Source organism: Turicibacter bilis, assembly GCF_024499055.1.
GTDB lineage: Bacteria > Bacillota_I > Bacilli_A > MOL361 > Turicibacteraceae > Turicibacter > Turicibacter bilis.
This window is the reverse complement of the sequence record NZ_CP071249.1, coordinates 749728-865070: the sequence shown is the minus strand read 5'-3', so window position 1 is coordinate 865070 and position 115343 is coordinate 749728. Positions and strand designations below refer to the sequence as shown.

The following is a 115343-nucleotide window of genomic DNA, read 5'->3' as shown; positions in this document are numbered from 1 at the left end:
AATTTAATTCTCTTCAACGTATACTATTAATAGGACGAAGGGAGAGATTGTAGAATGATTGATAAACAAGCGGGGAATTTAGAAATCGATGTGTTTTCAGGGGGGAAATACGCGGTCACTATGAACGGGAAATCAAGTGAACGAAAAAATCGACTTGAAGAGATGCCACACCCAGATTTTATAAGTTATTTAAAATCGACTTGTCGTCAACGAAATGATGCTTTATTTTACAAAAAAATGACGTATAAACCACTCACCCCATTCAATCATCAAATCCATCAACACCTTATTCTAACGATGCGTACACAATATGAAGCGCGACCAAATAGCTAACAAAAAAGGGGGACTGTCTCAAAATGAGAGAGTCCCCCTTTTTAATCAGGATTTACCAAAATGGGACCATAAAGATGGAGTGATTTAATAGTTTATTAAATTGTAAATACTGATGATTTTGAGAGAGCCTTTTTGATCTCAGTGCAAGGAAGTTTCAGTGAGTGGCGAGGATTAAGTGAATGTTGAGTAAACGGAAAGGAGGTTAAGATTAAGAGAGAGTCCTTCCGACTGAAAGCTATTCCTTTACGGATTAAAAAATAAATATTTGATTGGACAATAGAATATCATGAAACACATAAGGATGATCAGATAAATAAGGATTGGATTAGGGTGATAGGGGAGGACCATTGCAGCAATGGTTGAACAGATTCCAAGTGCGATCCGATAGCCACCTTCAAAGAGGCAAAGTTCATCTTCATCAATCGAATGCTCATATCGCTCGCTTAACTCTTTAAGTTGAGAGGATTTCTTCGGAACCCAATTTAATAAAATCATCCCTGTTCCAATGAGGATGAGAGAAATTCCGATGGTAAAGAAAAATAAATGAATCATCCATATCATTTTGATCGCCCCTTTATTATTCATGACCTACCTTGTTGAAGAAATTATAGAACATTAAAGGTGTGAGATTTGTAGAAAAAGAGAGTAAAAAACAAAGTTCTGACTTTTAGTGCCAAATGTTCTGTTGAGTTAACCAGAGATAATGTTAGTGGAGATTTTTTTAGTATCATTTTTTAAAAGGGGTCTTATCATAAGTCGTTTGAAGCGTCAAGTTCGTGTTTAATAAGAATCGTTCATCAAAGGCATCCACTTTCGTTACATGAAGATGAAGAAAACTGTCAATGGTAGTTTCAATCAATAAAAAAATCGGAGGCCGGTTGGCGCTCCGATTTTTTTATTCAGGGATGGTAAAGAATGAAGATAAGGTATATTCTTTTCCTTCAAGGATATCATATTGAATAAGTTCAAGTATTAATAAGAGTTGCTCTTGATGCTCTGTGAGTTCATCCACTTGGTTTTGATTAGCATCTAATTTGAAATTGTTATGTAAGACGCTAAATTCTTCATATAAATCTAACAAGAAGACATAGAACGGTGATAAGGGTAAGTTTAATTCACGTAAAATTAAGGGTGCAATAAAAATTGGACTGACATCATCGATATTTTCAATTTGAAAATCATCCATATTCGACATGATTAACAGTGGCGTTTCAAAGAACAGTTTGGCACGCAAAGCATCTGTATCTTTTTCAATGTAGCCATGTTGTTCATGAATGTCCGACTGGAAGTTAATCAGATGATCGCCAAAGAAGATGACTAAGGTTGGTTCATCGTAGTTTTCAATTTTAGTGATAAACTCTTTTAATGCAAGATCCGTTTGCTTTAGCCCTTCTGCGTAAGTTTCCATTTCAGTATTGTGTTCCCCATTAGCATCAAGGACTTCAATCGTATTTTCACCAAACTTTTTATCAAAAATGGCAATATGATTGGCCATGGTTAATCCGTAAGCAAAGATGGGGCGATCGGCTGCTTCTAACTCGGCATAAAGCTCATCAAAGACTGATTGATCTGAGACATACTTCTGACTATCGATGTAGTCGAGATGTTTCATTTTATCAATGGATAAGAATTCATCAAATCCTAAAGCTGGATAAACTTGACTGCGTTTATAGAAGGCTGCATTATTCGGATGAATGGCAACCGAGGTGTAGCCCAATTGATCCATAAATGAAATAAAGGATGGGATTTCAGGTTTTGAGCTGAGTGCTTGTTGGAATGGAATGGTTCCTTCAAGTAAGAGCGAATTGGTGAACCCAACTAAATATTCAAATTCAACATTTGCTGTTCGATTTCCTTTAAACGGTGATAAGAAATGACCAGACGAATAAGTCTCTAGATACTGACGAAGATTAGGAAGCGGGTCTTCACTAAATGTTAATTGGTTGAAGACGGTTGGATCACTTAACGATTCACTCACAATGGTAATGATGTTAGGTTGTTGACTTAAATCAGCTGATTCATTATAGTCTTCGGCTTTCTTCGTATAGTAATCCATGATCTCTTGTAGGTTTGCTTCAGTATAATGGTCATTTTTGATCATTAAATCGTTTTGAAGATTTGTAATAAATCCAAATAAGAATCCATTTTGTTGGTAATTATTTAGCTGATTCCACTTCGTAAAGTAAACGGTACTGTTAACTAAAGGCTTAAGTGGTGACTTTTCATAATAGAAAATTGAGGCTAAGTAGGCGATAAAAATCGCGAAGAAAATGACTCTTAGCTTCATCGTCAATTTAAAGCCTTTGCGACAAATGAAGGATAGGACGACAAGTAAAGCAATGACGACGATGAGTCCGATGATGAGTGTCGGTGATAAGAGGTTTTTTACGTAGCCAATAATCTCATCTATATTTGAAATCATCGATAGATCTGATGGATAAATCGGTTCCCCAACGACTAACATTTTATAATAGTTGGCGATAGCCACGATCAACATCACGAGAGAAGAGAGGCTAATCGCTAGAATTAAGTTGTTAAAGAAGCAGAAGAAAAGCACACTAACCCCTAAAATAATCGTTGAGGCTAAAAACATTAAATTCACGTGATGAGCGATCCAAGTCATCGTTACATCAAGGTTTGGGAAGAAATAGATCACTTGCATCATTATGAGCATAAGTATCGACCATAATAGAAGATAAAAGATGGTGCGACACCAGTTGCGGGCTTGTTGATGGTTATCTGTGTGACATTTTTTAAATAAATATATTTCACTAGTCGTGATCAACACAAAGAATCCAGCCAATAGCTGAGGTCGGATGCTGACATTGGCTAGCCCAATCCATTTAAATAAGGCAATGAATAAAGCTGGTAAACTAAAATAGAGAATGGTCATTGAGTTTAAAGTTGAACCTGGAAGTTTAACTTGTTTTTTACGAATGAGGCTATTGATTAATGTTAATAAAGAAAGATAAACACTTCCAATCATCCCGATATAGGCTGGAATTAATAGTAGAAGATGATCACGAGAAACTTTGATTTTAATTTCTTGCTCCGTTGTACTGAACAAATCAACAGTTTTAATAAGACGTTCATTTCGGTAAATTGAAACTTTTCCTGAAGTATTCGTTTTTAAAAAAGAGATACTTACCGATTCATTGGTTAGATTAGCTAACGTCAGCGGTGAGGTCGAGGTGGTTGATAGTGTTTCTTTATAAGACCAATCCGTTGAATCATTAAAAGTCTCTAATGCGATACTTTCATTATTGACACTAATCTGATTGATTTCGATTGAATTAGCTTCTTCATTTGGAACAAGATGAATTGAATAAGGTGACGTTAAAAAAGAAAGTGGTCGATCAATTGTCAGATTAGTCCAGCCTAAGACGACAACTGTAACTAAAAGGGTAATCAATTGAAGCGGCTGTTTAAAGTTAAACACCGTTTTAAACGTCTCCCTTTTAATCAGATAATAGTAAATAACAAGCCAACCAATCGAAGCGATGATGGCTATTAGTAAATACTCTGTTTGGCTATTGACCCAAGAGAGGATTCCATAGGTGGTCAGACAGCCGATTAGGATCCTTAGTAATGTATTATTTTTCATGATTATTATTCCCTCCCTTATGATAAAAAATAGAAGGACCGCAACAGATGTGCGAGTCCCATTTCGAACGTTTAACTTAATTGATACTTTCTTATTTTAAAGCAATTCGAGCAAAAAAGATAGAAAAAAGTCGAATTAGATAACGGGAATTATTGACAATCTGATATCCTAATTAGACATTCTCACATATCAGTCCCCTACTTTTAAATATCAAATAACTGTGTCCCTTTTGTCGAAAAAACTATGGATTTAGTGTGAAAAAAATCTAAAGAAGATGGAGTTTTTGTATAGATATGTGACGATGACTTGATAAAAAGAGTCGTATCTTTTTAAATATAGAAGAGAAGATTTAAGAATGAGGCCAATTAACGATGGTTAGTTAACCATGAAATGGCAAACCATAATGAGTGGTGGTTAAATTGACCAGAATAAAGAGAGCATTTTATCCGTGACAAGCATGTCATCAGGTTTAAAAAAAGTGTCAAATTCTAAAAATCCTGGTATAATGTTGTTTTGTTGAAATGAATTGAAAGACAAAAAGGTTGTCTTTAAGTCATAAGAAAGTGAATGAGTGAGTTCTAAAAAGTATTATAATGACTGCTAGGTCAATTAAGGAGAGTACTATGGAAAAGATTATTTTGATTAACTTAGTGATTGCCATTATTTTTTGTATCTGCTATAGTTATCAATTTTTGTATGTCATCGTGTCTTTGATGAAAAAAGATAAACCTCATCAAGAGACGAAAGCACATCGTTTTGCTGTGTTAATCGCAGCCCGTAATGAAGAGACAGTCATTAATCATTTAATAGATAGTATTAATACACAGACGTATGATCAAGGAGAGGTCACGGTTTTTGTTGTCGCCGATAATTGTACGGATCAAACGGCAGCATGTGCTCGAAAGATGGGGGCTATTGTCTATGAGCGATTTGATCAAACAAAAATTGGAAAAGGGCATGCCATGGAGTTCTTACTCAATCAAATGGAAAAAGATTATGCACCATTTGATGGTTATTTCGTGTTTGATGCCGATAATGTCTTAGATCAAAATTATATTTTAGAAATGAATAAGACATTTTCGGATGGTTATGACATCATCACCAGCTACCGAAATTCAAAGAACTATGGGGACAACTGGATTTCTTCCGGATATGCCATCTGGTTTTTATGGGAATCGGAGTTTTTAAATCGAGGTCGTATGTTACTAGGTACAAGTTGTGCGGTTTCGGGAACTGGTTTTTTCTTTAGTCGACGTATCATTGAGAAATACGGCGGTTGGAAATTCTTTTTATTAACAGAAGATATTCAATTTACAGTGGATAATGTCTTAAGTGGTGAAAAAATTGGTTATTGTCGCCAAGCTATGCTTTATGATGAGCAACCGGTAAAATTCCAACAATCGTTCAGACAACGTATGCGCTGGGCGAAAGGATTCTTTCAAGTTTTTCATCGTTATGGACTAGATTTATTTAAAGGTTCTTTGCAACGTAATACCTCTTGTTATGACATGTTAATGGTCATCATGCCGGCGATTATTTTAACGCTTTTTACGCTTATTTTTAATGGGAGTATGATTTTATTTGGAGATTATACGACTTATCAAGACGATTTAATTATGATGATGATGGGACGTATGATTTTAAATATGTATTTGATGTTAGTCTTTATCGCGACGGTAACGACAGCCACACAATGGAAAAATATTCATACCACAAGCTTTAAGAAATTAGCTTACATTTTCACGTTCCCATTCTTCATGTTTACGTATATTCCTATTACGATTGTAGCGTTCTTTAAAAAAGTGGAGTGGCAACCGATTGAACATAGCCGTGCGAAAACATTGGCTGAGATTAAAGAAGGGTAGGCGTAGATGATGATGAGTCAGTTGGGATCATTATTTTTTGCTCCGTTAGATGCTTATCCCGCAGCGGGGATGTTTACAACCCCACATTTAATTTCACTCGTTGTTTGTTTAATCATCGTATTAGTGGCTTTAAAAGCCTCGTTAAAGAAATCATGGGAGCAAGTGATGAAACTGACACGTGTGATAGCCATTGTTGTGACGATTTTAGAAGGGGTGAAAATCGCCTATAACTTCTACTATGGTTATACATGGTTAGATGCGTGGTTTCCATTATCATTTTGCTCGTTATTCATTTACGCCACATGGATGAGTGGCTTTGGAAAAGGATGGATTAAAAAAGTAGGGGATGCCTTTATTGTGATGGGCTGTTTACTCGGCGGAATTGGTTTCTTATTAGTACCAACCACCTCACTGATGCGATATCCAATCTGGCATTTCTTATGTTTATATAGTTTGCTTTTCCATATGTTGATGATTTATCTAAGTGTTTTATACCTTTGGCATCGTCGCGTGCCGATCAATCGTTACACGTATGTTTATTTTAGTGTGTATTTCTTAATTTCAGCTTTAATTTGTATTGGATTAAATACGATTTATGACTCTAATCTCATGATTCTTCGTGAACCTTATAACGTTCCATTTCAATTTATTCAGGAGATTAAAGCTCAAAGTCAAATGGCTTACACGTGTTTAGCCACGTTAGCTTATCTCATCGGACCAGGATTATTTGCGTTTGGAATAAGTGCTTGGTTGAAAGCAAAAAAAGTAAATAACCAAACAAGTGACTTTTCTTATTAAGGAAGTCACTTTTTAAATGGTTTGATTCTTCAGTAAAACTGAAGGGCAATACGTTAGAAGTAGAAGGCATGTCTAGGCTGATCTCATCTTAGTAGAAGCATCTCATGTGGGATATCGATTTGGACTTAGTTGGTGTGAAAATGAGGGGTGAGGATGATTCTTCCTAAATGATGATGAGAGGCTAAAAAGAGAATGAATGGATTGAAGTTCAGGGAACACCAAGAATTGTTCAAGGTAGTTGCGCTAAATGGTTATATTTAAAAATCATACGTTTAACGATGAACGAAGAACGCAGAGTAGAAACTGTGACTCGATACTTCATCTTTTAAAGTGGCTGTCTTTTGTGGACAGCCTTTTAGATAGGTGATAAAAAACAATTGATGCGGTTAAAAACAGTATTGTTTACCAAATTTATGCTATAATAAATGTATTAAAAAGAAAATAAAGGGGTAAAATGAATGAAAAAAACAACTACTATTTTAATTGGAGTTTTTGTGATTATTCTATTAATTGCAGGTTATTTTATTTCTAGTTATAACGGAATTGTTGCAGCTGAAGAGGACGTTGATGCTCAGTTTGCAAAAGTTGAGACACAATTACAACGCCGTTTTGATTTGATTCCTAACTTAGTCAGTGCGACACAAGGTTATATGCAACATGAAAAAGACGTATTCACAGCTATTGCTGATGCACGTTCAAAATTAGCGGGAGCGACAACTGTCAATGATAAAGTTGAAGCGTCTAATGAATTAGAAGGAGCGTTATCTCGTTTATTAATGGTAGTAGAAAATTATCCAGAATTAAAAGCTGACACGCAATTTACAGCCCTAATGGATGAACTAGCTGGAACTGAAAATCGTATTGCAACAGAGCGTAATCGATATAATGAATCTGTTCAAACGTTCAATGCAAAAATCCGTAAGTTCCCAACTAGCTTTATTGCAAGTATAATGGGTGTTGAAAAACGCGATTATTTTGAAGCTCAAGCAGGTGCAGATCAAGCACCAAGTGTTAATTTTTAAGAGATAAAGGAAAGGGTTGCGAGGTTTGCAGCCTTTTTCAATATTTAAAAGGGTGAAAAGTATGGAACAAGTCATAAAGAAGTGTAGAGGATATAAGAAAATAAAGTTTACGTTGTTACCGAAGTTATTTTTATTGATCGTAACATTGGTTAGTCTTTTTAATCTGAGTTCGTTAGACATACAAGCAGTTGTGAATCCAGATCAAAGTTTTTATGTCACCGATAAAAGTCACGTCTTAACTCATCAAACAAAAGAACATATTTTAGAGATTAACTATGTGTTTGAAAAAACAAAGGAACGGCCACAAATTGCAGTTGTCATCATTCCAACACTGGATGGCAGTGATATTGAAACCTATGCGGTTAAGCAGTTTGAGAAAATGAAAATAGGGAATGAAAAATATGACAATGGGGTTCTTATTTTACTAGCAACGGAAGATAGGGAAATCAGAGTCGAGGTTGGTTATGGACTTGAAGGGGCTTTACCTGATGGAAAAGTTGGCCGAATTCTCGATGCGTCTATGGAAAACTTAGCATCAGGTCATTACTCGCAGGCGATTGAAGATATCTTTAATCAAATTGTTTTAGTTATTCAAGATGAATATGGGTATGAAGATGTCTTTAACGGGACCGTTCCTAAAGTTGAATCCGAAGAAATGAATGAGTTACCTATTTTTGGGATGATTATTGGTGTCATTGTTGTTTATTTTATCGTCTGCCGAGTGATTGGGATTAACTCAGTTGATGCGCTAATCTTACTGATTAACCTTCTTTCACAAGGGTCAAATCATTCTTCATCATCACATCAATCAAAAGGTGGAGGCGGCCGATCTGGAGGTGGCGGTGCCTCACGAAACTTTTAAAAAATAAATTAAAATCAGTTTTTTACTTATGAAACGATTAAACAGAGTAAATGAAAGGAGCTATCTTTGGCGAAGATAGCTCCTGTTCTATATACAAACAGAAATGTTTTCTACATTTAATACAGCAACCGAAATATGAGATGGTTATGCCGTGCAAGGCAGACTATAGTCCAGCTAAAAGTTTTTACGATGTAAAAAACTTATCTGGACTTATATAGTGACTAAACTAACAAGAATAAATGGAGTGTATTAAAAGGTTGAAGCCTGTTAAAGTCAGCTTTCTTTGACTCCATTAAATGAAAATTATCACAACGTATTCATATCATGCTTCAATTCTGTGTTCTATTTTAATTGATTGATGAGATTGAAGTTCAAAATGGATAAAATTTAAACAAAAATAAGTAAAAAGTGACTTTTCCTATTAGGAAGGTCACTTTTTTGATGAATTAGTTTTCTAACGATGTTTTTAAGATAGATGGACTTTGAGACACGACACATGCTTCTTCACGTTGTTTCTTCAAGGTCCAGAAAAAGGTTAAGCTAAATGAAACCGTCATTGAAATAATAATACAGATGATCGCATTGATTAGGTTAGATAATCCATCCTCCCCAATGTAAACTGGTAATGATAAAATCCCAGAAGTTGCTGAAACATAAGTTCTGACATTGGTTAATCCAGCCCAAATTCCAGCACAACCTCCACCAATCATAGCCGCAACAAGCGGATATTTTAATCGTAATGTCACGCCATACATGGCAGGCTCTGTAATCCCCATAAAGGCGGTTAAGCTACTAGGTCCAGCAATCGCTTTTAATGAACGATCTTTTGTTTGACAATAAATCGCAAACGTTGCAGCAGCCTGCGCCATATTTGAAGCAAACATTGGTAATCCCATTAACGTTGCATAACCAAGTGTGGCATACTGAGCGAGTTGAATCGGTAGTAAACTGTAGTGCATCCCTGTCATGACAAGTAACGGACAAATCATGCCCATCATAATCGGTAAAATCCATCCAACTTTTTGGTCCAAGATCTTAAATAGACTGGCTAATAAATCACCCGCCATCGTTCCCAGTGGGCCAATGGCAAGTAAAGCAAGCGGCGCCATCACGAGAAGAACAACCATTGGAACGAAAAAGATTTCAATTGATTTTGGTGTGTAACGTTTGACGGTTTTCTCAACGAAAGACATGACCCATGTAATTAAAATCATCGGAACAACGGATGCCGAATAAGTAGCGAGAACCATTGGGATTCCTAAAAAGGTAACGGCCTCACCGGCTGATTTTAGTTCGATGAGGTGAGGATGAAGTAAGATACCTGCTAATACGACGGCTAGATAGGCATTACATTTAAATTGCTTAGCAGCCGACATCGCGAGTAAAATCGGCATAAAATAAAAGGCTGCATCTCCAATAAAGTTTAAAACATAGTAATTTTGTCCTGTTTTATCAATCAGATTGGCTGCTACTAATAACGCGAGTAACGCTTTAATCATCCCGGCACCAGCAATTGCACCAATCACAGGCGTAAAAATACGAGAAATCGTATCAAGTATTCGAGAAATCAATGATGTTTTACGTTGATGAGAGGAGATGACCATAGACGGAGTAGACTGATCCCGTAAGCGTTCTAATTGTTCATACACTTGTTGAACTTTTGGTCCAATGACAATTTGAATTTTCGTCTGTTGAAGCACTACATTAATCACGCCATCTAATGTTTTTAATTGATTAACCTTCACGACATCCAGATTTTTCACATCTAAACGTAAGCGCGTCATACAATGCGACAAACTGAAAATGTTGCTACTTCCCCCTAACGCCTCTAAAATCATAGAGGCTAAATCATTTGTTTGTATTCTTTTCATTCTATGCTCCCCTTTTAATCTAAATATTATTTTCCATTTTAACATAATAAGGTAAAAAATAGAATGTTATGGATAAAAGTGTAAAATAGCGATCATTGGACAATAGATTTAAAGAGGAGGAAAGAAGCTCAGAGCTAATTTCATTTTTATAAGTCATGATGAAACTTTTTATTGTGATTTATATATTTATGATTAATGAATGATTGGGAGAGAATAAAAAAATCAATGTAAGAAAGTTTGGAGAAGTTAAGAGAAGAAATAAAAGATTAAAGGGACTATCTCGTATCGAGGGAGTCCCTTTAACTATAGGTTAGCTTTAAATCAAATTAAAGGTATTTCATCAGACTTAACGTATTTAAGAATGGGGGAAAGTTAAGTTGAATGGTGGTGTATAACGGGATATAACGCTAATTCTTTTAGTTATCCAATATTTTAAAAATAAAGGAAATCGATTATAATATAAGCATATAAGCAGAATCGATTTCAGAAGGAGTATCCTATCGTGAAATCAGGTGTTAAATCAGTTAAAGAATTAAATTTAGAGGATGACTTTTTATTTGCAAAAGTCATGACCGATGAGTCTATTTGTAAAATAGTTTTAGAAAAAATATTGAACATTGAAATTAAAGAAGTAAAAATGCCAGAAGAACAAAAGGTTATTAATATTCTTGCTGAAAATAAGGGAGTTAGACTCGACATCTATGTAAATGATGATCAAAATACAGTGTACAATATCGAGATGCAAAAGGGAACAGATACCAATCTTCCTAAAAGAAGCCGCTATTATCAAGGGAATATTGATATTAATATGATAACGAAGGGGAAGAAATACAATGAGTTACGAAAATGTTTCATCATCTTTATTTGTACGACTTTTGATCCATTTAAACAAGGCAGACATTTATATACCTTTGAAAATCGATGTAATGAGGATCCGAGGTTAGTTCTAGGTGATGAAACGACTAAAGTATTTTTGACAACGTGTGGGATACTTGATGATGTTGATCAGGAAATGTTAGAATTTTTAGCTTATATTAAGAACTCAACTGACAAAGTAGCGTCTGAATCTAAAAGTCAATTGGTTCATAAAATTAATGAGAAAGTACAATCAATCAAAGAAGATAAACGAACGGAGGTAGAATATATGACATTACTTGAGCGTGATGAAAGAAATCGTGAAGAGGGTAGAAATGAGGAAAGGCGCTCTGTTGCTAAAAATTTACTTCAAAGAGGTTTGGACGATGAATTTGTTTTTGAAACAACTAACTTATCTCTGGATGAGATTAAGAAATTAAGACAGGAATTGGAGCTTAATTAATAGAAGAAATTTAAGTTCAGAAGGTAAACGAACGGAGGTAGAATATATGACTTTACTTGAGCGTGATGAAAAGAACCGTGAGGAGGCGAGAAATGAAGAGCGTATTCGCTTCGCTCAAAAGTTAATTAAACGTGGTTGTGATGATGATTTTATTTTAGAAACAACAGAGCTATCAGTAGAAGTAATTAAAACATTAAGAAGTGAATTAGGTATGTAATTAATAAAGATAAAAGTCTTCTTACAGCTTTGTTTACTAAGGAGATTTTTTTATGTGATAACATTTTGGGGTAATAAAAAGTATTTAAGCTATTTCAGAAGTACGTGTTGCATTTGTATGGGAAATTTGTTATACATAGTAAAAAATCAAAGCAGCCATTGTATGAGATGGCCTATGATGATATCAAAATATTATATCAAATAGAGTACTTACAACTAAGAGAGTTGAGCAACCACTTAATGAAGCATTTAAAGAAAGAGGAATTTTAGATGAGTATTGCCTTACAAATATTATTAAATGATGAAGAAATCGATGGAAAAAAGACTGCATCGGTAAAGTATTCGTTGTGAGTATGTTCCAAGACACAAAGTCTCAACGTTTAAATCTGATTATGTCGCTGTTTATTTATTAATAGGAAGTGATGAGGAACAAGGAGATCTCATTTATGTGGGAGAAACAGAAGAAGCAGCAATACGCTTACTGAATCATGATAAGAAAAAAGAGTTTTGGGATTATGCTTATTTCTTCTTTAGTAATACCCATAACCTGAATAAAGCGGATGTTAAGTTTTTAGAGTCTAAAATTTATCAAGCAATTAAAGAAGCGGGTCGTTATAAATTAGAAAATGCAAGTATTCCAAAAGAAAGTCATGTTCATGACATTCGTCAAAGTGAACTGATGGACATGTTTAAAACGATTGAATTTATTTTAGGGGGAGCGTTTAATCTCTTTCCATTCAAAAAAGTCGATCTTCAATTAGAAGTCAATGAAACAAAAGAGAAAATTAATCATCTACAGCAGCAACTTGATGAACTTGAAAAAGAAACATTTTATATGACCCAAAAAGGAGCAGACGCCAAAGGCTATCTGCTCGGAGAAGGAAAAAAGTTTGTTGTTTTAAAAGGTTCAAAAACAGCTTCTATTGAAAAAGCGGCAAATAGTTTTAAAGAGATAAGTGCAGCTACAAACTTAGAACGCTTAAAGAAACAAGGAGTGTTACAAGAAATTGATGGATACTATCAATTTAATCAAACTCACATCTTTAATAGCCCCTCAGGAGCATCCGATCTTATCTATTTAGGAGCTACAAATGGATGGAAAGAATGGAAAAATAAAGAGGGAAAAAGTCTAGAGAAATTAAGAGAATAAATTCAAAGGTGGTTCGGAAGAACCACCTTTTTATGCAGTGAATTAAATAGTTTTTATCAAATTTTGAATATTTTATTTGAATAGAAGAATTCCCGTTTAATTAATTCTTAAACTCTTATATTTCTGTATTTAAAGTAATGTTAAATTTACGCTGTGTTAGACAATTTTATTGATAAGTAAAAATGATTACTATCAATGATTTTTACTTATTATTTTTAAAGATTTTCTCTACCACGAGTAGAAAAATAACTAATAACAACAATTTCGTCTAACAAAGCCTTATTTTAATTACCAGTTTGTATAGCAATGTAATAAATTGAATTTTTTTGTTGAATGAATTAGAATGAATTTAGAAGTATGATTCTAGGGAGATGACATTCAATGAGTGATTGTATTAGAAAACCAAAATATTTATTAAATATTGAAGATAATGTTAGTGATTTATTAAGTACTGTTTTAATTAGAGATGATACTGATCCAACTTGTTTTAAGTTAGAAAAATTAAGAGAGTATTATGTCAGTGATAGAAAACTATTTATGAGATTAATAGATGAACTTGGATTAAGAGGATATCGTGTAGAAACTCAAAAAGCCACAAATTTATTTCATGAAGTTTTAGTTGAACCAACACAAGTAATTTTTTGTGAAAGTAATGAAATGAACTTTTTAAAGATTCCATTTGATCAATATGGTCTATCCCGTTTGAATGAAAGGTTCAATATAAAATCGGATAAATTTTTTAATTATATTGCAATTGAGCAATTTACTTGCTTAAATGCAAACCTTAATATTCTCGGTTTAAAAAACGAGTTTGAAAAGAACGGTTTTAAATTTATAAATACTGAACAAATAAAAGAGTTGGGTTTACCAGTAGTAAGAAGTAATTCGTGTTATAAAGAAGAAATTCAACGAAAAGCAAGTACCTCTCTTTGTGATGAAGAAATAATAGTTATTGAAGTCGAAGACATGCTTGGTATACGAACGAATTTACAACTTCCAATTTCTTTCGTATATCCTGATGAACTAAAGAATATAAGTGTTGATATATTGTTCAATGAAAATAAATTTAATGCAATTAAAAGGTATTGCAATACTAATCAAATTACTGTTTTATATCAATTAACTAAACAACATTTAGTGAATTTTCTAAAATCCCCTGGAGTGGGTATTGGAAAATTTGAGCAATTGATACAGTTCCTTATGGATCAATGTTTAGATGTTAATCCAGATTCAATTAATAAAATAACGAGCTGTGAAATTACTTATGTTGGAGATGTGTTGATTGAAGATATTTTCGCGGAAAGGACCTATCTTCATTTCAGAGAATTTTGTAAAGGCCATGGAAAAGAAATAATAAGTGACTTAGATTCAAAGTTTTTAAGTCAATACTCACAGCAAAAAGGTGTTGGAAAAGCCAAATTTCAAAAAATTATGATAGCCTTAAAGTCATATGCAATTGACGATATAAATAAATATTTAGACAAAGCGTTAGTTATTAAAGAAGAGGGTGAATTTTTATTAGATTTATCTGTCACTGAGATTTTTGATGTGTTTTCTTTAGGTGAAGTTGAAGAGAAATCTACCAAGCTTAAGGATATTAACGGGGAGAAACTACTTGATTTAAAAGCAAAATATGATCCGTTTAAACTTATTAAATTAATGGATAAAATAGATAGTATTCGATCGTTAAATTCAATTGTAAGTGGAATTCAAGGTATCTTAAAAGAACGTGAATATGAATTCTTATTGTTACGTTACAAAGAAGGTTTGACATTGCAAGAAGTTGGAGATCAAATGGATGTCTCACGTGAACGTATTCGACAAGTTTTAGTTAAAGTAGTCCAAAAAATTAGAGGATATCTAGTAAAAAATGATTTTCTTTTAGCTATTTTCATGGAGACTAAAGGAAAGAGGTATATTTCAAAGCTTGAATTACAGAATAGATTAACGAATGAAAATCAATATATTATTTCAGTATTAAAAGAAGGAAACGATATAATTCATTATTATGAACCATTAGATCTATTTTATTGTAATAAGAATCACTTAGATGCTTCATTTATTGATGAGTATTTTGAACAATTACCTGATAGTTTCCGTTATTATGAATATTTACCAGAGTTTGAAGATGTTTTTGAATTACTCGGGATTAAAGGACCATCTGAAGAATTAATTGAAAAGTTATTAACTTATTATAAAATAAGAAGATATGGAGAATTGTGTTCTCGATTCCGCCTATATCAGTTAACAGCATTAGAGTATTTATTTAAATACAAGATAAGTCAATCAATTCGTTGTGACGAACAAGGAATAAGCGAATTAAGAAGATTGTCGAAATTATATTTAAACTTTGATTTAGAAGGTGCTGATCGAAGTATAGAAGCACGTATTCGTGATAGTCGAAATATTATCTTAGTTGATTCATTAACATTTTCATGGTTCGATGGTAAGTTTGAAGATAGTTTGTTAAGAGAAATAAAAGTATTTATTGATCAAATACTTGAAGTACATGGTCATATTAATGCTGATCAAATATTTGATCAGTTTAGTGATCGTGTTGCACGCTACAGTATCCATAATAAATTACATCTATATTCAATTATTCGTTATTTCTTTGATTCTGAATATAAAATTGGATCTAGAAATTCATTAATGATTTTTAAAAATGAACAATCAAAGAATACTATTAATTCATTGCTAGTTAATTATGTAAAGCAAGCTGGAGGATGTATTGACAAAGAGTTTCTAATGAATGAATTAAAGTGGCCAGAATATCGAGTAGTTCAGCGTGTGGCAGATAGTCCGGAAATCCTTTTATGGAGCCGTGATAAAATCCGATTAATCACAGATTTAAAAATTACTGAGGAACAAAGTAGTTACATCAATGAACTTGTTTCAAATTGTATGAGTTTAGGATACACTTCCGCAAATATGATTATCGATGAAATGTCTTTTGATTCAAATATTGCTACGATTTTTACACAAGAGAAGGAGCTAAATGATCCAATTAATTTAGCAAACTATATTAAAGTCTTAAATCCAAAAATTAAAGGTCATGCCAACTTCCTATACAATGAAGAAAGTCCTTTTAAAAATATTGAAGAATATATCTGTCATACATTATCACAACCGACAACTCGAATACAGTTAAAAGAATTACTCAATCGATTCGGTTATTCAGAGCAACGATATGGGAGGATGATTAATAATCTTATTGAATCATATAAATTAGTTGAATTGAGTCGTGATGAATTGATTTCAAGTGATTATTATTCAATGTGTGTGGAAGATGAAAAGATTGTTGTAGACTACTTAAAAGAAGTAATGCACGATAGTACGTATATGAGTTTATCCAAACTGATAGGATATCGAAGAAGTCTTCCAATTATTGAATATCAATGGACACCTCATTTACTAAAAAGTATTGCGATTAAGTTTGGATTTAAAGCAATAAATAAAATATATTCAGATTGGAGATACGATCCTGTTATTATTGTGAAATCAAATTCTTTAATTGAAACATATGAAGATTTAATTATAGATGTTCTAAATAATGAGTATAAAGGAAATATGCATATGTATGATATTTGTGATTATCTTATTGCAAAAGGATTGTTACGCATAAAAGATGGAGGAGAAAAAGTCTTTCCATATGAAATAAAAATGAGTCAAAAAATAAAAATTGATGAACTAGGAAATGTTAAATTAACTTAAGATTATTATTGGTTAATAAAGAGAGGATGAGACGACGTGATTAATGAAGACTTACATCAAAAAATAAAGAAGTTACCTCAAGATTATGCATATTTAGCAAATTATTTGCTTGTACAGGTTTCAAAGGGAAATAAAACTCAAACTCAAATTATAGAGGATTTAAAACAAGAAATAAAACAGCTTATTTCAGAGGAGTTAGAATAGATGAAATTACAACAAATGAGAATAAAAAATTTCCGCCAATTTTATGGGGAACAGCAAATTATATTTGCGCAAGATAATGAAAATATAACAATTATTTTTGGAGAAAATGGAAAAGGGAAGACAGGGATTTTTAGAGCGTTGATGTATTGTTTATTTGGAAGCACACATCTCCAACAAGATGATCCTAAAGAAACTATACATTTGGTCAATCTGTTAAAACTCGAAGAACAATTAGGACTACCTGTGGAAGCCTTAGTTGAAGTTGAGTTCGAGCATAAGGGAAAACAATATACATTATCACGTAGTTTAAAAGGATTAAAAAGAGATTCGAAAATCCAAGAGAAAACTGGTTTGGTAAGTTTAACTATTGCTTATGATGGAAATGTGTTAAAAGTTACAAAAGATGAGTTAGAAGTTAGTCAGGAAATTAATAATATTATTGATGAAAAGATTAAAGATTTCTTCTTATTTGATGCAGAGAAGATTGATACTTTAACTAAGACAGATGCCTCTGTAAAAGAAGAAGTAAAGACAGGGATTGTCAAATTATTAGATATTGATAAATTAGAAATGGCCATCAATATTTTATCTAAAATGTATACAACAGAACGAAAGAGAATTTTATCATCTGCTCAAAATCTTGATCTAACAACAAAAGAAAATAAAATTGATCAAGCAAAAGAAAAGTTGAAACAATTAAAAATTGAGATTACTGAAACAGAGAAAAGTAAAAATCAGTGTAAGCAAGTTATTGAGAAACTAGAAGATTTTCTTAGTTTAAATAAAGATGTGAAGGATTTACAAGATAAATGTAAGACTGAGAAACTTAAACAGCAATTAACACAAAATACTCTTGAAGAAGTAAAGCAGATTCTTAGAAGAGAATTAGTGAATAGTAGCCATCAAGTCATGCTAAAAGATTATTTTATGTCTGCTAAGACTTATCTGGACCAACTTGTAATAAAGCAAGAAGATTTAATTTCAATTCAAATTATTGAAAAATCATTACAAGATAAACTATGTGCATGTTGTCAAACACCTCTTGAAATAGGATCGAAAGCTTTAGAAGTCATTGAAGAATTAAAGAGTAATTATAAACGTACAGAATTAACTCCAGTTATTTCTCAAATGACTTCTGTTATGCATGATTTTTCAATACAAGAACAAGAATCACTTCAAATTTTAGCAGAGAAGATAACTAAGTATAAACAGCTTAAAAGTGAACAGCAAGAGATTGAATATAAGATTGAAGTTTTAAATCAAGAGATAAGTGAAAAAGCACAAGGACAAGAAGATTTAAAGAAATGTGAACAAGATTTAAAACAAAAACAGCATGAGTTAAGTAAATTGGAACAGAATATCAATTTATTAAACTTACAAGTAGATCAAACACAAAAAGATATTCACGAATTAGAAAAAGAATTTAACAACTTATTACGTGAAAATGAGAGCTTAAAAGTAGAGTACAAAATGTTAGAGCATATTTCTAAATTGAAAGAAAAATTAGATCAAATTTTTAATGAGTATAGTGTGGATATGCGTTCTAAATTAACAGCTGAAACAACAAAAATTTTCAAAAAGTTAATTGATAAAAAGGATGTTGATTTAATAAATAAGATTGAGATTAATGAGAAATATGAAATTGAGTTAATGGGGTGGGATAATATTAATATTACCCAAGATATTTCTCAGGGGCAACGACAGGTTGTTGCTTTATCATTTATCACGGCTTTAGCTAAGGTAGCTGCTGGAGATGAAGTCACTATCGATTTCCCATTGTTTATGGATACCCCATTTGGACGTATTAGTGGAAATAACCGAGATCATCTAATTGAAAATATCCCTGGTTTAACATCACAATGGATTCTTCTTTTAACAGATACAGAATTATCGCGTGTAGAAGAAGAGAAATTTAAAGAAACTAAAAAATTAGGACGATGGTATAAACTAGAACAAATTTCAAAAGGTCATTCACAAATTGTTGAACTTAGTCTGAATGCCACGATGTCGACAAGGGGGTAAGAGTAAATGGATTTTTTACAAGAGCAAGCGTTACTATATTCTAGCCAAAGATATGAAAATATTTATTTCCACTTTAATGAAGCATATGGAATTAAATATCATGAATTTTTCTTATTATGTGCAACAATTGGATTTAAAAATAATCGTTTAGAAGCGTTCACTAAAAAAGGACGTGAGTTCCGTACGAACTACTTTAATACGAAGCAAAAAGTATCATTTTACACGATGGTGTTATGTGATAATGAACTTGGGCGAGACTTAGAAGCATTTAGTGATCCAGGGTTTATTTCAATGGCTCGTAAGAAAATTCAGTTTTATGCTGAAGGTGGAATGAGTATTTTGGTAGAGTCTGTGTTTAAATCCCGTTTTGATGGTCATTATTTAGATGAAACATATACCGATTATGATGTAGATGTTTTAATGTATATTAATGATCAAGCAACAACTGTTCCATTTTAATCAAAATAAAAAGATAGCAAATTATGCTATCTTTGTAAGCAGGTAATATAAACCTGTCTATTTTGACCTCCAACTTTGAGCTAAAATGAAGCTATCAAGGAAAAGGAGGTCAATTTTTTTATTTTTGTTCATCTATTAAGAATACAGTTAAATCATCTGTTGCACGGGTTAGAGCAGTATAGACCCGTGCTTTTTCGAACTGATCAAAATTATCTGTGTGGGGAAGTGGGATGATTGTACTAAAGAATTCAAGGCCTTTAACGTAATCAATTGAGGTTAGTGTTAGTTTTTGTGGTTTGATTGTTCTGTTTCCATCGAATATATCAATTAGTCCACGTTCAATTTGTGATTTTAATAGGATTTGAAGAAGTGTAAATTGAACTTTATTAAGGGCAATGATGGCACATGATTTGTTTGAAGGAAGGAATTTGACTTTTTCTTGAATCCAATTGTCATTGATTAGTGTTGTTAATTCTTTTAAAGAGGAAATCATTTGTTGCTTAATTGGATAGCCTGAAACAACGCCTAAATTTTTATAGTCGTAGTTAATGATATATTGTTGTGCTTCTTTGACAATTGGTTTTGTTGAACGCCAATTATATTGTAACTCATAGAATTTTGCTTTATATAACTGACAATGTTTTTCCCAACTTCTAAAATTGTTATAACCAAAGATATTTTGATTAACGTCCCCTACAAATAGGACACGTTGTGAATTAATAGCATGGAATAAGACGAATTCAAACGCAGGAATATCTTGTGCTTCATCAATAAAGAAATAAGTATCTTTATAAAATTCCGAGGTGTTTGGATAAAGTGTAAAGTAATAATGAATCCAAAGTAGGATGTTATCTGCTTCAGTGCTTATTAAATGATTGGGTGTGAGGTTATTTAATAGTTGTACAATAGTATTAATAGTAGTGTTGATTTGTTCAACTTTTTTATCATTAAAATTCACTTTATTTTGAAGTTGTTTAAATCGTTGCTGATCGTTTTGATAATTGAATTTAGTAGACGTTTGTGTTCTTACTAATTGTTTGATTTCTTTTGATAACTCAGATAAACGAGATTCGGATATTTCTAATTCGTCATGTAATGTAATGTATTTTTCCAATAGTTGATTGTATTTTTTTTCACCTTTATTGTAGTCATCACTTATATAATCAAGAAATGCTTGCGTTGTTTCTTTTAGTTTAAGAGAAAGGTTGACTTGATTTTGGTACTCATGATCACTATCAATCTGATTAAGGAGTTGTTCGTGAAATGTAACTGTTTCCTCAAGCTGCTGTTTATACGTTTCATAAGTTTGCTTGATTGGTAAGTGGTGCTCTTCTATTTCATTTACTTGTGTCAAAACAAGGTCGTGTTGAATTTGAAGGTCGTTAGTTAACAGTTTAAGGTTATAGATTTCATTTTGTTTTTTATTAATGATAATCGCTAATTCTTCTAAAAGATTTTCCTTTTCTTTAATACTGTCTTGAAGTTGTCTATATTCTATGCTTTCACTAAACTTTTCAAGTACCGATGTAAAAGAAGAAAGAAACGTTTCGAAATTGTTGAATTCATCTATAAGATTTAATTGAAAAAGGTTTTTTAATTTTTTTACTTCGCTTTTTAGTTGATTCCATGGAACAGAATTGATAATCGTCTGTGTCATTGATTTGACTGTACTTGAAACTGGAGATAATTTGTATTCGTCGGCTGTTAGATGATTGTTCAATTGTAATTGGTCTAGGTTTAATAAATCGAGTTGATCATTAATTCTAGTTGTAAGTGTGGTTACATATTGGTTAATTTGATCTAAATAATTGATATAGAAATTAAGGCGGGATAGTGTTTGTACTTTTTGGTGACTTTCAATCCCCATATTAGCTAAAGAATCTTCAATGTAGTGTGCAAAATGTTCATTTGGCCCTAAAGCAATTGCTTCATGAATCAATTTATTATATAGAAGATATGAGATACGATGAATCCCGACGGAAGTTTTTCCAGTTCCAGCTCCTCCTTGAATGAAGAGTGGAGTATTCACATCTTCTCGTACAATTTGATGTTGAGTTCCGGTCATGGTCCAGAAAATTTCTTGTAATTCTGAACTATTCGTTTTTAGTCGTGTTTGGTAAAGTTCATCTTCTGATAGGGAATCAATTAAATATTTGTCCATATTTTCAGTAGTCATTTGAGACATCTCTCTACTAAATTCTACTTCATTTAGATTAGTAATTTTCTTAGTACTGCTATTAAAATGAATATCTCGACGTTTTTGAATAAAGTATTTATCGTTTCCGATTAAGATTTGACTAGCAGCTAGACGATTCTGCATAAGTAGTTGACCATAAAGTGGTGAGTTAACAGAGTGTACTATTTGCTCTTCAGTAATATGAACATCGTAGGCTCCTAGCCGAACACTGTTGGGTTGCCCTTTTATCTCGTAGAAGAGATGATATTTAAATGGATCATTCATAATTTTTTCGTATAACTTACTTTTACGTTTAATACTTTCAGCAGATTCAAAAGCTTCAATTTGATATTTATTGTTTCGCTGAAAATAAATATTTTTTAACTCCTCAATCTCATAACCAAAATGTTCAATAATTTGATTCGCATAGTGTTGCTCTTCTTCCTCTGCCGATTTGAAATATAATTTAGTAGAAGATTGATTTAAATTTTCTGCTGGAAGGGGCGCCCCCTCATATAAAAAATAGCTTACGCCAAATTTATCCTTATGGACGCTAATGTCTGTCGCTTTATTAGGAAACTTTATAATATAATAGTTAGAATCAATGATAGAGGTGATGGTACCAACTTTTCGTTTCCCATTTTCCATCGTATAGACTGAATTACCGATTTGCATGTGATTTGCCCCCAATATTTTCTACTCTTTTCATTCAAGAAATGATTTGTTATGATAAAATTATACAATATTCTGTAAAAAACAACCAGAGGATAGAAAAGGGAGAGAGAAATGTGAATGGAAAGGTACTTTATGAGGAATGGTTTTTAGATATAAGTAGTATATTTACAATTTATTTGCCAACTATTCAATTTGATGAACAAGCAAAGTGTTTTACGGTGGATGATACTGTAGATGGATCTAGATATATGAAAGAAATTATTGGTGAGATTAAAGTCAATTATAAAACAAAAGAATTATTAGTTTATAAGATGTATGAGATCATTTTTGAACGAATGAAAAAACATTTTGAAGTATCCGGTAAATCTATTAGTAAAGACAGAGTTTTTGTCACTTGTATAGAAAGGCTTTTTGAACAGATGATTAGAAATTCTGCCTTACAAGAGACGTATTCAATCTTGTTAGGAAATGTTTTAACTCCGACCTTACGTGAACGTGAGAACATTATTAGGAATTTAGAAACGCTACGACTACTCAAGCAGTTGAGAACTTTACAAGACTATTGGGATCTACAGCCAGATAATGATGCTATTCAAAAAGACGTAAAACAAAATAATCTTGAGGAAGATGAGCAAGAATTATTGTCAACGAATTCTGTAGGTTCAATATCTACAGAAGAAATAGAGCAATTAGAAATTGCCATTGAATTAATTCAATTATTGGAGAAAAAAGAAAAATCAAATTTAGTAAGAAGAATTACTAGTCCAGCTAATCATCCATTTATACAGCTTTACCATACAGAATCAGGACACTATCAAATGGTACGATTAGCGAATGAGGATCAAGTTTCAATTGTTACCAATGAATTTCAACAATATAGTCGATATAATGAAAAGTTAGATTTATATATCGTCGAAAATTTAATGAGTAATCCTAAAATAATATATATAGAAAATTTAAATGAAAAAATTAATAATGGAGAAGTCATTTATAATCAAAAAAATAAAAAGTTAATATATAAAAAAATGAACCAATATAGAATATATTAGGTAGCGTACAAATGGAATATTATAAAATGGCCAATTTTACTCTTAAATACTTTGAGGGCTCAATTCGAGCCCTCTGTTTTTAAATCATCAATACCAAGGCGAAAAAATGCTTAACAAAAAAGTTGACCAAGGCGAAAGGATGCTGTATAATTGAAGCAAAGCGAGAGGATGCCTTGATAAATTCTCTTGTGATGAATGGAGGAATATTAAATGAAGTTATCAGATTTATGTAGAGTAAAAAGTGGTTTTCAAGGAAGATCTTCTGAAGGAAAGACTTATAAGCAGATTAAGTTAAAGGATGTAACTAAGGAAGGAATTATTTTATTTGATCAGTTAACCGAGTTTGAATCTCAAAATGTGAATGAGCGTTTCTTTCTAAAGAAGAATGATATTATTTTTAAAGCGAAATGTGCAGAGAATTCAGCAGCTCTTATTGAAGAGGACTTAGCTGATACGGTTGCAACTTCTCACTTCTTAGTGTTAACGGTGAATAATGTAAATCAAGTTGATCCAGCTTATTTAGCTATGTATTTGAATTCAGATTTTGCCCAATCATATTTTAAAATAAATGCTCAAGGGGTAACGGTGCCGATGATTCGGCTATCGACGTTAGAGGAATTAGATGTGAAACTCCCCACGATTGAAAAACAACGTGAAGTAGCAAAAGCTTATCAATTGCTGAAAGATGAAAGAGCAGTGATGGAACAGCTAATTCAAAATCGTGAAAAACAATTTAAGGCGTATTTACAAAATTTACTAGGATAGGGGATGGAAAAATGAAGAACATTCAAAATTATGCATACAAATTCAGTGATTTATTAAGAGGAAGTTTTGATTCAAGCTCTGCTGGTCAACTCATTCGAACATTTACTTTTCTTCATCAATTAGAAAGAGAATTATTGGAGGAAAATGAAGTATTCACATCACAACTACAAGGGTGTTTTGATTTGAAAGAAGCAACTTGTAAGGATGAGATGATTCAGTCCTTAAAGTCATTTATTGATCAAAATGCTGAACTGAATTGGTTACAAGATAGCTTCTCCGATATTGACCGTTTAGATAATGATAAACTTTTTAAACAAGTCATTGATTTTTTAAATTCGGTTTCGTTTGAACAATCTTCTATAGAAGTATTTCAAAAATGTTCATTTTATTTAAGTTTACAAGATCGTTTTAGTTTTGAAACGCCAGCATCGCTTGCTTTGTTATCAAAGGAGTTATTAACTAATACTTCATTTGAAACACTATATGATCCGGCAATTGGCTCAGGGAGTTTAGCTTATGAAGTGAGTCAAGGTCATCAAGATGTGCTCATTTATGGTCAAGAAATCAATCGTCAAGCCTTAAATCAATGCAGAATGTTACTGACTTTAACAGGACGTATTCACGAATTGGCTTATTTAAAAGAGGGACATACATTGATTGATCCTAAGCATGTAGAAGGAACAACGCTTCAAAAGTTTGATTGCATCGTTTGTCAGCCACCATTTGGATTAAAGGACTGGGGAATGGAGCAGGTGATGGATGATGCTCGTTTTCACCGTGGGGTTCCACCACGATCAAGTGCAGACTTTGCTTTCATAACACAAGTTGTTGAAAGCTTAAATGAGACGGGAAAAGCAGTGATGATTGTACCATCAGGTGTTTTATTCCGAGAATCACGTGAAGGAGACATTCGAAAACAATTAATCGAAGAAAATTTAGTTGAAACGGTTATTTCTTTGCCTGGGAATATGCTATATGGAACGGCGTTACCCGTTAATATTGTTATCTTTGATAAACAAAAGAAAACAAATGATATTTTCTTTATGAACGCAACGTCATTTGTTGAGAAAAATCGTACGTTAAATACATTGTTAGAGCAATCGATCAAGGAAATCGGACAACTATATCATACTCGTGAAGAACGACAAGAAGTATCTAAGTTAGTATCTTTAGAACAAGTTCAAGAAAACCGTTATAACTTAATGGTGGAACGCTATGTCACACCAAAAGTAAAACAAGAGAAGTTTGATGTAGAGGCTTTAAAAGCTGAACATGAAAAATTAAATAAACAGTTGATGATAATCCAGCATCAATTACAAGAAATATTAGGATAATACTGACTTTTTCAGCACTATTCAGTGATGGTTTCGTAGTTATTTCAATCAGGATTATGTTTATTTAGAAGATCATTTTAGAGAAATAATTTAGTGATGTACGGAATGGAGAAACATGAAGATAAATAGATTAAGAAATTTATAAATATTTAATGGAGAGTGAAAGATGAATGTAATAAAAATAGGTATTTTTACTTTTTTAATTTCAATAGTTATTTTTGTATATACAGTTGTTATAGATCAAGGTTTTTTCCCTTCCTTCTTCTACATTGATGGAACAAATAGAGATATAGAGAGTTTGGTTAATACAATTTGGGGGATACAAGTTACTATCTCACTAGTATCTATAACTCTTGTGTCAATTATTGTTGGAAAGATGGATAGGAAATTATACGGGTTAAAGATAAGTGATTTACTTGCTATTCATAAAAAAAGCTATTTTAAGCTTACTTATTTTGAATGTATTGGACTTGTAGTCATTTTAGCAGGGATAAATATTTTTTCGGTTATTCATGTCTCATTGCCAGCAACGATGTTATTTTTTATTATTAATCTTATTTTGTTAGGTTATATATTATTGAAGACGTATGATGTATTAACTAAGGAAGAACAATATATTCAAATGAGTGGGGAATACTTACAGTCTGAATTGATGCTAAAGGTAGAAAATAAACCTTCACGCTTTATAGAACTGCTTAAGAATTTGTTGGAAGAGACACAATTAGCTATTTATACGAATAATATATTAGTTATTCAAGAAAATTTGGAATGCTTATTCTTATTTTTAAAACGAATATCAAATATTGAAAATAATGAATCAGTACTCAAAGAAATTTTATCTGTTTATGAGGAATTAATGAAACAGTTACTTAAAAGTCGCTTTCAAGGACTATATATTCAAACACTTAAAAGCTTTTTGAGTTTAGAACGATGTACTCAAACATTAATAGCACATTTTATTGATATGCAAATTGATAACCTGAGTGAGTTTTGTCATGAATCTCTTAATGAGTCAGAATATAAAGAGATTATGAACTTTTTATTGATTGATTTGATAAAAGAAGATAGTGTATCTGAAATAATTCCTTCAAAAGAGATGTCGTATTACCTTGTTAGAGCCTATTACGGAAGATACCGAAATATCCTGCATAGTGCACAAGAGGATGAAGTTTTAAATGATTTTATCCGTCATATTATGATTCATGAGATAGATAGAAGAGATGATTATCTAACTGATGTTAGATACAGTACAGTATTAAGGCTATCTAAATTATTATTTGATTGTAATGATGTAGGAAGTTTTACTAAAGTATTACAAGAACTTTATAAATCTAATTCATTTAGCATTAGCCACGGGGAATTCGAAAATCTAAAAGTATATTTAATTTTGATGCAGTTAAATATTTATTGTTATTATGCTATAGCAAAAGAAGACTACTTTACAGATGCTACGAAAAATAAAATTGAACAATTCTTATTGGTGATGGATGATGATGGAACAAAAGAGGTATTTAGTTTAAGTGCCTTTATTCCTATAATAGACTATAAATGCTGGAGACAATATGAAATTTTAGAGAAAAGTCTCACTAGTTGGGAGTATATGCCCTATGGTAAGGCAAAGTGGATGTGCATGGAATCAGCTATTTCTGAGTTTTATTTCTTATATACGATTTGCTTTGTTCGAAGCTATGAGCTAGAAAAGATATATGATTTATTAAAGAATAAGAAGTTGCTACTAGATATGCTAGAATTTTATAATAAAGATGGAGAGTTAAAGCCATCAATGGAAAAGCAATTACAAACTTTTAAAAAGATATATTTAAAGGATAAAGCGAGAGGTAGAGATAATGCGAAAGATTTTTATCAATTTTTGAGTGATAAAAAAGTGTTACAAGAAATTCTACAAGAAAAATCTTATTCTGCTAATCCAAAAATGTGTATGTATCGTAATAAATTAATTAGTGCGTTTAATAAACTTTTAAGTGATAACTCAGCCATATATAAAATAAATGATGACATGGAATCATCGATTACATCATTTCAATCAGCATTTTTAATTTTAAATTCTGTTTTAACTGAGCAGATTCCTTTAACGGGAACAACATTTGAGCAATTGATGATAGATAAATTTAATAGGTCTATTATTAATCAATTGAAAGATAAATTAATTGACTATCAAATAAATTATTCTCAAATAGAAAAGGTTAAAAGTTTATTGGCTCTTTTTGATCAGCAGGGATTAAAACCTAGTTTACGATTAAATGCGTCTTTATTAGAAAATTGGTTCTTTAAATCAAATGAATCCGACGAAGCAATTAAGTTATTTGATGATTTTGAGGATTCACTAAGTAGCATTGATGACTATATCCATAATCAGTATACCTATTACCTAGATATGAATAATGAATATATTGGAATTAAGATTAAGAATGTTGGGATTCGATATTTAACAGATCATGAAATTCTAACTGAAGCTAAAAAGTATTTAGTAGACGATGTATATCGTGTCAATGTGGCGAATAATCTGTATCTGACATTTACTGAAAGTCAAATTAAAGAATATATTCAAAATAAATTTCAAGTATTTGAGGTCGAATTTGATGTCCATATCCCTGCGGGTATAAGAGGTATAGAAGTTAAAGTTGAATACGACAAATAGAATTAAATCATACAGATTTTTAAAAGTTATCGTTGTAATTTGTTCCTTATTGTAATCCAAATTCAATAAGTTTAAAATAATAGTTATACTAGGTATCGCATTAGGAGGAAAATAGAATGGCTACAATTGGTTTTGAAGAGAAGCTGTGGCAGGCAGCAGATAAATTACGTAATAATATGAATCCATCGGAGTATCAGCACGTGGTACTTGGGTTGATTTTCTTAAAATATGTGTCGGATACGTTTAATGAGCGTTATGTAGAGTTATTAGCAGATGATCCAGAGTTTGCTGAAGATCGTGACGAATATATTTCTGAAGGTGTGTTCTGGGTTCCAGAACATGCGCGTTGGAGTTATATTTCTGACCATTCTAAACAACCTGAAATCGGTCAGATAGTGGATCAGGCTCTTGATTCAATTGAAAAAGAGAATGACTCATTACGTGGGGTGCTTCCTAAAAATTATTCACGCCCAGAACTTGATAAACGTATTTTAGGTGAAATCATCGACTTATTTACCAATATTAATGTGGGTGGTGAAGACGCTCGTGATAAAGACGTCTTAGGTCGTGTTTATGAATATTTCTTAGGGAAATTCGGAGCGAATGAAGGTGGAGAATTCTATATATAATAAAAGTCAAGAGTGTTCATAATAATTTATTGAAAAATATTAAATTAGTGTACAAAGAGGATTAGTGTTATCTAATATTAGTGCAGATCAAGTGTTCTAAGAGTTGAACAGTAATTTATATTTTTAAGGATAGTAGGAGTTTAATTAATATTGTTTCTATCATTAAAAATGTAAATTATTAAATTTCATAAGAATAGTAGATTGAGATTTTTTAGGGATTTCTAATATTTAAGACTCTTTTGGTAAAAGTTGAATATATGATAAAATTAATAATAAATAGTAGTAAAAAAAGTAATTAATGGAGAAAACCAAAATAAAGATTAAGCATGAAAAGGGAGTGGGCATCATTACAAGAATCAATGTAATAGAAAGTCATTTAAGACAGGTATTTATGAGTGTGGTATGGACACATAAGATTCAAGCACAACAGGGAGATATCTATCTGTGGCGAAAGAATATGTGTGAACTTATTCAAATTATTGCATCAGTATTATCCACATCGGGGATTATAACAGCGGTTTTCTGGGATGAAACATGTGTGAAAATACTGAGTGCTTTAGCATCTGGAGTATCTTTATTTATAACTGCGTATTGTAAACAGTATGATTTAGGAACATTGCATAAAAAACACAAAGAAGTCGAATTAGAGTGGTTAGAACTTCGAGAAGATTTTGTTTCAATCTTATGTGATATTAGAATGGAACGTTATACATATGAAGAGTTATTAAGTAAACGTGACGAATTACTGAATAGAAAATTGGAATTGTCTAAGCGAACACCTGATGCCAGTAAAGAAGCAGTTGATCAGGCTTCACAATGTTTAAAGATGAGAAAAGATAATACTTTCTCTGATGAAGAAATTGATAGTTGTCTACCATCGGAAGCAAAAAAATTAAAGCAGGAGAATGTGAGATAATGGGGTTAACAGAAGATTTTAAAGTATTTATTGAGGCTTTAGAACCTGATAAATTGAGTGAAATGGAAACAACGGTTGGAGAAATAGCAAAAAAGTTAAATAATGAGTATTATGGATTAACGGGTGATGATGCTTCTCATATGTATATTGTTGGTTCAGTAGGCAGAGGAACGTGTATTAAAGGGATTAGTGATTTAGATATTTTATTTGATTTGCCAGATGAAGTATTTAAGCGTTTTGATTCATATAAAACATTAAAACAAACCTCACTTCTTCAAGAGATTAGACGAGTTTTGAAAGAGCGTTATCCTAAAACGGATATCTCGGGTGATGGCCAAGTGGTAGTAATTGAATTTGATAAATATACGGTTGAGTTAGTACCTGGATTCAAACAATCGGATAATCGCTTTAAATATCCTGATACAAATGATGGGGGGAGTTGGAAATATACTGATCCCTTACCTGAGATGGAAGAAAGCCATTCGATGATGACTAAAACAAATCAAAATTTTAAGCATATTGCTAATATGATGAGAGCGTGGAAAAATAAACAAGGATTTAAGTTTGGGGGATTATTAATTGATACTCTAACTTATAAATTTTTAAATGAACACACTCAATATTGGTATATTGGATTTGATCAGTATTTTGATATGACTTTAGAGCTTTTCAACTTTTTAAAAGATTTGAATCAAGAGCAGAGTTATTGGTTTGCTTTAGGAAGTAATCAAAAAGTTTATAATTGTGAAAATGGAAAATTCGTTACTAAAGCTCAAGAAGCTTATGACATTTTGAAGGAATTAACTGAAAGTTCCTCCTCTATCAACAATAAGTTAAGGAATGTATTTGGAAGTAAGTTCCCCAAAAAGTTAACAGAAGAAAATCGTAATTTTGGTTATTCTGATGTGAAACAGACAGAACAATTTATTGAGGACTTATACCCAATTGATATTAAATATAGTATTAGTATTGATTGTACAGTGATACAAAATGGTTTTCAAACGCGAAGATTAAAACAGATGCTACGAGAGAAATTACCACTATTACCTCAGAAAAAATTAGAATTTTATATTGATGAGATGGACAGTGAATTAAAAGAAAACCCTTCATCATTCGATATCTATTGGAAAGTTAAAAATGAAGGAGAAGTAGCTTATCAACGAAACTGTTTAAGGGGGCAAATAGAGAGGACTAATTCCTATAAACAAATCGAACACAGTACTTTTAAAGGAAAGCACTTTGTTGAGTGTTATATTATCCAAAATGGTGTGTGTGTTGCTCGATCTCGTATCATTGTTCCGATTTCTCAATCGATTTATTAATATACTATCTATTAAATTTAGTAGTAAGCAGTATAGCACTACGAATCTCAAATGTTCTTAGTTATTTCTATAGTTTAATAATGTAAAAATATTAGTTTTTTAGAAGTTAAACTATTATAAAAGTATAAGCTTACTATTTAAAATTATTTAGTTAAGGAGGAAGGGAAACATGAACAAAAAACAATTATCTGAACGTGATATTTGTACTAAGTTTATTACGCCTGCTATTCAAAATGCAGGTTGGGATATCAAGAATCAGATGCGTGAAGAGTACACGTTTACAGATGGGCGTGTGATAGTACGTGGTAATTTAACTACTCGTGGGAAGAGTAAACGAGCTGATTATTTATTATCTTATAAAGCAAATTTACCTATTGCCATTGTTGAAGCTAAGGATAATAAACATACAATTGGGGCAGGCTTGCAGCAAGCGATTAACTATGGAGATATCCTTCAAGTTCCCTTTGTTTATTCTTCAAATGGTGATGGATTTATAGAACATGATAGGTTAACAGGGGCAGAGCGAGAATTAGGATTGGATGAATTTCCAAGTCCAGAAGAGTTGTGGCAACGCTACAAAGGTGAAAATGATATCACAGACGAACAGGCACAGTTATTAACTGAGCCTTATCACTTTACAAGTGGGGCGAAAAGACCTCGCTATTATCAACTTAATGCGATTAATCGTACGATTGAGGCGATCGCCAAAGGGCAAAGACGTGTGTTATTAGTTATGGCTACTGGTACTGGTAAGACTTTTACAGCGTTTCAAATCATGTGGCGTTTGAAAAAGAGTGGGGTTGCTAAGAAGATTTTATTTTTAGCGGACCGAAACATTTTAGTCGACCAGACCATTGATAACGACTTTAAACCTTTCCAAAATGTCATAACTAAGGTTCAAAATCGAAAGCTTGATAGTTCTTATGAGGTTTACATGGCGCTTTATCAGCAGCTTACAAGTGGTAATTCAGAGGAGGATGTTTTCAAACAATTCAGTCCTGATTTCTTTGATTTAATTATCGTTGATGAGTGCCATCGAGGTTCTGCCAAAGAGGAATCTAACTGGCGACGAGTATTAAATTATTTTGATAGTGCGATTCAAATTGGGCTTACAGCTACCCCTAAGGAAACGAAAGACACTTCAAACATTGCTTACTTTGGAGATCCTGTTTATACTTACTCATTAAAACAAGGGATTGATGATGGTTTCTTAGCTCCATATAAGGTTATTCGTATCAGTATTGATCGCGACTTAGAAGGTTATCGTCCAACTAAAGGCGAATATGATAAATATGGCTATCTAATCGAAGATCGTGAGTATAATCTAACTGACTTTGATAAAACGCTTGTGCTGGAAAAACGTACAGAGTTAGTTGCTAAAAAAGTGACTGAATTTTTAAAGAAAACTGACAGATTCGCAAAAACGATTGTCTTTTGTACTGACATCGATCACGCAGAGCGAATGCGTCAAGCTTTAGTCAATGAAAATAAGGATTTGGTTGCACAGGATAGCCGCTATGTCATGCAAATTACAGGTGACAATAAAGAAGGAAAGGCTCAATTAGATAACTTTATCGATGTCGAAAGTCTATACCCAACGATTGTAACGACATCTAAATTATTAACAACAGGGGTTGACTGTAAAACGTGTAAACTCATTGTTTTAGATGCCAATATCGGTTCAATGACAGAATTTAAGCAGATTATCGGACGTGGAACACGTTTAAATCCTGACTATGGCAAAGAGTATTTTACAATTATGGATTTTAGGAACAATTCCCGTAAATTTGCTGACCCTGACTTTGATGGAGATCCAGTTCAAGTTTTAGAATCTAATGATGGCAATTTACCTAATTTTAATGAGATCAACACTGGCGACACAGATAGAGGTGCAGAGTCTAATGAAAATTCAGGGAACGGAGAAATTGATGAACAACCACGCAAATACTATGTCAAAAATGCAGATGTGTGTGTGTTAAATGAACGTGTACAGTATTACGATCAGGACGGTAAATTAATCACTGAAAGTTTAAAAGATTACTCGCGAAAAAATATTCTAAAGGAGTATGATAATTTAGATGCTTTCCTGATTAAATGGAACTCTGAGCTTAAAAAAGAAGCTATTATTAATGAATTAGTGGAGCATGGTGTGTTACTTGATGCTTTACGTGAAGAAGTTGGAGAAGCTGCTAAAGATTTAGATGACTTTGATTTGATTTGTCATATTGCCTATGATCAGAAGCCTTTAACACGTTCTGAACGTGCTAAAAAAGTGAAGCAAAGTCACTATTTTGAGCAATATTCTGATGTTGCAAAAAAAGTTATTGAGGCTTTAATTGATAAATATGCAAATGATGGAATTAAAGATTTTGATGATGTAAAAATTTTAAAGTTAGAACCGTTCACCGAATTTGGGAATCCAATGAAAATCGCAAAGGAATTCGGTGGGAAAGTTAAATATTTTGAAGCGATTAAAGAGTTAGAAAAACATTTGTATGCTTAATACTAAAAGACTACTATTATTGTTGCTATAATAGTAGTTTGTTTTTGTTGTATAATAGAGCTATAAAAAATGAAATGAGGTAGTGCTATGACAATTGAGAGTATGATTAAACGTATCCAAGACATTACACGTCAAGATGCAGGGATTAATGGCGATGCTCAACGTATCGAGCAATTAGTTTGGATGCTATTTTTAAAGATATATGATGCAAAAGAAGAATTTTGGGAGTTTGAAGAGGATGATTATGAATCAATCATTCCAGAAGAGTTTAAGTGGCGTAATTGGGCGGTTGATCACAAAGATGGTAAAGCACTAACGGGTGAAGAATTGCTTCATTTTATCAACAATAAGCTGTTTCCAACCTTAAAAAACTTAGAAGTAAATGAAAATACAGCTCGTCGTGCTGCTGTTGTTAAAGATATTTTCCAAGATGCGAACAACTTCATGAAAAATGGAGTGTTGTTACGTCAAATTATCAATATTTTAAATGAAGTAGACTTCACGGAGTATGATGATCGTCATAGCTTTAATGATGTTTATGAGTTGATTTTAAAAGACTTACAAAGCGCAGGAAATTCAGGGGAGTTCTACTCGCCACGTCCATGTACAGATTTTATTGTTGAGATGTTAGAACCTAAAATCGGTGAAAAAGTTGCTGACTTTGCATGTGGAACAGGTGGGTTCTTGATTTCGGCTATTAATCATATGAGAGAGCATGTTAAATCAACTGAAGATATGGATAAACTTCAAAATGGCTTATATGGAATTGAAAAAAAACCATTACCTTATCTTTTAGCAACGACAAATATGATTTTACATGATATCGATACGCCTCGTATTGATCATGATAACTCGTTAGGAAAATCAGTTCGTGATTATAAGGAATCTGATCGTTTTGATGTGATTATTATGAATCCGCCTTACGGTGGTGTTGAAGAGTCCTCAATTCAAAATAACTTCCCAGTTGAGCTTCGTACAAGTGAAACTGCTGATTTATTCATGGCTTTAATTATTTATCGTTTAAAACAAAATGGTCGCTGTGGGGTTATCTTACCTGATGGTTTCTTATTTGGAACAGATAACGCTAAAGTTGCGATTAAGAAAAAACTTTTAGAAGAATGTAATTTACATACGATTATTCGTTTACCTGGTGGGGTATTCGCTCCATATACGTCAATTTCAACAAACATTTTATTCTTCGATAAATCAGGTCCAACACAAGAAACTTGGTATTATGAGCATCAAGTGGGTTATGGAACAAAGACTTACTCAAAAACAAAGCCTATTCGCCACAATGATTTTAAAAATGAACGTGAGTGGTGGAATAATCGTGAAGAAAATGAAGTCGCTTGGAAAGTTTCAATGGATGAAATCATTGCCAATAACTTCAATTTAGACTTTAAAAATCCTTCTAAAGCACAAGAAGAAGCGTTATTAAGCTCAGAAGAGTATGTTGAACGCTTAAAAGAAGCTATTAAAGAATCTAATGATTTAGTTCAAAAATTAGAAGCAGCACTTAAAGCATAGGGGGGAAATAGCATGACAAACGAAGAATTATATTACCTTCCGGCAAGTGAACTTTTAAAACATATTCAAGCTGAAAAAGAACGTTTAATTAAAGAAAAAGCCATTAAGAAATCTAAGCCACTTCCACCTATTACAGAAGAAGAAAAACCTTATGACTTACCTGAGGGATGGGAGTGGGTAAGGTTAGGCGAATATATAAAAGATATCTCCGGCGGTTCTACTCCTTCCAAACAAAATGATTTATTTTGGAATGGTTCTATTCCATGGGCGAGTGTGAAGGATTTGAAGGACTACAAATACTTAGAAAATACAATTGATCGGATTACTGAACACGCTCTTGAAAATACAAACATTAAGCTAATTCCCGAGAATCAATTAATTGTTTGTACGCGTGTTGGTTTAGGAAAAGTGCTTATAAATAAAATTAAAACAACTATTAATCAAGATTTAAAAGCTATTTCCTTAATTAACAATTGTTCTATTGAATATTTATACTATGCAATAAAAACTTTATCAATAGAGGGAACAGGGACTACTGTTAAGGGAATTACACAAGAAGAATTATTAAACAAAATTATCCCTCTCCCACCACTTTACATTCAAGATCAAATCGTTCAAAAATTAGAACAATTGTCTGAAACAAAAGATTCGTTACTTTCTCATGCCGAATCTCAATTGAACTATACGAAAAAAATGCGTGAAGCTTTGTTACAAGAAGCGATCCGTGGAGAATTAGTCCCACAAGATGAAAATGATGAACCAGCTTCCATTTTATTAGAACAAATTAAGGCTGAAAAAGAGCGATTAATTAAGGAAAAAGTTATTAAAAAACAAAAGGAATTACCACCGATTACAGATGAAGAAAAACCTTATGAATTACCTGAGGGATGGGAGTGGGTAAGGTTAGGGAATGTTGCCCAATTTAATCCAAGAAATAAAGCTGATAATGATTCGTTAGTTGGATTTATTCCTATGACACTGATCAGCGATGGGTTCGCTAATAATCATACTTTTGAAACGCGAAAATGGGAGCAAGTAAAATCGGGCTATACTCATTTTGCTAATGATGATGTAATATTCGCTAAGATTACACCTTGTTTTGAAAATAGAAAATCTACAATTGTAAAAGATTTGCCAAATGGAATAGGTTCAGGCACAACTGAGGTTATTACATTAAGAAGTTATAATAATACTATACTTCCAGGATATTTACTCGCCCTTGTTAATTCTCCTGAATTTATAAATGGAGGAAAGTTAACATACTTAGGAACAGCAGGACAACAACGTGTTAATGCTGAATTCTTAAAAAACTATGTATTTGCACTCCCACCTTTAACTGAACAAGAACGTATTGTCGCTAAATTAGATGAATTAATGGCTAATTGTGATCAGTTAGAGGGAAAAGCAGAAGAAATGAAGACTTACACTACGCGCTTGTTTGAAGCAAGTTTAAAAGAGGCGTTCATGCCTGATATTGAAGAGTGTTAAGTAATAAAAATGAGTTAAGCAATTTAGCTTAACTCATTTTTTTATTTGCTTTTGATAGGAATAATTTGTCCATTATTATTTTTACCAGAAATATTAATTTGATGAAGTTGAACTGAAAGTTCATTTACACGGGCTTGTAATCGAGATATTTCTTTATTTTTTTCTTTAAGTAATTTGGTAAGTTCTGATTTTTCCTGTTTAAGAACCTCAATTGAGATGTCTCGATCAATCATAAGGTTGATTTGCTCTTGTAATCGGCTCTTAGAGGCGGATAAGACATCGTTTAGGGTAAATGGGTTATCTTGTTCGAAAACGTCCATAGAATGCTCTATATAGCGTTTTAGGAGCTGATTGTGATTGTATAGCGTCGTTCGTGAACAACCTAATTCTTTAGAGATTGAAGAAACAGAAAAAGAATTGCTTTTTAATGTGTTAATGGCGGCTTCTTTGGTTTGTGTTTTTTCTGCAATGATGGCTTCTATTTTTTGAAGATATTCCTGCATGAAAGGTTTGAGTGAATCATAATCTTCACCAATGGCCTCTATTTTTTCTTTGATGCAATCATGGATTTCCATGTAATGACCTCCTCATCTATTTGCTCTAAGTTTTCAATAATATCTTTTAAGTCGGGATACTCTTTTAGAATAGTTAAAGCACCTTTTTCGCTTATCACACTCTTTAACTCATCTAATTCAGGAAGTAACTTACTATGAAGAATAGTATTTAACATATTTAACTCTTTTTGAACCTGTTTTAAAAGACCTCGTTCTCGATTAATGGTGATTGTTTCAGCTAATTCTTTAGTTTGGCGATAGGAAACATCAGCCATATAATAGAAGTGAAAAATATTAGGGCAAACGCCGTATGCACAATAAAACTCATTCGTTTTAGCATCTTTCGAGCATTCCCTAAGCATAGAGGATTTAATGCAAACTCCACCTGTTTTCTGTCTAATCGGAATTTTTTGTGCTAATTCATTACAAATTTCCTTTAAATCGGTTTTAACATTGTACTTATTAGCCTCAATAAACTCTTGAATCTTCTCAGATAGACCGCTATCGCCACCAAGAGGTTTTATTTCTCCAGTTACAATTTTTTCAAGTGTAGTTAAGGAGAAATTCATATCCTCCTGAGGATCTTTTTTAGTTGGTCTCACATAATAACCTTCCATATCTGATGAGAGATGAGCCATAAACTTTTGAATATACTTAAGAGGAACACCTTTATTATAAAGTTCTGTACAGACGTGAACTCTAAATTGATGGTTAGAAGGATAAGTCAACGTTTTAGCATCTGGATGTGCAGCAATAATAGCTTTATTTTTATCAACTTTAGCGTATGTCAGTTCTGGATAAGTTGTTTTTGGAACATTAATGGTAGGAAAGTAGGAGTTTAAATACACATAAAATCTTTTTTGTAATTTCGAAAAAGCGTCAATCTCAACTGGAAATTGACTTGGTTTTTTCATTAATGGTCCCCCCATGTAAAGATAGGGTAACTTCAGTTCATTTCTTTTTGATTCGTGAAGTTTAAAAAGTGTGCTATATCCCTTTTTAGTTAATTCATTAACATAAATTTTGATTATTCTATAAGAATTATTACCATCTTCAGATTTCCAAGTTTTATATTTTAGATAATGTGCTTCTTCTCCGTTGAATATTTTGATTGAGTCTAATGCCTCTACTTCTAAGGAAAGGACTTCACTAATTCGTAGACCTGTTTGGCTTAAGATTAAATACAAACAGGCAGTTGCTCGAATACTTAAAGGAGCATTTTCATCATCAATAATCGATATTACAGCACTTAAAAAATTATCAAAATAATCTTTAGGGATATCAGGGGTCTTGCTTTGCTCCTTCAATGCTTTGTACGCTCGAAAATCTCCTAAACTTAATGTATCCATCAATTCTGTTGTTATTAAATCGTTAAAATTCGAAGAATAATAGTCATAAAAGCTTTTAAGAGTGCTTTTAGCGCGTCTAAGTGCATCAGGAGACTTTGCTGCTTCTCCTGATAAAAACTCTTTAATAACGTTTATTGAGATATCTTCTACATAATAAAATCCTTTAGCTTCTACAAATTTAAAAAAACGATTTAGTATCCCGAAAGAACGATGGATGCTTTGAACTTTTAAATCATTTTCAAGAATTTTTATTAAAACATAATTCTTCATATCATCTTTAAAAGTTTGACACACCTTATCAAAATTAAATTTCATTTTCCGTTTACTAACATTTAAAGAAGTATAGTCTGCAAAATTCCATACCTTATCAGAGTAGTAAAATGTGCCCTTGTTGAAAGGAAGTCGATTAATTTCTTTTAGTTGGTTGAGATAGGATTTTGTAGCATTTGTATTGATGGCATAATCAGCAGGTACCTCATATTCTAAATCTAATTCAGCAAGTGTAATTACGTTATTCATTATTAGTAATAGCCTCCTGTAGTTGTAATAATCTGCTCAGATAACTCACTAAGAGCCTTTTTACATTAATCAAATCTTCTTTATCGTGTTGAACATGTACAGTTTCGAGTTTTTTATCAATAATCTTTATTTGCTCTTGAAAATATGGGATTCGATCAAGTGTTGTAACAAAATCATTACATAGCAGACAATCTAAATAAGTTAGGTTATGACAACTTGAACTGTTACAATACCCACAGCCATTTGAGACTTTATTTTCATTAGTGGCAAGTTCAGAAGGTAAGTTTTTAATAATTTGTCCTTTAATATCAACATTTCCAATTATTACACCATGTACAGATTCTAATAAATCTCTTAAAGGCGTATCAATATAATGCTTAGAAGTAGTAATTGATGATTTATGTCCTGATAATATACTTTGCTCAACTTCAGACATTGAATTTCTAATTATGAATTCTTCAGCTTTTGTCATATGAGTATCTCTAAGGTTGCTGAGGGTATACTCTGGGATATTTAATTCCTTACAACATAGTTTGAGATATTTATTGAAACTATCTCTGTCTAAAATCTTATAAGTACCACTTTTAGATGCAGGAACCAAGAAGAGATAGTTTTTTAATTCAGTGATTGAACAGTCAGCTCGAAAGGTATTTGTTAGTTTTATAATCTCATCGATATGTTTCTTCACATATGTGGTAATCGGTTGTTCCATCATGCTTCCAGCACTAACTTTTGTTTTTGACATGATAACATATTGATTTTTTTTCGCAGTTTCTTGTACACAATCAATAGTTAAAGTTAAAATTTGAGAACTTCTAAATTCTGTTTCTAAAGCAATATAGAAAATAGAATAATAAACAGCATAAATTGGAGATTTCAGCGCATTTTCTTTCATTAAGTTAGAAAGTTTTTGTAGCTCTGAATCTGGAATAGCGAGTGCGTTATCATAGTTACTGCTTAACTTATAACTTAAATGATAGAAAATCGCACTTTCAAATGTCGCAAGATTATTATCGTTAACATGATTTAAAATAGAACGAGGGATATAAATGTAGGAATTTCTTGTTCTGTTATTCTCATGTATATTTAAGATGTGGTTTTTATAGGCGAAAATTTCATTTGCAGTAATATCTTCATTATCATTTTTTGAAGTATAGATGGATAATTCAAATCCTGACTTTAATGCCGTAATATAATTAAAGAAATACCTGATAGTAGAAAAACTTTTAAACTTATTATACAGGCTGGTATTATTTGTCCAAACATAATGTTTAAACCATTGACGATAAGTTTCAGATTTGATTGTTGAAAAATCAATAGTTTGAGAAGATGTTGTGATAATTGACGTGTTGGTATCTTCCATTCCTGTGTAAGATAATAGCCATTTATCTGCTTCAGGTACAGGTTCAATAGGATTGTATGAAATAATTTCATAACCTTCCAATAGTTCTTGGGAGATTCGTTGTCTTTGTAATAATTTTGTATCTATGCCTGAACTCTCAAAAAGCCGATTATTGTAATTCAGAGCAATGTGTAAATAAAAAGCTGTGATTGGGGCAATATAATTAACACAATTATACTTTTCAAAATATTTGAGTTGTGTCTGATAAGTTTCAAAAGATAAATCTGATAATGAATTTAGTTTAATCCCTTGCAGAGATGTATCAAACTCTCGGCATACTGTTAAAAAACCAACAGTTCTATATGTGCTTTTCTTTGCATAATCTAACCAAATATCGAACACTTCTTGACATTCAATATTAATAAACGCCAAATAATTGTATGTTTTATTCTTTTTGCAAACTGGCAGTAAAGTGTATTGATTTATTTTTGAGGAAGATAGCAACTCAAGGTAAGTTTCCTTTTTAACACCTACTAACAGGTAAGCTTTTAATTTTAAAAATGATGAGATATCTTCATTGAAAATTAATCCTTTTTCTTCTAAAAATAGCAGAAATCTTGACAGTTGTAGTGTTACACCATTATTCATACTTGACGAGATGGAGTTTAGTGAAGAGTACAATTTAGGAAGTGTCAGATGTTGAAGTGTTAGCTCATTTAAAATATTTTTGACGATAACAAAAAAATTAAAGCATTCATTTAATCTACTTCCTTGAGTAGAGCTGGAGTTGAATTTAATGTGCTCTATATATTCTTCAGAAAGTTCCTTCATAGTGGGATCAACAAAGGGTATATCAGGTAATGTACAGAAAAATAATTTATCGGCTTTTGGTTCGTGAAGTGGATTTTCACTTAGATATTGCTCAAATGGTCCGTAAGTTAAAATTCTGAGAACATCTTTTTCGTTAGCTTTTGTTGTAATGCGTTGTTTAAAGGTAATCAGTCGCTTAATTTTTTCATCATTCGTGTAATTATTCTCAACGAGATAAACCCAGAATCGATTTAAAAATAAGCATTCTCCAGTTTTAAAGCCTCCCTTGCTATAAAGATTAATGATAAATTCCGATGAGAGTGTATTTAGTTTTAATGAAGTAAGATAATTTAAAATAGCTTCTTTATTCCCTTGCCAACTTGCTAATTTAGATGCCTTAGATGAGTAGTATCCTGATGTATTGTATAGATAGTGACAGAATAACTGAACTACTTCATAGGTATTGTAATCTAAAAATACATCAGCGTTTAAATTTTCATACATGGTTGTCATTCAACTCACTCCTTTAGTTTTAATTCTGGGATGACTTCATACAAGCTATGGGCGAAATCAGTTTTAATTTGAATTTGATCAGAAAGAGTAGGGCGGAAATATCGACTTACAGATAAAAGATTGCTATGGCGCATTCTTTCCTTTAATTCTAATGCTTTACAATTGAGATATTGGACATTAAACATAGCGAATCCATGCCGAAATCTATGGTTTAGGTTATGCTCTTTAGTATCTTTATCCAATTCAATCCCGACAGTGGTACAAATTTTTCTCAGAGTATTGTTCCATAGAGTTTGCGAAAGGGGTCTTCCTTGAGAGTTGATAAAGACATAATAGTTCTCATCCTCATAATCATCAGATGAAGATACTCGATCTGCAATTGTGTTTTTGTAATAATTATCATATTTCAATTCTCTTGCCATTGAATGTGCTTCTTCAATGTATTCATTGATAAGATCATAAAGATCTTCAGGGATAATCACTTTTTGATAACCATACCCAGGTGACTTGTAATCTTTTAAATGATACTGTTTTTTATCAACAATCTTCATACATGTTTTCGCTAATTGAAATTTTTTATCTGAAAAACGATTGCGGATATAAAAAGTAGTAACATACTCATCTTTGATTTTTTCAACAACAAAGTCATCCCCAGTAGCGCCTAAAACTTCACCGATTCGACAACCACATTGATACATTAAACGGACAATAATTTCTTCTTTTTTTCCATAATTAGATCGTATTTCAGCGATGATTTTTTGAAACTCCTCGACCGAGATATATCTTGGAACTTCTACCATCTTTCTTGGAATTCTTTCATTGGACTGAAATTTATTGACAGAATAGTCGACTTCCCAATCAGGAAGAGAGACTAATGTTTTACGATTACTTTTTTGAAATAAAGCTTTATTTTCGAAATCAAGATACTCTAAAAACTGTCTATAAACAGATAAATATCCATTAACTGTTTCATTATTTCTTGAAGTAGTTAATTCAAATTTAATAAAACTACCTTTAGGAGAGAGGCCTTTCAAGAAGATTTTTAATCCGTTTATATCTGAGGTGTCAAAATCTTTCAATTCTTTCGAAATGATACTTTGATAACAGTATAGTAGTTTTAAGGCTTGTAACGACTTAATTCTTGAATTAATAGATTGATTGATTTTATTTGAATTTAAGAAACCAAATACTTCAGAAACAGGTTCCATCTGAGGTGTATAAAGAAGCAAATAGGTTATTTCATTTGTTTCTCGAATAACCGATTTATAATTAATGGAATTGGTGCAGATAAGATTATTGTCTTCATAGACTTCAGTCTCGAAATATATTTCATTACTGTATTTTCTTTCTTTTACTACAATCATAGAATCGCTCCACTTTGAAAATGTTGTACAATATAAAATTTTATCATATTAATATCATAACCAATTTTTTGTTAAAGATACGTTTGAGGTTGAACAAAAATGAAATTTATAATATTAATAATGAAAAAAATATTTTACTGATGAGTGTTCAACTTGGAATTTTTGAATTATCTTATTGTAAATCTAATAATATCAATGGTTTGCCTAATGTTGAACAAATCATATATTTATTATACTTCTATCGACCGCATTACGCCCCACTGCGTGGTGGGGCAATGCTCGGTGGAGACGCTGGGCAATATCTTCTTGCCGACTTCCAGACAGGCAAGCTGCAACTATGGCATCGGCGTGGACGGTCGTGTGGGAATGTATGTGGAGGAGAAAAACCGCTCCTGGTGTTCCTCCTCCAGCGCCAACGACCAGCGGGCGGTCACCATCGAGTGCGCGTCCGATACCACAGAGCCGTATGCCTTTAAGGATGTGGTCTACCAGACGCTCATTAAGCTCTGCGTGGATATCTGCAAGCGCAACGGCAAGAAAAAGCTCCTCTGGCTGGGTGATAAGGATAAGACACTCAGTTATGAGCCGAAGTCTGATGAGATGGTGCTGACTGTTCATCGCTGGTTTGCCAACAAGTCCTGTCCGGGCAGTTGGATGTATGCCCGGATGGGTGATCTTGCCGCAAAGGTCACAGCACAGCTTGGCGGCGGGGCATCCGAGGGCACCGAGACTGAGTATCCTGAAAAGCTGACAGAGGGCTATTACCGTGTCCGTAAGGCATGGTCTGACAGCAAATCGCAGAAAGGCGCATACAAAATCCTCTCTAATGCCAAGAAGTGCGCTGATGCCAATCCGGGATATAGCGTGTTCGATAATAACGGTGTAAACATCTACACACCGAACACATCAACGCAGACGGCACCGGATGTGCCGTTTACCGTCAAGGTCAGTATCTCCGATTTGAACATCCGCAAAGGGCCAGGGACGGACTATGCCAAGACCGGTAAGTTTACCGGCAAGGGCGTGTTTACCATTGTGGAGGTTCAGTCCGGCCAGGGGTCCTCTGCTGGCTGGGGACGGCTGAAGTCCGGCGCGGGATGGATTTCTCTGGACTATGCAGTGAAAACCGAATAAGGAAACAAAAAAACCCGTGTGCAATCGGCTCTCTATGGTCGGCTGCGCACGGGTCTTTTTTTATCCGCTGAAATTCCCGGTTTCTGTCCTTTCAGAAATAGAAGGTTACAGATTGGAGGGACAGCGGTGACGAACGAACAGAGAATGATCGTGTCCTCTCTCCGGGCGCAGGGCATGGGCTATGGAGCAATCGCCCGGAAAGTCGGGATCTCAGAAAATACAGTAAAATCCTTCTGCCGCAGGAACGCACAGAAAGAGGATAAGCCGGTCACTGGAGCGGACGAGCATCAGTGCCTTTGCTGCGGAACGCCTGTGGCGCAGAACGCCGGCCGGAAGGAAAAGAAGTTCTGCTCTGACAAGTGCAGGAACAAATGGTGGAACGCCCATCTGGATAAGGTTGACCGCAGGGTGATTCGGGAGGTCACCTGTGCCGGCTGCGGTAAGACTTTTTCTGTCTATGGACAGGCGGCGAGGAAGTACTGCAGCCATGCGTGCTACATCCGGCACCGGTTCGGAGGTGGCGCGGATGAGTAAGGAGCAGATGAGACAGGAAAAGCTCTACCAGGCGACCATGAGCATGGTCAGAAAGATGCTTGCGGAGGGGCTTATCACCGAGGAAGAGTACCGTCAGATTGATACAATGTTCCTGGCAAAATACCGCCCTCTTTTCGGCACATTATTCTCTGAAATCTGTTGACTTTACAGCCTTTTAGAGTGATGTATAGTAGCGGAAAGGAGCGTGATTTCATGCCGAATTTAAGAAAAATCGAAGCGGCTGTACCCGCCATCCGGGAAAAGAAGAAGGTAGCCGCTTACGCCAGAGTGTCCATGCAGTCGGAACGGATGCTCCACTCCCTTTCCGCACAGGTGAGCTACTACAGCGGGCTGATCCAGAAGAACCCAGACTGGGAGTATGCCGGGGTCTATGCAGATGATTTTATTTCCGGTACCAACACGGTAAAGCGCGATGAGTTCAAACGGATGCTTGCCGACTGCGAGGCAGGCAAGATAGACATCATCCTGACAAAGAGCATTTCACGGTTTGCCAGGAATACGGTGGATCTTCTGGAAACGGTGCGGCATTTGAAGGATTTAGGCGTTGAGGTGCAGTTCGAGAAAGAACGCATACGCTCGATGGATGGGGACGGCGAACTGATGCTGACCATCCTGGCGTCCTTTGCCCAGGAGGAGAGCCGCAGCATTTCCGACAATGTGAAATGGGGCATCCGAAAAAGGATGCAAAACGGCATCCCAAACGGCCACTTCCGCATCTACGGTTATCGATGGGAGGGCGATGAACTGGTCATCGTGCCAGAGGAAGCGGAGGTTGTAAAGAGAATCTTCCGGAACTTCCTGGACGGGAAATCCAGGCTGGAAACCGAGCGGGAGCTTGCTGCCGAGGGCATCACAACCAGGGACGGCTGCCGTTGGGTAGATTCCAACATCAAGGTGGTACTGACCAATGTGACCTACACGGGGAACCTGCTCCTGCAAAAGGAGTTTATCTCCGACCCAATCTCCAAGCAGCGGAAAAAGAACCGAGGGGAACTTCCGCAGTACTATGTGGAGGACACCCATCCTGCCATAATCGACAAGGCCACTTTTGACTTTGTGCAGGAGGAGATGGCAAGGCGCAGGGAACTTGGCGCACTGGCAAATAAGAGTCTGAACACATCCTGCTTTACAGGAAAAATCAAATGCCCATACTGCGGTCAGAGCTATATGCACAACAAGCGGACAGACCGTGGCGATATGGAGTTCTGGAACTGTGGCAGCAAGAAGAAAAAGAAGAAAGGAACCGGCTGTCCTGTGGGCGGCACCATCAACCACAAAAACATGGTTAAAGTCTGTACGGAAGTTCTGGGGCTTGATGAATTTGATGAAGCTATCTTTTTGGAAAAGGTGGACCATATCGATGTGCCAGAACGCTATACGCTGGAGTTTCACATGGCGGACGGCAATGTGGTAACAAAGGACTGCCTGAACACGGGGCATCGGGACTGCTGGACACCGGAGCGGCGTGCTGAAGTGTCCATGAAACGGCGCAAGAACGGCACGAATCCCATCGGTGCATCCTGCTTCACGGGGAAGATAAAGTGCGTATCCTGCGGCTGTAATTTCCGCAAGGCAACACGGAACTGCAAAGATGGCAGCAAGGTCAGCCACTGGCGGTGCGCAGAGCATAACGGTTGCGATTCCCCCAGCCTGCGGGAGGATTTGCTGGAACAGATGGCCGCAGAGGTACTTGGGCTGGATGCGTTTGACGCCGCCGCTTTTCGTGAGAAGATCGACCGAGTTGAGGTGCTTTCCTCTTCAGAACTCCGCTTCTGTTTTAAGGATGGCAGAACCGTAAGCCGCAACTGGCAGCCGCCGGAACGCGTGGGGCGGCCTTGGACTGAGGAGCAGAGGGCAAAATTTAAGGAATCCATTAAGGGCGCCTATACGCCAGAGCGGCGCCGGCAGATGAGCGAACACATGAAGCAATTACGGAAGGAGCGTGGAGACAAATGGCGCAGAGAAAAGTAACGGCGATTCCGGCGACCATCACCAAATATACTGCCGTTCCTATTGGCAGCAAGCGGAAACGCCGTGTCGCCGGTTATGCCCGCGTCTCCACCGACCACGAAGACCAGGTCACCAGCTACGAAGCGCAGGTGGACTATTACACGAATTACATCAAGGGGCGGGACGATTGGGAGTTTGTTGCTATCTACACGGACGAAGGGATTTCTGCGACCAATACCAAGCGGCGCGAGGGCTTCAAGGCGATGGTGGCGGATGCCCTTGCCGGGAAGATCGACCTCATAGTAACAAAAAGTGTCAGCCGATTTGCCAGAAATACAGTGGACAGCCTGACCACCGTGCGGACGCTGAAGGAAAAGGGTGTGGAAATCTACTTTGAGAAGGAAAACATCTGGACGCTGGATGCCAAGGGAGAACTGCTCATCACAATCATGTCCAGCCTTGCCCAGGAGGAGAGCCGGAGCATTTCGGAGAACACCACCTGGGGTCAGCGGAAGCGGTTCGCCGATGGCAAGGCAAGCGTGGCTTACAAGCGGTTCCTGGGGTACGACCGGGGTCCCAACGGCGGCTTTGTGGTCAATCAGGAACAGGCAAAGACCGTCAAGCTGATTTACAAGTTATTTCTGGATGGCCTGACCTGCCACGCCATCGCAAAGGAGCTGACGGAGCGGAAACTGCCGACTCCGGGCGGCAAGGCAGTCTGGAGCCAAAGCACCGTCCGCAGCATCCTTACTAATGAAAAGTACAAAGGCGATGCGCTCCTGCAGAAGGAGTTCACGGTGGACTTCCTCCAGAAGAAAACAAAAAAGAACGAGGGCGAGGTCCCGCAGTACTATGTGGAGGGCAACCACGAAGCCATCATCGATCCTGCCACCTTCGACTATGTCCAGGCGGAGATGGCGCGGCGGATGAAGGATAAGCACCGCTACAGCGGCGTGAGTATGTTTTCCTCCAAGATCAAATGCGGCGAATGCGGATGTTGGTACGGCTCGAAGGTATGGCACTCCACAGATAAATACCGCCGAGTTATCTATCAGTGCAACCATAAGTATAAGGGCGGCAAGACCTGCGGCACGCCCCACGTCACAGAGAAACAGGTCAAGGGTGCTTTTGTCCGGGCGACCAATATCCTGCTGTCAGAGAGAGATGAGCTGACCGCCAATACGCGGATGGTCATTGTCATGCTGTGCGACAGCACAGAACTGGAAAAGCGTCAGGCAGAACTGAAGGAAGAACTGGAGGTTGTGGTGGGGCTGGTGGAACGGTGCGTGGCAGAGAACGCCCGGACGGCTCTCGACCAGGATGAATATACCGAGCGATACAATGGGCTGGTCAGCCGTTATGAAACGGTCAAGACGCGGTTCGATGAAGTGACTCAGGCGATTGCCGACAAAGCCGACCGAAAGAAGCTGCTGGAGCAGTTTCTGCACACGGTGGAGACACAGGAGCCGGTTACACAGTTTGATGAGCGGCTGTGGTCAAGCCTGGTGGATTTCGTGACGGTTTACAGTGAGAAGGATATCCGAGTGACATTCAAGGATGGAACGGAGATACAGGTATAAAAGAATATGATATATAGAAGCGGCGACTTTGAGGTGTTCTGCAAAGCCGCCGCTTAACGATTTAAATTGCATATTTTGATTTTGCAGAATCTTATTGCACTTTTCATAAATTTTATATGTTGTAGCAGCACTCATTGCTGTCGTCCTTTGATCGCCTGCCATCAAAGGCGGGCGGGGCTGTCAACGGCGGGTGCATATGCGCCGTTCATCTTGACCGTTGACTGGCTCGGCTGGCTTTGCTAATATTTCGATTTTACAAATCAACTTTTTCAAAACGTTTTGCGGAAATTCGATACGCTAATGGAACAAATACGCCATAGCAGACAATCCCGACTATTAAAATCGGCAACTGTATCAGCAAATGCTCTGGCTGGTAGCTATCCATCCAAACAAGCGCGGGGATGTAGGAAGTGGCTTCTATCGCTACCATGAGAAAAACCATAGGAATTGCTGCAAGGATAAATGATTTTCCGACTTTGTAGCCGCTTTTATAAAATGCCGTGAGAAATACCAAGTCGAACACCGCATATAAGATAAATCCAAAACCATACCATGCAACGGTTGCGTCTAAACCTACGGGGTTATTTGCTATATTCATGGTATTTCGCAAAAGTGCAAACGGGATAGAGAAAAGCAGTTGAAATAGCTGAAAGAAAACGACAAGCAGGCATTTCCCCAGAACACTTTCCCGTTTTGTTACTGGTAAAACGGCTGTGTACCAGACATCATTTGTTTCTCGCGCATTCAAAAAAGTGATGTAAGGTGCTAAACAGCCAAACATAAAAATTACACTGTAAGGATAGGATGGCACCAGAACAAGACAGCCTAAAAAGGCAAAAACAATTGAGGTTGGATGGGCTACAAGCCTCATTTCCTTATACAGTAATGTCATCGTCCCATTCACTCCTTTCTGTACGCAGCATAATTTCTTCCAAAGTGAGCGGCCCCGAATCATCTGGGGTTTTCAAATGCTCAAAGGAACGCAAAAATGTATCTTTATCTGCGCTTTGCAATACCCGCCCATTCTGAATATAGGTAATATCATCTGTACATCTATCCAAATCAGAAGTAATATGTGTAGAAAACAGAATAGAACATTTTTCGTTTTTCACAATTTGCCGAAAAATATGAAGCAATTCCTCACGGGATACCGGGTCCAGACCAGAAGTCGGTTCATCCAAAATCAGTAACTCGGCATGATGGGACAATGCCAGTGCAAGCAGGTATTTTACTTTCATTCCGTTTGAAAGTTCTTTGAATTTTTTACTTTCATTCAAAGCAAAACGCTTGATATATTTTTGATACTGCTCCTCATCCCAGTCCGTGTAAAATTTTTGAGTAACAGCCGTAATAGTAGAGAGCTTCTTCAACGGATAAAAGTCAATCCCACCAAACACAACGCCTATGCGTTGCTTGCACTCTTTTTCATACTGATAGAAATTCTTTTGGAACATGGTGACATTCCCACTTTCTGGCGACACCATGTTGAGAATAGCCTTTAAGGTTGTACTTTTCCCCGCTCCGTTTTTACCAATCAGCCCCATAATACGGTTAGGCGCAAGAGAAAAGCTGACATTTTCCAGAGCAAATCCGGGGTAGTGCTTATTGATACTCTGGACGCTCAATACAGCTTCCATTATTTTTTCTCCTTTCCGTCTTGTGTATCTGCCATATTCAAAGCAGTTTTGAATAATTGAGCAATACCCAGAAAAAAATCTTCTTTCATCAGTGCAATTCCCGGATGTTCCGGTTCTTCATCCCCTAAAACAACTAACATATCTCCGGGCTTAATTTTGAATACGTCTCTGGCCTGCTTGGGAAGTACAATCTGACCGCGTTCCCCCACACGAACAGTTCCGAATATGTGCTTACCCTTAGGCGGTATGCTTTCGCCAGTCTGCCCTTGGTCGTAATGGATCAGGTCGTCGAGTTCCACATCATATAGTTTTGCCAGCGCGTCACAATTCAGGATATCGGGTACTGATTGGCCTGCTTCCCATTTTGCAACAGCCTGCCGGGAAACACCAATTCGCTCGGCTACTTCTTCTTGGGAAAATTTATTAAGTTGACGCAGTGTAGTCAAATTATAGGCGATATTACTTTTCTGCATTTTCATACTTTTCACACCTCCTACTCTCATTATACGCTTGACTTTTCAAAAGTTCTACCAACTATGGCAAGCAAAAAATGTTATGTTTGGTTGCGTAAGTATAATAGGTGATACAAGTTGAATAAAAGGAAGGCTCGATACATCGCTGTATCGAGCCTTATCGAGCCTTTCTTTATTGTAGAAGTTTTTCATAAGTGAACCGCCCCATAGATTTTTGCAGCAAAATCCAGGCGAGTACCGCACAAACCACGCCAAGGCCCAGCAGAATCCAGACATTCATAAGAAGAACACCGGTAAACTGTCCCACGATCAGCAGAAGCAGCGGAAGGAGCAGGAAAACGGCAACCTGCTGAGATTCCTCCACACTTTGCGCCTTGGCAGAGCCCCGAACGATAAGGGTAACGGCAATCAGGGAGATCGCAGGAGACACCAGCAACAACACCACCAGCCAGCTGATACTGGGAAGTAATAATCTGCCCATAAGGAAAAACAGTTCTGTTTCGATGACCAGGAACATAGCCACGAATGTGATCAGCGAGACAAGCATACTCAAAAGGAAAGAAGCCCATACCTTTGCCCGAAAAATCTGCTTGAGAGTAAGCGGGCAGTAGAGCAATGTTTCAAGGGTATGACGTTCTTTTTCTCCCACAAAGGCACTGGCCGCCATAATGGAAGCGGTCATAATGGGAATGACCAAAAAGAATACCGGCAGGATATAATTCAGAATCATGCTGGAGAGCGTAAGCTCCAAACTGTCCATGCGGGATGTTTCGGGGAGCAGGTCCAGCAGCCTCATAATATCCGGATCATCCGGTATGAAATGGATGGTAATCAAAAAAATTGAGGGTAGCACAATGGTCAGAATCAGAGGGACGATTAAAAGAGCGATAAATAATCTGCGGTTGGCCGCGAGACCACGAAAATCCTTTTTGATGATCGCATACATTGTAGTTTTCATATCCCTCGGTCCTCCTTTCTGCCGGTAGTCAGCGCAAAATAGATATCTTCCAGACTGGGTTCCATGAGATTGACAGAATAGATATCTTCACCAGCCTCCACGATCTTTCGCACCAAACCCGGAATTTCTTTTTTATCCCGTATATTGACTTCAAATTCATTGGCTCCGCGCTTAATAAAGTTCAAACCGTCCGGAACAGCCGACGCGCAGACACAAAGCGTTTTCGTCGTAAAAACCTGAGCGCGTAATTCTTCCATGGTGCCCGAAGCCAGAAGTGATCCCTGTTCGATCAACCCGTAACGGGTGCAAATCTCCTGTGCATACCTGAGCTGATGGGTACAGAGGAAAATGGTGACTCCCTCTTTGCGGGCCAGATTTTGAATCATCTGGTTGACATTCTGCGCACTTTCCGGATCAAGGCCGGAAGTCGGCTCGTCAAGAAAAAGAACTTTGGGCCGATGCAGCAATGCCCGTGCCAGAGAGAGTCTCTGTCTCATACCGGTAGAATAGGTAGCCAGTTTCCGATCCTTCGCCTCCATCAGATCTAATTCCCTCAGCAGCAATTCTCCCCGCTGCTCTCCTTCTTTTTGCTTTAATCCGAAGGCTGTCGCATAGAACAACAGGTTTTCGATACCGGTCAAGTTGTTATACATCTGTGCGTGTTCTGTCACAATTCCTGAAAGCAAATGTGCTTTCTCCGGCTGGGTATGGGGATTGACTCCCAAGATCTCACAAGAACCTCCAGAAGGGGTAAGGACTCCGGTAAGAAGTTTTACAGTTGTTGTTTTCCCTGCGCCGTTAGGACCCAGAAAACCGAATACTTCCCCTGCACTCAGCGACAAGGAGAGCTGCTTTAACGCTTCTTTCCCGCCGGTATATGTCTTAGACAGTGATTGTATGGTAACAGTCTCCATTTATTTTCCCTCCTCATTTGCCCTCAATCGGTCAACCATCGCCTGAAACCGTGGGTTATTTGCCAAGGGCAGAAAGGCGGGGTTTTCACTGAGAGCCTGTGTGATACTGTGCCGGATCAGCGTTTCATCTCTTGGCGGAAACGATCCTAAAACAAGCTCGCCTTCCAGCCACTCATCCAGAAGATTAAAAAATTTGTCCCCATGCAAATGCAATGGGTAAATATCGCTGACGGCAAGCTCTGTATACTGCATGAGAACATCCAGCGCCTGTTCGGTATTTCCAAGTGCCATCCAGTCCTGCGCAATCGTGATATAAACTCCAAAAAGGATGCTGGGGTGCAGCGTTTTCATTTGAAAAATATCTGCTATGCGATAAAACCGTTCACAGGCTTCTGCAAACTGCTCCGTATCATTCAGGCATAAGTTTAGATAGGAAGGGAACAAATCTAATAGGACCATAATCTCTTTGTATATTCCGGCCTGAAGGATCTTTTTTGCCTCCTGGTCATTGCCGGTCATTCGATATGCGGATGCCAGCAGTGGTTCCGGAGAACCGGCCTGCATTTCAACTGGCTCCAGAATATCGATGGCTTCCGCTGGACGCTGGAGCTGAAGAAGGCAAAATGATTCCATTAACAACGCTTCTTTTTGGAGATTCGGTTCGTCCGCCTCGGTCCTGACGCGGTGACACCATTCCAGGGCCTTTTCCATGATTTGTGTCACCTGCTCCGAATTGGAAGCCTGCGCTGCGTGATTGATTAAAAGTGTACCCAACTGAAACAGCAGAGGATAGCAGGAGTAATACTTCTTTGCCGTTTCCAGGCATTCAGCCAGAACATCGTCAAAAGGCAACACGGAAAAGTCCTTGGAAAGGCGGAGATAGAGTTTCTTAATCTCCTCTTTTTCCATCTGCGGCTCATATCCGATCAGTTCATCAATGGTGATATCAAAATAGGAAGCCAGCTGCGGCAACAACGAAATATCTGGTAAGGAAGAGTTTGTCTCCCATTTAGAAACCGCGCCTTTTGAAACGCCAATATGGGTCGCCAGTTCTTCCTGAGTAATTCCCCGTTTATGGCGGTTTTCAATCAGAATCCGGCCAAGATTCATTTCTTTCATCCTGTTCACCTCCCAGTAGCCTTATTATACCGAAAGAGGGACCCCGATACAACGGAGACGTGTTTCACTTTTCTCGTTAGAATCAACTGTCAGGAAACTTTCAAAGGCATGTAACGAGAAGAAAAACTTGGACGATATCGCGTTTGATCAATCTTATCAACATCCCATTGATAAGATAACGATGCAAACTTTCGGAACAGCTGTGATTGACCACATACTTCATCATATTGTTCACAAGGTATTGGTTGCGTATGGTTTTGAAAAACCCTTTGACTGCAAAACCATGCCCAGTCATATTCTTTCATGGCAGCAATCTGTTCTTCGCTCATCCCTGCATCACAATACTCAACTTCTAAACGCTTCCATCTACTATCAAACTTCTTTTTCTCATATCCATAATTAAATCCCATTATTAACCTCCTGTAGATTCAATTTGCAAAATTCACCATGCAAACTAAAATCAGGAGGAGATCGACAACGAGAATCTCTGGGTTGTTTTCCATCCCCAGAAACAAAAATGCCAGCTGATCTTAAGGACCAGCTGGCATTTTTATTCGCGCACAAAGAAAACGCATTATTAAGATTTTATAAGTACAACAAGTATACCAAGCACAATTCGATACCAACCAAACACCTTAAAATCATGTTTTTTGATAAAGTTCATTAGGAATTTAATTACTAAGACAGATACCGCAAATGCCACAGCCATACCGAGAACAAGAGCGAGCAGTTCTGCACTTGTAAATTCAAACCCGAATTTTAACAGCTTAAAAGCACTTGCTCCAAGCATAGTAGGTACTGCGAGGAAAAAAGTAAACTCTGCTGCTGCCACTCGTGAAACTCCTATGAGTAAAGCACCTATAATCGTTGCTCCCGACCGTGATGTGCCGGGTATAAGTGATAACACTTGAAATGCCCCTATCAAGATTGCTGTTTTATAGCTGATGTCAGAAAGTGCCATAGTAGTAGGAGTACGCTTTTTATTCCAATTTTCTATGAGAATGAATAACAAACCATAAAAGATTAACATGATTGAAATCACAATGGGGGTTTGGAGGTAAGCATCCAAATAATCATCAAATAGAATCCCCATAATAGCTGACGGTACACAAGCTACCGCAACCTTGAACCACAACGAGAAAGTATCCTTTTTAACAATTGACTGTGCTTTGTTCTTAAATTGAAAGGGAAACATCTTGTTCCAAAACATTACAACCACTGCGAGTATAGCTCCAAGTTGAATAACAACAAAAAACATTTCTTTAAATGCTTCGCTCATATTAAGTGTGATAAATTCGTCCACAAGAATCATATGTCCTGTGCTGCTGATAGGTAGCCACTCAGTAATACCCTCAACAATTCCAAGAAAAATAACTTTTAAAATTTCTATAAAATCAAGTACCATTATTTCAAATCCTCCTTTTTAAAATGATGAAAGGTCATAAGAAAACCAACTGCTGATACAAGAATAATAATAGATACAGACAGCAGTGTAGGATAGCCGGTACTCTGAAGTTTACCCTGCACCAAGAAATAGGTGGCTGTCCACGGATACAACGCTCCCCATTCTTGATTTGAAAGTGCGGCACTTCCCATGACAATCACGGCAGAGCCAATCATCGGGGCGACAAATCCTTTTGTTTTCATAGCAACAAACACAAAAGGAGAAACTGTTAAAAACATCAGGATACTGCCAAACAAAAACTTGGGGAGCCATACTATTGCCACTAGTAAGCTATATCCCTCCAATGTAAAGACAGCGTCATATAGCCCACAAACGATAAATATACCTGCCCATGTTACAAGGGTTAGCATAACAATCCAAAGAAGCAGGGTGCAAAATTTTCCAATTAATAGTTTTGTCCTTGAAATGGGTATGGGCAATATGGTTTTGAGGGTGCTTTCTGTGTACTCTCTGCTAAACAAGTAAGCTGCAATTGCCACATATATCATAATGTTTACCAGCAGCATGATATACAGTACACTGTCGCTGTATATGTCAGACAAGGTAAAGATAATCTCCGGCTTATCAAAATGTGTTTGCAAGGCTTCTATTAACATCAAAAGTGGGGTAGATAATACCCCTGCCACACTAATTAGCACCATTTTTGAACGCTTTAGTTTTAATAATTCACAAGAAATAAGATTAAGCAATACCGCCACCTCCAATCAGTTTAGAAAAGTAGTCCTCTAAGTTTTCCTCACTATCATTTATCCTTGTCACGAGCAGTCCATTTCGTGCAAATTCTCGATTGATTTCTCCAACACTTTGGCTAAAGTCATAAATTCTCACCGTACCGTCCTGCACTGTAAAATCCGTCATGTGGTAGTGGTTTTCTAAAATCTTTCCGGCTATCTCACTGTCAGATAAATCAAATTGAATGTATTTTCGATTCCTTTTGTGAAGCTCGGATATATTCACTTCCTCTACTAAATGCCCCTCGTGCATAACGCCGATAATATCTGCTATCTGTTCAATCTCGCTTAAAACATGGCTTGAGATAAAAATGGTAATGCCATGATTGTGACTAAGTTCAGATAAAAATGAGCGTATTTCAACTATTCCAATGGGGTCAAGTCCGTTAATCGGTTCGTCAAGTATTAAAAGCTCCGGCTCGTGCATAATGGCGGCGGCAATACCAAGCCGTTGCTTCATTCCGAGGGAATAATCGGAAAAGACTTTTCTTTTCTCCTTATGCAGCCCCACAACTTCAAGAGCTTTTTCTACTCCACTTTTAGATACTCCCCCTCGCAGTTTAGCGAGAATTTGCAAATTCTCATACCCTGTTAAATTACTGTAAAATCCCGGTGTTTCGATAATAGAGCCTACTTTGCTATAAAGGGTATGGATATTTTCCTTATAGTTTGTGCCAAACAAGCGTACCGTTCCCTCCGTTGGGAAAGCAAGCTGCAACATCATTTTCATTACTGTGGTTTTGCCTGCTCCGTTTCTGCCGAGCAAACCATAAATTTTGCCCTTTGGCACATGAAGATTTACCTTATCGACAACGGTGGCTGTTCCGTATCGCTTCGTAAGATTTTCTGTTTCAATGATATAATCCATATTTGATTCTCCTTTCCGTGGGTTGCTGTTCTTGTTTTCGCTGACCACAATCTTATTATCCACGAGTATTGCATAGAAGCCAAGAAATCTACCGTCACAATGCCGACACAATAGATGTCAGCACGAAAAAAGCTCCGACACTTATCGTGTCAGAGCCTATTTTAAAGGGTTTATGGCATTTTACTTTGTTTGGGTTTGCTTTATCCAGACAAATATTTTAGCAACAAATAGCAGAAACATAAGGGCGGTTACATAGGGTTGTCTTGCCGCAGCGAAGAAGCAGATAACAAGCGTACTCAGCACGAGAGAGCATTTTGTGATTATGTTGCTCCATGATTCCTTTTCAAAACAAACACACATCAGTTTCGCTATCCCAAGTGCAATCAAAACAATAAAAACAATCCAATAGATTGCAAGATATATTGGGGTAGTGTCTGTAAATGAAAGTAGATTGACAGAATAAATATATCCGTCAACAAGGTTACCATACAACGGCAAAAGTATAAAAGTAACCGCCATCATATCTAATATTCCATAAATGAAACTGTAAATTTTTTTCAAGTTGGAACGATTTTCAGTTTCGGCAAGTGTAATCAGTTCTTCGCCCGATAGCAGTTCATCTATGGTCACAGAAAAGAATTTAGAAATACACTTGAGCGACTCAATGTTAGGGTAACCCTTGCCGCTTTCCCATTTTGAAATGGCTGTTCTTGATACATATAATTGCTCCGCAAGTTGTTCCTGCGTTAAGTTCTTTCCAGTCCTAAGCTGTTGTAGCTTTTCATTAAATTCCATGATTCTCCTCCTGTTTGTTCCTTGTTTTCATACGTCCATCAACGGGTTTTTCTGCATCTTTTGGTATCATCCATGCACGACCAAATTTTTCAGTTCCGTCAATGCGATTTTCCTCACATAATTTTTGTATCCGTCTTTCCGATATGCCCCATTTTTCAGAAGCGGCTTTCACAGAAATGTAATTCATAATATCAACTTCCTTTCGCAAAGAGTATATAATTATTATATACGGAATGACGAATAATAGCAAGTTTCTCTCCACTAATACGAAATTATACACTACTAAACATAAAATCATACTTCGTTCAAATATCATCACCCGAAATGTACAATGATATAGGATGATATTAAAATGTACCAAGATGAAAGAAAACTTGATTTTAAGCCGTTAGGTATAGCGATAAAAAAAGCTCGGGAAGCAAAAGGGTGGACACAGGAATATCTTGCCCAACTGGTAGACCTTACGCCACGCTCTATTATGTATATAGAGAACAGGGGGCAGCACCCAAGGCTTAACAAATTTTATCTCATTACTACCTTGCTTGACATCTCTGTAGACCAGTTCTTTTTTCCATGCAATGAAGATGGCGACAACAATCGCCGCAAACAAGTTGATGTACTGTTGAATGATATGGAAGAAAAGGAGCTTATCGTGATGGAAGCTACGGCTCAAGGCTTGAAAAAGGCAAGAGAAACTGCGGAATAATTAACGCTATTTTCGTAAGCCAAAAACGAGGGTAATGACAACCTTTTAATTTTTCCTCACCTTTTAATTATTCCAAAATCTCTACACCGCAAGGCTGACACCTCACCACATTGCCGAGTGGTAGCAGGATAACTGAACATATAAAACAAGGGCTTCCAAAGTCAGCACATGACCTCGGAAGCCCTTATTTCAAGCCTTTTTCAGTGGCTTTTGCTCCGGAGAGGGCTTTTTCTATTGTATCAAAATCAGTAGGAACATCGACCCAGCTTGTGGTAGTGGGGGAATGTTTGTTCAATCATATAAATTCGTCAAAGAGCATAGTGGAAATACGTTTGATATTTCGGTTTATGGACAAGAGTGGAATCCAACGACTTGGAAGTTAGCAAAAATGAACTTAGCGATTCGTGGAATCGAAAATAACTTAGGTTCTAAAAATGCCGATACGTTTGGTGAAGATTTACATCCAACATTAAAAGCCGATTATGTCTTGGCCAACCCTCCATTTAATGATAGTGATTGGGGAGGCGCTTTACTTGAGAACGATGCGCGTTGGAAATGGGGTGTTCCACCTGCTGGAAATGCCAACTATGCTTGGTTATCACACATGGTTGATAAGTTAAATCAAAACGGAATTGCAGCAACGGTTCTTGCGAATGGATCCCTTTCAAGTAATACGTCAAATGAAGGGGTTATCCGTCAAAATATGATTACGGCTGATTTAGTGGACTGTATTGTGGCTTTACCAGATAAATTATTCTATTCGACGGGAATTCCAGTTTGTATTTGGATCATGAATAGAAATAAATCTCATAAAGGGAAAACGTTGTTTATCGATGGTCGTAAACTTGGTACGATGGTGACACGACGTTTACGCGAATTAACAGACGAAGAAATTAGAAAAATTGCAGATACTTATATTAACTATAAAAATGATGAAAACTATGAAGATATTCAAGGATTCTGTAAAGTAGCAGATCTTGATGAAATTAGAGAACATGACTACATTTTAACACCAGGTCGCTACGTTGGGATTGAAGAGGCAGACGATGACGGGGAACCATTTGAAGAAAAAATGGAACGTTTAACACAACAATTAGCAGAGCAATTCCAAAAATCTAAAGAGTTGGAAGAGGAGATCAGAAAACAACTTGGAGGAATTGGATATGTGTTTTAATTATATAAGTTTAAAAGAGTTAGTTAATAGTGCAAATACCGGGGCAGATGCGATAAAGAGAGCACCTATTGTGGAAGAAGATACCGGGTTGAGATGTATAAGGATTGGAGATATATCTAATAATCGTCCATTTAACGAATGGGGATTTACCAGAGCAGAAGATACAGTAATTAATAAGTTTTTATTAAAAAAAGATGATATCTTAGTGGCGAGAACTGGAAATACAATTGGTGTAGTTAAGTATATTGATAAAGATCTGAATTCCTTATATAATAATGGATTAATTCGATTAAAGGTAAACCAAAATATTTGCCCTAAATATATATACTATAATCTGATATCTAATAATTTTAAGCAATATATATATGGAATATCTGCTGGAACATCGACTCAACCAAATATGAAAATTAACCATATGTTAGATTATAAGGTAATGGATATTCCTTATAATGAACAAAAGGCAATTGTTGATATTCTTTCTTCTTTAGATGATAAAATTGAGTTGAATAATCAGATGAATGAGACGCTTGAGGAGATGGCGCAGGCGCTATTTAGGCGATGGTTTATTGATTTTGAATTTCCAAATGAAGAAGGTCAACCCTACAAATCAAGCGGTGGCGAAATGGTCGAAAGTGAATTAGGAATGATTCCAAAAGGATGGAAAGTAAAGAAAATACAAGATGTAAGTGTTTCAGCAAATACTGGAGCAGATGCTATACGACGTGCTCCAATCGTTGAACATGATACCGGGATAAAATGTGTGAGGGTTGGTGATTTCACTAATAAAAGAAATTATGATGCTTGGGGATTTTGTCAGATAACGGAAGAAGATTATAAAAAGTTTCAGTTAAAAGAAAATGATATATTGATTACTAGAACAGCTTCAATCGGTTTAATCAAATTTGTACTAGAGGATATAAATGCTGTATTTAATAATGGAATTATTAGATTAAGAGTATTTGATGAGATTGCCATGTATGTAAATGCAACATTAAATTCAGTAGATTTTACAAATCATATAAATAAGATTACAGGTGAAACATCAACTAGACCAAATATGAAAGTAAATTATGTTTTAAATTATAAATTTGTAGTTCCTAATGAGAAAATTAATAATCATTTTATTAATATTTACAGTAAAATTCTAAGGAAAATAGATTATATTTCTAAAGAAAATCAACAACTTGCACTAATTAGAGATACTTTATTACCCAAACTGATGTCTGGTGAGATTCGTGTGAGTGATGTGGAGAGTTAGGAGGGAGAAACGTTGTTTACGGAGACGAGTTTTGAAAATGTCGTCATCGACTATTTAAAAGAGTTGGGGTATGAGTATGCTCATGGGAGTGAACTAGTCAAAGAAGATAAAGAAGTGTTATTACTCGATCGTTTAAAACAAGCGTTAATTCGTTTAAATCCGAATGTACCTATTTCAAGTCTTTCAGAAGCGATTCGTGTGATGAAAAACTTTGACACTAATGATGTGTTCACCAATAATAAAACCTTCCATCAGTATTTAACGGAAGGCATTGAAATTAGTGATTTTATTGATGGAAAAACGGAATATTATCGTGTGAATTTAATAGATTATGACAATCCTTCTAATAATGATTTTTTAGTCGTTAATCAGCTTGAAATTACAGAAGATGGGGGCAAAAAGATTCCAGATGTGTTCGTGTATATTAATGGAATTCCACTGATTGTCATGGAGCTTAAAAGTACGTCGCGCGAAGAAGTCACGATAGAAGATGCGTATAAACAACTGATGAATTATAAAAATGTTCATATCCCTTCATTATTTTACTATAACGCCTTTTTAGTCATTAGTGATGGCGTGGAAACGAAAGCGGGGACGATTACCGCTTCATTTGATCGCTTCATGAGTTGGAAGAAAGTTAATCCTGAAGATGATAGTGCCATGTATCAAAATCGCTGGCTTGAAAGTTTAATGTTTGGTTTATTTCATCAACCAAGACTCCTTGATGTCATGAAAAACTTCATCTTATTCACACCAAAAGCTAAGATTATGGCGCAATACCATCAATATTATGGAATGAAAAAAGCAATCGCGAGTTGTGAAAAAGCCGTTCATGGTGATGGACGGGCAGGCGTGGTATGGCATACACAAGGAAGTGGAAAAAGCTTTTCCATGACCTTCTTAGCAGGAAACCTGGTGAAAAGTCAGAGTTTGAATAACCCGACGCTATTAGTGATTACCGATCGTAATGATTTAGATGGTCAGTTATTTGAAACCTTTAAATCGGCGAGTGATTTCTTACGTCAAACACCGGTCCGAATGGATTCCCGTCAAGAAGTGAAAGACTTTTTAGGAAATCGTCAAACCGGTGGAATTGTTTTTTCAACGATTCAAAAATTTGTCGAAGAAACTGGATTATTATCCGAACGACGTAATATCGTCGTGATGGTTGATGAAGCGCATCGAACTCAATATGGACTCGATGGAAAGTTTGACTTAGACAAAGGGGAAACCAAATACGGATACGCTAAGTATTTACGTGAAGCCTTGCCCAATGCGACTTATATTGCCTTCACCGGAACGCCTATTGAAACAACGGATAAATCAACGTACGGTGTCTTTGGTGATTTAATCGATGTGTATGATATGACACAAGCGGTGGATGACGGGGCAACCGTTAAAATTTATTACGAATCACGCTTAGCCAAAGTTCAACTCGATGAACGAAAACTTCAAGAAATTGATGATGAATACTGGAGTATGCAGGTCAATGAAGGAGTCGAAGATTATGTTGTTGAACAAAGTCAAAAACAAATGAGTCGCATGGAACAAATTATTACCCATCCGCAACGCATTCGTGAAGTGGTGAGTGATTTAATTGAACACTATGAACAGCGCCAAGACTTAGTCGCTGGAAAAGCAATGATTGTTGCTTATTCACGAAAAGCGGCGTGGGCGATGTATCAAGAAATCATGGCTCAACGTCCCGAGTGGAAAAATAAAGTACGTATGGTAATGACATCAAATAATCAAGATGAAGAAGAAATGGCGAAACTCATCGGAAACAAAAATACGCAAAAACAATACGAAGCTGAGTTTCGTGATGTGAACTCAGATTTTAAAATTGTGATTGTCGTGGATATGTGGTTGACCGGATTTGATGTGCCCTCACTAGATACGATGTATATCGATAAACCGATGAAAGCTCACAACTTAATGCAGGCGATTGCACGTGTCAATCGTGTGTATGAAGGAAAAACAGGTGGATTAGTCGTCGATTACATCGGGTTGAAAAAAGAATTATTTGATGCTCTTAAAACGTATACGAATCGTGACCAAGATAAAATTCAAGAAAATGAAGAAGCGAAACGCTTAGCGCTTGATTATATCGAAGTGTTACGTAATATGTTCCACTACTTCGATTATAGTGATTTCTTCACAGAAAGTGATCGCCGTCGTTATGAACTCATTCGTGATGGAGCCGAATATGTGCAACTCAATGAAAAACGAAAAGCACAGTTTATGGACACGACGAAACGTTTAAAAGATGTGTTTAAAATCTGTACAAGCTTGCTAGAAAAAGAAATGAAACAAGAAATTTCATACTTTATTGCGGTGCGCTCGTTTATCATGAAAACAAATAAAACAGGAACACCGGATTTAAAAGAAGTGAATCATCGTATTTCAAAAATGCTAGAAGAAGCGATCTTAGGTGATGAAGTCTTAGTTCTTTCTGAAGCGGGAAGCTCAGATAATTTTGACTTATTAACAGAAGAAAACCTTCAAAAACTTCAAGCCATGCCACAAAAAAATATTGCCGCTAATATTTTGATGCGTGTCATGAAAGAAAAAGTGGATAGCTTAAAGAAAGTTAACTTAGTCAAAAGTAAAGAATTTTCAGAAAAGCTACAACGCATCCTAGAGCAATACAATAATCGTCATGATGAAGAAGATGTGTATGTCGTATTAGAAGAGTTAATTAAATTAAAAGATGCCATTTTAATTTCTATTGAAGAAGGAACCCAACTGGATTTAACTTATGAAGAAAAGGCCTTCTTTGATGTCTTAACAGAAGATTTAGAAATTTTAGAAACAATGGATCGTGAAATATTATTAACGATTGCAAAAGATTTAGCTAAAGTCATTAATGATACCATCAAAGAAACAGGAGACGAATGGTACAAAAGTGAACGCGCACAGGCAAAAATGCGTACCAAAATCAAACGTCTCCTAAGAAAATACGACTATCCACCAAACAAAAGCGAACAAGCCATCAACCACGTCCTCGAACAAGCTGAATTACAGTGTATGAGTATGAGATAATTTTGGAATTTTGGTGAAGATAAAATAGTCATACTTAATAATAAAAAGTCCTCCTATAATCTAGTAAAACTAGAATGTAAGGAGGATTTTTTATTATGAGTATTCAGGCTTTTTTTATAGACCAGAGACAGAAAGTAACATTAAGAATTAATTACTACATGATATTAGGCATGTGAAAGATAGCATACTTGGAGCAGTAGATGATATTTCTGATATAGATTTAATTCTTGTCAAAGTGAGAACGATGCAGTAAAAAAGGAAACTTAAATAAGGCCGCGTAAATCATATTGAAAATATGATACGAGGTGATTAATGTGAAGTGGAAAGTGAGTCCATTTAATGATTTTATTTTTAAAAAGCTATTCGGAACAGTTGGAAATGAAGAGTTATTAAAGGCATTTTTAAATGCAGTCATGAAGGATAAAAATCTTCCTCTAATTGAAGAAGTAACAATTATTGAGAAATTAGAGTTAGAGAAAAATCATTTTGAAGAAAAGCTAGGAATTATTGATGTCCATGCTAAAACCGATAAAGGTGAAGTAATAAATATTGAGGTCCAACTTTGTAATGAGTATAATATAGATAAACGAACATTATTTTATTGGAGTAAATTATATTCTTCAAATATTAAGAAGGGGCAAAACTATGAGGTGCTCCCTAAAGTGATTACGATTAATATTTTGAATTTTAATTATTATCATGAAAAATGGGTTCATTTATTTTTTACTCCAACGGCTGATGTAGATTCAAATCTTAAGATGAATGAGCTCGAAGTTCATTTCATCCAGTTACCAGCGTTTCGCAAGAGACATGAGAAAAACTTTAAAACTCATGAGTTAGAACGTTGGTTAACATTTTTGACCCAATCAGCCAATGAGGAAGAGTTGGAGGAGATCGTTGCCATGGACCAAGAGATTTTTAAAGTATATGAAGAAATTAAGCATTTATTAAGTGATGAAGAAGTTTTAGCAGTAGCTGAAGCCAGAGAAAAACAATTTTTAGATTATAACAGCGCTATTAATCACGCCGAAGCCCGAGGAAGACAAGAAGGCGTGGAGCTAGGCATAGAACAAGGGGAATTTAATAAGTCTATTGAAATCGCTAAAAATTCCATTGAAAATGGTTTAGATGATGAACTGATTGTAAAAATAACAGGTTTATCTATAGAAGAAATTAAACGACTCCGAAATGAATTAAATAAGTAGTTGGTTTCAATGATTTTATAATATTGGGTGTTGCTAAATAAGCAACGCTTTTTTATATGATGAATGGTCAATACAAATTATAGTTATTTAATAAAAATGTAGGATTAGATAAAATACTACTAAAAAATAAATGAAGCACAGACCGCAGTCTCTATCTTAATACCCATCACGGATATGCACTTCTTGATTTTATAATTGAAATAGTTTTAATAGGGTGCTACTAGGTCCTAGCGACTATATTAAAACTTTTTCTTAGCTGGTTATTTTTGAGCCCTTTTCTATATAAAATGTAGCTTAAGATGTGAAGAAAGTCATTAATATGACGGGGTAATGACTAACCGTTTATATAATAAATAATGGACTTCTTTTATTTATTGTATTTTTAAGAGATTAGAAATTTAAAAACTTTTTAATTAAACCATGCACGTTTGCCGTTTCCTGACGTATTTTAAAGTAGATGCTGATTGGTGGGGTGAAACGATGAAAAAGGTAGAGGATTGTAAATTTTTGAGTGGAAGTTTTGTGGAGGATAGAATTAGGGAAGCGTTTAAGAAAAATGAGTATTGTCAGCTTTTTGAGCTGAGTTGTAAGTATCCAAAAGAGGCTGTTCAGTTTGCGCCATATCAGACGTTAAAGACGCGTTTAAAAGAACGAATTAAAGAAGACATGCGTTATCAAATACTAGATCGATTTAAAGTTGAAACGATCGAACATCTTCCTTATAAATATGTAGAAGAACTTGAAAACTTTATCAATCATGAGTATTGTCCATCAAAAGGACTAGTCAAAGAAATTTATAATTTAAGTTTATTTTATGATTCTCTTCGTTTAAGAACGGGGTTAAGGTTAGATGAAACAAGTGTGAAAGGAAATTATAAGCGTGAGCTAACCTTCTCTGAAGATTTAAGACGAATTATTGATGCAGAATTTTAAAAGCGTTAGATTATGAGTCTAACGCTTTTAAAATGTTTAAGATTCCAATTTTATGTCATCACACACGCGAGGTTACTTGATTTGTCATAAGATAATATTACTCAAAGACACTGATAGTAAAAAATTCTCGAGGTGAAGCAGTATGGAAAGCAGTAGTCAATTAACTGAGTCTAAAATGATGCAAGTCTTAGAGTGGGGGTATGAAAAAGCAATTCAAGGACTTCCAGGTATGGAGTCGGCAGAAGAGTTAGCTAAACGTTATCTTGAAAAGTATGACACCGTTGATGAAGCCATTGATACCTTCATAAATTGGCAGTGTGCAAAATGTGCAACTAGCGGATTTATTACTGGATTAGGGGGACTATTAACATTACCTGTTGCGATTCCAGCTAATATCAGTTCTGTTATTTTTGTTCAAATTCGGATGATCGCAGCCATTGCCTATATGAGAGGTTATAATCTAAAAGATGATCAGGTTAAAACATTAGTTTTTGTGGCTTTAACGGGTCAAGCTGCTACAGATATTTTAAAACAAGCTGGGATTACGATTGGCTCAAAAGTTGGGATGAATTTAATAAAAAAAAATGCCTATGAAAGTCATTTATCAGATTAATAAAAAAGTGGGCTTTCGCCTAGTAACGAAATTTGGTCAAAAAGGTGTTATTAATTTAGGTAAAATGGTTCCTATTGTTGGTGGTGTCATTGGTGGAACGGTTGACACCGTTGGAACATTAACCGTTGGAAAAACGGCTAAAAAACTCTTTATTTAACAATTCAGTCCCGTAATATGCTAAAAAGATGACGCCTTGGCGTCATCTTTTGTTTAATATTCGGTCATTTTAACAGATACAATTTGTTCATTTTGGTTGATATCATTAAATAGTGTTGTAGCATCAAGTGTTTTATGAAGTTTTTTTGTTGAGAAATTGAAGGATATTTCAGTGATATCGTCATGTAAACCAAGAAGTTCTAAATCAAGAATATGCGCATGATACTTTTTTGCCGTAGCATTTAAATGCTGTAAGGTTTCATTTAAGTGATGGCATTGAAGATTAATCGAAAAGCGACGATATTTTCCGAATGGGATGAACGTGGAAGCATGTTCAAAAATGGTGAGCGTTAAGATGACAGATACAAATCCAATAACGGAGATAGCATAGGCTCCTGATCCAACGGCGAGTCCTAAACAGGCAACTACCCAAAGACTAGCGGCTGTTGTTAATCCTTTAATGGTAGTTCCTTCTTTCATAATGGTTCCCGCTCCTAAAAAACCGATGCCAGAAATGACTTGAGCACCTAAACGAGAGGGATCAACGTTAAATTCGGCTCCAATATGAGTGGCATTAAATGATCCAAGTTGCATGATGACACAGGAACCAACCGCAACGAGCATATGGGTTCGTAATCCGGCGGGGCGATGTGTACTTTCTCGTTCCCATCCGATGAGACCACCAATAAACATGGCTAGTAAAGTGCGAAAAGTAATATTGATTAAAAGTTGATAGTTCATTAGTGTTCCCCCCACATTTAAAATGGTTTATGTTTTACGATATGAAAAATAAAAGTCAAATAGAACGTGCAAGTGTTTGAAGTGATGATTTAGATCATCTCTCAGAAGTTTTTTTGCTTGATGAAATCAAGTATAGTTTCTTGATTCTGCTCCACACTACTTTTGAAAGGAGTGTTGTTATGCAAAATCAAACCCAAGTGGTGAATTTAAATTTTTTAAATGATCGTAAAGAAATCGTGACTTCTAATGAAAAGTATAAATGCGTCTATTTTAATTTTGAAGTTGGAGATGGATTAGCCAAACATCATCATGACGGATATGCGACAGTGCTCGTGTTAAAAGGTGCCGTGAAGATGACCTTTGAGACAGAGAATGTTCCACTGGCAGATGAAAATGTTTTTGAATTAAGCGAGAATATGATGTTATCGTTTGATGCACGTGTCGTTCATGACTTAGTGGCACAAGCACCATCACAAGTATTAGTCACAATTTCAGAACGTCTAAGTTAAGAAGTGAGAACTCTCACTTCTTTTTTTATGTATGAAGTTCCGACAAAATACCACATAATAAGTGTATCTAAGCTATGGCGAGGTGGGATCATGAATTTATATAATTTTATGAATGAGATTGATGAAACCATTTTAAATCGAGGGCTTCTTTATTTTAAAGATGGTCATGTGCTAGGAACAAAAGTGTTATCAAATGGATGGGTGGAAGTGTTGGTGGTAGGGCATGATGACTATACGGTCAGCGTTCAACTAGCAGACGACGGTACCATCTTAAAGGCAAATTGTGCATGTCCGTACCGAGGAGGTCCGATTTGTAAGCATGAAGTAGCTGCTTTTTATTCCCTCTCTCATTCCTTTACTCCAAAAGAAAGTCCTTTAGCCAGTCTTTTAAAAAGTTTATCGATCGAAACATTGGTGGCAGAGCTTTTAAAAGTGGCAGATGAAAATCCAATGATTTATGAACGGTTGATGGCCTATCAGCAACCACAGGATCAATTAGCAACGTTTGAAAGACAGTTAGAGGAAATGGTGGCTAAACATATTCAGTTCGGTCATGAGATTTCAGGAAAAGCGGTGCAGCACTTCGTTGATGATTTATATGAGTTGCTAGGGCAGATAAAAGAGCAAGCGTCTGTTCAATTAAAGGTCGAAATGATGCTTTTATGTCGAGAGGAATGTGAGGGAGTCGATAATCAAATTGATGATTCAGATGCCATTTTTTCTGAGTTTTTAGGGGAGTTACATGCTCAGTTGCAAAGTCTTATTTTTGCGACTATCGATTATCATCAAGATATAGATGAGGTTTTTTCATTATTGATTAGTCGGTTACGAAAAAATACGACCTGGGTTGATTTTGAACTTCTCGATTTATTGTGTGAATATGGGCAAGAACCCCGATACTTACAACCAATCATCCATTATATTGAAATGATGGTTGAAGTGGTTGAGGAGAAGGTGAAAGGGTCTTTGTATAAAGTGTGGTATGAATTACTGGCGAAGTATGAGGAAGAAAGTTTAGATGCGTTCCTTGAGCGTCATGCGGATGTGCCCGTCTTAACCGAATTTCGAGTGGAGCAATTCGTTTCGCAAGCAAGGTATGAGGAGGCTATTCCGTTGATTTTAGAGCTTGAAGCGTTTGAAGAAAATCGTTTTGATGCGACATGGAAACTGTATCGCTATACGATTTATGAAAAAATGAAAGATATAGAGGGGATGAAAAAACTGGCGTATGAGCTCTTTGTTGGAGGGAATTTTGATTACTATGCGAAATTAAAAAAACTTTATGGGGAGGCGTTTCCTTTCATTTATGAATCCCTAAAATTAGAGATGCGACGATTAGATAAGCAGGAGCTTTATTTGAAAATGATTGAAACAGAAAAAGATCAAGAGGCACTGCTGGCTTATGTGAAAGAGGACTTACGTTACATTGAAAGGTTTGCAAGTTTACTTTGGGACACATTTGAAACAGAGGTGCACCATTTATATGAGCAGTATATTAAACAGGAACTCATGAAGGTTAGTCATCGAAGTGGTTATCGTCGAATCTGTGCCATTTTCAGACGATACCGTCCCTTTACAACCGATGAGGCGTATGAGACACTTATTCATCAATTAATCGCCATGTACCCCCGACGACGAGCACTTATTGAGGAATTACAACTTTTACTTCATGAATTAGAGGAAGAAAGCTCAAATCAGCATGTCGAGCAACTATCAATAGATATCGCTTAAAAAAAGATGACCTGAAAAGGTCATCTTCTTTTAGTTATTCATGGTCATATAGTTAATCACAAAACTATGAACTAGCTCGTCTTCACTGGCAAATGAGGTTTTATAGTAAGTATGATAGTTAAAGGATTGAATGTAAACATTCGGGTTATCTTTCAGCCAGTTGTTGACGGTCTTCACCAAAATCTCTTCCCCTGCTGTGCTTGAAAAGATTTTAATCATAGAGACTCCTCCTTTAACAAATGAGATAATACATTATATGTGTCAAAAGTCCAAAAAATGCTTCATCTTTTGTATGAAAATGATGGATTTAGGATTATAATAGAATAATTAGTTAGAAATGAGGCGTTAGTATGAAGAAGTGGATTTGGATATTGAGTGGTTTAGTGCTATTGATCATCGGGGGTGTTTATGTTAATCGTCATCTTCCCGAATGGATGATTAAAGGTGGACTCGCGTATGTACAGAAAACGGATTATGCGTTAATTTTAGAGTCAGATAAGGTTTCGCTGGATACGGACCAAAAGGCTGTGGCCAAAGACGTGTTGCAAACAATGACCTATGATGTGAAAGGGACCCGTCTTTTAGGCGATGAAGCGTTTGTGACTGTTGAGGTGACGCTTGTTGATTTAATGCAGCTCATAGATAATGAAAAAGAAGCGATTTTTAAAAATACATTATCAGATTGGAAACAAACACTAAATGATTTATTTAATCAGCGAATAGAAGGGGTTGTCATTCGACAGTTAGCACTTGTTTTAGAGCAGACAAGGGAGAAGCCGATGACAACTGTCACGATTGAGGTTCCGTTTGTTCGAGAATATCTATGGTGGAAACCTGTGATGACGAAAGAATGGATTGAATCCATCGTACACGATTATTTAACGCACGAATAGGGAGCGGATGTGTCGCATATGCTTTTTTAGAGGAGCGTGATGCGCATGAAATTAAGTCGCACCGATTTATTTTGGGGAATCGCACTCATAGTGATAGGAATTGGGTTTGGTGGAGAAGCGTTAGGATTATGGAATTTTGAAGTGTTTTTTAATGGCTGGTGGACGTTATTTATTATTGTGCCTTGTCTAACCAATATGTTTGAATCAGGAGTTAAGCGATCAAATACCATTGGTTTGACGATTGGTAGTTTGTTGTTATTATCAAGTTGGAATGTGGTACCAGAGGAGTTAGTTGTTCCTCTTTTATTAGTCGTCATTGGAGGTGTTTTAATTTTTATCCGTCCCTGGTCTGACAGAAATGATTAATCATTTCTGTCTTTTTTAGTTGCTTTTTAGGGACAAGGGGAGTAAGATAAACATATATTAATTAAAAATAGACACCGGTTGAAACTTTATAGAAGAGTTTCCCTATGGGAACACCGAAGGAGTCATACTCTCAGGTACTTGTTAGCAAGTGAGGACTGTAAAGTGGACGGAACTCTGGAGAGACCTATTGATTAGGCGCCGAAGGGGCAAGGCAGTGATGCTCAATCTCTCAGGCAAAAGGACAGGGATATTATCGACTTTTTTGAGACGCTTTTTTTAGCTGCCTCAATTTTTCGTTAATGCTAACTCCAGAGTCATCTTTTTAGGATGGCTCTTTTTTGTTAGTTAGGTGAATAAAAGTGCTCTTGAAAAAGAAACATCCCTTCTTTTTTAGGCAATCCGTCGGGTGTGGAAAAAAGGAGACGATTGTATGATTCAATTTTTAGACCAGTTAGATAGTTTTATTTGGGGACCCCCTCTACTTGTGTTATTAGTCGGAACAGGAATCATGTTAACCATTCGTTTAGGATTGATTCAGGTGACTAAACTTCCTCAAGCGTTAAAGCTGATTTTTAAATCTGATGATTCGGGTGAAGGTGATATTTCTTCATTTGGTGCGTTGTGTACCGCTTTAGCGGCAACGGTTGGAACTGGAAATATTATTGGTGTGGCCACAGCTTTAGCAGCAGGAGGACCAGGTGCATTATTTTGGATGTGGTTCGCGGCTTTCTTTGGAATGGCAACGAAGTATGCTGAAGGTGTTTTAGCGATTAAATATCGTCAGCTTGATGAGAATGGTCAGGTAGCGGGTGGCCCAATGTATTATATTACAAACGGAATGGGTGAAAAATTCAAACCGTTAGCGATTTTCTTTGCGTTTAGTGGGGGCTTAGTCGCGTTATTTGGAATGGGGACATTCACGCAAGTGAATGCCATTACGAGTAGTATTGAAAATACGTTACATCTTCCAGCTGAGGGAGTTGGTCTCGTGTTAGCACTATTAGTGGGGATTATCACTTTTAGAGGCATTAACTCGATTTCAAAGGTGGCAGAAAAAGTGGTACCTGTTATGGCAGCCTGTTATCTTATCATCTGTGTCACCATTTTAGTGATCAATCACGCTTCACTTCTCCCAGCTTTTGAACTGATTTTTAAAAGTGCATTGACCCCAACAGCAGCGGTTGGTGGATTTACGGGAGCAACGGTAGCGATGGCCATTCGAAATGGAGTTGCGCGCGGGGTCTTCTCAAATGAGTCCGGACTTGGAAGTGCACCGATTGCAGCGGCGGCAGCGAAAACAGAGTGGGCAGCTGAGCAAGGATTAATTTCCATGACAGGAACATTTATTGATAGTTTAATTATTTGTACGTTAACTGGATTAACACTCATGGTCACAGGCGTTTGGCAAATGTCTGATGTTGCCACAGGAGCGTTAACAGAAACCGCGTTCAATACGGTTTTACCAACGATTGGAGGACTTCCATTAGGATCCGTATTATTAATGGTTTGTTTATCATTATTTGCTTTTACCACAATTTTAGGTTGGAACTATTATGGAGAGCGTTGTTGTGAGTTCTTATTCGGCGTGAAAAGTATTATACCGTATCGTTTGATTTTTGTTTTAATGGTAGGACTTGGAGCTTTTCTACAACTGGAGGCTGTGTGGTTAATTGCTGATATCGTTAATGGATTAATGGCACTCCCAAATTTAATTGCGATTGTCGCTTTAAGTGGAGTCGTTGTTGCCGAGACAAAAGCTTACTTTGAACATCTTCAAGAACGCAAGCAACAATCAGTGGAATCTATCCAAGCGATGGAGGATTAATTTTATCATTTAATAAATAAAATCAGGTGTAGGAGTGAAAAGAACCGGATCACATTTATTAAATGTTGAGAAAGGCCTTATAAAATAAGACAAAATGACTATAAAATTTTTATGTTTGTAAAAAAAAGAGTCTTCACCAGAAATGGTGCTTGACTAAATAAATGCTTATATTTACCTATAAAAAAAACATCTAAAATCTTGTACTTTAGTAAGTGCGACCAAACCAAAGTTAGGAGATTTTAGATGCACTTACATCATATCAATGATTTAATTCAATTACAAGATGTTACAGTCAGTAACTATCATATTTCTGAAGATAATGTTTTAGTTTTAAGCCTGTGTCCAACAAAGAGTAAACAACCTTGTCCTTGTTGCCATACTCAAGCATTTGTTATTTGTAAAGGTAGCCGTCAAAAACTACGTCAAGTTAGACATTTACGTTGTTTCAATCGTGAAACCATTTTATTGATTCCGATGAAGCGTCTTTTCTGTAAACAGTGTGAAGTTTCTTTTACCTATCAATATGCATTTTTGACAGGGAAAACTCGCTATACAAACGATTATAAACGTGAACTTTCTAAACCGTTAGTCGGTACCACTGTTAAACAATTAACAGATACGTTTAAGGTCCCTTACTCAACTGGTGAACGCTTCATTAAGCAACATCTTGCTCATTTAATTCCGTCTATTCAAAGAAAAGTGATCGCTGCTGCTCAAGGATCAACTCGGCTCATATTAGGCATTGATGATTTTGCGATTCGAAAAGGTCATACTTATAATACAGGATTTCATGACCTAAGAAATGGTAACCTGTTAACATTAGTCATGGGAAGAACTTATCAAACGTTAATTCAAAATCAAGGCTTAATGAAGCAACTCAAAGAGTTGAAACCCTACGCTGTTGTGATGAATTTAGCACGTTCTTATCACAAGTTTGTTGCTGAAGTTTTTCCTGATGCTATCCGAATTGCTGACCGATTTCATGTGAATCGTTATCTAACAGATGCCTTACAGGCTGTGAGAAGACGGATTAGTTTATCGCTAACACCGGAAAGTCGTAAATATTTGAAACGAAATAAAAACCTTATCGGTAAACGATATGATTCTTTGAGCGAGAAAGAAGAACGAAAATTAGGAAAACTTCTAAGCTATTCAAAAGAACTGACGGAAGTGTATGCCATTAAAGAATCACTGATTAATTGGTATGAATTAAGTGCTGAAACAAATTCTTATAGACGTTTAATTCAATGGATTGCTCGAGCTAAAGCCCTAAATATTCCTGAATTAACTGAAGCACTTAAACCTTTTGAAAATTGGACAGAAGAAATTTCTAATTACCATAAGTGTCGTTACACAAATGGTTCAGTAGAAGGACGAAATAATAAAATTAAAACATTAATTCGAAGAAGTTATTTTCTTCCGAATCGAACGATCTATGAGAATAGAATCTTGTTGGAATGTAATGAACGATTTTTTATAGATGAATTAAGTGTCAAGAACCAATTTTGGTGTTGAGCCAAAAAAAAACTTGAATTTTCAAATTTATTTGCGATAATAATATCAATATTCAAAAGAGAAAAAGGAGGATGAAAGTATGAAAAAGTTACCGTTAATTGCACGCATTGCGATTTGGCTTTTAATCGGGATTAGTCTGGGGGTGATCTGTCGCACCACGGCGTTTGAACTACCGATTGCTATGACGGCAACCTTTCGTACTTTGTTTGGAGCCTTCTTATCTTTTGTTATACCGTTAATTATTCTTGGACTGATTATTCCTGGAATTGCTTCCCTTGGACGTCAGTCAGGTAAAGGATTATTATTAACAACTGGGTTAGCCTATGTGTCAACGATTTGTGCAGGATTAACTGCTTTTGTGATTGGGAAGGTTTTTTTACCCATGTTTACAAGTGATCTAGGCTTATTACCGAGTGAGGGTTCTTCGGTGTCACCTATCTTTACCATTGATATTCCAGTACTAATGAGTGTCATGAGTGCTTTAGTCCTCGCTTTTATTTTAGGAATTGGATTAGCTGCTAAGAAAGATAGTGCGTTATTAAAAGTTTGTCAAGATTTCAGTGAGATTATGATGGGGGTGATCGGTAAGGTGATTGTTCCTATCGTGCCACTTTATATCGGTTCCGTTTTTTCAGAATTAAGTTATAGTGGAGAAATTTTTGTAACTATCAAATCATTCTTAATGGTTTATGTTGTTTTATTCTTATTACAAGTTGGTTATTTACTAATTTTATATAGTGTGGCTGGAGGGATTAAACGTAAAAATCCATTTGCTTTATTAAAGAAAATGTTACCTGCTTATTTGACCGCTATTGGAACACAATCTTCGGCTGCAACGATTCCTGTAACACTTGAATGTACAAAATCAAATGAAGTAGATGAGGAAATTTGTGAGTTTGTCATTCCATTATCAGCCACGATTCATATTGCAGGTGATACGATGACACTTGTGCTCACATCTATGGCGATTTTCTTTATGAATGGTCAAGTGCCAACGTTAGCACAATATATCCCGTTTATTTTCATGCTTGGTGTCATTATGATTGCTGCCCCAGGAGTACCAGGTGGAGGTGTCATGGCTGCTTTAGGTTTATTAGAGTCAATGCTTGGATTTGGAGCACTTGAAACCCCATTAATGATTGCCTTACATGCGGCACAAGATAGTTTCGGAACAGCGACAAATGTCACAGGAGATGGAGCTATGGCCATTTTTGTTGAGAAATTGATGAAACCCTCAAAAGAAAAGTCAACTCAAACGGTTGGCGTTGAACCAGTTATTCATGATTAGTGATTAAACCAGTTACGAAAAGTAACTGGTTTTTTATGTTTAATAGATATATTTTCCTTCTTTTTCGACCATACTACGATGGAATCAATAGGAAAGGGTGGTAGGGTATGGACTTATCGAATTATGAGTCTTTACGTGCATGCTCAGCTGATGAGGTGCTTCATCAATTAAGGCAAGCAAATCAAAAGTTAGAAATTTATGCTGCGGAGATTAATCCTGAACTTTTTGTCAATTTACAATTACCAACATTTCCAAAAGCAGATGTCATCATGTCTAAAGAAGTCTTAAGCGTTTCAGATGATGAGTTTTTAGCGTTATTTCATCGTGTTTTTTATGAATCTTTACAGGTTGAAATCGATTTGAAAGAAGAGAAACGAATTAAATACTTAAAAGGTTGGTGCCTGTTAGCGATTGTTTGTGTTTCCATTTTATTTATTAGTTTTAGTCAAAACCAGGAACTCAAAGTTTTAATGTTTATCATCGTCATGGCACTTTGTGGGTGTTTATATGAGTTACTTAAACATAAAACGAAGTTATTTGTCTCAGATATTAAACGACGAACAAATTTTAAAGTGATGGCGGATAGCTTCCTTGGATTTTTACCAACCGTTTATATTATTGATCAACAGATGTACATTGGAGCTAATTTGTTAAAACGTCCATGTAGTATGGAGTTTTATTCTGTTGAATCTGAAGCTGAGCAACAGCAGCTAAAATCAATCTATGAGCATTATGTGATGGCTAATAGACGTATTCAAGATGAGTTTATTATTGGTCAATATTTCGAACGAATGCATTCGGATGAGCTGTCTAGTATGAGTTGGCAAGATTAGATTATCTAAGACCTTAAGCTACGTTGATATATAAGTCCAGATAAGTTTTTTACATCGTAAAAACTTTTAGCTGGACTATAGTCTGCCTTGAACGGCATGATCATCCCATATTTCGGTTGCTGTATTAAACGTAGAAAACATTTCTGTTTGTATATAGGCAACAAAATCAGAGACTTTTTAATCATTAGTTTTTGTTTAAGAGGTTATTTTTGAGCGATTCATGTTTAGTATTTGCTATATTAGAATACTTTTTTGAGGAGTCGAATTAATTTATGAAAGTATTAGGTTATAAAAACTAATTATCAAATTGAATAGAAGTAAATCATTAATGAGGAAAGTAATTAAATCTATTGTTGAAAAAATAAATCCATATTTTTTATATAATGTTGAAAAAAGTCGAAATAATGTAAAGGATTAAAGGAATGAATTTAGATACTCATGTGAGGAATAAAAACAAATCGCTTGTAAAATGATGTCAAATTGAGTAAACTATTATTATTTGATAAAATATATTGGAGGTTATTGCGACTCATGCAAAGTACATTTTTTACAGATTTTTTATATTTAACAGATATTAAGACGATTCTTTTTATCGTTGTGTTATTTGCTTTATTCTTTGTAATGAAGCAAATGGAGAAAAAGAAAGTTAAATTTTCAACGCGTATGTTATCTGCAACTGGAATCGGATTGGTCTTAGGACTTTTAATTCAAGTAGTCGGGGGATTCCCAGATGCACCACTTGAGGTGCCATTCATTGCAGAAATTAATAAATGGTATGGACTATTTGCTAATGGATTTATGGATTTATTAAAAATGTTAGTTATTCCATTAATTTTCGTCTCAATCATGCGTGTTATTATTAACATGAAACAAGGTGAAAATTTAGGGAAATTAACAGCTCGTACGTTAGGTCTTTTAGTTGGAACGACTGCTATTGCAGCGATGATTGGATTAGTGGTCGGTAACTTATTCCAATTAGGTGTGAATTCACACTTAGTAGCTGGAGAGGCAACGATTCGTGAAGTAAGTTCACTTGTCGATACGTTACGTGGATTATTACCCTCTAACCCAATCTCAGCGATGGCTGATGGTAATGTTGTTGCTGTTGTGATCTTTGCAGCCTTCTTAGGACTTGCTACAAAGCGTCAAACGAAAAAATATTACGATATTGTCAAGCCATTCATTGATTTAGTTGAAGCTTTCTATAAAATAATTTTAAGTGTTGCGATGACAATCATTAAATGGATGCCATATGCTGTTATTGCCTTACTTGCGAATACGATTGCAGGGCGTGGAATGGCTGCTCTTGGGGAAGCTATCGACTTTATTTTAGTTACATATATTGGTGTCGCCTTAATGTTTGTCGTGCATTTAATTTTAATTGCCTTAAGCGGATTAAATCCATTCCGTTATGTGAAAAATGTTTTAGATGCCTTAGTTTTAGCTTTTACGTCACGTTCATCACTTGGAACATTACCAGTAAGTATTGAAAAGTTAACTGATAATGTGGGACTAGATAATGGGACAGCAACGTTTGTTGGAAGTTTAGGTTCAAATGCCGGAATGAACGGATGTGCTGGAATTTATCCAGCTTTAGTGGCCATTACAGTAGCCAATATGACAGGAACACCAATTGATATGACATTTATCATTATGTTAGTTATTGTCATTGCCTTAGCTTCATTTGGTATTGCTGGTTTACCAGGTTCTGCGACAATGGCTATTTCAGTTGTTTTATCAGGAATGGGAATGGGAGAATACTTCCCATTAATTGCAGGGATTATTGCGATTGATCCAATCTTAGATATGGGACGCACGATGTTAAATGTTAATGGAACATTAACAACGGCAGTTTTAGTTGGAAAATCATTCAACAAAATTGATCAGGATGTTTACTACGGACGTAAACAAGTCGTGACAGAAGAATAATAATAAAAGACGGATCGTTTCATTTGAAATGTTCCGTCTTTTTAGTTTCTTATGCTTTCATTTCTGTAATTCCCATATCCAGTAATTGAAGTTTAATGGATCCAATTTTTGAATCTTTAGCGACTTCATACTTTGTTGGTTCAATGGGTTCTAAAGCACCAACGATATCGATAATCTCATGGTTATCTGATAATCCTTGTGTCGTAATCACTTTGTAGCAGGCAATGATTTCTTTATCTTCTTGATGTTCAATTTTCGTATATTCCGTATAGCTATTGGCTGAGACTTCATTCCATGCGTGGAAGAATTCGATATTAAAGTTTAAAGCTTTTAAATGCTCACGGAAAATATCGATGCGTTCAATTAGATAGGCATCTTTTAAATCGTCTAATTCAATCGTCATTAAGTCATTTAAAAAGGTTTGTTGTTCTTCCTTTGTTGCTAAACGTGTTTGATTATCTTCATCCATCGTTAATTGTTGTTGATAACAACCATATACTTTCGTATTTAATTGGATTTTCCATTCTGCTTGCATTGGTTTAACTCCTACATCTATTAGTTTTTCTGATTGTATTTTACTATATTTTTGGTTAAATGAGTAGGGAATGTTAGTTATGAATGATGATTATGGTGATTAGTTTCTATTTAGTCATAAAATTGTGATAGGTATCCTACAAAAGTCAGTAATTTTATAGGGGGAAAGAAGTGATAGTAGATAATGATCTACTTTTATGAGTGTTTTAGAATTTTATTAAATGATATTAAAAACATCGAAACTTTAGGATTTCGATGTTTTTAATTGGTCAATGAAATTAAAGAAGCTTTGTAAGCTTGAAAGATGATGGGTTTCTTTAATTCGTCCTTTTAATCCATTGATAAATGCTTCGGTGTACATAATCGGAGCGGGACGCGACTTACTGTATCGGTATCCATTTTCTTGCATCATGCATCGTAAATAACGTTCGTGATAAAGAGATGAGGTCGATACGAGACGACGACTTAGATCATTTTCCATATATTCAGGATCACTGCAGGAGACGTTGTAATGTGTCAAAAATGGTAAAAACTTTTCACTAGGTTGCGCTGGGAAAAAGTCACGATTTCCAAGTAGCCACGTTTCTAGACACTTATTTTGAACAAAGATGACAAATGGGCAAGTTAGAGGTTTCGGATAATTTTTGATTTTTTGGGTGACGATTTCGGTTCGCCTTTCTGTGCCCTCCTCATCACCATCTAAGAAAATTAAGAGGTAGTCAATTTTTTGAGTGTCATTAATCGTCTCAATCGTTTGTCCGAGGACATTTTTTGAAGGGGACGTTGCATCGGTTCCAAGCATTCGTGGATAGCCGAGTCCACTAAAAATAACATATTGATTTTCTGTCATCTCATCGATCGTCGGTACCCGAGTGATAGAGGGAAGTAAGAGTGGAATCCAGTGATCAATAATTTTATGGCCGGATTTTCCATCTTCAACGAGAATGTAGAGATTCATGTTATAAGCCCCCCTCGAATTCTAATCGATTCATTAATTCAAAAAAGGCATCATATCTCGTTTGCCCGATTCCGAATTCTTCAGCTGATTGGGCATGGATTGTCGAGTGTTCTCTTGTGATAATCTGCCATGATTCACTCGGAATATTATTGATGATATATGGATGATGACTACTTAAAATCAGTTGAAGATCTTCACGTGCGACTATTTGTTCGAGTAAAGGTCCCATACAGTTTAACCCGAGTCCATTTTCAAATTCATCAATCAAGAGTAAAGATCCAGATTCGCTTAAAATCACTTCAGTTAAATAATAAAAAGTTTTAAGCATTCCATCTGATAGAGTTTCGATGCTTAACCATTCACCACTTTTTTCTTTGAAGAAAAGGTGAAGAGCAGATTGAGGGGTACATTGGACTTGAATATCTTCAATCGAATCAAAGATAAGTTGAAAAAGTGAGAGAATCTCTTCTTTTTGCTCGTTACTTGCAAGGATAAACCGTTTGGTGAATGAATTCGTTTGTCTGATTTGATTGATAGGTTTCATCAAGTTAATAGAAGGAAGTTGGGTGATTAAATCTGAGGGAGCATCTAATAATGCTTCATTGCACCAAAGTCGAATGATAACCGGATGATGATCTTCTATATAAACGAAGTAATGATAGTGTTGATGGTTTAACTCAAAGCGTAATTCATACTCTCCATCTTCAAGGTCGGATGAAGATTGCCCCATTAAAAGTTTAAAAAGGCTATCGATATAGGTCAAAACTTGACTTTTTCCAGAACCTGAGACTCCGACTAATAACGTGAGCGGATGAAATGATGAAAGATTAACACAAAGTCCCGTTGCACTACTCGCACGCAATGACTCCAATCGCACAGTGATCGCCCCCATTTTATTTTTACTTAGTATAAGATATGAAAAAATGAGTTAAAGTGTGAATTGCCCGTATTTCTTAAGATTTTCTTAATCAAGAGGCAACTGACAAAAAAATTCAAAAATCTACAAATTTGAATGTTATAATTAAGGAAAAAATTAGGAGGAATCGAGGAATGGGGAAAAAAAATAAAGTAAAAATCATGCTTATAACTCTCATTGTTGTGGTAATCGGGGTTGCAGGATTTTTTATGTGGAAGAGTAGACCATCTAATAATGGATTAACCGCATATGTAGATTCAGTTTCAATGATTACAGATCTTGGGAGTGGAACTGGATTAACTAATCGATATAGTGGGGTAGTAGAGCCACAGGAAACGATTGAAATTAATCGTAATCAAGAGCGACAAGTCAAGGAATTGTTTGTGAAAATCGGTGATAAAGTTGAGGAAGGTACAGAACTTTTTGCTTATGATACAGATGAAATGAGTTTAAGTTTAAGTCAAGCCGAATTAGAGTTAGAGCGCTTGGGTGCATCTATTACAAGTTTAAATGAGCAAATTAAATTATTAAACTCACAAAAAGCTTCAGCACCTGAAGATCAAAAATTAGACTATACGTCACAGATTTTAAATACTGAAAATGACTTAAAACGCGCAGAGTATGATAAAAAAAGTAAAGAAGTTGAAGTTGCGCAATTAAAAGCGTCACTAGAAAATTCAGTCGTGAAAAGTACCGTTTCAGGAGTGGTGAAATCAATTAGTGAAAATGGATATGATATGTATGGTCAGAATGAAGCATATATTACGTTATTATCAACGAAAGATTATCGAATTAAGGGAAAAGTGAGTGAGCAAAATATTTGGCAATTACAAGCCGAGCAACCTGTTATTATTCGTTCGCGTGTGGATGAAACACAAACATGGCGTGGAATGATTACACATGTGGATTTAGAAAATACAGAGTCTAATAACAATAATTATTATTCTGATAGCACTGGGGAGAGTGGAAGCACTTATCCGTTTTACATTGAGCTTGACTCAGCGAGCGGTTTAATTTTAGGACAACATGTTTATATTGAATTAGACAATGGACAAGATGAGGTGAAAGAAGGCGTTTGGTTATATGACTATTATCTTGTCCATGAAGAAGATGGAGATTATGTTTGGGTTGCCACAGAAAATGATAAATTAGAAAAACGTAAAGTTACACTGGGTGAGCTAGATGAAGAATGGATGCGATATGAAATTTTAGATGGTTTAACAGTAGATGATTACATTGCTTTTCCAGATGACCGTTTAAGTGAAGGAATGTCTTGTGAGCGAATGCTAGGATCAGGAGGATATTTATCAATAGAGGAGTCAGATTTCAAAGAAGGATTTGAAGGAGATTTTAAAGAAGAATTCAATGAAGAAGTTGAAGGGGAGTTCGATGAAGGTATTGAATCTGAGGTCATAGAAGAAACTGAGAGTACAACCATTTCACCGTCTTCAACGACAAGTCAAAGTGCCAGTAAACAATAGGGGGGAGGCTGAGCAATGATTTTACAGTTAGAAAATATTAATAAACACTATTTACAAGATAAACTTGAAGTCCCTGTCCTGAAAAATATTACGTTTGAAGTGGAAGCGGGAGAATATGTCGCCATCATGGGACCATCAGGATCAGGAAAGTCAACCTTAATGAATATTTTAGGCTGCTTAGACCTCCCTTCATCAGGAAGTTATCATCTTAATGGATTAGATGTTTCAAAATTAAATGATGCACAGTTATCAGATTTAAGATTAAAAGAAATTGGATTTGTTTTTCAAAGCTTTCAATTGTTATCACGCCAAAGTGCGCTTGAGAATGTAGAGTTACCATTGACTTACGCTGGTGTTTCAAAACAGGAACGTCGTCAACGAGCGACGTTGGCTTTAGAGCGTGTTGGATTAGGTGAACGATTACACTTTAAACCGACTCAGCTTTCAGGGGGACAAAAACAACGTGTTGCGATTGCAAGGGCGATGGTAAATAATCCAAGCATTTTACTAGCGGATGAACCGACAGGTGCATTGGATAGCAAGTCTGGTGCGCAAATTATGTCACTTTTTAAGAAGCTAAATGAAGAAGGCGTCACAATTGTAATGATTACTCACGATCGTGCAATTGCAGACCAAGCTCAGCGAAAGATAGAAATTTTAGATGGAGAGATTGTTTATCATCCAGAGAGAGGGGGCGTGGATCGATGAAAAAAGCACCTTTAATAATTGGCGCTTCGTTGCTTTCAGTTGGTTTGATTGGTGGAGGAGTTTATGCTTATCAGCAACTGAGTGGCGGCTCAGCGATTGAGGTACAACCTGTTGCGTACATTAGTACGTCATGGTGGGGCGACGTGAATGAATCAGATGGTTATGTTACATCGGATATGACACAAGAGGTCATGCTTCAAGATCGCAAGGTAATCAAAGAGGTACTGGTTCAAGAAGGACAACAAGTATCGATTAACGATCCATTGTTAGTTTATGATAGTACGTTAGTTGAGTTGGAACTTGAAATGCAGCGACTAACTATCGAAAGTTTAAAAGTAAACATTGATTCAGCTAAACGTCAGTTACAAAAATTAAATTCAACTCAACCGATTGCAAAAAGTGAAGGAAACCCAGTGACCACAATGCCCGTGTCATTCACAAGAACACGAACAACAGAAGGAGAACAAGAAGAAGTTTTAACCTATGCCACAGCGTTAACACCTCTTGAGGATGGAACTTATTCTTTAGAAGTTAAAGCTTCAGCCAAGTTAAATGTGTCATTCTTATATCGTTTAAAGGGGTTAGATGAAGTGGGACAAACTCAAATTTCACAACCGATTCAGTTAAGTTTGACTCTTTTATCGGATGATGGATCACAACCAATGATTAAAGTATTAGATGGATCAAGCTTAGAAATTCCAGCAGAGTTTATTGAAATAACAGTTAGTGACTATTTTAAAGAAAGTATACCTGATGAACCTGAACAAAACCAACCAGATCATGAGGAGAAGCCTGATCAAAAACCAGAAGAAGAACCAGAACAACCGACCTGTCCGGAGCAGCCGGTTTGCCCCGAACAGCCAATATATCCAGATCAGGAGCCTGAAGAGGAACCTGATATCTCACCAGATCTCCCTGATTTACCCCAAGAAGGGTATACTAAAGAGGAGTTAGCACAATTAATTCAGGAAAAAAAGACAGAGATTCAAACATTAGAACTTGATTATAAAGAGGCACTTCTAAAAGAAGAGAAGATTAAAAAAGAAATTGAAAATTTAACGGTTCGTAGTAGTGTTAACGGAGTGGTCAAAAAAGTTGGCGATCCAAGTGTCGGTTCGATTGAAGGATCAGCATTTATTGTTGTTAGTAGTGATAGTGGCCTTTATTTAAAAGGAACGTTAACAGAATACCAATTAAATGAGGTGGAACCTGGACAAATGGTAGAGGTGATGTCATGGGATACAGGAAATAGTTATATTGCTTCTATCACAGAGATATATCCATACCCAGTCGATGATCCGTATTCGTATGGGAATCAAAATGTTTCTAAGTATCCTTTTGTCGCTTATATTGAAGATGCCACCGATTTAAAAAATAATATGTCTGTTTCGGTTCGAGTTCAAGAAAACGTTGAAAATTCAAATGCTTTATATTTAGACATGGCTTACATTGGTGATGAAAATGGACGCAAGTTTGTCTATAAAGTTGATGAAGACTTCCGTCTGAAAAAGGAATACATTCAAACAGGGAAAGTCATTTATGGTTCGTATATGGAGATTCTTTCAGGTGTTAATGAAGATGATCAAGTGGCCTTCCCATATACTAAAAATATTAAAGATGGTGTCAAAGCTAAAGAGATGACAAATATGTGGGGGTACTAGATATGATAGAAAATATTCAACTATCGTTAAAAGGAATCTGGTCCCATAAAATGCGTTCATTTTTAACTATGCTCGGGATTATTATTGGGATTGCTGCGATTATCGCTATTGTCTCAACGATTAAGGGAACGAATGAACAAATTAAGCAAAATTTAATTGGATCAGGAAATAATGTAGTAAATGTAAAATTAAGCCAAGATGGTTATGAAGTCGATGCAGGACAAGTGCCTTATGGAACTCCTGTGATGACGAGTGATATTTTAGAGGAAGTTAAAGCGATTGAAAATGTAGAAAATGCTTCGTTCTATGTGAGTCGAAGCTATGCTGATAGTATTTATTATCAAAATACGGTATTAGATGGGGCATCAGTGAAAGGAATTGATGAGCATTATTTCCAAACGACAGGATATTTGATTAAACAGGGACGTTCATTTATTCCATCAGATTATGAAGAGTTTCGTAAGGTCGTTATTTTAGATCAAAATGCGGCAACAAGTATCTTCCAAGGAACTGATGCCATTGGAAAAACAATTGAGATTATGGGGGAACCATTTATTGTTGTTGGTGTTGTTTCACTACCAAGTAGCTTCTCACCTGTGATTCATTCGATTGAAGATTATTATATGTATCATCAAGATAACGGTGGAGCCCTTTATATTCCAAATGCTGCTTGGCCAATCGTTTATAGTTATGATGAGCCGCAACATTTAGTTGTTAAGGCAACTGATACGGATGCGATGGGACAAGTCGGGCGAGAAAGTGCAGATTTATTAAATATGTATTTAGGAGACAATAATGTACAATATAAAGCAACCGATGTTTTAGAACAGGCTAAACAATTACAAGAATTAAGTGCCGCAACGAATCAACAGTTGATTTGGATTGCAAGTATTTCTTTACTTGTTGGTGGAATTGGTGTGATGAATATTATGCTCGTTTCTGTTACAGAACGTACGAGTGAAATTGGATTGAAAAAAGCCATTGGAGCCCGAAAAAGTGTGATTCTCACACAGTTTTTAACTGAAGCCGCAGTATTAACAAGTTTAGGTGGTGTCATTGGGGTATTAGTCGGTGTTGGACTGGCTCAAGTCATTTCTCGAATTTCTCAAACGCCAGTGGCCATTAGTGTACCGGCTATCGTTTTATCAGTCATCTTTTCAATGATTATCGGAATTGTCTTTGGATTATTACCATCCATTAAAGCAGCAAACTTAAATCCAATTGATGCCTTACGCTATGAATAGTTAGTTATAAAAGGTACTCAAACATTTATTTATTAGAATAAATTCATTCATACTAAAACGCTAAAAAGCCTTAGAGAAACGAGCTGAATGGCTCTGTTTTCTAAGGCTTTTTAGTTATTTATCTTTTCTTTTTACCTAGCTTTATTTTTTCAGTCCTTCTTTTATCGTTAGTCATCGATTAAAAGGAGAAGTGAAATAAGATAGTCTGGTTATACAGTGCGTTATCAGTGGGACAACTAGCCGTTATTGAAGATAATCTTAGGACATGGAGTTAGAATAACATGACGGTAGGATACAGAAATCCTCTTTTAAGTATAGCTTAATTTATTGTTTAAAGTTTTTGATATGAGTTCTATATATAAACAGAAATGTTTTCTACATTTAATACAGCAACCGAAATATGGAATAGCTATGCCGTGCAAGGCAGACTATAGTCCAGCTAAAAGTTTTTACGATGTAAAAAACTTATCTGGACTTATATATATATAAATAGATAAGTAGTCTACCTCTCAAGTAGCAAATAAAAAATACTGATCTGTTTTACCAATCAAGGCAGCCTATCGTTCAGGGGTTCCCTGGCAGTTTCACTTGTGAAACAATCCACCATTGCTAGGGAATGGGTTGCCTGGCATTTTTGGAGAGAATGTATCTACCTCTAGTATGGCTTAAAAGTTTTTATCATCTGAAAAACTGATTTGGACTTATATAGACTAGAGCCACAGTTGGTATATAATCTTGATCAAAAGAATTTTGTCTTTTCTTATATTTAAAGATAGTGAGAGGCGTGAAACGTTACTAATAAAACGATTGTTTTTTTATGAGCTAGACAGGAAAATGAAAAACCACCATCTAATATGGTGGTTTAGTTGAACACCCTGTTTAAGGGATTTTTATTTATTCAGTTAAAGCTAACTCTTCTTCGTGAATTTTATCAATGGGTTCATCTTGTTGAACGCTATTTTCAATTTCACGGTAATGATCCATCTTTACACGAAATAATTCTCCATTTGTTGGGGGGGTATAGGTAATAGCATTTGCTCCCGCTGCAATGGTTTCAAGAATTGATTCATCGGTTGGTCCGCCAGTTGCGATAATCGGAATGGTTGGGTATTGTTGGCGAATTTTACGCACAATGCTAGCTGTTTTAGAACCACCACTGACATTTAAGATATCAGCTCCAGCATCAATACGAGATTGAACATCTGTATGTTCAGAAACAACTGTCACGACGACAGGAATATCAATCGTTTCCTTAACGTATTCAATGGTTTCACGAGGTGTGGGTGCATTTAAAACGACGGCAATAGCACCTTGGAATTCGGCATGTAAGGCAATGTTTGCTGAACGCGTTCCATGTGTTAGTCCTCCACCAACACCACAAATAACAGGAATGTCTGAAACGGACATGATCGCTTGAGTAATCGTTGGTTGTGGAGTGAATGGATAGACGGCAATGACCGCGTCTGCATTTGTATTTTTAATAATTGCTACGTCTGTTGTAAAGATAAATGATTTTAATCGTTTACCAAAGATACGGATTCCACTTGCATTTCGAATCACATCTGGGACACGAACGAAATTTTTACGCAAGTTACTCGTTACCTCAGGTACAAGTTTTTCGGGAATATTTACTTTATTCAAACTGTCACATCCTTTCGTAATGTCCATAATTACAATATATTCATTATATCGAAATTGTCTGAAAAAGTTAATAATATCCGATTTTTATTTTATAATTCTCATAGGAATTTCTCGAAATTTACGCTTTTTATAAAAATTTCGCACTCGTTTCCATTATATTTGTCGACAGGTGAAAAAACTTACGTCTGAAGGTGGTCAATTCTAATGATTAGTAGTATACTTGAAAAGGAAAAGAATCCTGTTATATTTCTTTAAAGGGTGCAAAGACTAAGTTTAATACTAGTTTTTGTTCTTTTACTATGTTTATGAGACAGTTGGAGGTGACATCAAGTGGAAGATTCCATTCCCATACGGACAATTAAATTAATCACATGGATGTCACCAAGTGTCGATGACATCGTGTGAGACTATAAGAGGTGATTCGATGAGAAGTGAAGTGAATTTCATTAATTCACTAACAAGTGGCGGGTTTGAGTGGGTTAACTTAATTAATCCCACCCATCAAGAAGTAGAAACATTATGTAAAGCACATGACTTAGAGTATGAAACAGTTATTACAGCACTTGATGAAGAAGAGCGTTCACGTGTTCAAATTGAAGATAACTTTACGATGATTATCGTCGACGTTCCTGTCTCATTTGAGTCTGATACGTATTACTCAACTGTCCCACTTGGGATTGTTAAAACAGATCGCATGCTTTTAACATTATGTACACAAGAGTTAAATGTATTTAGCAAACGCTTAAAAGTCACAACAACAAGTATCAATGCACATATTTATCAAATTTTATATACGATCTCGATTCAATACTTAGGTTATTTACGTGTTATTGAACGTAAGAGTAGCCAAGTTGAGCGTGCCTTACGTCACTCACCACAAAATGAAGATTTAATCGAAATGTTGGACTTACAAAAAAGTTTAGTTTACATGTCTTCATCCCTTCGTTCAAACCAAATCGTATTAGAACGTTTAGTCAAGCTTGAAAAAAATGATACACCGGAAGCTGAAATGTTAGAAGATGTTATCATTGAAAATAAACAGGCGATTGACATGTCAAAAATTTATGGAAACATCTTAAGTAGCAACTTAAATGTCTTTGAAACAATTATTTCAAATAACTTGAATATGGTCATGAAATTTTTAACGGTCGTCTCAGTGATTATTGCGGTTCCAACCGTCGTTTCAAGTTTCTGGGGAATGAATGTTCCCGTCCCATTCCAAGAGAATAAATACGGGTTTTTAATTGTTTCTATTATTTCAGTTATTATTACGATCTTAGCCGGTCTTTACATTAATCGTAAAGAAAACCGACGTTATAAAAATAAATAGAAGAGTCCATCTGCCTTGCAGAGGGTTTTTTCTTTCTTGAGGTGATCACATGAACTTAAATGAACAATTACAACGACAAAAATCTTATTTACATCACCACGGACCCATCTCAATTCAACAACGACTGAAGGCATTAATGCAATTAAAGCAAGCAATTAAGCAGTACGAAACAGAGTTAGAAGAGGCACTGAAAAAAGATTTAGGAAAGTCTTCTTTTGAAGCTTACACCTCAGAGATTGGTTTCATTTATTCGTCCATTGATTATACGATAAAGCATTTAAAGAAATGGGCACGTCCTCGTCGTGTGAAGAGCGATATAGCCCAATTAATCGGAACATCTTCTGTTTATCCATCCGCCTACGGCGTCGTTTTAATTATTGGACCTTTTAATTATCCCGTTCAACTTTTATTAGAACCATTAGTAGGAGCCATTGCAGGTGGAAATGGCGCCATTTTAAAACCTTCAGAGCTTACCCCAACCGTTGAAAAAGTATTAGTTTCATTAATAGAAACAGCCTTTAGTAATGAGTATGTTTCTATTGTAACTGGTGGAGTTGAGATTAATCAGGAGCTGCTTGATTTACCATTTGATTATATTTTCTTTACCGGGAGTGTACGAGTTGGTAAAATTGTCATGCAAAAAGCGAGTCAACATTTAATCCCAATCACACTCGAGCTGGGAGGAAAGTCTCCGGTGATCATTGATGAGACAGCGAATTTGAAGCGGGCAGCTGAGCGTTTAGCTTGGGGAAAATTTATGAATAACGGTCAGACGTGTGTGGCGCCAGATTATGTCCTTGTTCATCATCAAATTTATGAAGCTTTTTTAGAGGAACTGATTCAAGTGTTGATGAGATTTTATGGTGAGAATCCATATTTAAGTGAGGACTATGGTCACATCGTAACGCTCCAGCATACGAAGCGCTTAGCTCAGCTCATTGAAGAGAACCGCGAAAAGGTCATTATTGGAGGTGAGGTAAGACTTGATGAGAGATATGTGTCTCCAACCATTTTTAAACATGTTTCTCTAGATGATTCTTTAATGGAAGAAGAGTTATTTGGACCTTTATTACCGACAATGAGTTATCGTTCGCTTGATGAGATTGATCAGTGTCTAGCTTTGCATCCTAAGCCACTTGCTTTTTATGTTTTTTCTGAAAATCAGACCTTTGCGAATCATTTGATTCAACGTTATGCCTTTGGAGGCGGATGTATTAATGATGTCGTGACACAGGTAGCATCGAATTATTTACCTTTTGGTGGAGTGGGTCCATCTGGTATGGGGCGTTATCATGGAAAAGCAAGTTTTGAGACGTTTACGTATGAAAAATCGATTGTTAAACGTTCAACGAAGGTTTCTGTTCCACTCGTATTTCCACCTTATCACAATCGTTTACGATGGATTAAAAAAATCATGAAGTAAGTAGTCATGATTTGGCATATTATTTAATAAAGGAGGAGAAAACATGTCGTGTCTAGGAAATTTAATTTGGGTGATTTGTGGCGGATTGATTAATTCTCTCATCTGGTGCTTTTTTGGAGTGCTATGGTGTCTCACCATTATTGGGATTCCAGTTGGACTTCAATGTTTTAAACTAGCTAGGTTACAATTTGCACCGTTTGGAAAGGAAGTTGTAACGGTGAATACATCGGGTGGAACTTTTGTTTTAAATATTGTTTGGCTTTTATTTGGTGGCTTAGAATTAGCACTAGCTAATTTAGTGAGTGCCATTCTTCTAACGGTGACGATTGTTGGTATTCCGTTTGCGCGACAAGCGCTAAAATTAGCCATGTTATCCTTAATGCCATTTGGAAAAGAAGTATTGTAAACGTCTCATATTGGGGCGTTTTTTTATTTATTTGGGAATTTTTGTTTAAAAATATAGTTCTTTTCTCATATTAAAGTAGGTGATATGATGGAAAAAAGAGTCGTTTATATAGCTTATTTAATTATTGCATTTGTCGTTTTTAACTTTTTTTATGGGTTTACCGATTGGGTTGCCTCTTGGCAGATGTGGGATTGGTATCTCATTATTTTACTGTTAACCATTGTGAGTTTACTGATTATCAAGTATAAACAAAACCAACGGAAATTAGCGGTGGAGCAGTATGCAAAAGAGAATGATCGACGACGCATTCAGCTAAGTCAGTTGTTACTGTTTGAACAGTTAGATAAATTGAATGATGAACTCTTCCATGAGTTATTACAGCGTTTTTTTGAGCTTCAAGGATATGAAGAGCTTGAAGTGGGCTCGAATCCAATAACATGTGGTTACGATTTTATGATGTGGAATCAGGGACAAAAAATTATAGTGAAATATTTTAAACGCGTTCCGATGATTGAAAATTTATACACGGATCCTGAAGGATTAGATTTTGCTCTTGGCGAGCTAGTGACTTTAAAAGAAATTCGTGAGTTTTATGGAAGTATGAAAGATTATGACATTCAGGCAGATATAGCTATCGCTTTAAGTACGAGTGATTTTGAAGAAGAGGCGTTATTGTTTGCAAGTCGAAATGGTATCAAGTTGATGAATGGTCATGAATTTTATGAGGCACTTAATGGACTAAAGGAGGAAAAGACAACCATTTCTCCTTCACCACAAGTTTCAGTGTCTTGATTTGCTCCTTTGATGAACTGTTTCATACACTATATAAGAAGCAGTGCTTTTGGACATCAAAAAAAATTTGATTTCTGTCGTCATTTTTTGTGAAAGGAATTAAATGATGTTAATGGTAATGCAGCCAATAAATCTTGTAGTCGAACAAAGTAAAGGATGGTGATTAGATGTTTTGGAGTGGTTTTGTAGTTGGAAGTGCGGTGACCTTTATTGGGTTAACTATCTATAGCTGTTTAGTGGTTGCTTCGCGTGCTGATCAACAAATGGAAGAGGAACTTAACCAGGAAAATAAATAGTTTTAATACCCTTGGATAAACTAACAGTAAATTAAAGAATCCGAGGGTGTTTTTTATGAGAGTTCGATTTGGTTATGTTGCGATTGCGATGCGTTTAGATAAAGTTACAAGTTCATCTCCTGTGACATATAAGAAGTATTCATCCATTGAGTCTGAAAGGGAACGTTTAAGTTTACTTAAACGAGTGACTCAATCGAATCTAATTGATTTAATAAAAATTTTAAAGTATAACATTGAAAATGACATTCATTTTTATCGCCTCACGTCAAAACTCATTCCACTTGCCACCCATCAAGATGTGGTATGGAATTATTCAAAAGTGATTCAGACCGAATGTCACGAAGTAGCTAAGTTAATCAAACAGTCTAATATGCGAGTCGATGCGCACCCCGATCAGTTTAATGTCTTAAATAGTGTCAATGAATCGGTTATCGAGTCTTCGATTCGTACACTTGAGCATCAATTAGATTTATTTGATTTATTTGACATGGAGCATGGAAAGCTAGTCCTTCATGTGGGAGGAAAAGCGGGTGGAAAAGAGGCGGCACTAGAACGATTTATACATACCTTTGAGCGGCTACCCTCACGTCTTCAACGGGCACTTATTTTAGAAAATGATGATAAGACCTATTCGGCTTCAGATGTTTTAGGTCTTTGTCAACGACTGCATCTACCAATGGTATTAGATATTCATCATCATCGTTGCTATAATGAAGGAGAATCATTAGAATCAATGGTAGAATCTATTTTTAAGACGTGGGAAGCCGATTATTGGCCACCTAAAATTCATGTGTCAAGTCCGAAGGAGTTTGAGACTGATCGTCGTCATGCTGATTTTATTGAAGTAGACGATATCCTACGATTTTTAGATTTAATTAAACCGTTAAATCAAGATATTGATGTTATGATTGAAGCCAAGCAAAAAGATTTAGCTCTCCACCGATTAGTTCATGAGATTAAACAAGCACGGCCAAAGTGGCAGTGGCTTGATCATACGACCATTGAAATTTAATAAACCACATAAAAAACAGATTGCTTATTCATGAAGTAGTCTGTTTTTTAATACAGTTTAATAAAGAGATTGAATAGAACTAAAGGAGCGAATAAATAGATGAGAAACTTAGTTAAAGAAGATTTTAAAGGGGTTATTTCAATTGAGGAGCATGGAAAATGGGTTTTTAAACAAGCGTATGGAGAGGCTGATCTTGCCAATCAACGCCTCAATCGATTAGAAACAAAATTTCCTATGGCATCAGGAAGCAAAGTATTTATTGCAGTGGCCATTTTACAACTTATTGAGGGGAAGTTTATTTCTTTTGATAGCACACTTGGCCAACTCTTACCCTTTGATTGGCATCATATTGATAAAAATATTACGGTTCGTCAATTATTGACACATACGTCAGGATTACCTGATTATTTTGATGAGTCGCTTTGTACGGACTATGCGAAGTTATGGGAGAATTATCCGAATTACCGAATTCGAACGTCTCAAGATTTACTTCCCTTATTTCTTCATAAACGCATGGCATTTCCGAAGGGGCAAAAGTTTCAGTACAATAATGCCGGGTATGTAGTCTTAGGATTAATCATTGAAGCTGTCACTAAATTACCGTTTGATCGTTATTTAGAAAAAATCATTTTTACTCCTTGTGAAATGGAGGATACTGGCTATTATGAGCTTGATCGATTACCACTTCACTGTGCAACGGGTTATTGTCTAGATGAAGAGACACAAACTTATTACAGCAATATTTATAGCCTTGATGTGAAAGGAAGCGGAGCAGGAGGAGCCTATACAACAGCAAAAGATATGGATCGCTTTTGGACGTGTTTGATGAAAGGAAGATTAATTTCTCAACCGATGGTGAATGAAATGTTATCTCCTCAAGTGAAGGAAGATTGGTATGGTTACGGGGTATGGCTTAAATCGTTAGATGATGGTCACTATCTTCCGTTTATACAAGGGAGTGATCCAGGAATTAGTTTTATTAGTTCTTATGATCGACAGAAGTGTCGAACTATGACAATGATGAGTAATTTTGCTCAAGATGTTTGGACCTTACACGGGAATTTTTATAAGGCTTTAAACAACTAAGTCTTATTTTAACCAGACGTTGGAATTTAGGATAGAACTAATGTTTGAACTCATGCGTTGTCCCTTTATTTTACGACAAACATTCGGTATAATAATAAAGTTAAGAATGTAGATAAAGGATGAAACGTATGTATTTAAAAAGAATTGAGACAATTGGTTTTAAATCCTTTGCAGATAAAACTGTCGTTGAATTTGAACAAGGTGTCACTGCGGTCGTTGGACCGAATGGATCCGGAAAAAGTAATATTTCCGATGCGATTCGTTGGGTACTAGGTGAGCAGTCAGCTAAGAGTTTACGTGGGGGGAAGATGGAAGATATTATCTTCGCCGGAACATCAACTCGTAAACCATTAAACTTTGCTGAAGTGACGCTTGTTTTAGATAACAGTTGTGGAAGTTTACCAATTGATTATGAAGAAGTCAGTATTACGCGCCGTGTTTATCGTACGGGAGATAGTGAATATTTAATTAATAAACAAAAAGTGCGTTTGAAAGATGTCGTCGATTTAATTATGGATACAGGGATTGGTCATGACTCTTTATCGATCATCTCTCAGGATAAGGTTAAGGCAATCGTTGAGGCGCGCGTTGAAGACCGCCGTGTAATTATTGAAGAAGCGGCTGGTGTATTAAAATATAAAATGCGTAAAAAAGAAGCGACTCGAAAGCTTGAATCAACAAGTGATAACTTAAGTCGTGTACAAGATATTATTTTTGAGCTTGAGGACCAGGTTGAACCGCTTCGTAAGCAGTCAGAACAAGCTGAGAAGTACATGGTGTTAAAGCAAGAATGTAGTGATTCTGAAATTAGTGTGTTAGCTTATGATATTAAAACTTTAAATGACCAAATGGAGCGTTCAAAAAAGGAACGTAAAGATGTTGAATTTGAGCATGTCAGTATTAATGCTAAAATTGCTAATGATGAACGTCGTCGTGATACGTTAAAGCAAAATCAGCAAGCACAAGAGCGCCAGTTGGAACAATTACAAGCTGATTTAGTTGAAACATCAGAATGGATTCAAAAGCTTCAAGGTCAACGTGATGTTTTAAAAGAACGTCATAAAAATGCGTCATCTAATAAAGAAGAATTAGCAGAACAACAAGCACAACTTGAATCACGTTTAGAAACTTCACAAGTCGAGTTAAAAACAGCTGAAGAGGCCATGACAAAGACGAAGACATCGTTAGAAACGAAGCAATCACAGTTACAGAAGGTCTCTGAAGAGTATCAACATTTAGAAGAAAACTTAAAGATTCAATTAGATACGACGCGTGACGCTTATTTTGAAGATGTGAATCGGTTAGCGAGCGTTAAAAATCAATATATTGCGATTAATCAGCAGATTAAGCGAACAGAGACCACGCTTGAGCGCATCAATGAGGATGAGGAAAAAGCGTTACTTGATCGTGACGCATTAGTTCAAGAGCAAGAGACATTTAAAGCACAGTATGGAAAGTTTGAGACATCGCTAAAAGAAAAACGAGATTTATATCAACAATTATATAAAGAACATCAACAACGCTTAAAGCAGGCAGAGATGGAAACAAATCGTCATCGTCATTTAACCCATCAGTTAGATAAGATGAATAACCGTTTGCAATGGCTTGAAGATGCTCAAAAAGATTTCTCTGGATTTAATGAAGGGGTTAAAAAGATTTTAAAAGCTCGTGAACAGGGACAAGTCTCTGGGATTGAAGGGGCTGTTGCTGAGTTAGTTACGGTTCCAAAAGAGTTAGAATTAGCGATGGATGTCGTCTTAGGGCCAGTCATGCAACAGATCGTCACGACCAATGATGATTCTGCTAAAAAAGCCATTGATTTTTTAAAGAAACATCACGCAGGACGTGCCACGTTCTTACCATTAAACGTTATTAAATCACGTCTTTTACCACTGGATGTTCAAAATCGTATTCAAGGAAATCAAGATGTGGTAGGTGTAGCTTCACAATTAGTTGGCTATGATCAACGTTATCGACAAATTGTTGAAAATATTTTAGGAAATATTATTGTAACCAAGGATTTAAATGTGGCGAAAAATTTAGCGAAACAGCTGAATTATCGTTATCGTATCGTAACGTTAGAAGGTGACGTGATTAATGCTGGAGGGGCGATGACCGGAGGGGCTGTGAAGCGTCAAGGTTCATCTTTACTTCGTCAAAAAAATGAAATTGAAGATTGCCAACGTCAAATTCGGCAATTAACGGATGAGTTAGAACAGTCAAAAGTACTTCAAGAAGAATGGGCACAGACCGTGAAGCAATCTGAAAAAGAATTGCAAAAGGTACAACTTGCTGGTGAACGCTTAAAAGAGAAGATGTCTGAAGTGAATCAACAGAAGTTAGCGTTTGAATATCGTGAAAAATCACAAAATGAACGTGAGCAATTACTTCGTATTGAACGTCGTGAACATGAAGCCGAATTAAAACAATTAGTTGAGAAGAATAATCAGTTAGCAGAAGATCGTTTAGTTCTAGAACAACGTATTGAAGAGGCAAAAGCAACAATTGAGACGTTAGAAGAACAACTTGAACAACAAGAAGAATTAAAATCTCAATTATTACAACAGATGACTGAATTAAAAGTCGATGTGGCAAAACTTGAAACGGCATTACATAATGAGTGTGCGACGTTTGAGCGTTTAAAAGGTGAAACTGAACAAGCTAGAATACGTTTAAAAGAATTATTAGATAAAATTGCTGAAAGTGAACAAGCATTACTTGGAAATGACGATGAAGTGGTTCAATTAGAAGCAAACTTAGCTGAGAAAAAAGAAAAACGTGAAGGCATCATTGAACAGATTCAAGATCAGCGTGTCACGTTAACAAAAGTCAGCCAAGAATTAGAGACACTTGAACGTGAAGTTCGAGAAAGTCATAAAGTTCAACAAAAGATGGCTGAATCATTAAATCAATTAGATGTTTCAATTGGGAAAGTCGATGTTGAGATGGATATCATGATTAAGAAGTTAGAGGAAGAGTATCAGATGACGTTTGATCATGCAAATGAAAATTATCCATTGAAAGGCTCAATTGAAGAAATTAAATCACGTATCCGCAGTATTAAAGGTCAAATCGCTGCACTGGGTGAAATTAACGTTGGAGCGATTCAGGAATATCAACGTGTTAAAGAGCGTTATGATTTCTTGACGACACAGCGTGATGATTTAATCGAAGCGAAAGCTACGTTAGAAGAGACTATTAATGAAATGGATCAAGAGATGACGGTGAAGTTTAAAGAAACGTTTGATCTGGTTCGTGAACAATATATGGAGATCTTTAAAAAATTATTCGGTGGTGGAAGTGCGGATTTAGTGTTGACGGATCCTCATGATTTACTTCATACAGGGGTAGAAATTATTGCTCAACCACCAGGAACGAAGTTAAAGACTTCGAATTTATTATCAGGTGGTCAAAAGGCATTGACATCAATCGCGTTATTATTTGCTATCTTAAAAGTTCGTACGGTTCCGTTTTGTGTGCTCGATGAGGTTGAAGCCGCACTCGATGAAGCGAACGTCGCACGCTATGCGAACTATTTAAAGGCATTTAGTAATGAGACGCAATTCATTGTCATTACTCACCGTAAAGGAACGATGGAAAAAGCCGATGTTTTATATGGGGTGACGATGCAAGAGCGTGGAGTGACGAAATTAGTTTCAGTCCGCATGGATAATGTCTCAGACTATATGGATGACGAAAAATAATAGTCAGATGGCTAAAAATGTGATAGAGTAACAATAAGTAGTAGTTAACTATAATACAATATGATGATTGAGGTGGCATCTATGGGTTTATTTGATCGTTTGAAATCGATCGTTCTTGGAAAGAAAGAAGTGTCTGAGACAGAATTACGTGCTCAGCAACATTATAAAGAAGGTATGAAGAAAACACGTGGGAACTTGTTAAAACAATTACAATCAGTGTTTTCAAGTTATACAGATGTGAATGAAGAATTATTTGAAGAATTAGAAGATATCTTCATTATGGCAGATATCGGGGTTTCAACGGTTGTTGAATTCATTGATCAATTAAAAGAAACTGTTCGTGAGCACAATGTAACAGATCCAAAAGAGTTACAACGTATCATGGTTGATAAGTTATTTGAAATTTACGTCAAGGGTGAGATTGTTAACTCAAACTTACGTATGAATAAAGAAGGTTTAACAGTTATTTTATTTGTTGGGGTTAACGGTGTTGGAAAAACGACATCAATTGCTAAAATTGCTCATCAATTAAAAGCTAAAGGAAAATCAGTATTATTGGCAGCGGGAGATACGTTCCGTGCGGGTGCCATTGAACAGTTAGAAGTTTGGGGAGACCGCATTGGTGTAGATGTTGTTTCTTTAAAAGAAGGTTCAGACCCATCAGCGGTTATGTTCGATGCTATTAAAGAAGCGAAGGCTCGTAATGTGGATGTTTTATTATGCGATACAGCGGGACGTTTACAAAATAAAGTTAACTTAATGAAAGAGCTTGAAAAAATTAAACGTGTCATTGAACGTGAAGTACCAGGTGCGCCTCACGATACGTTATTAGTTATTGATGCAACAACAGGTCAAAATGGAATGAGTCAAGCAAAAGCATTCTTAGAGGCCACAGATGTTTCTGGAATTGTTTTAACTAAATTAGATGGAACAGCTAAAGGTGGAATTGTTTTAGCCATCCGTAACGAAATTGGAATTCCAATTAAGTATGTTGGTTTAGGTGAAAAAGCAGAAGATTTAGTTCATTTTGATATTGAACAATATATTTATGGTCTGTTTGCAGACTTATTTGAAGGTGACGAGAACTAATCGATGTTACGTTTGATTTTAAAATAAGTCGGTAGGCATGATAGATTGGACTGGGGGCAAAACGATGCTAGAGAAAGTCAATCGAATGAATGAGCTATATGATACTTATCAAGAGTTATTAACGTCTAAGCAAAAGGTGTATTTCGAACTTTATTATCAAGATGACTTATCACTCAGTGAAATTGCAGAGCAGTTTGAGGTAAGCCGAAATGCAGTATTTGATAATATTAAGCGCACAGGTAAGTTGCTTGAAGATTATGAAGATAAGTTACAGTTATTAAATAAGCGTGAAGCACGCGAAAAGATTATTGATCAGATGATGTTGCATACATCGGATGAACAGTTAGTGAAATGGATGAATGAGTTACAATCACTTGACTAAAAAAGAATATGTTAAATTTACAGTGCAAAATTAAATGATTCTATTGTTAGACTGGGTGAATGATGTTTTTATATAGAAACAAAAATGTATTTCATATTTTTAGGATGAGTCATAGTTTCACAAACGCTTTGGGACTAAGACATCCTATCGTCGCGCGGCAACCTAGCGATTTCTGAAAGAAATCTATTCCACCACCGCTAGGGATTAAAAGTTTTTCAATTAGCAAAAACTTATCGCGACTTGTAGATATAGGAGGTTTATAAAATGGCATTTGAAACATTATCAGAACGCTTGCAGTCAGCACTAAAAAGTGTTACACGTAAAGGAAAGTTAACGGAAAAAGATGTTGACGTGATGATGCGTGAAGTCCGCTTAGCGCTACTTGAAGCCGACGTAAATATTAAAGTCGTACGTGAATTTATTAAAGAAGTAAAAGAGAAAGCCATTGGGGAGACTGTTTTAAAAAGTTTAACACCAGGGCAACAAGTTATTAAAATCGTTAATGAAGAGTTAACGAAATTAATGGGTGAAAATGCAGCTGAATTAAACTTTGGACATACGAAGCCAGCTGTGTTTATGATGGTCGGATTACAAGGGGCCGGAAAAACAACTCATACAGGGAAATTATCAACTTACTTACGTAAGAAAGAGAAAAAGAATCCGTTATTAGTCGCTTGTGACGTGTATCGTCCAGCAGCGGTTGATCAGTTAAAAACAATTGGGAAACAATTAAATATTCCAGTTTTTGAAAAAGGAACATCAATGAATCCGGTCGATATTGCCAACGAAGCAATGGCATATGCGCGTGAAAATGGTCACGACTTAGTGATTATCGATACAGCCGGACGTTTGCATATCGATGAGCAATTAATGGATGAGTTAAAAGATATTAAAGCGTTAGTTAAACCACAAGAAATCTTATTAGTTGTTGATGCCATGACAGGACAAGATGCGGTAAATGTAGCACAGTCATTCCATGAGCAATTAGATTTAACAGGGGTTATTTTAACAAAATTAGATGGGGACACTCGTGGTGGTGCGGCTTTATCAATCCGTAAAATTACAAATGTTCCAATCAAATTCATGGGGATGGGAGAAAAACTTGATACATTAGAAGTATTCCACCCTGAACGTATGGCATCTCGTATTTTAGGTATGGGAGATGTTATGACATTAATTGAGCGCGCTCAAGAGAATTTTGATGAAGAAGAAAGTATGAAGTTAGCAGATAAAATGATGAATGCAACATATGACTTCAATGACTTCTTAAAGCAAATGAAGCAAATGAAAAAACTGGGTGCATTTGAAGATATCTTAAAACTGATTCCTGGAGTAGGGAATCAATTGAAAGATATTAATATTGATCCAAAACAAATGGCTCGTGTGGAAGCGATCATTTACTCAATGACAGAACAAGAACGTAAAAACCCAGATTTAATTAATGCAAGTCGTAAAAACCGTATTGCTAAAGGGTGTGGATGTGATATTGCTGAAGTTAATCGTTTAATTAAGCAATTTACAGACATGCGTAAAATGATGAAGAAATTCTCAAACATGGATCCACGTCAAATGGAACGTATGGCAGCCGCTATGCAACGTGGTGGAGGAAATCCAATGGCTGGCCTTGGTGGCATGATGGGACAAGGTAAAAAAGGAAAAGGTAAAGGACGTGGAGGATTCCGCTTCTAATAAAGAAGATCGCTAAATAGGCGATCTTTTTTTTGTGATAAAAAATGAATAGTTAACAAAAATTTTTTCCGCAAAAAGGTGAGACATTTGAAATTATTCTGAAAGATGAAATGATATTAATAAAAATTTGGTTGCATTTATCATAAAAAAGAGTCTTTTACAAAAAAATAAGGAGGAAAAGATGGCTTTAATAAAGTGAATGAATAGAAGATAAAAAGCATGTTTATATTTTTCTCATTATGTTGAGAATGCCATGAACTATGTTCTTGTATGGGACTATTACAAATAAGGATTAAGAAAAAAAAGAGTGAACTAAATCATTTGGAAATATCAAATGATACGCTATGTATTAACTGTTTCTTCACAAAATTAACACACAATTTATGGATAAAGCATCTAATAATGGTTAAAATGAGGTTGTTGATGAACAATACAGATTAATAATAAACAGGTGGAGGGACTTATAATGTTCAAAAAATGGTTAAGTGTTATCTTATCAGTAGCAGGTGTATTAGCCTTTATAACAGGATGTTCGATCAATGAAATAGATAGAGGTGAAACATCACAAGAACCAAAAGTGACAGCAGAAGCTAAAGAAGGTGAAATGGCAACAAAAGTTCCTAAATATGTGTTTATGTTTATTGGGGATGGAATGTCTCAAGTTCAAGTGAACTCAGCACAAGTTTACGAAGGAAGTAATGTATATGGAGAAGTTAGTACATCAAATTTAAGCTTTACACAATTTCCTGTTACGGGCTTAGTTACAACGCAAAATTCTAGTTCTTTTGTTCCAGATTCAGCATCAACGGCAACATCATTGTCATCAGGTGTTAAGACGCATAGTGGGGTCATTGGTCTAAATGTTGATAAGACAGAAGCGACGAAAACTATTGCTGAACAAATGAAAGAATCTGGTAAAAAAGTTGGAATTGTATCATCTGTAACTTTAAATCATGCGACACCAGCTGCCTATTACGCTCATGTTGAATCACGTGGAATGTATTATGAAATTGCTAATCAATTAGCAGCATCTAACTTTGACTACTTCGGAGGAGGATCCTTATCTCAACCAACAGGAAAAGATAACAATCAAAAAGATGCTTTCGAAATTATTAAAGAAAATGGATATACGATTGCCAATACAAAAGAGGATATTTTAGCTCTAGATGAGAATTCAGGGAAAGTTTATGCGGTAAGTCCAGTTTTACAAGATGGTGGGTCACTGCCATATTATATCGATACAAAAAAGGGAGATTTAACACTAGCTGACTTCGTTCAAAAAGGAATTGATGTATTAGATAATGATGAAGGGTTCTTTATGATGGTTGAATCAGGGAAAGTTGACTGGTCATGCCATGCTAATGACGCGATGACAGCCATTCAAGAAGTTTTAGGGTTTGAATCAGCAATCGATGTGGCGATTGCCTTTGCTAATGAGCACCCAGAGGAAACATTAATTGTCGTTACGGGAGATCATGAAACAGGTGGTATGAGTATCGGATTTGCGGCAACTGGTTATGATACAGCATTCAATTTATTAGACGCACAAAAAATGTCTTATGTCGCATTTGATGAATTAGTTAAAGCGAAAAAAGAAGAAAATCCAAACTTAACATTTGAAGAGATGTTACCAATGATTAAAGAAAACTTTGGCTTATTAACAGCTGATGATGAAGCTGCAGCAGTTAAAGAAAATCAAGCCTTCGTTTTAAGTGACTATGAATTAGCAAAATTACAAGCTGGATTTGAAGAATCAATGAAAGCAGTAGAAGATCGTACATCAAGTGAGGAAAATGACTTATTATACGGTGGATATGATCCATTATCTGTGAGCTTAACACATATTTTAAATAATAAGGCGGGAATTGGATGGACTTCATATGCACATACCGGAACACCAGTAGCTGTGTATGCCATGGGAGTAGGATCTGAAAAATTTAGTGGATTTTATGACAATACAGATGTTTATCATAAATTAGTTGAAGTAACAGGTTTAAAAGAATAATCCATATTGAGATAAAACTAGTTAAGTTAAATAATTAACAAGACTGGTGAAAACCAGTCCTCTATCATTTTGAAGGAGTCGTTTGTTTTGGTGTTGTTAAAGAATAAAATCAATCGAAAAGAATGTGTTATGATTGGAGTTTTTATCATTTTACTTGCTGTTTTATGGTGGATTCCAACGGGGTTTCAAAAACAAATTTATGTTAATTCAGAAGGTGTGAAAGCAAAAGTCGTTGAAGTAAATAATAATGGTGTTTATTCCACGGGAATAATCCAACAAGGGGACCAACGTTGTACAATCGAAATTTTAGAAGGTGAGCACAAAGGGCAACAAGTTGAAGGGATGAACTTGCTGACGGGAAAGTTAGAGTTTGATAAAATGTTTAAACCTGGTGATAAGGCTTGGGTATTGTTAGAGTTGAACTCATCAAATGAGGTTATCTTCGCTAATATGGTGGATTATTACCGAATCGATCAACAAATTTTATTAATTGGATTATTTGTTATACTAATCATTGCCTTTTCAGGCTTTACTGGAGTTCGGACATTGTTGTCGTTTTCCTTTGCTTTACTTAGTATTGTGAAGATTTTAATTCCATGTCTGCTAAAAGGAATCCCTCCATTATTAGTTGCCTTAATGGTTGGAAATTTATTGACAGTTATGACATTGCTATTAGTGGCAGGTTGCAATAAAAAGGCGTATACGGCAATTATAAGTTCGATGATTTGTTCTTTAATGACGTGTCTATTAGCTGTTGTATTTGGGGATCTATTTAAGATGCATGGAGCTGTGATGGATTGGTCAGAGTCTTTACTTTATGCAGGATATCAACATTTAGATTTAACGGCCATTTTTCAAGCGGGAATTTATTTAGCTTGTTCAGGTGCTATCTTAGATTTGGCAATTGATATTTCAGCTGCTTTAGACGAGGTTATTAAAAATAACCCAAGTGTTTCACGAGTAAATTTAATTAAATCAGGGCTTTCGATTGGGAAATCTGTCGTTGGGAGTCAGACAACGACGTTATTACTTGCTTATATGGGAAGTTATATTACGATTTTAATGGTTTATATGGCACAAGGAACGCCCTTAATGTCTATTTTAAATTCTCAAAAAGTTTCATCTGAAATTCTTCATACGTTTGTTGGTTGTATTGGGTTAGTTCTTGTTTCACCACTAACAGCTATCATTTGTGGGATTGTTTATTGCCCAAGACATCATCGTGAAGCAGGGATTGAAACATCGCCACTTATTCCAGAAAATTAATATAATAAAAAGCGCCCTGTTTAATGACAGCGCGCTTTTTGATAGGTTCTTTATCTAATTGTTCGTTGAGTTTTGTAATTTTGATAATAATCATCTTCGGCAAATTGATTAGCTTCATAATTTTTAATTTGAGGCTTTAGATCGATGACCTCAGTTTTAAAGATGAGATCATGTAGTGTTCGATGGTCGCTACGTTCACTGCACATGAAATAACTGATGATATGGCTCAGGCCAAATGTAAGTATGAATAACAAATATTTCGTTAGTTCTCTAAGCTGAATTTCCCACCAAGCTAAAGGTGTATGAGACTTTAAATGTAGTGGTTTCAGTTTGAAAATAAGCTTGCCTATACTTTGACCTTGATTTAGACACGGAATTAGAAAGATTAAAAGATATAACCCAAGGATAAGGATAACTTTTTGTAACCAGCCCATTAAGGTAAAAGCACACATAAAAATAAATAATATAGTCATTCCAAAATCAAGGAGATAGGCGTTGCTGCGTTTAATGAAATTTGCGATATAAATTGACTCTTTCACACACTCACCTCTTTAATCCAATTTATGGATATTATAACATTGAAACGTCTTTGTGTAAACGTTTAAAATAGGGAGGGTGAGAGGTAGTAAACTAGAGATAGTTGTGCTTAAAATACAGGGAAATAAAAAATAAGCCGCCTAGGGGGTGGCGGCTTATTATTCATACTTTGACCATATGTGAAAGGGAGAGGAGAAGTATGATAGAAGAATAGGGGGGATTATTTTTATAGTAACCTCTCGGCTACAATTATAATATTGACATTAACTATATTTTCTATACAATTAAATTAGAAAAATATTAGGAAGTGATAAAATGCGAGTTGTTGCTGGAACATTAAAAGGACGTAGCATCAAGGCAGTTAAAGGAACAAATACGCGACCAACGACAGATAAGGTTAAAGAAAGTATCTTTAATATTATTGGCCCTTATTTTGATGGTGGAGTAGCATTGGATTTATTCGGTGGAAGTGGAAATTTAGGAATTGAATCATTAAGTCGTGGAATTGATCGTGTTATTTTTGTCGATCGAGAAACGATTGCTATTAATACGATTAAACAAAATGTTAAAGATTTAAAAATTGAAGATCAAGTTGAAATTTATCGAAATGATGCATTTAAAGCATTGAAAGCCATTGTCAAACGTGGTTTACAATTCGATTTAATTTTATTAGATCCTCCTTATAAGGGGCAACGTATTAATGAGATTATCGAGTTTATTCATGAAAATGAGTTATTAGCTATAGATGGAATTATTATGGCCGAGTGTTTAAAAGAAGATGAACTTCATGAATCAATTGGAGATATTCATCAAGTTAAACGTGAAATTTATGGAATCACCGCTATTACCATTTATAATCGAGTAGATGAAAACTAATGCACTGATTCATGATTACTCATGAGTAGTGTTAACATGGAGGATATAGGAATGGATAAAGTAGGACTTTACTCTGGAACGTTTGATCCGGTGACGAATGGACATTTAGATGTCATTGAGCGCGGTTATGAACTATTTGATCGTCTTTATATCACTGTGGCGCAAAATATTAATAAGAAAACATTATTTACAGTTGAAGAACGTGTAGAGATGTTAAAGTGTGCGACAGCACATTTACCTAATGTAGAAGTGATGGTTTGTTCAGATAAATTAGTCGTAGATTTTGCCAAAGAAGTGGGAGCTAAAACGATTTTACGTGGTCTTCGTGCGGTTACAGATTTTGAATACGAATTTCAAATCGCAACGACGAATAAGCGATTAGCACCTGAGATTGAAACGGTCTTTTTGATGACAAAAGCAGAAAATATGTTTTTATCGTCATCAACGACAAAAGAAGTCGCTCGATTTGGAGGCGATGTTTCAAGTTTTGTACCTGACTTTGTCAAAGACGCGCTAGAAGAAAAATATAAAATATTACAAACGAAATAATGTGAAGAGATAAGTAAGGTTTGCTATTACTTATCTCTTTTTCTTTATCCTTTTATTTTTATAAATAGTGTGGCATCTAATACAAGATTGCTTGGGAATAGCGACTAATGCTTCAGCTAATGATGTACTAATTTTAAAGGAAGAGATTTAATTAAAGAACGAAATTAAAGGAGGTTTGCTGAAATTATGGATTAAAAAAGCTTATCCATTATTTTGGATAAGCTTTTAAGCTAGTTTATGTTTGACTCTTATTTTTATTTGGTGGTATAGTTTTAAAACGAAATAAGAGGCAAATAAGACCACGGTCAGTGGAATGAGAGAAGAGTCCACTGTAGATGGAGTTGAGTCGAGAGGAAGGAAGACATCTATATCCTCTCTTAAGACTGTTTTCCATGTTAGTAACACGATGAGTGCACTCGTACATCCATGAAGGAGTCGCATGATGAAATATTTAAGATAAGGAATATTCAAGTTTTTGGCAAACATAAAACTTTGTGTGTGGACAGATAGACCAGTAAAACTAATAATAAAAGCAGTTAAGATGAGTTTAGTTTGAAGAGGAGCGGTTGTTTGGGAAACTTTAGTGACTCCTTGGGTAAATTCAAGAATTCCTGCTACAAGTGGTTCTATTGACGGTAAACCTATATCTTCAATAAAAGGATGCATAATGACATTGAAGAGTTGTGTAATCTCAATAATATTAAACGTCTCAGAAATGATGTAGAAAAAGACGATAATTCCTCCAACACGGATTAACGTTTGAAGACTACTTTCAATACAGTCAATCAAAATAGCAGAAAATGATTGATTTGGAAATTGAACAGTGACTTGGCGAATCGTTTCTTTGGAGCGAAGTAATGGATAACAACAAATAAAGACAGCAATTGATCCTAAAAGATGCGCTATTAATAATAAGTAACCAATCGTGGTGGATTGATACAGCACGACGCCTACCGTTCCGAGGATGAAGAGGGGGCTGGCAAAGTTGCAAAAATACATGAGTCCTTCCATTTCTTTAGCACTAATTAAATGTTGATCATAGTAATCTCGTGCCATCTTTGATCCTGATGGATTTCCACTAATCATGCTCAAAAACATAACAAAAAATGTAATGGGTGATAAGTGAAGTAGGGATTTAAATAATGGCGTGAGCAGCTTACCGATTAATTGCGGCACTTGATAATAAATCATGAGACGCGTCAGTACAAAGAATGGAAAGAGTGAAGGCACAACTTTTTCTGCCCAAGTGACAAAACCAGTTTTGGTCGCCGCAATAATAGGCGCTGGCTGCAGTAATAAGATAATAAGAAATGCAAGAAGAACAACAGAATTCATGATTTTTTTCATACATAATCACCTATAATGAATGTATTGTAAAGGAAGGGAAAGTATGTCTTTTTTTAATTGACACATAATTACAAGGTATATAGAGTCTAAAGCAGGTAGTGAATACTTTTTAAGGTGAGGGCGCAGCATGAAATTTAGTTTCAGAGGAGTTTTAATAAGTGTTAAAAGAGGATAATTCGATTGAAATAGACGTCAAGTTTTGCATATGATATAATATAATTAATGAGAATTATTATCAATCAAAAGGAGACATGATGATGACTTTATCGACATTAAAAAAAGGTGAGAGTGCGTTAATTTTAGATTTTAAAGATTTGTCAGATAGTTTCAGCCGTCGACTTTATGACGTGGGAATTTCCATTGGCTCAGAAGTTACGATGTTAAATATTTTAAACTTTGGACAATTATTTTATATTTCAATTGATGATGTTGATTTTTGTATCCGAAAACAAGATGCTAAAAAGATAACCGTTGAAAAATTATAAGGAAATTAGGAGGTGAGTTGCTTGCGTTTAATGTTAATTGGAAATCCTAACGTGGGTAAAACAACGTTATTTAATAGCTTAACAGGAGCGAATGCTCATGTTGGGAACTGGAGTGGGGTCACAGTTGATAAACTGGTAGGGAGTATTAAAAAAACGAATGATGAGCTAATCGACTTACCAGGAACTTATAGTGTGACGCCAAGTAGTGAAGATGAGGGAGTGGTGACTTATGCCCTTTTAAATGAGTCATATGATGGGCTTTTAAATATTGTCGATGCAACGCATTTAAAGCGTAATCTTCATTTAACCATTCAGCTGCTAGAAGCAAATGTTCCTATGTTAGTGGCCATGAACATGATGGATGCTCTTCATAGAAAGGGATTAAATTTAAACCTTGAGAAATTAGAAAAAATGCTCGGGGTTAATGGAGTCCTTATTTCTGCTCGTAAAAATGAAGGAATTGATGAAGTGATTCATCAATTACCGGCATTAACACTCAAAAAACCATTTCGTCTATATTATGGTATCACAATTGAAACAGCTATTTCTCAGATTTTATCGCTTCTTAGTGAGACTCCTCAACATTTAGATGCCCGTTGGATTGCGATTCAGGCATTAGAGGGAAATGAGGGAATTTATCAATCACTATCTCTTGCAAATGAAGTACCAATTCGTGCGATTGTCGAGGAAACTGAACGAAAAATTATAAATGAAAAAGTGGCTTTATCATTAAAAGGTGCTATTTTTAATAAACGACGTGAATTTATTCATCAACTTTATCGTGAGTGTATGGAGACGATTCCTGGTTTTAAAGTTGAAACGAAGCCTAAGTTAACGAAGGTCGATCGTTATTTAACACATCCGATTATCGGAACGTTGATTTTTCTCGTCCTGATGTTCTTAATTTATGTAGTAACGTTTGATTTAGTAGGAAACCCAATCTCCGATGGATTTAGTGCCGTATTAGATGAATGGATTGTACCAAATCTATCAAACTTCTTAGTGTCGTTAGGCGCCAATCCAGATGGTTTCATTTATGGAGCACTCATTGATGGATTAGTTGCAGGGGTAGGAGGTGTGATTGTCTTCTTACCACAAATTTTAATTTTATTCTTCTGTTTATCGCTAATGGAAGCAACTGGATATATGGCGCGAGTTGCGATTGTGATGGATTATATCTTCTCAGGTTTTGGACTAAATGGGAAGGCGATTGTCCCGCTTGTGACTGGATTTGGGTGTAATGTTCCTGCGATTATGGCGACGCGTACGATTCCTGATCGCAATGAACGTATCAAAACGATGATGGTGATTCCATTTATGTCGTGCTCTGCTCGTTTACCGGTTTATGTGTTATTTGTTGGAATGTTCTTTGCGAAGTATCAATCTCTTGTTATTATGGGATTATATTTACTTGGTATTGTGATTGCTTTATTAAGTGCAAAACTGTTATCAGTTTCAATCTTTAAAAAGACAGAAGATAATTTTATTTTAGAGGTTCCACCGTATCGTGTTCCACAAGTCAAAAATTTAATTAGCCAGACGCTTAATCGTGGAAGTGACTTTATTCATACGGCTGGGAAATTTATTGTCTTAGGATCGGTTATTTTATGGTTGTTACAAGAGATGGGGCCAGCAGGGTTACATGTGGCGAGTGATGAAAGTTATTTAGCAATGTTAGGTAGTGTCTTAGCTCCGTTATTTCTTCCTCTTGGCTTTGGAACATGGCAAGCGGCTAGTAGTTTAGTAGTAGGCTTTTTAGCGAAAGAATTAGTGGCCTCATCTATGCTAATTATTTGTGGGGCGGAAGCGGGAATTTTAACGTTATTTACACCACTTCAAGCCTTTAGTTTTTTAGTGTTCTCTTTGCTGTATATTCCTTGTCTATCAACGGTAGGGGTCATGTATCAAGAAACGAAATCAGCCAAGACAACGGGGTTAATGGTCGCGTTTGGATTAATTGTTGCTTACCTCGTTAGTTTAATTGTTTATCAGTTAGGATTGATAATTGTATAATAGGGACTTTTTATAACTCCTTTTGAATAGAAATTTAGGCCATAAAAAAATCACGACATCAAATGTGTCGTGATTTTTTTTAAGTTAAAAATAAGGTGATAAAAACTAATACGGTTGAAATGAAGTTTTGTACAGCGTGTACACCAATTGAATACCAAATATTTTGATGACGATAATAGGTATATCCTAATGCAATCCCCATCGCCATGTATTGAATAATATAGATGAAATCTCCTGCACTAATGACGTGAATCATTCCAAATAAGAAACTACTTAGGAAGATTCCGAGCCATGGATGTTTAAGAAGCCCTCGCATAATAGTAAAGCGGAAAACAACTTCTTCGGCTAGAGGGGCACATAAAATCGTCATACTTGCCATTAAAATAGGATGGAATTCCATAAGATTCGTAATGACTTGTTGATTGATTGATGACTCAGCTGATTGGGTAAAGAAGATGACAATCATACCTGAAACGTATGACGCTACAAATAAAAGACACCAACTAATTGCAACTCCTTTTATGAAGTGTTTAATGGAAGTAATTTTTTTAAATTGTTCAGCTAGCTCACGACCAAAGAATGCGATGGAAACAATGACTAAAACGATATAAGAAATTAAGTTTGCAAACACTTGAATATCTACATCGTTTGTGCAAAATGTGGCTAATAAGTGAAATGAAATCGTTGGTAATAAAAACATCACAAAGATATAAGTAAAGATTAATAAGGTTGACTTTGCTTGACGTAAATTCATTTGACACCTCCCAATAAATCATGATTGTTATGATTAATTATAGCATATCACCCTTTAAAAAGAAATAAGACAGCGGTTGTTTAAAAACAGGGAAAACATCGACATAAAGTTCTTTTTTAGAGAAGTACTGTCTTGGTTCGCATGTATGTTAAATTAGACATATTTCAGCCCCACCTTTTTTGATAGGTGAGAATGTTTTTCAAAGCCGCTGGAAAAGTTTTAAGTTTGTGAATGGATGGAGAAATTTTGAGGGAATGGTAAACAAACCATTTAAATGATTTTAACTGATTTTATTTATTGAGATGATTGGATGTGGGAATCTTAAGAGTGAAATAGTCGTTCTTCTTTTTTGATACTAAGACATCTCATAGTTTCGATGGGTTCCCTTCCATTTCCAATAGAAATATGTCTTCTACTGTCAGGGCGTAGTTAGTTTTTACAATGATAGATCAATGAATGGTTGAAAGACTGAAGGTGGTCTTTCTTTTTTTGTTGAATAAAAAACTTTTTTGTATTACCATAATAAAGATAGTGTTAGTTAGCAATTGGCCCTTCGTTAGCGCTAAGCTAACAAAGCGTGCCACTCGCATAGAGGAGGTTTTAAATCATGGATTTTTTACAAGTTGGAAAAATCGTCAACACTCATGCTTTACAAGGTGAAGTGAAAGTTGTTTCAAATAGTGATTTTAAAGAGGATCGTTTTAAAAAAGGAAGTCAATTAGTGATTGATTTTAATGGAGAATATGTGGATGTGACAGTGGCAACGCATCGCGTTCATAAAGGAGCCGACTTATTAAAATTTAAACATTTAAATTCTATTAATGATGTTGAAAAGTATAAAGGATGTGCATTATTAGTTTCAGCAGATGATTTAGAAGAATTAGATGAAAATGAATTCTATTACTTTGAAATTATCGGATGTCAAGTCGTAACGACGGATGGAGAAACAATCGGAGAGATTAGTGAAATTTTAGAAACAGGTGCAAATGATGTTTGGGTCGTTAAACGTCCTGGACAAAAAGATGCCTTAATTCCTTATATTGAAGATGTAGTTAAAGCGGTCGATATCGAGACGAAACAAGTAACAATTCAAGTGTTAGAAGGGTTATTATAATGAAAATTGATGTTTTAACGTTATTTCCAGAAATGTTTTCAGGTGTTTTTAATGACTCGATTTTAAAACGTGCTCAAGAGCGCGGAGCTGTTGAGTTAAATACAGTTAATTTCCGTGATTTCTCAACGAATAAGCATAAAAAGGTTGATGATTATCCGTATGGTGGGGGAGCGGGAATGTTACTAGCTCCACAACCAATTTTTGACGCGGTTGAATCCGTGTGCCAAAACACCAAGACAAAGCCACGTATTATTTTAATGTGTCCACAAGGTGAGCGATTTACGCAAGCTAAAGCAGAGGAGTTAGCGAAAGAAGAGCATTTAATCTTTATTTGTGGTCATTACGAAGGGTTTGATGAGCGAATTCGTGAGCATTTAGTGACGGATGAATTATCATTAGGTGATTATGTTCTAACAGGCGGAGAGTTAGCTGCCATGGTAATGACTGATGCAGTCGTTCGCTTACTTCCAGATGTATTAGGGAAACAAGAGTCTCATGAAAATGATTCATTTTCAATGGGGTTACTAGAATTTCCACAATACACACGTCCTGTTGATTTTAGAGGCATGATGGTTCCACCTGTGCTAACGTCAGGAAATCATAAAGAGATTGAGAAGTGGCGTCATGAACAGTCGTTATATCGCACGTATACACGTCGACCTGATTTGTTAGACAGTCGTGAATTAACCGATCATGAAAAAATATTAATTGAAAAATTTAAACAACAATCATAAGATAGAGAGCTAATCGCGAAGTCGATTGGCTCTTTTTTAGACAGAGTTTGACAATTAAGGAAAGTATTAAAAGATTTTTAGACAGTTGTAAATAAAAAAAGAAGATTTTTGCGAATAATTATAAAAAATCATTGAATTAACGAGACGATTGTGATATGATTTCAAACGTGCCAAAGAGCACTACCCCAAGTTCCGCTGAATTAGCAAACTAATTGAATGAACTTGCGTAATGAAGGAGCGTGAGATTAATGAGTCAACAATTAATCAATGAATTAACACAATCATACTTAAAAACAGATTTACCAGAATTCCGCGCAGGAGATAACGTACGTGTACACGTTCGTATCAAAGAGGGTAACCGTGAGCGCGTTCAGGTATTCGAAGGTTTAGTATTAAAACGTCAAAATGGTAACGGAATTAGCGGAACTTTCACAGTTCGTAAGATTTCTTTCGGATGTGGAGTTGAGCGTACATTCCCATTACACACACCAATCATCGAAAAAATCGAAGTTACTCGTCGTGGTAAAGTTCGTCGTGCAAAACTTAACTACATCCGTAGCTTATCAGCTAAAGCTGCTCGTATCAAAGAGCGTCGATAATTTTACTTTTTCAAAACAATTACCTCAATTGCAATTAAGATGCCCTAAAAACTTAGTTTTAGGGCATCTTTTTTTTATGAAATACTTCAACTTTATGGTAAAATTAACAGTAAACTGTATGTTCAAACTGGCTTTAGCTAATACTAGAGGGTAATGTTCAATCAGATTATCAGCTAAGTCAGGTTGTTAACTGAAAATATAATGGTGGAGTGAAGGGAATGAAAAAAGTATTTAGTGAGATTTTTGATTGGGTAAAGACATTTGTTATTATTTTTATTGCCGTAACGCTCATTCATAAATATGTGTTTACTCCAGTAAAAGTAGATGGACCATCCATGTATCCAACGTTGCATGACGGAGATTCTGTTATTTTATGGGAGCTTGGGTATGAGCCTGAGCCATTTGATGTGATTGTTTTTGAATATTCACCAGATGTTTATTACGTGAAACGTGTCATTGGTGTTCCAGGTCAAACTGTCTCATATCATCAAGATCAACTTTATATTGATGGGGAACCGATTGAGGAACCTTATCTTGACGAAGGAAAATTACTCGTTTCTTATAGTGGTGAATTTACTTGGGATTTTACTTTGCAAGAAATTTGTCAATTTGATCCATGTGACGTCATTCCAGAAGGCTATTATTTAGTGCTTGGGGATAATCGTCCGCATAGTAAAGATAGTCGTCATATTGGTTTAATTAGTGAAGATCAGATTCTAGGTAAAGCAACATGGATTCAATGGCCACTATCAAGTTTTGGTCGAATTGAATAGTTTGAAGCAGGTAGAAGAAGTGACGTTTTTAATGTCAGTGAGTGAAATGAAATAGGGATTAGATTAAACATGGTGAGATGAAGTCAATCTTAGGTGAAGTCTTTGATTGGATTAAGACATTTATGATAATTTTGATTGCAGTAACTATCGTTCATCGATTTATTTTTACCCCGGTAAAGGTGGATGGTGCATCGATGTATCCAACGTTACATGATGAGGATACCGTTATCTTGTGGTAGCGTGGTTATGAGCCAAATGCATTTGATGTGGTTGTGTTTGAAGTATCCACGGATAAATATTATGTCAAACGAATTATTGGACTACTCGTTCAAACGATAGCTATTGATCAAAATTAACTTTATATGGATGGGGAATCAATTGAGGAACCTTATCTTGATGAAGGGAAATCACTCATTTCATCTAATGGACTGTTTACGTAGGATTTTACATTACAAGAGATTTGTCAATTTAATCCGTGTGAGGTAATTCCTGAGGGGTATTATTTAGTGCTTGGAGATAATCGTCCGCATAGTTTCGATAGTCGTCAAATTGGATTAATCCATCAAGATCAAATTTTAGGTCAGGTCATATGGACACAATGGCCAGTTTTACATTTTGGTAAAATCGAATAATTAGGTAGGAATTAAAGTTTTAAATGGTGATAACCTACTATTAGGTTAAAAAACAACTTAGGGAGTGACAAGATGACAGTACAATGGTTTCCAGGGCATATGGCAAAAGCCCGTCGTCAAATTCAAGAAAAATTACAATTAGTTGATATCGTTTATGAGTTGCTAGATGCACGTATTCCATATTCATCGAGTAATCCAATGATGAATGAAATTATTAAACATAAACCGAAATTAATCATTTTAAATAAAGCGGATATTGCAGATCCTAATGTCACACAACAATGGTTAAATTATTTTAAACAAAAAGGTCAACCCGTCATTACGATTGATGCGCTTCATCAAAATGCCATCAAGCACATTACGGAAGCTTCAAAAGAAATCCTAAAAGAGAAGTTTGAAAAAGAAAAAGCGAAAGGATTACGTCCGCGTCCAATTCGTGCGATGATTTTAGGAATTCCTAACGTTGGGAAATCAACGCTAACTAATAATCTAGCGAAACGTAAAGCGGCACAAACTGGAGATCGTCCAGGGGTTACAAAAGCACAACAATGGATTAAAGTTGAAAAAGAATTAGAATTATTAGATACACCAGGAGTATTATGGCCAAAGTTTGAAGAAAAACGTGTAGGTTATAATTTAGCTGTTACTGGTGCCATTAAAGATACGATTTTACATTTAGATGATATTATTTTGTATGCTTTAGATTATTTAATTGCACATTATCCAGATCGTTTAGTTGAACGTTATAACTTAAGTGGTCAGTTTGAAGATAAAGTTGCTGTATTAGATGAGATTGGACAAAAGCGTGGATTTTTACAATCAGGTGGCTATGTGGATTATGATAAAGTTTACGAGATTTTACTTCGTGAAATTCGTAGTGTGAAATTAGGACGCTTATCATTTGAGTTACCTAGTGATATTCCAACATCAGAAGAAAAATAAAGACATAAAAAGAGTCGTTGGATTCAATCTTGTTTGAATCATCGACTCTTTTTTTAAAATTAAGATGTAGTTAAAGGAAAAAAATACAAAAAATGACTAATATCATGAAAATTAGTCTATAATGTGAGGGTTAGTAAACTATTTGTGAAAAATAGTAAAAATTAACTAGAATCCACCTTAGAATGATGTTAAAATAAGAAAGAACGAGAAAAAAACAGTTTTCTCTACAAAAAAAGACATAAATTTGAACATAGTTGACTAATGTAAAAAACATTGATAGAATAAATAAGTTATCGCTTTTTACTTTAGAAAGGTGAGCTGCTCAATGATGGAAAAGTATACGGTAGATGAAATAAAAAAAATATTACAACAAGATGTAGTTGATGAAGCTTTTGTTGAACGATTAAAATCCGATGAACGTAGTGGTGTTCAAAAGCTTGTTAAACAATATGAAAATAAAATGCAAAAGGAATATGACGAATTCCAAAAATTTATTACCATGTCGATTTATGAAAATGAGCTTCGCTATAGTGGTGT

Annotated in this window: 100 protein-coding genes, 1 pseudogene and 1 riboswitch (1 of these 102 running past the window's edge); of the genes and pseudogenes, 72 read left to right on the top strand and 29 right to left on the bottom strand. The window is 35.6% G+C overall.

Annotated elements, in window-relative coordinates:
* Window positions 1-54: 54 nt before the first annotated feature.
* Window positions 55-333 carry a hypothetical protein gene (locus J0J69_RS03990; protein WP_055243809.1) on the top strand — a complete coding sequence of 93 codons (279 nt, stop codon included), beginning with the start codon at window positions 55-57 and terminating at the stop codon, window positions 331-333.
* 243 nt (window positions 334-576) lie between these two features.
* Here the strand turns inward: J0J69_RS03990 and J0J69_RS03985 are convergent, their stop codons facing one another.
* Both J0J69_RS03985 and J0J69_RS03980 read right to left on the bottom strand, forming a co-directional pair.
* The gene (locus J0J69_RS03985) at window positions 577-894 is read right to left on the bottom strand and encodes a hypothetical protein (RefSeq protein WP_055243811.1); all 318 of its coding nucleotides are present in this window, start codon (window positions 892-894) and stop codon (window positions 577-579) included.
* 334 nt (window positions 895-1228) lie between these two features.
* Complete coding sequence (locus J0J69_RS03980; RefSeq protein ID WP_212725014.1) at window positions 1229-3937, bottom strand: LTA synthase family protein; 2709 nt, start codon at window positions 3935-3937, stop codon at window positions 1229-1231.
* 623 nt (window positions 3938-4560) lie between these two features.
* Here J0J69_RS03980 and J0J69_RS03975 point away from each other — a divergent pair.
* The 4 genes from J0J69_RS03975 to J0J69_RS03960 all read left to right on the top strand — a co-directional run bounded on the left by J0J69_RS03975 (window position 4561) and on the right by J0J69_RS03960 (window position 8484).
* Window positions 4561-5802, top strand: a complete 1242-nt coding sequence (locus J0J69_RS03975) for a glycosyltransferase family 2 protein (protein ID WP_068758859.1) — start codon at window positions 4561-4563, stop codon at window positions 5800-5802.
* A 9-nt stretch (window positions 5803-5811) separates the two neighbouring features.
* Window positions 5812-6600: a TMEM164 family acyltransferase gene (locus tag J0J69_RS03970; RefSeq protein WP_212725668.1), complete on the top strand. Its 789-nt coding sequence runs from the start codon at window positions 5812-5814 to the stop codon at window positions 6598-6600.
* A 458-nt stretch (window positions 6601-7058) separates the two neighbouring features.
* On the top strand, window positions 7059-7622 hold the full coding sequence (locus J0J69_RS03965; RefSeq protein WP_212725016.1) for a LemA family protein: 564 nt from the start codon (window positions 7059-7061) through the stop codon (window positions 7620-7622).
* Between the two features lie 61 nt (window positions 7623-7683).
* Window positions 7684-8484, top strand: coding sequence for a TPM domain-containing protein (locus J0J69_RS03960; protein ID WP_055243824.1), 801 nt, complete (start codon window positions 7684-7686; stop codon window positions 8482-8484).
* Window positions 8485-8930: 446 nt separating this feature from the next.
* Here the strand turns inward: J0J69_RS03960 and J0J69_RS03955 are convergent, their stop codons facing one another.
* A complete protein-coding gene (locus J0J69_RS03955) occupies window positions 8931-10355 on the bottom strand; it encodes a PTS transporter subunit EIIC (RefSeq protein ID WP_212725667.1) in 1425 nt (474 codons plus the stop codon).
* Window positions 10356-10857: 502 nt separating this feature from the next.
* Between J0J69_RS03955 and J0J69_RS03950 the strand changes: the two genes are divergently transcribed.
* From J0J69_RS03950 to J0J69_RS03920, 7 genes are all read left to right on the top strand, one after another.
* Window positions 10858-11673, top strand: coding sequence for an Rpn family recombination-promoting nuclease/putative transposase (locus tag J0J69_RS03950; RefSeq protein WP_212724628.1), 816 nt, complete (start codon window positions 10858-10860; stop codon window positions 11671-11673).
* Window positions 11674-11719: 46 nt separating this feature from the next.
* The gene (locus J0J69_RS03945) at window positions 11720-11890 is read left to right on the top strand and encodes a hypothetical protein (RefSeq protein ID WP_156343967.1); all 171 of its coding nucleotides are present in this window, start codon (window positions 11720-11722) and stop codon (window positions 11888-11890) included.
* Between the two features lie 447 nt (window positions 11891-12337).
* Window positions 12338-13039, top strand: a complete 702-nt coding sequence (locus J0J69_RS03940; protein WP_212725666.1) for a GIY-YIG nuclease family protein — start codon at window positions 12338-12340, stop codon at window positions 13037-13039.
* 381 nt (window positions 13040-13420) lie between these two features.
* Complete coding sequence (locus J0J69_RS03935) at window positions 13421-16753, top strand: sigma factor-like helix-turn-helix DNA-binding protein (RefSeq protein ID WP_212725665.1); 3333 nt, start codon at window positions 13421-13423, stop codon at window positions 16751-16753.
* Between the two features lie 36 nt (window positions 16754-16789).
* Window positions 16790-16957, top strand: a complete 168-nt coding sequence (locus J0J69_RS03930) for a hypothetical protein (protein ID WP_212725664.1) — start codon at window positions 16790-16792, stop codon at window positions 16955-16957.
* The gene (locus J0J69_RS03925; protein WP_212725663.1) at window positions 16958-18979 is read left to right on the top strand and encodes an AAA family ATPase; all 2022 of its coding nucleotides are present in this window, start codon (window positions 16958-16960) and stop codon (window positions 18977-18979) included.
* A gap of 6 nt (window positions 18980-18985) precedes the next feature.
* Window positions 18986-19438 carry a hypothetical protein gene (locus J0J69_RS03920; RefSeq protein ID WP_212725662.1) on the top strand — a complete coding sequence of 151 codons (453 nt, stop codon included), beginning with the start codon at window positions 18986-18988 and terminating at the stop codon, window positions 19436-19438.
* Between the two features lie 118 nt (window positions 19439-19556).
* Here the strand turns inward: J0J69_RS03920 and J0J69_RS03915 are convergent, their stop codons facing one another.
* Window positions 19557-22289 carry a UvrD-helicase domain-containing protein gene (locus J0J69_RS03915; RefSeq protein ID WP_212725661.1) on the bottom strand — a complete coding sequence of 911 codons (2733 nt, stop codon included), beginning with the start codon at window positions 22287-22289 and terminating at the stop codon, window positions 19557-19559.
* 113 nt (window positions 22290-22402) lie between these two features.
* Between J0J69_RS03915 and J0J69_RS03910 the strand changes: the two genes are divergently transcribed.
* From J0J69_RS03910 to J0J69_RS03865, 10 genes are all read left to right on the top strand, one after another.
* Window positions 22403-23338, top strand: coding sequence for a hypothetical protein (locus J0J69_RS03910; protein ID WP_212725660.1), 936 nt, complete (start codon window positions 22403-22405; stop codon window positions 23336-23338).
* Window positions 23339-23548: 210 nt separating this feature from the next.
* Window positions 23549-24103 carry a restriction endonuclease subunit S gene (locus J0J69_RS03905; RefSeq protein ID WP_212725659.1) on the top strand — a complete coding sequence of 185 codons (555 nt, stop codon included), beginning with the start codon at window positions 23549-23551 and terminating at the stop codon, window positions 24101-24103.
* A gap of 11 nt (window positions 24104-24114) precedes the next feature.
* Entirely contained in the window at window positions 24115-25437 is a 1323-nt protein-coding gene (locus tag J0J69_RS03900; protein ID WP_212725658.1) for an N-6 DNA methylase, read from the top strand.
* 166 nt (window positions 25438-25603) lie between these two features.
* On the top strand, window positions 25604-28096 hold the full coding sequence (locus tag J0J69_RS03895; RefSeq protein ID WP_212725657.1) for a hypothetical protein: 2493 nt from the start codon (window positions 25604-25606) through the stop codon (window positions 28094-28096).
* 116 nt (window positions 28097-28212) lie between these two features.
* Window positions 28213-28725 (top strand): type I restriction-modification system subunit M N-terminal domain-containing protein, encoded by a 513-nt coding sequence (locus J0J69_RS03890; RefSeq protein WP_212725656.1) that lies wholly within the window; start codon window positions 28213-28215, stop codon window positions 28723-28725.
* Window positions 28726-29023: 298 nt separating this feature from the next.
* A complete protein-coding gene (locus tag J0J69_RS03885) occupies window positions 29024-29641 on the top strand; it encodes an SLATT domain-containing protein (protein WP_272875217.1) in 618 nt (205 codons plus the stop codon).
* Entirely contained in the window at window positions 29641-30963 is a 1323-nt protein-coding gene (locus J0J69_RS03880) for a nucleotide-binding domain-containing protein (protein ID WP_212725654.1), read from the top strand. The genes J0J69_RS03885 and J0J69_RS03880 overlap by 1 nt, the downstream gene beginning before the upstream one ends.
* Before the next feature lie 169 nt (window positions 30964-31132).
* Entirely contained in the window at window positions 31133-33466 is a 2334-nt protein-coding gene (gene hsdR / locus J0J69_RS03875; protein ID WP_212725653.1) for an EcoAI/FtnUII family type I restriction enzme subunit R, read from the top strand.
* 87 nt (window positions 33467-33553) lie between these two features.
* A complete protein-coding gene (locus tag J0J69_RS03870; RefSeq protein ID WP_212725652.1) occupies window positions 33554-34993 on the top strand; it encodes a class I SAM-dependent DNA methyltransferase in 1440 nt (479 codons plus the stop codon).
* Between the two features lie 12 nt (window positions 34994-35005).
* On the top strand, window positions 35006-36481 hold the full coding sequence (locus J0J69_RS03865) for a restriction endonuclease subunit S (RefSeq protein WP_212725651.1): 1476 nt from the start codon (window positions 35006-35008) through the stop codon (window positions 36479-36481).
* 41 nt (window positions 36482-36522) lie between these two features.
* Here the strand turns inward: J0J69_RS03865 and J0J69_RS03860 are convergent, their stop codons facing one another.
* The 4 genes from J0J69_RS03860 to J0J69_RS03845 are packed head-to-tail and all read right to left on the bottom strand — an operon-like array spanning window position 36523 to window position 42932.
* Window positions 36523-37056 (bottom strand): hypothetical protein, encoded by a 534-nt coding sequence (locus J0J69_RS03860; RefSeq protein WP_212725650.1) that lies wholly within the window; start codon window positions 37054-37056, stop codon window positions 36523-36525.
* Complete coding sequence (locus tag J0J69_RS03855; protein ID WP_212725649.1) at window positions 37023-38903, bottom strand: tyrosine-type recombinase/integrase; 1881 nt, start codon at window positions 38901-38903, stop codon at window positions 37023-37025. The genes J0J69_RS03860 and J0J69_RS03855 overlap by 34 nt, the downstream gene beginning before the upstream one ends.
* The gene (locus J0J69_RS03850) at window positions 38896-41568 is read right to left on the bottom strand and encodes a tyrosine-type recombinase/integrase (RefSeq protein WP_212725648.1); all 2673 of its coding nucleotides are present in this window, start codon (window positions 41566-41568) and stop codon (window positions 38896-38898) included. The genes J0J69_RS03855 and J0J69_RS03850 overlap by 8 nt, the downstream gene beginning before the upstream one ends.
* A gap of 5 nt (window positions 41569-41573) precedes the next feature.
* Window positions 41574-42932: a tyrosine-type recombinase/integrase gene (locus tag J0J69_RS03845; protein WP_212725647.1), complete on the bottom strand. Its 1359-nt coding sequence runs from the start codon at window positions 42930-42932 to the stop codon at window positions 41574-41576.
* A 207-nt stretch (window positions 42933-43139) separates the two neighbouring features.
* Here J0J69_RS03845 and J0J69_RS03840 point away from each other — a divergent pair, with 207 nt between their 5' ends.
* The 5 genes from J0J69_RS03840 (at window position 43140) to J0J69_RS03820 (ending at window position 48151) form a co-directional block, all read left to right on the top strand.
* Window positions 43140-44066 carry an N-acetylmuramoyl-L-alanine amidase gene (locus J0J69_RS03840; RefSeq protein ID WP_256637929.1) on the top strand — a complete coding sequence of 309 codons (927 nt, stop codon included), beginning with the start codon at window positions 43140-43142 and terminating at the stop codon, window positions 44064-44066.
* Window positions 44067-44192: 126 nt separating this feature from the next.
* Window positions 44193-44600 carry an RNA polymerase sigma factor sigma-70 region 4 domain-containing protein gene (locus J0J69_RS03835; protein WP_009269241.1) on the top strand — a complete coding sequence of 136 codons (408 nt, stop codon included), beginning with the start codon at window positions 44193-44195 and terminating at the stop codon, window positions 44598-44600.
* Entirely contained in the window at window positions 44593-44763 is a 171-nt protein-coding gene (locus tag J0J69_RS03830) for an SHOCT domain-containing protein (RefSeq protein ID WP_165352913.1), read from the top strand. Before J0J69_RS03835 ends, J0J69_RS03830 begins: the two co-directional genes overlap by 8 nt.
* Window positions 44764-44813: 50 nt before the next feature.
* Entirely contained in the window at window positions 44814-46592 is a 1779-nt protein-coding gene (locus J0J69_RS03825; RefSeq protein ID WP_009269239.1) for a recombinase family protein, read from the top strand.
* Window positions 46574-48151: a recombinase family protein gene (locus tag J0J69_RS03820; RefSeq protein WP_009269238.1), complete on the top strand. Its 1578-nt coding sequence runs from the start codon at window positions 46574-46576 to the stop codon at window positions 48149-48151. The genes J0J69_RS03825 and J0J69_RS03820 overlap by 19 nt, the downstream gene beginning before the upstream one ends.
* Window positions 48152-48404: 253 nt before the next feature.
* On the opposite strand, the gene J0J69_RS03815 is transcribed toward J0J69_RS03820, so the two are convergent.
* The 12 genes from J0J69_RS03815 to J0J69_RS13485 all read right to left on the bottom strand — a co-directional run bounded on the left by J0J69_RS03815 (window position 48405) and on the right by J0J69_RS13485 (window position 57298).
* The gene (locus J0J69_RS03815) at window positions 48405-49043 is read right to left on the bottom strand and encodes an ABC-2 transporter permease (protein WP_009269237.1); all 639 of its coding nucleotides are present in this window, start codon (window positions 49041-49043) and stop codon (window positions 48405-48407) included.
* Complete coding sequence (locus tag J0J69_RS03810; RefSeq protein WP_009269236.1) at window positions 49027-49788, bottom strand: ABC transporter ATP-binding protein; 762 nt, start codon at window positions 49786-49788, stop codon at window positions 49027-49029. Before J0J69_RS03810 ends, J0J69_RS03815 begins: the two co-directional genes overlap by 17 nt.
* Window positions 49788-50267, bottom strand: a complete 480-nt coding sequence (locus J0J69_RS03805) for a helix-turn-helix domain-containing protein (protein ID WP_009269235.1) — start codon at window positions 50265-50267, stop codon at window positions 49788-49790. The genes J0J69_RS03810 and J0J69_RS03805 overlap by 1 nt, the downstream gene beginning before the upstream one ends.
* Window positions 50268-50433: 166 nt before the next feature.
* Entirely contained in the window at window positions 50434-51219 is a 786-nt protein-coding gene (locus tag J0J69_RS03800) for an ABC transporter permease subunit (RefSeq protein WP_009269234.1), read from the bottom strand.
* Entirely contained in the window at window positions 51216-52133 is a 918-nt protein-coding gene (locus J0J69_RS03795; RefSeq protein WP_009269233.1) for an ABC transporter ATP-binding protein, read from the bottom strand. The genes J0J69_RS03800 and J0J69_RS03795 overlap by 4 nt, the downstream gene beginning before the upstream one ends.
* A complete protein-coding gene (locus J0J69_RS03790; RefSeq protein WP_009269232.1) occupies window positions 52134-53252 on the bottom strand; it encodes a helix-turn-helix domain-containing protein in 1119 nt (372 codons plus the stop codon).
* A gap of 89 nt (window positions 53253-53341) precedes the next feature.
* The gene (locus J0J69_RS03785) at window positions 53342-53662 is read right to left on the bottom strand and encodes a hypothetical protein (protein ID WP_009269231.1); all 321 of its coding nucleotides are present in this window, start codon (window positions 53660-53662) and stop codon (window positions 53342-53344) included.
* Between the two features lie 167 nt (window positions 53663-53829).
* Window positions 53830-54657, bottom strand: a complete 828-nt coding sequence (gene bcrD / locus J0J69_RS03780; RefSeq protein WP_002576322.1) for a bacitracin resistance undecaprenyl-diphosphatase BcrD — start codon at window positions 54655-54657, stop codon at window positions 53830-53832.
* The gene (locus J0J69_RS03775; RefSeq protein ID WP_002576323.1) at window positions 54657-55406 is read right to left on the bottom strand and encodes an ABC transporter permease; all 750 of its coding nucleotides are present in this window, start codon (window positions 55404-55406) and stop codon (window positions 54657-54659) included. The genes bcrD and J0J69_RS03775 overlap by 1 nt, the downstream gene beginning before the upstream one ends.
* Window positions 55399-56316, bottom strand: coding sequence for a bacitracin ABC transporter ATP-binding protein BcrA (gene bcrA / locus J0J69_RS03770; protein ID WP_212725646.1), 918 nt, complete (start codon window positions 56314-56316; stop codon window positions 55399-55401). Before bcrA ends, J0J69_RS03775 begins: the two co-directional genes overlap by 8 nt.
* Before the next feature lie 180 nt (window positions 56317-56496).
* Window positions 56497-57111: a bacitracin resistance transcriptional activator BcrR gene (gene bcrR, locus J0J69_RS03765; protein WP_009269230.1), complete on the bottom strand. Its 615-nt coding sequence runs from the start codon at window positions 57109-57111 to the stop codon at window positions 56497-56499.
* Window positions 57101-57298 (bottom strand): helix-turn-helix domain-containing protein, encoded by a 198-nt coding sequence (locus J0J69_RS13485; protein WP_009246557.1) that lies wholly within the window; start codon window positions 57296-57298, stop codon window positions 57101-57103. Before J0J69_RS13485 ends, bcrR begins: the two co-directional genes overlap by 11 nt.
* Before the next feature lie 165 nt (window positions 57299-57463).
* On the opposite strand from J0J69_RS13485, the gene J0J69_RS03755 reads away from it, so the two are divergent.
* From J0J69_RS03755 to J0J69_RS03720, 8 genes are all read left to right on the top strand, one after another.
* Window positions 57464-57817 (top strand): helix-turn-helix domain-containing protein, encoded by a 354-nt coding sequence (locus tag J0J69_RS03755; RefSeq protein ID WP_002576326.1) that lies wholly within the window; start codon window positions 57464-57466, stop codon window positions 57815-57817.
* 238 nt (window positions 57818-58055) lie between these two features.
* Window positions 58056-58991 (top strand): N-6 DNA methylase, encoded by a 936-nt coding sequence (locus tag J0J69_RS03750; protein WP_336511271.1) that lies wholly within the window; start codon window positions 58056-58058, stop codon window positions 58989-58991.
* Window positions 58981-60249, top strand: a complete 1269-nt coding sequence (locus J0J69_RS03745) for a restriction endonuclease subunit S (RefSeq protein ID WP_212725644.1) — start codon at window positions 58981-58983, stop codon at window positions 60247-60249. Before J0J69_RS03750 ends, J0J69_RS03745 begins: the two co-directional genes overlap by 11 nt.
* 12 nt (window positions 60250-60261) lie before the next feature.
* Window positions 60262-63291: a type I restriction endonuclease subunit R gene (locus J0J69_RS03740; protein WP_212725643.1), complete on the top strand. Its 3030-nt coding sequence runs from the start codon at window positions 60262-60264 to the stop codon at window positions 63289-63291.
* A gap of 314 nt (window positions 63292-63605) precedes the next feature.
* Window positions 63606-64496: an Rpn family recombination-promoting nuclease/putative transposase gene (locus J0J69_RS03735; RefSeq protein WP_055274886.1), complete on the top strand. Its 891-nt coding sequence runs from the start codon at window positions 63606-63608 to the stop codon at window positions 64494-64496.
* 480 nt (window positions 64497-64976) lie between these two features.
* Window positions 64977-65429: a hypothetical protein gene (locus J0J69_RS03730; RefSeq protein WP_055274888.1), complete on the top strand. Its 453-nt coding sequence runs from the start codon at window positions 64977-64979 to the stop codon at window positions 65427-65429.
* Window positions 65430-65571: 142 nt separating this feature from the next.
* Complete coding sequence (locus J0J69_RS03725; protein ID WP_237252435.1) at window positions 65572-66042, top strand: EcsC family protein; 471 nt, start codon at window positions 65572-65574, stop codon at window positions 66040-66042.
* Complete coding sequence (locus J0J69_RS03720; RefSeq protein WP_237252433.1) at window positions 66020-66199, top strand: hypothetical protein; 180 nt, start codon at window positions 66020-66022, stop codon at window positions 66197-66199. The genes J0J69_RS03725 and J0J69_RS03720 overlap by 23 nt, the downstream gene beginning before the upstream one ends.
* 53 nt (window positions 66200-66252) lie before the next feature.
* Here J0J69_RS03720 and J0J69_RS03715 read toward each other — a convergent pair whose 3' ends face one another.
* Window positions 66253-66939: an MgtC/SapB family protein gene (locus J0J69_RS03715; protein ID WP_212725642.1), complete on the bottom strand. Its 687-nt coding sequence runs from the start codon at window positions 66937-66939 to the stop codon at window positions 66253-66255.
* A 179-nt stretch (window positions 66940-67118) separates the two neighbouring features.
* Here J0J69_RS03715 and J0J69_RS03710 point away from each other — a divergent pair, with 179 nt between their 5' ends.
* Window positions 67119-67448 carry a cupin domain-containing protein gene (locus J0J69_RS03710; protein WP_212725641.1) on the top strand — a complete coding sequence of 110 codons (330 nt, stop codon included), beginning with the start codon at window positions 67119-67121 and terminating at the stop codon, window positions 67446-67448.
* 90 nt (window positions 67449-67538) lie between these two features.
* Entirely contained in the window at window positions 67539-69179 is a 1641-nt protein-coding gene (locus J0J69_RS03705; protein WP_212725640.1) for an SWIM zinc finger family protein, read from the top strand.
* Between the two features lie 30 nt (window positions 69180-69209).
* On the opposite strand, the gene J0J69_RS03700 is transcribed toward J0J69_RS03705, so the two are convergent.
* The gene (locus tag J0J69_RS03700) at window positions 69210-69398 is read right to left on the bottom strand and encodes a hypothetical protein (protein ID WP_055241556.1); all 189 of its coding nucleotides are present in this window, start codon (window positions 69396-69398) and stop codon (window positions 69210-69212) included.
* A 131-nt stretch (window positions 69399-69529) separates the two neighbouring features.
* Between J0J69_RS03700 and J0J69_RS03695 the strand changes: the two genes are divergently transcribed.
* The 7 genes from J0J69_RS03695 (at window position 69530) to J0J69_RS03665 (ending at window position 77828) form a co-directional block, all read left to right on the top strand.
* Window positions 69530-70072, top strand: coding sequence for a hypothetical protein (locus J0J69_RS03695; RefSeq protein ID WP_212724615.1), 543 nt, complete (start codon window positions 69530-69532; stop codon window positions 70070-70072).
* A gap of 39 nt (window positions 70073-70111) precedes the next feature.
* Window positions 70112-70438 (top strand): LiaF transmembrane domain-containing protein, encoded by a 327-nt coding sequence (locus J0J69_RS03690; protein ID WP_237252432.1) that lies wholly within the window; start codon window positions 70112-70114, stop codon window positions 70436-70438.
* A 164-nt stretch (window positions 70439-70602) separates the two neighbouring features.
* Window positions 70603-70693, top strand: a riboswitch (glycine riboswitch).
* Between the two features lie 175 nt (window positions 70694-70868).
* Entirely contained in the window at window positions 70869-72263 is a 1395-nt protein-coding gene (locus J0J69_RS03685; protein WP_055304392.1) for an alanine/glycine:cation symporter family protein, read from the top strand.
* A 243-nt stretch (window positions 72264-72506) separates the two neighbouring features.
* Window positions 72507-73778, top strand: a complete 1272-nt coding sequence (locus tag J0J69_RS03680; RefSeq protein ID WP_256637928.1) for an ISL3 family transposase — start codon at window positions 72507-72509, stop codon at window positions 73776-73778.
* A 79-nt stretch (window positions 73779-73857) separates the two neighbouring features.
* Window positions 73858-75066, top strand: coding sequence for a dicarboxylate/amino acid:cation symporter (locus J0J69_RS03675; RefSeq protein ID WP_212725846.1), 1209 nt, complete (start codon window positions 73858-73860; stop codon window positions 75064-75066).
* A gap of 107 nt (window positions 75067-75173) precedes the next feature.
* Window positions 75174-75899 carry a hypothetical protein gene (locus J0J69_RS03670; protein ID WP_055274905.1) on the top strand — a complete coding sequence of 242 codons (726 nt, stop codon included), beginning with the start codon at window positions 75174-75176 and terminating at the stop codon, window positions 75897-75899.
* Window positions 75900-76430: 531 nt separating this feature from the next.
* Window positions 76431-77828 (top strand): cation:dicarboxylate symporter family transporter, encoded by a 1398-nt coding sequence (locus tag J0J69_RS03665; protein WP_212724612.1) that lies wholly within the window; start codon window positions 76431-76433, stop codon window positions 77826-77828.
* A 49-nt stretch (window positions 77829-77877) separates the two neighbouring features.
* Here the strand turns inward: J0J69_RS03665 and J0J69_RS03660 are convergent, their stop codons facing one another.
* The 3 genes from J0J69_RS03660 to J0J69_RS03650 form a co-directional block, all read right to left on the bottom strand.
* A complete protein-coding gene (locus J0J69_RS03660) occupies window positions 77878-78363 on the bottom strand; it encodes a hypothetical protein (protein ID WP_055274909.1) in 486 nt (161 codons plus the stop codon).
* A gap of 243 nt (window positions 78364-78606) precedes the next feature.
* Window positions 78607-79320 carry a hypothetical protein gene (locus J0J69_RS03655; protein ID WP_055274910.1) on the bottom strand — a complete coding sequence of 238 codons (714 nt, stop codon included), beginning with the start codon at window positions 79318-79320 and terminating at the stop codon, window positions 78607-78609.
* A 1-nt stretch (window position 79321) separates the two neighbouring features.
* The gene (locus J0J69_RS03650; protein ID WP_212724611.1) at window positions 79322-80197 is read right to left on the bottom strand and encodes an AAA family ATPase; all 876 of its coding nucleotides are present in this window, start codon (window positions 80195-80197) and stop codon (window positions 79322-79324) included.
* Between the two features lie 173 nt (window positions 80198-80370).
* On the opposite strand from J0J69_RS03650, the gene J0J69_RS03645 reads away from it, so the two are divergent.
* Genes J0J69_RS03645 through J0J69_RS03630 form a run of 4 tightly spaced genes read left to right on the top strand, consistent with a single transcriptional unit; the run spans window position 80371 to window position 85330 of the window.
* The gene (locus J0J69_RS03645) at window positions 80371-81717 is read left to right on the top strand and encodes an efflux RND transporter periplasmic adaptor subunit (protein WP_212724610.1); all 1347 of its coding nucleotides are present in this window, start codon (window positions 80371-80373) and stop codon (window positions 81715-81717) included.
* Between the two features lie 15 nt (window positions 81718-81732).
* Window positions 81733-82425, top strand: coding sequence for an ABC transporter ATP-binding protein (locus tag J0J69_RS03640; protein ID WP_055241534.1), 693 nt, complete (start codon window positions 81733-81735; stop codon window positions 82423-82425).
* The gene (locus tag J0J69_RS03635; protein WP_212724609.1) at window positions 82422-84086 is read left to right on the top strand and encodes a hypothetical protein; all 1665 of its coding nucleotides are present in this window, start codon (window positions 82422-82424) and stop codon (window positions 84084-84086) included. The genes J0J69_RS03640 and J0J69_RS03635 overlap by 4 nt, the downstream gene beginning before the upstream one ends.
* 2 nt (window positions 84087-84088) lie before the next feature.
* Complete coding sequence (locus J0J69_RS03630; RefSeq protein WP_055304378.1) at window positions 84089-85330, top strand: ABC transporter permease; 1242 nt, start codon at window positions 84089-84091, stop codon at window positions 85328-85330.
* An 894-nt stretch (window positions 85331-86224) separates the two neighbouring features.
* Here the strand turns inward: J0J69_RS03630 and J0J69_RS03625 are convergent.
* Window positions 86225-86971, bottom strand: coding sequence for a beta/alpha barrel domain-containing protein (locus J0J69_RS03625; RefSeq protein ID WP_055274919.1), 747 nt, complete (start codon window positions 86969-86971; stop codon window positions 86225-86227).
* A gap of 424 nt (window positions 86972-87395) precedes the next feature.
* On the opposite strand from J0J69_RS03625, the gene J0J69_RS03620 reads away from it, so the two are divergent.
* The 13 genes from J0J69_RS03620 (at window position 87396) to J0J69_RS03560 (ending at window position 103451) form a co-directional block, all read left to right on the top strand.
* A complete protein-coding gene (locus J0J69_RS03620) occupies window positions 87396-88301 on the top strand; it encodes a magnesium transporter CorA family protein (RefSeq protein WP_055241527.1) in 906 nt (301 codons plus the stop codon).
* A 49-nt stretch (window positions 88302-88350) separates the two neighbouring features.
* Window positions 88351-89724, top strand: a complete 1374-nt coding sequence (locus J0J69_RS03615) for an aldehyde dehydrogenase (RefSeq protein ID WP_212725847.1) — start codon at window positions 88351-88353, stop codon at window positions 89722-89724.
* Between the two features lie 43 nt (window positions 89725-89767).
* Window positions 89768-90130: a YccF domain-containing protein gene (locus J0J69_RS03610; RefSeq protein ID WP_212725848.1), complete on the top strand. Its 363-nt coding sequence runs from the start codon at window positions 89768-89770 to the stop codon at window positions 90128-90130.
* An 87-nt stretch (window positions 90131-90217) separates the two neighbouring features.
* The gene (locus J0J69_RS03605; protein ID WP_212725849.1) at window positions 90218-90922 is read left to right on the top strand and encodes a restriction endonuclease; all 705 of its coding nucleotides are present in this window, start codon (window positions 90218-90220) and stop codon (window positions 90920-90922) included.
* A 167-nt stretch (window positions 90923-91089) separates the two neighbouring features.
* On the top strand, window positions 91090-91218 hold the full coding sequence (locus J0J69_RS03600) for a hypothetical protein (RefSeq protein ID WP_256637927.1): 129 nt from the start codon (window positions 91090-91092) through the stop codon (window positions 91216-91218).
* Window positions 91219-91273: 55 nt separating this feature from the next.
* On the top strand, window positions 91274-92230 hold the full coding sequence (uvsE, locus tag J0J69_RS03595) for a UV DNA damage repair endonuclease UvsE (RefSeq protein WP_212724604.1): 957 nt from the start codon (window positions 91274-91276) through the stop codon (window positions 92228-92230).
* Between the two features lie 99 nt (window positions 92231-92329).
* Window positions 92330-93316, top strand: coding sequence for a serine hydrolase domain-containing protein (locus tag J0J69_RS03590; protein ID WP_055304372.1), 987 nt, complete (start codon window positions 92330-92332; stop codon window positions 93314-93316).
* Window positions 93317-93444: 128 nt separating this feature from the next.
* Complete coding sequence (gene smc / locus J0J69_RS03585) at window positions 93445-97020, top strand: chromosome segregation protein SMC (protein WP_212725850.1); 3576 nt, start codon at window positions 93445-93447, stop codon at window positions 97018-97020.
* An 81-nt stretch (window positions 97021-97101) separates the two neighbouring features.
* On the top strand, window positions 97102-98109 hold the full coding sequence (gene ftsY, locus J0J69_RS03580) for a signal recognition particle-docking protein FtsY (protein WP_055241510.1): 1008 nt from the start codon (window positions 97102-97104) through the stop codon (window positions 98107-98109).
* A gap of 64 nt (window positions 98110-98173) precedes the next feature.
* On the top strand, window positions 98174-98491 hold the full coding sequence (locus J0J69_RS03575) for a putative DNA-binding protein (protein ID WP_055241507.1): 318 nt from the start codon (window positions 98174-98176) through the stop codon (window positions 98489-98491).
* Window positions 98492-98755: 264 nt separating this feature from the next.
* Window positions 98756-100180, top strand: coding sequence for a signal recognition particle protein (ffh, locus tag J0J69_RS03570; protein WP_212723841.1), 1425 nt, complete (start codon window positions 98756-98758; stop codon window positions 100178-100180).
* 466 nt (window positions 100181-100646) lie between these two features.
* Complete coding sequence (locus tag J0J69_RS03565) at window positions 100647-102185, top strand: alkaline phosphatase (RefSeq protein ID WP_212725851.1); 1539 nt, start codon at window positions 100647-100649, stop codon at window positions 102183-102185.
* 90 nt (window positions 102186-102275) lie between these two features.
* Window positions 102276-103451, top strand: coding sequence for a YibE/F family protein (locus J0J69_RS03560; RefSeq protein ID WP_256637949.1), 1176 nt, complete (start codon window positions 102276-102278; stop codon window positions 103449-103451).
* Between the two features lie 50 nt (window positions 103452-103501).
* Here J0J69_RS03560 and J0J69_RS03555 read toward each other — a convergent pair whose 3' ends face one another.
* Window positions 103502-103990, bottom strand: coding sequence for an RDD family protein (locus tag J0J69_RS03555; protein ID WP_212725852.1), 489 nt, complete (start codon window positions 103988-103990; stop codon window positions 103502-103504).
* A gap of 313 nt (window positions 103991-104303) precedes the next feature.
* Here J0J69_RS03555 and rsmD point away from each other — a divergent pair, with 313 nt between their 5' ends.
* Together rsmD and coaD are read left to right on the top strand one after the other, a co-directional pair.
* Complete coding sequence (gene rsmD / locus J0J69_RS03550; RefSeq protein ID WP_055241498.1) at window positions 104304-104864, top strand: 16S rRNA (guanine(966)-N(2))-methyltransferase RsmD; 561 nt, start codon at window positions 104304-104306, stop codon at window positions 104862-104864.
* Window positions 104865-104915: 51 nt separating this feature from the next.
* A complete protein-coding gene (gene coaD, locus J0J69_RS03545) occupies window positions 104916-105413 on the top strand; it encodes a pantetheine-phosphate adenylyltransferase (RefSeq protein WP_055274935.1) in 498 nt (165 codons plus the stop codon).
* A gap of 225 nt (window positions 105414-105638) precedes the next feature.
* Here the strand turns inward: coaD and J0J69_RS03540 are convergent, their stop codons facing one another.
* Window positions 105639-106760, bottom strand: a complete 1122-nt coding sequence (locus J0J69_RS03540) for a nucleoside recognition domain-containing protein (RefSeq protein WP_212724598.1) — start codon at window positions 106758-106760, stop codon at window positions 105639-105641.
* A 257-nt stretch (window positions 106761-107017) separates the two neighbouring features.
* Here J0J69_RS03540 and J0J69_RS03535 point away from each other — a divergent pair, with 257 nt between their 5' ends.
* Together J0J69_RS03535 and feoB are read left to right on the top strand one after the other, a co-directional pair.
* A complete protein-coding gene (locus J0J69_RS03535; protein ID WP_055304357.1) occupies window positions 107018-107245 on the top strand; it encodes a FeoA family protein in 228 nt (75 codons plus the stop codon).
* A gap of 30 nt (window positions 107246-107275) precedes the next feature.
* Window positions 107276-109258 carry a ferrous iron transport protein B gene (gene feoB, locus J0J69_RS03530; protein ID WP_237252574.1) on the top strand — a complete coding sequence of 661 codons (1983 nt, stop codon included), beginning with the start codon at window positions 107276-107278 and terminating at the stop codon, window positions 109256-109258.
* 79 nt (window positions 109259-109337) lie between these two features.
* On the opposite strand, the gene J0J69_RS03525 is transcribed toward feoB, so the two are convergent.
* A complete protein-coding gene (locus tag J0J69_RS03525; protein WP_212724596.1) occupies window positions 109338-110012 on the bottom strand; it encodes a CPBP family intramembrane glutamic endopeptidase in 675 nt (224 codons plus the stop codon).
* Window positions 110013-110619: 607 nt separating this feature from the next.
* On the opposite strand from J0J69_RS03525, the gene rimM reads away from it, so the two are divergent.
* The 7 genes and pseudogenes from rimM to rnhB form a co-directional block, all read left to right on the top strand.
* The gene (rimM, locus tag J0J69_RS03520) at window positions 110620-111126 is read left to right on the top strand and encodes a ribosome maturation factor RimM (protein ID WP_055241484.1); all 507 of its coding nucleotides are present in this window, start codon (window positions 110620-110622) and stop codon (window positions 111124-111126) included.
* Complete coding sequence (trmD, locus tag J0J69_RS03515; RefSeq protein WP_055241482.1) at window positions 111126-111860, top strand: tRNA (guanosine(37)-N1)-methyltransferase TrmD; 735 nt, start codon at window positions 111126-111128, stop codon at window positions 111858-111860. The genes rimM and trmD overlap by 1 nt, the downstream gene beginning before the upstream one ends.
* Before the next feature lie 248 nt (window positions 111861-112108).
* Window positions 112109-112459 carry a 50S ribosomal protein L19 gene (gene rplS / locus J0J69_RS03510; RefSeq protein ID WP_055241480.1) on the top strand — a complete coding sequence of 117 codons (351 nt, stop codon included), beginning with the start codon at window positions 112109-112111 and terminating at the stop codon, window positions 112457-112459.
* A gap of 218 nt (window positions 112460-112677) precedes the next feature.
* Window positions 112678-113232, top strand: a complete 555-nt coding sequence (gene lepB, locus J0J69_RS03505) for a signal peptidase I (protein ID WP_055241478.1) — start codon at window positions 112678-112680, stop codon at window positions 113230-113232.
* 77 nt (window positions 113233-113309) lie between these two features.
* Window positions 113310-113864, top strand: a pseudogene (gene lepB / locus J0J69_RS03500) (signal peptidase I).
* 72 nt (window positions 113865-113936) lie between these two features.
* Window positions 113937-114806: a ribosome biogenesis GTPase YlqF gene (ylqF, locus tag J0J69_RS03495; protein ID WP_212725854.1), complete on the top strand. Its 870-nt coding sequence runs from the start codon at window positions 113937-113939 to the stop codon at window positions 114804-114806.
* A 325-nt stretch (window positions 114807-115131) separates the two neighbouring features.
* A protein-coding gene (gene rnhB / locus J0J69_RS03490) for a ribonuclease HII (protein WP_055241474.1) crosses the window boundary here: on the top strand, window positions 115132-115343 show its 5' portion. Its footprint extends 559 nt past the window's final position; the window shows 212 of its 771 coding nt (coding positions 1-212); it begins with the start codon at window positions 115132-115134; its stop codon lies beyond the right edge, outside the window.

Coding starts and splice junctions, on each gene's coding strand:
- J0J69_RS03990 (WP_055243809.1), top strand. CDS start 55: ATGATTGATAAACAAGCGGGGAATTTAGAAATCGATGTGTTTTCAGGG.
- J0J69_RS03985 (WP_055243811.1), bottom strand. CDS start 894: ATGATATGGATGATTCATTTATTTTTCTTTACCATCGGAATTTCTCTC.
- J0J69_RS03980 (WP_212725014.1), bottom strand. CDS start 3,937: ATGAAAAATAATACATTACTAAGGATCCTAATCGGCTGTCTGACCACC.
- J0J69_RS03975 (WP_068758859.1), top strand. CDS start 4,561: ATGGAAAAGATTATTTTGATTAACTTAGTGATTGCCATTATTTTTTGT.
- J0J69_RS03970 (WP_212725668.1), top strand. CDS start 5,812: ATGATGAGTCAGTTGGGATCATTATTTTTTGCTCCGTTAGATGCTTAT.
- J0J69_RS03965 (WP_212725016.1), top strand. CDS start 7,059: ATGAAAAAAACAACTACTATTTTAATTGGAGTTTTTGTGATTATTCTA.
- J0J69_RS03960 (WP_055243824.1), top strand. CDS start 7,684: ATGGAACAAGTCATAAAGAAGTGTAGAGGATATAAGAAAATAAAGTTT.
- J0J69_RS03955 (WP_212725667.1), bottom strand. CDS start 10,355: ATGAAAAGAATACAAACAAATGATTTAGCCTCTATGATTTTAGAGGCG.
- J0J69_RS03945 (WP_156343967.1), top strand. CDS start 11,720: ATGACTTTACTTGAGCGTGATGAAAAGAACCGTGAGGAGGCGAGAAAT.
- J0J69_RS03935 (WP_212725665.1), top strand. CDS start 13,421: ATGAGTGATTGTATTAGAAAACCAAAATATTTATTAAATATTGAAGAT.
- J0J69_RS03925 (WP_212725663.1), top strand. CDS start 16,958: ATGAAATTACAACAAATGAGAATAAAAAATTTCCGCCAATTTTATGGG.
- J0J69_RS03920 (WP_212725662.1), top strand. CDS start 18,986: ATGGATTTTTTACAAGAGCAAGCGTTACTATATTCTAGCCAAAGATAT.
- J0J69_RS03915 (WP_212725661.1), bottom strand. CDS start 22,289: ATGCAAATCGGTAATTCAGTCTATACGATGGAAAATGGGAAACGAAAA.
- J0J69_RS03905 (WP_212725659.1), top strand. CDS start 23,549: ATGAAGTTATCAGATTTATGTAGAGTAAAAAGTGGTTTTCAAGGAAGA.
- J0J69_RS03900 (WP_212725658.1), top strand. CDS start 24,115: ATGAAGAACATTCAAAATTATGCATACAAATTCAGTGATTTATTAAGA.
- J0J69_RS03895 (WP_212725657.1), top strand. CDS start 25,604: ATGAATGTAATAAAAATAGGTATTTTTACTTTTTTAATTTCAATAGTT.
- J0J69_RS03890 (WP_212725656.1), top strand. CDS start 28,213: ATGGCTACAATTGGTTTTGAAGAGAAGCTGTGGCAGGCAGCAGATAAA.
- J0J69_RS03885 (WP_272875217.1), top strand. CDS start 29,024: ATGGAGAAAACCAAAATAAAGATTAAGCATGAAAAGGGAGTGGGCATC.
- J0J69_RS03880 (WP_212725654.1), top strand. CDS start 29,641: ATGGGGTTAACAGAAGATTTTAAAGTATTTATTGAGGCTTTAGAACCT.
- hsdR (WP_212725653.1), top strand. CDS start 31,133: ATGAACAAAAAACAATTATCTGAACGTGATATTTGTACTAAGTTTATT.
- J0J69_RS03870 (WP_212725652.1), top strand. CDS start 33,554: ATGACAATTGAGAGTATGATTAAACGTATCCAAGACATTACACGTCAA.
- J0J69_RS03865 (WP_212725651.1), top strand. CDS start 35,006: ATGACAAACGAAGAATTATATTACCTTCCGGCAAGTGAACTTTTAAAA.
- J0J69_RS03860 (WP_212725650.1), bottom strand. CDS start 37,056: ATGGAAATCCATGATTGCATCAAAGAAAAAATAGAGGCCATTGGTGAA.
- J0J69_RS03855 (WP_212725649.1), bottom strand. CDS start 38,903: ATGAATAACGTAATTACACTTGCTGAATTAGATTTAGAATATGAGGTA.
- J0J69_RS03850 (WP_212725648.1), bottom strand. CDS start 41,568: ATGACAACCATGTATGAAAATTTAAACGCTGATGTATTTTTAGATTAC.
- J0J69_RS03845 (WP_212725647.1), bottom strand. CDS start 42,932: ATGATTGTAGTAAAAGAAAGAAAATACAGTAATGAAATATATTTCGAG.
- J0J69_RS03840 (WP_256637929.1), top strand. CDS start 43,140: ATGTTGAACAAATCATATATTTATTATACTTCTATCGACCGCATTACG.
- J0J69_RS03830 (WP_165352913.1), top strand. CDS start 44,593: ATGAGTAAGGAGCAGATGAGACAGGAAAAGCTCTACCAGGCGACCATG.
- J0J69_RS03825 (WP_009269239.1), top strand. CDS start 44,814: ATGCCGAATTTAAGAAAAATCGAAGCGGCTGTACCCGCCATCCGGGAA.
- J0J69_RS03820 (WP_009269238.1), top strand. CDS start 46,574: ATGGCGCAGAGAAAAGTAACGGCGATTCCGGCGACCATCACCAAATAT.
- J0J69_RS03815 (WP_009269237.1), bottom strand. CDS start 49,043: ATGACATTACTGTATAAGGAAATGAGGCTTGTAGCCCATCCAACCTCA.
- J0J69_RS03810 (WP_009269236.1), bottom strand. CDS start 49,788: ATGGAAGCTGTATTGAGCGTCCAGAGTATCAATAAGCACTACCCCGGA.
- J0J69_RS03805 (WP_009269235.1), bottom strand. CDS start 50,267: ATGAAAATGCAGAAAAGTAATATCGCCTATAATTTGACTACACTGCGT.
- J0J69_RS03800 (WP_009269234.1), bottom strand. CDS start 51,219: ATGAAAACTACAATGTATGCGATCATCAAAAAGGATTTTCGTGGTCTC.
- J0J69_RS03795 (WP_009269233.1), bottom strand. CDS start 52,133: ATGGAGACTGTTACCATACAATCACTGTCTAAGACATATACCGGCGGG.
- J0J69_RS03790 (WP_009269232.1), bottom strand. CDS start 53,252: ATGAAAGAAATGAATCTTGGCCGGATTCTGATTGAAAACCGCCATAAA.
- J0J69_RS03785 (WP_009269231.1), bottom strand. CDS start 53,662: ATGGGATTTAATTATGGATATGAGAAAAAGAAGTTTGATAGTAGATGG.
- bcrD (WP_002576322.1), bottom strand. CDS start 54,657: ATGGTACTTGATTTTATAGAAATTTTAAAAGTTATTTTTCTTGGAATT.
- bcrA (WP_212725646.1), bottom strand. CDS start 56,316: ATGGATTATATCATTGAAACAGAAAATCTTACGAAGCGATACGGAACA.
- bcrR (WP_009269230.1), bottom strand. CDS start 57,111: ATGGAATTTAATGAAAAGCTACAACAGCTTAGGACTGGAAAGAACTTA.
- J0J69_RS13485 (WP_009246557.1), bottom strand. CDS start 57,298: ATGAATTACATTTCTGTGAAAGCCGCTTCTGAAAAATGGGGCATATCG.
- J0J69_RS03755 (WP_002576326.1), top strand. CDS start 57,464: ATGTACCAAGATGAAAGAAAACTTGATTTTAAGCCGTTAGGTATAGCG.
- J0J69_RS03745 (WP_212725644.1), top strand. CDS start 58,981: ATGTGTTTTAATTATATAAGTTTAAAAGAGTTAGTTAATAGTGCAAAT.
- J0J69_RS03730 (WP_055274888.1), top strand. CDS start 64,977: ATGAAAAAGGTAGAGGATTGTAAATTTTTGAGTGGAAGTTTTGTGGAG.
- J0J69_RS03725 (WP_237252435.1), top strand. CDS start 65,572: ATGGAAAGCAGTAGTCAATTAACTGAGTCTAAAATGATGCAAGTCTTA.
- J0J69_RS03720 (WP_237252433.1), top strand. CDS start 66,020: ATGAAAGTCATTTATCAGATTAATAAAAAAGTGGGCTTTCGCCTAGTA.
- J0J69_RS03715 (WP_212725642.1), bottom strand. CDS start 66,939: ATGAACTATCAACTTTTAATCAATATTACTTTTCGCACTTTACTAGCC.
- J0J69_RS03710 (WP_212725641.1), top strand. CDS start 67,119: ATGCAAAATCAAACCCAAGTGGTGAATTTAAATTTTTTAAATGATCGT.
- J0J69_RS03705 (WP_212725640.1), top strand. CDS start 67,539: ATGAATTTATATAATTTTATGAATGAGATTGATGAAACCATTTTAAAT.
- J0J69_RS03700 (WP_055241556.1), bottom strand. CDS start 69,398: ATGATTAAAATCTTTTCAAGCACAGCAGGGGAAGAGATTTTGGTGAAG.
- J0J69_RS03695 (WP_212724615.1), top strand. CDS start 69,530: ATGAAGAAGTGGATTTGGATATTGAGTGGTTTAGTGCTATTGATCATC.
- J0J69_RS03690 (WP_237252432.1), top strand. CDS start 70,112: ATGCGCATGAAATTAAGTCGCACCGATTTATTTTGGGGAATCGCACTC.
- J0J69_RS03685 (WP_055304392.1), top strand. CDS start 70,869: ATGATTCAATTTTTAGACCAGTTAGATAGTTTTATTTGGGGACCCCCT.
- J0J69_RS03680 (WP_256637928.1), top strand. CDS start 72,507: ATGCACTTACATCATATCAATGATTTAATTCAATTACAAGATGTTACA.
- J0J69_RS03675 (WP_212725846.1), top strand. CDS start 73,858: ATGAAAAAGTTACCGTTAATTGCACGCATTGCGATTTGGCTTTTAATC.
- J0J69_RS03670 (WP_055274905.1), top strand. CDS start 75,174: ATGGACTTATCGAATTATGAGTCTTTACGTGCATGCTCAGCTGATGAG.
- J0J69_RS03665 (WP_212724612.1), top strand. CDS start 76,431: ATGCAAAGTACATTTTTTACAGATTTTTTATATTTAACAGATATTAAG.
- J0J69_RS03660 (WP_055274909.1), bottom strand. CDS start 78,363: ATGCAAGCAGAATGGAAAATCCAATTAAATACGAAAGTATATGGTTGT.
- J0J69_RS03655 (WP_055274910.1), bottom strand. CDS start 79,320: ATGAATCTCTACATTCTCGTTGAAGATGGAAAATCCGGCCATAAAATT.
- J0J69_RS03645 (WP_212724610.1), top strand. CDS start 80,371: ATGGGGAAAAAAAATAAAGTAAAAATCATGCTTATAACTCTCATTGTT.
- J0J69_RS03640 (WP_055241534.1), top strand. CDS start 81,733: ATGATTTTACAGTTAGAAAATATTAATAAACACTATTTACAAGATAAA.
- J0J69_RS03635 (WP_212724609.1), top strand. CDS start 82,422: ATGAAAAAAGCACCTTTAATAATTGGCGCTTCGTTGCTTTCAGTTGGT.
- J0J69_RS03630 (WP_055304378.1), top strand. CDS start 84,089: ATGATAGAAAATATTCAACTATCGTTAAAAGGAATCTGGTCCCATAAA.
- J0J69_RS03620 (WP_055241527.1), top strand. CDS start 87,396: ATGAGAAGTGAAGTGAATTTCATTAATTCACTAACAAGTGGCGGGTTT.
- J0J69_RS03615 (WP_212725847.1), top strand. CDS start 88,351: ATGAACTTAAATGAACAATTACAACGACAAAAATCTTATTTACATCAC.
- J0J69_RS03610 (WP_212725848.1), top strand. CDS start 89,768: ATGTCGTGTCTAGGAAATTTAATTTGGGTGATTTGTGGCGGATTGATT.
- J0J69_RS03605 (WP_212725849.1), top strand. CDS start 90,218: ATGGAAAAAAGAGTCGTTTATATAGCTTATTTAATTATTGCATTTGTC.
- J0J69_RS03600 (WP_256637927.1), top strand. CDS start 91,090: ATGTTTTGGAGTGGTTTTGTAGTTGGAAGTGCGGTGACCTTTATTGGG.
- uvsE (WP_212724604.1), top strand. CDS start 91,274: ATGAGAGTTCGATTTGGTTATGTTGCGATTGCGATGCGTTTAGATAAA.
- J0J69_RS03590 (WP_055304372.1), top strand. CDS start 92,330: ATGAGAAACTTAGTTAAAGAAGATTTTAAAGGGGTTATTTCAATTGAG.
- smc (WP_212725850.1), top strand. CDS start 93,445: ATGTATTTAAAAAGAATTGAGACAATTGGTTTTAAATCCTTTGCAGAT.
- ftsY (WP_055241510.1), top strand. CDS start 97,102: ATGGGTTTATTTGATCGTTTGAAATCGATCGTTCTTGGAAAGAAAGAA.
- J0J69_RS03575 (WP_055241507.1), top strand. CDS start 98,174: ATGCTAGAGAAAGTCAATCGAATGAATGAGCTATATGATACTTATCAA.
- ffh (WP_212723841.1), top strand. CDS start 98,756: ATGGCATTTGAAACATTATCAGAACGCTTGCAGTCAGCACTAAAAAGT.
- J0J69_RS03565 (WP_212725851.1), top strand. CDS start 100,647: ATGTTCAAAAAATGGTTAAGTGTTATCTTATCAGTAGCAGGTGTATTA.
- rsmD (WP_055241498.1), top strand. CDS start 104,304: ATGCGAGTTGTTGCTGGAACATTAAAAGGACGTAGCATCAAGGCAGTT.
- coaD (WP_055274935.1), top strand. CDS start 104,916: ATGGATAAAGTAGGACTTTACTCTGGAACGTTTGATCCGGTGACGAAT.
- J0J69_RS03540 (WP_212724598.1), bottom strand. CDS start 106,760: ATGAAAAAAATCATGAATTCTGTTGTTCTTCTTGCATTTCTTATTATC.
- J0J69_RS03535 (WP_055304357.1), top strand. CDS start 107,018: ATGACTTTATCGACATTAAAAAAAGGTGAGAGTGCGTTAATTTTAGAT.
- feoB (WP_237252574.1), top strand. CDS start 107,276: ATGTTAATTGGAAATCCTAACGTGGGTAAAACAACGTTATTTAATAGC.
- J0J69_RS03525 (WP_212724596.1), bottom strand. CDS start 110,012: ATGAATTTACGTCAAGCAAAGTCAACCTTATTAATCTTTACTTATATC.
- rimM (WP_055241484.1), top strand. CDS start 110,620: ATGGATTTTTTACAAGTTGGAAAAATCGTCAACACTCATGCTTTACAA.
- trmD (WP_055241482.1), top strand. CDS start 111,126: ATGAAAATTGATGTTTTAACGTTATTTCCAGAAATGTTTTCAGGTGTT.
- rplS (WP_055241480.1), top strand. CDS start 112,109: ATGAGTCAACAATTAATCAATGAATTAACACAATCATACTTAAAAACA.
- lepB (WP_055241478.1), top strand. CDS start 112,678: ATGAAAAAAGTATTTAGTGAGATTTTTGATTGGGTAAAGACATTTGTT.
- ylqF (WP_212725854.1), top strand. CDS start 113,937: ATGACAGTACAATGGTTTCCAGGGCATATGGCAAAAGCCCGTCGTCAA.